Consider the following 83333-nt stretch of genomic DNA (forward strand, 5'->3'; position numbering starts at 1 on the left):
GATGTCATTAAGCGACACGTTTCCTCCTCGACGCCTCGTCACATCTTACGGGTTGCCGCCGGTGGCTTTGTGTCGCGGCGCGCATGGCAGACTGGGTGGGTGCCAGAGTCCCCCGAATCGCCGAGCATGGCTGACCCCGCGAGCATCATGCACCGGGCTGCCCGCGCCGAGGACTGGCTGCACGACGTCCGCGAACGGCACGCCCGCAGCCGCGGCTACCGGCCCATTGTCATTCCCTACGCGGGCTACGGGACAACCGAGCGCGTGCGCATCCTCTGCCGTGTGCTGCTGGCCAAACCCGAGGATCCGGAAGGCCAGGCCAGGGAACCGCGCCGCCGCACCGACGGGCGGGATGCCGGAATCCGGGGCTGGCGCAGCTTCACCAGCGTGCCGGTCAACGACGTGACCGTGACGATCGAGATCGGCGGCGACACGCACCGGGTGCAGGCGGACCGGGGCGGCGTGGTCGACACCGTCGTCGAGGCCCGGCTCGCGCCCGGCTGGCATGTGGCCCGGCTGCACACGGATGACTCGGCCCCGGTCGAAGCGCCCCTCTTCATCGTCGCCCCCACGGTGCGCCTCGGAATCATCTCCGACGTCGACGACACCGTCATGGTGACGACCCTGCCCCGCCCGCTGCTGGCGGCCTGGAACACCTTCGTGCTCGACGAGCACGCCCGGGTGCCCACGCCGGGCATGGCCGTGTTCCTCGACCGCCTCGCGGCGGCACACGAGGGCGCGCCGGTCATCTACCTCTCGACCGGGGCCTGGAATGTCGCCCCGACCCTGACGCGCTTCCTCTCGCGGAACCTGTACCCGGCGGGCGCGCTCCTGCTCACCGACTGGGGACCGACCCACGACCGCTGGTTCCGCAGCGGCCGCGACCACAAGCGGGCCAACCTGCGCCGGCTGGCCCAGGAGTTCCCCGACATCCGCTGGATCCTGATCGGCGACGACGGCCAGCACGACGAGGCCATCTACAGCGAATTCCAGCGGGATTTCCCGGAGAGCGTCGCCGCGATCGCCATCCGCCGGCTCTCCCCCAGCGAAGCGGTGCTGGCCGGCGGCCGGTCCAAGGATGCCGCCCAGGCCCGCCCTGGCGCGCCGTGGGTCTACGGACCGGACGGTTCGAGCCTGGCCGACCAGCTCGCCGAACACGACCTGTTCTAGCCGGCCTGGCCCGCCGGCGCGGCCGGCGTGCCGGTTACGGGCGGTGCAGCAGGCGGTCGAGCCCGCGGTTGACCTGGCGGGCCCAGAACGGCCCGCGGTAGAGGAACGCCGTGTAGCCCTGCACGAGGGTCGCGCCGGCGCCCAGGCGTTCGGCGACCTGCTCGGCGGTCTCGACGCCGCCGACGGAGATCACGCAGAGGCCCGCGGGAACGCTCGCCCGGATCAGTCGCAGCACCGCCAGGGACCGTTCGGCCAGCGGTGCCCCGGAGAGGCCGCCGGCGCCGGCCGCGGCCACCGTGGCGGCATCCGTCTTCAGCCCGGCGCGGGAGATCGTGGTGTTCGTGGCGATGATTCCGTCCAGGCCCAGTTCGACGACGAGCCCGGAGATGCGGGTGACCTCCTCGTCGCTGAGATCGGGCGCGATCTTTACCAGCAGCGGTGTTGCCCCGGCCGCTGTCCGGACCGCGCGCAGCAGCGGGGCCAGCTGGTCGAGTTCCTGCAGCCCGCGGAGGCCGGGCGTGTTCGGTGAGCTCACGTTCACCACGAGGTAGTCGGCGAGCGGGGCGAGGGCCGCGGTGCTGACGAGGTAGTCGGCGGTGGCATCCTCGACGGCGGTGACCCGGCTCTTGCCGATGTTGATGCCGAGCACCGGGCGTCCGGGCGTCGCCCGCACGCGCGTGAGGCGCGCCACGGCGGCGGCGGCTCCCCCGTTGTTGAAGCCCATCCGGTTGATCACGGCGCGATCGGGAATCAGGCGGAACAGGCGCGGCCTCGGGTTCCCCGGCTGGGCGATCGCGGTGAGGGTGCCGACCTCGACGTGCCCGAAGCCGAGCTGGCCGAGGCCGATGACGGCCTTGCCGTCCTTGTCGAAGCCTGCGGCAAGGCCGAACGGCGAGTCGAAGGTCAATCCCAGCGCGCGCACCGAGAGGTCGGTGCGGGGCCGGGTGAACCGCCGGACCAGCCGGCCGAAGCCGAGGGCCGGCAGCGCGCGGATGACGTCGAAGGCCAGGTGGTGGGCGCGCTCCGGGTCGACGCGCGTCAGCACGACCCGGAAGAAGAGGGGGTACACGGGTTCTACAGCTCGGCCCGGGGGGCCTTGTCCGACGCCTGGGCGTCGTGCTCCGTGCGCAGCTGGCTGATGGCCTGCTCGAAGTCCTCGAGCGAATCGAAGCCCTGGTAGACGCTGGCGAACCGCAGGTAGGCGACCTCGTCGAGGTCGCGCAGCGGCGGCAGGATGGCCAGGCCGATGTCGTTGGCGTCGAGCTGGGACGCGCCGGTCTGCCGCACGGTCTCCTCGACCTTCTGGGCGAGCATCGCGAGGTCGGAGTCGGTGACCGGCCGGCCCTGGCAGGCCTTGCGCACGCCGGAGACGATCTTTTCTCGGCTGAACGGCTCGACGACGCCGCTGCGCTTGATCACGTTGAGGCTGGCCGTCTCGGTGGTGCTGAAACGACGGCCGCATTCCGGGCACTGGCGCCGGCGGCGGATCGAAAGCCCGTCGTCGCTGGTGCGCGAGTCGATGACTCGGGAGTCGGGGTGGCGACAGAACGGGCAGAACATTGTGCTGCCAGCCTATCGTGCCGCGGCGACGGGCCGGTCGATGTTACTCGCCCGCGAACCGGGCCGCCACGGCGTCCCCGTGCGCCGGCAGCGCCTCGGCGTCGGAGAGCGCCCGGATGTGGCCCGACACCGCCCGGAGGGCCTCCCGGCTGTAGCGCACCACCTGCTGCGGGCGGAGGAACGTGTAGGCGCCCAATCCGGGCGCGAACCGGGCCTGGCCTCCGGTCGGCAGCACGTGGTTGGAGCCGGCCGCATAGTCGCCGAGGCTGACCGGCGAGTGCGGGCCGAGGAAGATGGCGCCGGCGTTCTCGATCAGGCCGAGGACGGCATCCGGGTCGACGGTCTGGATTTCGAGGTGTTCAGGGCCGAAGGCGTTGCTGAAGGCGGCCGCGGCCGCCAGGTCGTCCACGAGGACGAGCGCCGACTGCCGGCCGCCGAGCGCGGCGGTCACCCGGGCGCCGTGGGTGGTGGATGCCGCGAGGTCGGCCAGTCGGGCCGTGACGGCGTCGGCCAGCGCCGGCGAATCGGTGACGAGCACCGCGGCGGCGAGTTCGTCGTGTTCGGCCTGGCTGACGAGGTCCGCCGCGACGAGCAGCGGGTCGGCGTCGGCGTCGGCGATCACGAGGATGTCGGTGGGCCCGGCCTCCGCGTCGATGCCGGTCTGGCCGCGGACAAGGCGTTTGGCGGCGGCGACGAAGACGTTGCCGGGGCCGGTGACGAGCTGCACCGGGTCGAGCCCGATGCCGGGGACGCCGTAGGCGAACGCCCCGATCGCGCCGGCGCCGCCCATCGCGTAGATTTCCTCGACGCCGAGCAGGCCGGCGACCGCGAGGATGGTGGGGTGCACGCGGCCGTCGAAGTCGCTCTGCGGGGGTGAGGCGAGGGCGATCGAGGTCACGCCGGCCACCTGGGCGGGGACCACGTTCATCACGACGCTCGACGGGTAGACGGCCTTGCCGCCGGGCACGTACAGGCCGACCCGGGCGATCGGCTGCCAGCGCTGGGTGATCTCCGCGCCCTCGGCGATCACGGTGGTGACCCTCGGCGGAACCTGGGCGGCGCTCGCCCGGCGGACCCGGGCGATGGTCTCCTCGACGGCCGTGCGGACCGTCGGGTCGAGGCCGGCCAGCGCCTCGCTGATGTGGGCGGCGGGCACCCGCACCTGCGCGGGGCGAACCCGGTCGAGGCGCTCGGCCTGGTCGAGCAGCGCCGCCTCTCCCCTGGCCCGGACGTCGTCGATCAGCGCCGCCGCGATGTCGCTGGCGGATGCCACATCGGTGAGCGCGCGCGGCACGGCGGCCAGCAGTTCGGCCGGCGTCGGCCGGGTGCCTCGGAGGTCAATCGTCTGGATCATCGCATCCAGCCTATCCGCGAACAATCACCGCGCGGGAATAGGGTGGTCATCTAGGAGATTGAAGCAGCAGTATGAACGACACGACCTCGCCCCGGCAACCGCCTGCAACCGTCCCTCCCCTCGACGGCGACCCGCACGCTCCCGTCGACCTCGCCGCGTTCAAACACGCGTTCCGGCGGCACGCCTCCGGGGTCGCCGTGATCACGTCCACTCGAGCCGACGGCACGCCGGTCGGCTTCACCGCGACCTCGCTCGCCTCGCTCTCCGCCGTGCCGCCGCTGGCGACGTTCAACATGGCCCGCTCGGCCAGCGCCTGGCCGGCGATCGTGGAGAACGACCGGGTCGTCATCCACATGCTCGGTGTGCGCAATCGCGCCGTCGCGGAGAAGTTGTCTGGCCCGAATGAGCAGCGGTTCGTCGGCGACCATTGGTACCGCGGCCCGTACGGGCTCCCGGTGCTCACGGGCGTGACGTCGTGGATGGTCGGACGCATCATCGAACGGGTCCAGGTGCACAACAACGCCGTCGTCGTCGTGCAGATCGAGGAGGGCGGCATGGGCGAGGACGACCAGGCGCTGCTCTACCACGAGCGCACCTACCGGGTGCCGGGCGCGGATGTCTGAACGCCTACGTCGCCGACGGTGACCGTTGCGGTCGGGTTCGCCTGGTGCGCCGGTCACTCGGGACCGGAAGGGTCATGGTCGAGCCGGCTTGCGGGCCTGGCTCTCGCGCTCCTCGCGGCGGCGCCGGCGTTCCGCCTCGGCGACCGCGGCCTCCTCCGGCGTCGGGGCGGTGCCGCCCAGGTGCTCCGGCTGCCACCACTTCCCGGTCCCGTCCTCGGGGTAGTTCTCCTGTAGCCCGTCGACGAGCCACTGGAGCGTGTCGTGCAGCCTCAGCGTCTGTTCCGTCCGGTCGCCGGCAGGGTCGACCCGGATCGGTTCGCCGATCGCATAGCGAATCGGCGTGCCGACGGCCTCCCGCAGCGAGGGCTCGTGGTTTTTGGTCAGCAGGCGGTGGCCGCCCCAGACCGCGACCGGGATCACCGGGACGCCGGCCTCCGCCGCCATCCGCACGGTTCCGGTCTTCAGGGCGCGCACGGTGAACGAGGCGTTGACCCCGCCCTCGGGGAACACGCCGAGCACCTCCCCCGACGTGAGGGCGGCGACCGCCTGGGCATACGCCTCGGCGCCGGCCGTCATGTCCACGGCGATGTGGCCCATCGAGCGCAGCACTGCGCCGGCCACCGGCTGCCTGAAGACGCCCTGCTTGGCCAGGAAACGGATGCGTCGGCGGTTCCGGTGCCAGAGCATCCACTCGACCAGGGCGAAGTCCAGATAGCCGAAGTGGGTGATCGCCAACACGGCGCCCCCGGCATCGGGCAGGTTGCTCAGCCCGGTGGCACGGGGCTTGAGCCGCAGGGAGGTGAACAGCACCCGTCCCACCCCGATCGCGGCGGTGTATACCGGCTCACCCATTCCCATCCACAAATCCTATCCCGCCGCCAAACCCCCCCTCCCGCGAAAACAACATCCGCGAAACCGCAGTTGTGCGCGCTAAAACACCCGAATAAGGCGCACAACTGCGGTTTCGCGGTCAGCTCAGGCAGTAGGGGCCGAGGAGGCTCTTCAACTCGCCGAACAGGTCGGCGCTCACCTTGACCTGGTGCGGCAGCTCGAACACCCGGGCGGAGGCGCCCTTGACCAGCTTGAGGCGCACCTCGGAGTCGCCGCCGTGGCGGGTGAGCACCTCGCCGAGGGCCCGGACCGTGTCCGCGGTCGCCCGGGCCTCGGTGAGCGTGATCGCCAGGGGTCCGCTCTCGAAGCCCTGGCCGAGGTCGGGGCTGAGCAGGCTGAACGCGTGCAGGTTCATCCCATCGTCGCGCAGGCTCACCCGCCCGCGCACGACGACGATCGAGTCGCTGACGAGGTCGGCGGTGAACTCCAGGTACGCCTTGCCCATGAACATCACCGTGATCTCGCCGCCGAAGTCCTCGACCTGGATCATGCCGTACTGGTTGCCGGATTTCTTCGCCGTGCGGTGCTGCACGCTCGTGATCAGCCCGGCGACGGTGACGGTGTCGCCGTCCTGGGTCGCCTCGGAGGCGATCAGGTCGGCGATCGTCGTGCTGGCGTGCTTGGCCAGCGGGATCTCAAGCCCCGCGAGCGGGTGATCGGAAACGTAGAGGCCGAGCATGTCGCGCTCAAAGGCGAGCTTCTCCTTCTTGCTCCACTCGGGGCGTTCCGGAACCTGCTCGGTGTCCTGCGGGTCGTCGAAGAGGCTGTCGAAGTCGAAGCCGACCATGCCGTGCACTTCGTCGCGCTTGATCTTCACGGCGGATTCGACGGCGCCCTCGTGGATCTCGACCATGGCCCGCCGGGTGGCGCCGAGCGAGTCGAACGCGCCGGCCTTGACCAGCGACTCGATCGTGCGCTTGTTGGCCACCGGGAGCGGAACCTTGCGCAGGAAGTCGTGGAAGGACTCGAAGCGGCCCTTCTCGTCGCGGGAGGCGCGGATGGCGTCGACGACGTTGAAGCCGACGTTGCGCACCGCTCCCAGCCCGAACCGGATGTCGGTGCCCACGGCCGCGAAGAACCCGATGGACTCGTTGACGTCCGGCGGCAGCACCTGGATGCCCATCCGGCGGCACTCGTTGAGGTAGAGCGCGAGCTTGTCCCTGGCGTCGCCGACGCTGGTGAGCAGCGCGGCCATGTACTCGGCCGGGTAGTGCGCCTTGAGGTACGCCGTCCAGTAGGACAGCACCCCGTACGCGGCGGAGTGCGCCTTGTTGAAGGCGTAGTCGGAGAACGGGAGCAGGATGTTCCAGACCGTGTTCACGGCATCCATCGAGTACCCGTTGGCGACCATGCCGGCGGAGAAGCCCTCGAACTGCTTGTCCAGCTCGGACTTCTTCTTCTTGCCCATCGCCCGCCGCAGCAGGTCGGCCTGGCCGAGGGAGAAGCCGGCCAGCTTCTGGGCGATCGACATCACCTGCTCCTGGTAGACGATCAGCCCGTAGGTGTTGCCGATGACATCGACGAGGGCCTCTTCGAGCTCCTTGTGGATCGGCACGATCTCCTGCTGGCCGGTCTTCCGCAGCGCGTAGTTGGTGTGCGAGTTCGCGCCCATCGGTCCCGGCCGGTACAGCGCGATCACGGCGGAGATGTCCTCGAAGTTGTCGGGTTTCATCAGCCGCAGGAGCGAACGCATCGGGCCGCCGTCGAGCTGGAACACGCCGAGCGTGTCCCCCCGGGCGAGCAGTTCGTAGGCGAGCGTGTCATCGAGCTCGAGGTCTTCGAGGATGGGGCGGTGGCCGCGGTTCACCTCGATGTTGTCGAGGGTGTCGTCGATGATGGTCAGGTTTCGCAGCCCGAGGAAGTCCATCTTGATCAGCCCGAGGGCCTCGCAGGCGGGGTAGTCGAACTGGGTGACGACCTGGCCGTCGACCTCGCGCTTCATGATCGGGATGATGTCGATCAACGGGTCGGAGGACATGATCACGCCGGCCGCGTGCACACCCCACTGGCGCTTGAGGTTCTCCAGGCCGAGGGCCGTGTCGAAGACGGTGCGAGCCTCCGGGTCGGACTCGATCACCGCACGGAAGTCGCCGGCCTCCCGGTACCGGGGGTGGTCCTTGTCGAACATCCCCGTCAGCGGCACGTCCTTGCCCATGATCGCCGGCGGCATCGCCTTGGTGAGCTTGTCGCCCATCCCGAAGGGGAAGCCGAGCACCCGCGACGAGTCCTTCAGCGCCTGCTTGGCCTTGATCGTGCCGTAGGTGACGATCTGCGCGACCCGCTCGTCGCCGTATTTCTCGGTGACGTAGCGGATGACCTCGCCGCGCCGGCGCTCGTCGAAGTCGACGTCGAAGTCGGGCATGGAGACGCGGTCGGGGTTGAGGAAGCGCTCGAAGATGAGGCCGTGCCGGAGCGGGTCGAGGTCGGTGATCCCCATCGCGTAGGCGACCATCGAGCCGGCGCCGGAGCCACGGCCCGGGCCCACCCGGATGCCGTTCTTCCGCGACCAGGTGATGAAGTCGGCGACGACGAGGAAGTAGCCGGGGAAGCCCATCTGCAGGATGACGCCGACCTCGTAGTCGGCCTGCTTGCGCACATCAGCCGGGATGCCGGCCGGGTAGCGCTGGTGCAGTCCCACCTCGGTTTCCTTGATGAACCAGCTCTGCTCGTCCTCCCCCTCCGGCACGGGGAAGCGCGGCATGTAGTTGGCCTGGGTGTTGAACTTCACGTCGCAGCGTTCGGCGATCAGCAGGGTGTTGTCGCAGGCCTCCGGGTTGTCCCGGAAGATGTGCCGCATCTGCGCGGCGGTCTTGAGGTAGAACTCGTCGGAGTCGAACTTGAACCGGTTGGGGTCGTCCAGGGTCGACGCGGACTGCACGCAGAGCAGCGCGGCGTGCGCGGTGGCGTCGTGGGCGTGGGTGTAGTGCAGGTCGTTCGTGGCGACGAGCGGCAGGTCGAGTTCCTTGGCGAGCCGCAGCAGGTCGGTCATGGTGCGGCGTTCCACGTCGATGCCGTGGTCCATGATTTCGCAGAAGAAGTTCTCGCGGCCGAAGATGTCGCGGTAGTCCCCCGCGGCCTTCTTCGCCTCCTCGTACTGGCCGAGCCGGAGCCGGGTCTGCACCTCGCCGCCGGCGCAGCCGGTGGTGCCGATCAGGCCGGCGGAGTGCTGGCTGAGCATCTCCCGGTCCATCCGGGGCTTGAAGTAGTAGCCCTCGAGCGACGCCCGCGAGGAGAGCCGGAACAGGTTGTGCATGCCCTCCGTGCTCTCGGAGAGCAGGGTCATGTGGGTGTACGCGCCGCTGCCGCCGACGTCGTCGCGGTTCTGGGCCCCGGTGCCCCACTTGACCCGGGTCTTGTCGCGCCGGTCGGTGCCCGGCGTGATGTACGCCTCGGTCCCGATGATCGGTTTGATCCCCGCCTCGGTGGCGGTGCGCCAGAAATCGAAGGCGCCGAACACGTTGCCGTGGTCGGTGATCGCCACGGCGGGCATGCCCTGTTCGACGGCCGCCTCGATCAGCGGCTTCACCCGCGCCGCGCCGTCGAGCATCGAATACTCGCTGTGCACGTGGAGGTGGACGAACGAGTCGTTCGAGCCTCCCGAATTACCCTGAGGCGCCAAAACTGCTCCGAATTCGTGGGTGGTTGTGGTGGTCCAGCCTAATCGCCACGGAGGACAGAGAGGGCGTGGGCCAGGTCGTCCGGGTAGGGCGCGTTGAACGTCACCCACTCCCGGGAGTCAGGGTGCGAGAACGCCAACTGGGTGGCGTGCAGCCACTGCCTGGTGAGCCCGAGCCGGGCCGAGATGGACGGGTCGGCCCCGTACATGGCGTCGCCGACGCACGGATGCCGCTGGGCGGCCATGTGCACCCGGATCTGGTGGGTGCGCCCCGTCTCCAGGTGCACCTCGAGCAGCGACGCAGAGGGGAACGCCTCCAGGGTTTCGTAGTGGGTCACCGAGTGCTTGCCGCCCTCGACCACGGCGAACTTCCAGTCCGAGCGCGGGTGGCGCCCGATCGGGCCTTCGATCGTGCCGCTGAGCGGGTCGGGGTGGCCCTGCACGACGGCGTGGTAGATCTTCTCCACCTCGCGGTCGTGGAACGCGCGCTTGAGCGCGGTGTACGCCGCCTCGGACTTCGCGACGACCATGAGCCCGCTCGTGCCGACGTCCAGCCGGTGCACGACGCCGGCGCGTTCGGCGGCGCCGGAGGTCGCGATCCGGTAGCCGGCGGCGGAGAGCGCGCCGAGCACGGTGGGACCGGTCCAGCCGACACTCGGGTGGGCGGCCACTCCGACGGGCTTGTTGACGACGACGATGCTCTCGTCGTCGTGCACGATCGTCAGGTCCGGCACCGGGATCGGGACGATGGTGACGGCCTCCTTGGGCTGCCAGCTGACCTCGAGCCAGCCGCCGGCCCGCAAACGGTCGGACTTGCCTACGGTGACCCCGTCGAGGGTCACGCCACCGGATTCGGCGACCTCGGCCGCGAAGGTACGCGGGAATCCGAGGAGCCGGGCGATCCCGGCGTCGACGCGGACTCCGTCGAGCCCGTCGGGAAGCGGCAGTGCGCGGGTTTCCATCAGTGTGCCGATTCGGTAGAGGCGGGCCCGGCGAGGCCGTCGGGCGCGGCATCCGATCTGGATGGGGACTCCGATCGCGAATCCGTCGGCGAATCCGAATCCGTGGCGGGCGTGCCCTCACCGGCAGCCGCGGAGCCGCTGGTGCGCACCCCGTCGAGGCCGATGCCGCGGATCGTGAGGATCATGAAGATGCCCATGCTCACGACGATGCACATGTCCGCGACGTTGTAGATGGCCGGGATCATCCAGGGGGTCGAGATGAAGTCGACGACCTGTCCCACCCCGAAACCGGGCTCCCGGAGGAGGCGGTCGGTGAGGTTGCCGAGGACGCCGCCGAGCAGCAGCCCGAACACCACCGACCAGGCGACCGAACGGATGCGGCCCGCGAACCAGACGATGAACACGACAACGCCGGTGGCGATGATGGAGAAAATCCAGGTCATCCCGCTGGCGAGGGAGAATGCCGCGCCCGGGTTCCGGACGAAGTGCAGTTGAAGCACATCGTCCAGAACCCGGACAACATCACCCTCGGTCAGGTTGGTGACAACGAGGAACTTGCTGATTTGATCAAGCGCGTACGCGCCCAGCGCAACAACGGCCAGGACGAGTAGCGCGCGGAAGCTGACCTTCGCTGTGGCCCTACGCGCCAAAGCCCTGGAAGCTCGACTTCGGAGCGTTGCCTGCGTCGCTGCCGACGCCGGCACCAACCGGCGAGGTGGCGTCGAGGTCGCGCAACTGGCCCTCGATGTAGCTCTTCAGCTTCTGACGGTACTCGCGCTCGAAGGTGCGCAGCTCTTCGATCTTGGTCTCGAGCGTGGAACGCTCCTTCTCGAGGACGTTGATCTGTGCGCGCTGCTTCGCCTCGGACTCCGCGATGACGCGGGCGGCCGTTGCATGGCCCTCCGCGATCAAGGCGTCGCGCTTCTCGGCGCCTTCCTTGACGTGCTCTTCGTGCAGGCGGCGAGCCAGCTGGAGCAGGTTGGTGGTTCCTGCCGTCTCGTCAGTCGCATCGGCGACGACGGGCACGGCCGCGGCTGCGACGGCAACCTTGACGGGCTCGGGAACGGCGACCGGCTCCGCGGCGGCCTCGGCCACGACCTCGGTCTTGGCGGGCTCTGCGGCCGCGCCGGTTCCGAGCTGGGCCCGGAGTTCCTCGTTTTCCTTGGTGAGGCGGCGCAGTTCGACGACGACCTCATCGAGGAAGTCATCGACCTCGTCCTGGTCGTATCCCTCACGGAACTTGGTCGACTGGAACCGCTTGTTGACTACATCTTCCGGAGTTAGCGCCATGGCTTTCCACCCTTAGAACTTGGTTGTGAATTGATGAATAAACGTTCTGGTAACGCTAGCGCGTCACAGGTCAAGGATACATCCCGCAGTTGGGGGGCCTATCTCATTCCGCGCAGCCACGCCGTAATCGTCATTCCGATGATCGTGCAGAGCATGGTGAGGCTCCAGCCGAAGTCGAACGCGATCGGTCCAACGCGGAGGGACGGCACCACGCGGCGGAAGAACTTCAGCGGCGGGTCGGTCAGCGTGTAGACGAGCTCGACGAGCACGAGGAGGATGCCGTGCGGGCGCCAGCCTCGGTTGACGCCGCGCACGAGGTCGACGATGAACCGCCCCCACAGAACGAAGAAGTAGAGCAGGAGGAGGAAGTAGGCGATGCCGGCCAGCAGGGATAACACTCTTCGATACTACGGGGAGTCTGGACTACGACTGGGCGAAGAAGGACGCCTCGGCGTCTGCTCCCTCGGCGTCGTGGTCGCCGGAGACGACGACGTGCGACGGGGACAGCAGGAAAACCTTGGCGGTGACTCGCTCGATCTTGCCGTACAGGCCCTGGGAGAGTCCGCTTGCGAAGTCGATCAGGCGGCGCGCGTCGGCGTCGCTCATCTGGGACAGGTTGATGATGACCGGGATGCCGTCGCGGAAGGACTCGGCGATCACCTGCGCATCGCGGTACTGGCGCGGGTGGACGGTGAGGATTTCATTCATTTCGGATGCAGCCACATTCTTGGGGGTGGAGGTCTTGCGCAGGGGCGTCACCGGGGCGCGCCCGGCCGGGTTCTGACCGCTGGTGTTCTGCGAGGACGGGGTGGGAACGGCAGAGACATTGGCCGCGGCCGGCGCCTCATACTCCAGCTCTTCGTCTGCCAGACCCAGGTAGACCATGGTTTTCTTGAGCGGGTTGGACATCTCGACCTCCGTGTTGGTGATGCTTCATCTTTGAGATTAACCGTGCGCCGGGCGATTCCCGGTGATTGCGGTGCCAATTCGTAGGTGTGTCGCCCCTTCGGCGACGGCGTCGGCGTAGTCCGAGGACATCCCCATCGACAGGAATCGAGCCTCCGGGGCCAACCGCCGAACCTGGTCCCCCAGCTCGCGCACGCGGGCGAAGGAGCGGCGCGGCTCCGCCCCGATCGGCGCGACGGCCATCAGGCCGAGCAAACGGATGCCCGGGGTCGTGAGGACCTGCCCGACGAGCGCTTCGAGCCGCTCGGGAGCAACTCCGCCGCGAGCCGGATCCTCGGTGAGATTGACCTGCACGAAGCAGTCCACCGTGGACTCCTCCGACGCCAGGGCGGCCGCCAGCGACTCGCGGTCCAGGGAATGGATCACGTCGGCGTAGGCGCGCACCTGTCGGGCCTTCTTGCCCTGCACCTGGCCGACGAAGTGCCAGGTGAGACCCAGGTGGGCCAGTTCCGCGGCCTTCGCCTGCGCTTCCTGGTGCCGGCTCTCCCCCACGTCCCGGACGCCCAGCCCGGCGAGCTCTTCGATCAGGGAAGCCGGGTGGAACTTGGTCACGACGATCGTCGTGATCTCGTCGGCGGAGCGTCCCGCCGCCGCAGCCGCGTCGGCAATGCCGGCGCGCACGGCCGCGAGACGCTCGGGCAGCGGAGCCTGGAACACAGACTCATTCATCGCCCACCGCCCCGGTCCCGCGCCCGGCCGCTCTACTTGAGGAAGTCGGGGATGTCGAGGTCGTCTGCCTCGTCTTCGAACGCCGGATCGGCCACGACCGCGCCGCCCGGTGCCGACTCCGACCAGACCGAGGACGAGGTGAGCTCGTCAACGTACTGTCCCGACGAATCGGCGGAGGGGGCCGGCGCAGCGCCCGCCGCGGCGCCGACGCTGCCGGCGGCGATGCCCGCGGCCACCAGGTCGGCGCGGCGGACCTCGACCGGCTTGGCGCCGGGCTCCCCGCCGTCGAAGCCCGCCGCGATGACGGTGACCCGCACCTCGTCGCCCAGGGTGTCGTCGATGACGGCACCGAAGATGATGTTGGCTTCCGGGTGCACCGCCTCCTGCACGAGGCGAGCGGCATCGTTGATCTCGAAGATGCCGAGGTTGGAGCCACCCTGGATCGAGAGGAGCACGCCGTGCGCGCCATCGATGGATGCCTCGAGCAGCGGCGAGGCGACGGCCAGTTCGGCGGCCTTGATCGCCCGGTCGGCGCCGCGGGCGGAGCCGATGCCCATCAGGGCGGAGCCGGCGCCCTGCATGACGGATTTGACGTCGGCGAAGTCGAGGTTGATCAGGCCGGGGGTGGTGATCAGGTCGGTGATGCCCTGCACGCCGGCGAGGAGGACCTGGTCGGCGGTGGCGAAGGCCTCGAGCATGCTGATCCCGCGGTCGCTGATTTCCAGCAGGCGGTCGTTGGGCACGACGATGAGGGTGTCGACCTCGTTCTTGAGCGAAGCGACTCCGGTTTCGGCCTGGGCCTGGCGGCGCTTGCCCTCGAAGCCGAAGGGCTTCGTGACCACACCGATGGTGAGCGCTCCGATGGACTTGGCGATCCGGGCGACGACGGGTGCGCCGCCGGTTCCCGTGCCGCCACCTTCACCGGCGGTGACGAAGACCATGTCGGCCCCGGCGAGGGCCTCTTCGATCTCCTCGGCGTGGTCCTCGGCGGCGCGGCGGCCGACCTCGGGGTCCGCGCCGGCGCCGAGACCGCGGGTGAGGTCACGACCGACGTCGAGCTTCACGTCGGCGTCGCTCATCAGCAGCGCCTGGGCATCCGTGTTGATAGCGATGAACTCGACCCCACGGAGGCCAAGTTCGATCATGCGGTTGACGGCATTGACGCCGCCACCGCCGATACCGACAACCTTGATTACGGCTAGATAGTTCTGATTATTTGACACGTCCGGCCTCCGGGTGGAACTCTAAACCTCTAGTCGAGGCTTAAAGTTATGCTGAGTATGCAATTACTACTGGTTCCGAAGTTAGGCGCGTGCACGCCACGCTTGGGGACGCGCTCCCGCGTGTCGCGAAGAATCGGTCGGAAATGGCCCGCAGGCCGCCCGGGGGCACGGGTGCGCGGGCTCAGCGCCGGGGTCAGCGCAGGACCGCGCTGTCGGGTGACGACACGTCGTATTCGTCGACGTCGCCGACCGGGTGCCCGACCATCAGCGCGGCGAGCACGACCGCCTTGTAGTCCGATTCCTCTGCGCTCCCCCACACGACGCGGGCACCGCCGTCCAGGGTCAGGGTGACATCGTCCTTCGTGGCCGCGGTGACGGTCGTGAGCTGGGTGCGGATGCCGGCCGGCAGCGACTCGACGACGGCCGCGGCGGCGGCGAAGCCCGGGCTGCCGACCGAGGCTGCGATTGCCGGGTAGCCGGCCTGGGGCTCGTCGCCACTCAGGATGACCACCCCGGCCGCGTCAACGAGGTCGAAGTCGCCGCGGGAAGGGATGACGCCGATCGGTTCGCGTTCGACGATCCGGACGACAAGGGTCCCCGGAGGCCGGCTCTCGACGGCGTAACTGCGGATGAGCCGGAACCGGGAGAGTTCCTCCCGCACGGCGGCGAGGTCGACGAGGGGCAGCGGCGTGCCCAGCTGGTCCTCCAGCGCCGCCGTCACCTGGTCCGCGGGGACCCGGTTCGCGCCGACGACCTCGATCGTGCGCAACGCCATCAACGGCGAATAGGCTCCGGCGAGGACGAACCCGATGAGCGCGGCCAGCGTGCCGAGGCCGACGAGCCAGGTCGTGCGGCGGCGCCGGGAGCGCCCGGTGAACCGGCGCACCTCCTCGCGTTCGTACTGCTTCCGGGCGCGCCGGGCGCCCCGGAGCCGGCTGCGCGCCGCCCTGGGCGTGAGCGGCTGGCCCGGCGGCTGGCCGGCGGGCGAGTTCCCTGTCGCTGTCCCTGTCCCTGTTTCCCCGTCCCCGGTTCGGCGAAACGGGAAGACCGGGGCCAGGCCGGCGGACGCCGCCGGCTGGGTCCTGATCGGCTCGGTCGGCGCGGACGATGCCGGCGTGGACCCCGGCGCGGACTTTCCCGGAGATGTCGACGCAGGCTTCGACGTGGGCTTCGGCGTCGCTTTCGACCCGCTCGCCCCTGGGCGCTCCGGGCGGGCAGCGGCCGGCGGCAGCGGCGGGGGGCGGTGTTCGAAGCCCTGGGGCCGCTTCATGCCCGGTCGCGCGTCATTGGGGCGCCCGGCCGAGGGAGTCGAGCAGCTGCGGCACGATCCGGTAGACGTCGCCACAGCCGAGCGTGACGACGAAGTCGCCCTCCCGCGCGATCGAGGCCACGTAGTCGGCGGCATCCTGCCAGTCCGGGATGAAGGCGACGTGCGCCGGGTCGCGGAACCGGGCCGAGACGAGCGCCCCGGTCACGCCGGGTTCCGGGTCTTCGCGAGCTCCGTACACGTCGAGCACGACGGTCTGGTCGGCGTGCGATTCGAGCGTGTCGGCGAATTCCTGGGCGAACATCCGGGTTCGGCTGTACAGGTGGGGCTGGTGCACGGCGATGATCCGCCCGGTGCCCACGACGGTGCGGGCGGCGGAGAGGGCGGCCGCGACCTCGGTGGGGTGGTGCGCGTAGTCGTCGTAGACGCTCACGCCGCGGGCCGTGCCGTGCAGTTCGAACCGGCGCTGGGTGCCGCCGAAGGCCGAGATGGCTTCGAGGGACGCCGCCGGGTCGAAGCCGAGGCCGACGAGCACGGCGAAGGCTCCGGCCGCGTTGATGGCGTTGTGCTTGCCGGGGATGCGCAGGGTGGTGGTGTAGTCCTGGCCGGCCCAGCGCACGGCGAAGCTGACCGGGCCCTCTGTGACGATGGAATGCACCCGGACGTCCGCCGCGGCCGCTTCACCGAACGTGATCACGTGCTTGTCGGCGAGCCTCGTCGTCACGTGCACGGCGCCGGGATCGTCGGAGGAGATGACCACGAGCTCGGAGGCGTTCCGGGCGAACTCCACGAACGCGGCCTCGAAGGCCTCGAGCGATCCGTAGTGGTCGAGGTGGTCCGGGTCGACGTTGGTGATGAGCGCGACGGCGGTGTCGTAGAGGAGGAAGGAGCCGTCCGACTCGTCGGCTTCGACGACGAAGAGATCGTCGGCGCCGCTGGCGGCGCTGAGGCCGAGCGACTCGATCACGCCGCCGTTGACGAAGCTGGGGTCCTGGCCGAGCCCGAGCAGGCCGGTGACGATCATCCCGGTCGAGGTGGTCTTGCCGTGGGCGCCGGCGACGGAGACCAGGCGGTGCGACTTGACCAGCCAGGCCAGGGCCTGCGCGCGATGCAGCACCGGGATGCCCCGCTCCCGGGCGAGCACGTACTCCGGGTTGTCCTGCCACAGGGCGCCGGTGACGACGAGCGTGTCGGCGTCGCCGAGGTTGGCGGCGTCATGCCCGATGCTGATCCGGGCGCCCAACTTGCGGAGGGCGAGCACGTTGTCCGATTCGCGCAGGTCGGAGCCGGTGACGGTGTGGCCCGCCCCCAGGAACAGGCGGGCGATGCCGCTCATGCCGGAGCCGCCGATGCCCACGAAATGCACCGCGCCGAGCTCGTCGGGAACGGTGAGGGTCAGGTCGGGTTCAATCACGGTCTGCGCTCTTCTCGGTGTGCCGGCGGATGCCGGGTGACAAACAGGTGCGGGGTCAACGTTACGCGCCGTGGGCGCCGATCGACGGATTGGCCCGTCCGGGAGCGCCTGCGGGGCTGCCGCGGTTCACCGGGCTCGGCGGATCAGTTCGAGCATCCGCTCCGACCCGTCCAGCACGCCCACGGAGGCCGCGGCGCGGCCCATCGCCCGAACGCGTTCCGGGTCGGCCAGGACGGGGACGAGTTCCCGGAGCACCCAGTACGGCTGGAAATCGGCGTCGTCGACGAGGATGCCGCCGCCGGCGCGGACGACGTCGGCGGCGTTGAACCTCTGTTCGCCGTTGCCCACCGGGTAGGGCACGTAGAGGGCCGGGATGCCGAGGGCGGAGAGTTCGCTGACGGTCGCCGCCCCTGCGCGGGACACGGCGAAGTCCGCGGCCGCGAGGGCCAGGTCCATCCGGTCGCAGTAGCCGACCATGCGGTAGTGGTCGAGGTCAGGGTCGCTCACCTCGGACTTCTCCCCGGTGATGTGCAGCACCTGCCAGCCGGCTCCGATCAGCGCCTCCGCGGAGTCCGTCACCGTGCTGTTCAGGCGGCGGGCGCCGAGGGAGCCGCCGGTGACGAGCAGGGTGGGCCGGTCGGCGGACAGACCGAAGAACGCGAGCGCCTCGGGCCTCGCGGCCTCCCGGTCCAGCCGTTCGATTTCGGCGCGGAGGGGCATGCCGACGAAATGGGCGTGCCGGATCGGTGTGCCGGGGAAGGCCACGCCCACGTGGTTCGTGTAGCGCGCGCCGAGCTTGTTGGCGAGGCCCGGCCGGGCGTTCGCCTCGTGGATGACCAGTGGGACTCCGGCCCGCCTGGCGGCCAGGTAGGCCGGCGTGGACACGTAGCCGCCGAATCCGACGACCACGTCGATGTTCCGGGAGCGGATCAGGTCGTCGACCTGGCTGACGGCTCGCCGGAGCCGCGGCAGGAAGCTCAGCGCCTGCCGGTTGGGCCGCCGGGGGAAGGGCAGCCGCGGAATGATGATGAGCTCGTAGCCCCTGGCCGGGACGAGGCGGGCCTCGAGGCCCTCGCTGGTGCCGAGGACGAGCACCGTGGCATCCGGCTCGTGCCGGCGAATGGTGTCGGCGACGGCGAGCAGCGGGTTGACGTGGCCGGCCGTGCCGCCGCCGGCGAGAAGGTAGGTGGTCACCGGGAATCCGCCTCCGCGTGGTCGCTGCGGGCGAAGGACAGCACGACGCCGATGGCGAGCAGCGTGGTGAGCAGGGCGGTGCCGCCCGCGGAGATCAGCGGGAGCGGTACGCCCAGCACGGGGAAGACCCCGAGCACCACGCCGATGTTGACGAGGGCCTGGCCGATGATCCAGACGAGGACCGCCGCCGTGGTCACCTTCACCTGCAGGTGGGTGCTTGAGCGCATGATGCGCAGGAAGGCGAAGGCCAGCAGGATGAACATCCCCAGCACGACGATCGCCCCGATCAGGCCGAGTTCCTCGCCGATGATCGCGAAGATGTAGTCGTTGTCGGCCGCGGGCAGCCAGGACCACTTGGCCTTGGAGTTGCCGAGGCCGACGCCGAGGATTCCGCCGTTCGCCAGCGCCCAGGTGCCGTGAAGGGGCTGCCAGCAGGCGGCGGAAATGGCGCCGTCCCGCTCGTCGCAGCCGGTGCCGAGGAAGCTCATGATCCGGGTCATCCGGTTCGAGCTGGACACGGCCACCACCCCGGCGACGACCACTCCGGCCAGGAGCGGGATACCGAGCATGCGCAGCCGCACGCCGGCGAAGAACAGGGCGCCGAACAGGATGCCGGCCATGATCATGACCGTGCCGAGGTCCCCGCCGATGAGGACAAGGAGAACGGCGCCGCCGCCGACGCCGAAGACCGGGATGAGCACGTGGCGCCAGTCGTCGAGTTTGTCCTCTTTCTTGCCGAGGATCACGCCGAGCCAGATCACCAGGGCGACCTTGATGACCTCGGAGGGCTGGAACTGGAATCCGCCAAGGGTGAGCCAGTTGGTGTTGCCGGCAATCTCGTAGCCGAGGGGGGTGAACACGACGAGGCACTGCAGGAAGCAGGCGAAGAGCAGCGCCGGCCAGGCGATGCGCTGCCAGAATTTCATCGGCAGCCGGCTGACGAGGAGCATGAGCGGCAGTCCGGCCAGGGCGAAGATGCCCTGGCGCAGGAGCCCGCCGAAGAACCCGGCGTTTTCGAGGTACGAGTCGACCGAGGACGAGGACAGCACCATGACCAGGCCGAAGATGACGAGGAACAGGGTCGTGCCGAGCAGGAGCAGGTAGTTCGCCGACTCGGCCTTGAAGACCCGGCCGAGGGTGATCCGTGCGCTGGCCCCGGCCGTGGTCGGCTGGGGGGTTTCGGGTGGGGAGCCCGGCCGCCGGGCCTGCTCCTGCTCGCCGCGCTGCTGGGCGCGCTGGTGCTGGCTGAGCTGCTGCCGATACTGCGGCGGCGGCTGCCGGTCAGGCCCGGGTGCCCGGGTCCTCGGTGGATTCGTCATCCGGCTCGCCTCCCACATACTCTCGGACGGCCAGCGCGAACATCCGTCCGCGTTCCGCATAGTCGGCGAACTGGTCCATCGAGGCGGCCGCCGGGGCCAGCAGCACGACGTCGCCGGCCTCGGCCACTTCCGCCGCCACCCGAACCGCGTTCGGCATCACCTGTCCAGTCTCAACCGCGTCGATCTCGATCACCGTCAGTTCGGGGGCGTGTCGTGCGAATGCCTCGCGCAGCGCGACCCGGTCGACGCCGATGATGATGGCGGCACGCAGCCGCGAGACGTGGCGGCTGACCAGGTCGTCCACGTCGACGCCCTTGAGCAGTCCGCCGACGAGCCAGACGACGGAGTCGAACGCCCGCAGCGAGGCGTCGGCGGCGTGCGCGTTGGTCGCCTTGGAATCATCGATCCAGCGGATGCGTCCCGCCGTGGCGATGAGCTCGATCCGGTGCGCGTCGAGGCGGAAGGCCGCCAGGGCCGCGCGGATCGTCTCCGGCGGTACGCCGAAGGAGCGGGCGAGGGCGCTCGCGGCGAGGATGTTGGCCACGACGTGCGGAGCGTCGAGCCCGGCGGCGGCCAGCGCGGTCACCGTGGTGAGTTCGACCGCCCGGTCGAAGCGGTCCTCGAGGAAGGCGCGGTCGCAGAGGATCCCGTCGACGATGCCGACGTCGCTCGGCCCTGGCACGCCCAGCCCGAAGCCGATCGCGCGCGCACCCTCCCGCACGTCGGCCTCTTCGACCATCTTCAGGGTGGCGTCGTCGGCCTTGTTGTAGACACAGACGACCTTGGTGTTCGCGTAGACCTTCGCCTTCGCGTCGCGGTACAGGGCGGCGGAGCCGTGCCAGTCGAGGTGGTCGTCGGCGACGTTCAGGCACACACTCGCCCACGGCGCCAGCGCGCCGGGTCCGGTGCGCGGCAGGTGGTGCAGCTGGTAGCTGGAGAGCTCGACGACGAGCACGTCCCAGCCCTGCGGGTCGCGGACGGCATCGAGCACGGGCACGCCGATGTTCCCGCACGGCGCGGCGCGGAAGCCGGCCGCGGCGAGCATCGTCGCCGTGAGCTGGACGGTCGTGGTCTTGCCGTTGGTGCCGGTGACGAGGATCCACTCGGCGGGCGCCCCCACCTTGTCGCGCAGCCGCCAGGCCAGTTCGATGTCGCCCCAGACCGGGATGCCCTGCTCCGCTGCCCAGAGGAGCAGCGGGTGGTCGGGGTGGAACCCGGGCGACACGATGATGAGTTCGGGCCGGTGCGCGAGCAGTTCGGCGGGAGGGGTGTCCAGTTCCGCCTGGACCAGGGCGACGCCGAGGACGTCCAGGAGCATGGCGCGTTCGTCGGCGGCGGCCCCGGCCACCACGAGCACGTCCGCGCCGAGTTCGGCGAGCGTGTCCGCGGCGGCGAACCCGGTGACGCCGAGGCCGAGCACGGCGACGCGGAGCCCGGTCCAGTCGGCATGCCAGCCGGTCAGCGCGTCGAGCCTGTCAGGCACCGGATCGGCGGGATCGGGCTGGGCAGGGCCTTGCGGCACTAGCGAGCCAGCCATTCGAGGTAGAACGATCCGACGCCGGCGGCGACGAGCAGCCCGCCGATGATCCAGAAGCGCACAACGACGGTGACCTCGGCCCAGCCCTTGAGCTCGAAGTGGTGGTGGATCGGGCTCATCAGGAAGATCCGTTTGCCTCGGGTCAGTTTGAAGAACAGGCGCTGCAGGATCACGGACCCGGATTCGATCACGAACAGGCCGCCGATCAGGATGAGCAGCAGCTCGGTGCGGCTGAGCACGGCCAGGGCGGCGATCGCGCCGCCGATGGCGAGCGACCCGGTGTCGCCGAGGAAGATCTTCGCCGGCGAGGTGTTCCACCAGAGGAAGCCGATCAGCCCGCCGACGATCGCGGCGGAGACGACGGCCAGGTCGAGCGGGTCGCGGATCTCGTAGCAGCGGTACTGGTCGGCCGCGTCGGAGCCCCCGAAGCAGGACTGGTTGAACTGCCAGAAGCCGATCACGACGAAGGACCCGATCGCGAGGATCGAGGACCCGGTCGCCAGCCCGTCAAGGCCGTCGGTGACGTTCACGCTGTTGGAGGTGGCGGCGACGATGAGGGTAATCCAGAGCACGAAGAGAATCAGGCCGACGACCGTCCCGAGGGCCATGAAGTCCAGCGGCAGGTCCCGGATGAACGAGATGTGCGTGGAGGCAGGGGTCAGCCCGTTCTTGTTCGGGAACTGCAGCGACAGGTACGCGAACACGCCGGCGACGAGCACCTGGCCGACGATCTTCGCCCAGCCGCCGAGGCCGAGGCTGCGCTGGTTGCGGGTCTTGAGGAAGTCGTCGACGAAGCCGACCAGGCCGAGGCCCACCATCATGAACAGCACCAGCAGCGGCGACGCCGTGATCGGTTCCCCGACGATCATCTTGGCGCTGAAGAAGCTGATCAGCACGCCGAGGATGACGATGATCCCGCCCATCGTGGCGGTGCCGCGCTTGGCGTGGTGGCTCTTCGGGCCGTCGTCGCGGATGAACTGGCCCCAGCCGAGCTTCTTGAACAAGCGAATGAACAAGGGGGTCAGGAAAAGGGTGAACGCGAGCGACATGGCTCCGGCGATCAGTAGCGCTCTCATGAAAACAGATCTCCCAGTCGATCGCCCAGAAAGCGCAGGCCTGCGGATTTCGAAGACTTCACGAGCACAGTGTCCCCCGGTTGGAGGGAGTCGCGCAGTAATTCGAAGGCCGCGTCCGCCGTGTCGACGAACGTCGACTCACCGTCCCACGAGCCCTCATTGATGGTGCTGATGTGCATCCGACGTGCGGCGGTGCCCACGACGACGATTTGCGAGATGTTCAGCCGGACCGCGAGCAGGCCGATCCGGTCGTGCTCCTCCCCCGCCAGCTCGCCGAGTTCGGCCATCTCGCCGAGCACGGCAACCGTGCGCATCCCGGGTTCCCGGATCTGGGCGAGGGTCTTGAGCGCGGCCGACATCGAGTCGGGGCTCGCGTTGTAGGCGTCGTTGATGATCGTCACACCGTCCCGGCCGCCCAGCACCTCCATCCGCCAGCGTTCGGCCCTGGCCACGGATTCGAGGCCGGCCACGATGTCGTCGATGCCCACGCCGAGCCGCTCGGCCGCGGCGGCCGCCGCCAGGGCGTTCATGACGTGGTGCTCGCCGAGCACCCGGAAGGACACGGTCCGGCTCTCGCCGGAGGCCAGCTGGAGCACGAAGGTGGTGCCGCTCGCGCTGGCGTGCAGGTCGCTCGCGCGGACCGTCGCCGTGGGGCCCTGGCCGAACCAGACGATGTCGGCGCGGGTTTTCGCGGCCATGCCGGCGACGCGTGGGTCGTCGGCGTTGAGCACCGCGACGTCTGTGCCGAGGAGCTCGGTGACCATTTCGGCCTTGGTGTCGGCGGTCGCTTCGATGCCGCCGAACTCGCCGGCGTGCGCGAGGCCGACCGAGAGCACGATGCCGATGTCGGGTCGGGCCAGCCGCACGAGACGCAGGATGGATCCCGAGCCGCTCGCGCCCATTTCGACCACGAGGAACCGGGTGTCGTCGGTGACCTCGAGCATGGTCATCGGCGCGCCCACCCAGTTGTTGAAGGATCCGCGCGCGGCGACGGTCGGGCCGACCCGCTCGAGCACGGCGCCCAGCAGGTTCTTGGTCGTGGTCTTGCCGTTCGAGCCGGTCACGCCGACGACCTTCAGCCGGCCGAGCGCGCGGACGCGGGTGACGACGTCCGCGGCCAGTGCGCCGAGCGCGACGACGACATCCGGGACAACGACCTGGGCCACCGGGAGGTCCAGGTGCCGTTCGACGATGAGGAGCGAGGCTCCCCGGTCAACGGCCTGGGGGGCGAAGAGGTGGCCGTCGGTGACCTCGCCGGGCTTCGCGACGAAGATCGCGCCGGCCTCGATGTTGCGGGAGTCGGTGTGCACGGGTCCGGAGACGACGGAGTCCGCGGTGAGGGCGCTGCCGCCGGTGTGCAGGACACCGGAGACGGCGTCGGCGATCTCGGCCAGGCTGAGGCCGATCATCAGAGCCACCCGGCTTCGCGGAGCGCCTGGCGGGAGTCTTCGCGCGCCGAGTAGGGGATCTTGACGCCGGCGACCTCGTGGTAATCCTCGTGGCCGGGCCCGGCATAGAGGATGACGTCGCCTTCCTTCGCCAGGGCCAGTGCGGTGCGGAAGGCCGTCCGCGGGTCGGGGACCTCGTGGAACTCCCCGTCCGGGACGGCGGCCCGTGCCGCGTCGAGCAGGGTGGCGCGGATGGCGGCCGGGTCTTCGAAGCGGGGGTGGAAGTCGGTCACGACGACGACGTCCGCGCCGCGTGCGGCGATGGCGCCCATGTCGGCGCGCTTGGTGGTGTCCCGGTCGCCGTCCGCGCCGAACACCATGATCAGCCGGCCCTCGGTGGTCTTCCGGATCGCGTCCAGGGTGTTCAGGAACGCGTCGGGGGTGTGCCCGTAGTCGATGTAGACCAGCGGGCCGCGGTCTCCGGAGATGCGTTCCGCCCGCCCGGGGATGTACGCGGCGATGCCTCCGTCCCGGTCGAGCGTGTGCGCGATCGCTTCGAGGTCGTAGCCGGATTCGACGAGCATCACGATGGCCAGGGCCGCGTTGGCGGCCATGTACCAGCCGAGCAGCGGCACGCGGGTTTCGAGGCGTCGGCCCTCCGGGCCTTCGAGCGCGAACTGCGTGTAGAGGGCCGTCTCCTCGATCACGAACATCCGCCAGTCCGCTTCGACATCGAGCCTCGTCGTGAGGGTCGTCACCGGGATGCGGCAGTCGTGGACGATCCGCCGGCCCCAGTCGGAGTCGACGGTGACCACAGCGCGGCGGGAACGGTCGGGCTGGAAGAGGTCGAGCTTGGCCTGGAAGTAGTCCTCCATGGCCTCGTAGTCGTCGAGGTGGTCGTGGCTCAGGTTGGTGAAGCCGGCGACGTCGAAGACGAGGCCGTCGATGCGGTGGCGGCTGAGCGCCTGGGCGGAGACTTCGATCGCGACGGCGCGCACCTCGGCCTCGCGCATCCGGGCGAGCAGGGCATGCAGCTCGCTGGCTTCCGGGGTGGTCAGCGCGCTGGTCACGGCGAGGTCGCCGATCCTGCGTTCGGCGGTCGAGGTGAGGCCGGCGACGATTCCGAGCTGGTTCAGGATGGCGAAGAGCAGGTAGACGACGCTGGTCTTGCCGTTGGTGCCGGTGACGGCGAACAGCGACGCGGGATTCTCGTCGGTTCGATAGATCCACGCGGCGACGGAGCCAAGGGCGGCCCGGGCGTCCGGCGTCACGAGCACGGGCAGGCCGCTTCCTTCCGCGATGACCGCGCCGTCGGCGTCGGTGAGGATGGCGACGGCGCCGGCTTCCCTGGCGCCTTCCGCGAAGGAGGCGCCGTGGCTGTTCCGGCCGGGCACGCCGACGTACAGGTCGCCGGGCTGGACGGTGCGCGAGCTCAGGCTCACGCCGGTGACTTCGAGTCCGTCGAGGTCACCGCGCAGTTCCAGGTCGAATTCGTCGACAAGGCCGGACAGGGAACGGGAGATGGGATGCTGAGGACGGAGCGCCGAGGGCGACAGTTCGGTCACGGGGCTCACTTTCTTACCAGTTGGCAGGGAGATCGGGTGCTGGAGTGCCCGACGGGACTGCCCGGTACTTCTTCAACGCCTGGCTCATGACCTTCTGGAAGATCGGAGCGGAGGCGGCAGACGTATTCATTTTAACAGGATCCGCGAGGCTCACCGACACGACGAACTGCGGATCGTCCGCCGGGGCGAAGCCGGAGACCGAAACCAGGTAGCCCCTGGAGTACCCGCCCTTGCCATTGGGCATCTGGGCCGTGCCGGTTTTCGCGGCCACTCGGTAGCCGGGAATCTCCCATTTGGAAGCCACCCAACTATTGGCGTAAACCATCTCCAGGACGTCCGACGTGGCGTGGGCGGCCTCGGCGGAGATGACCCGGCTCCCGCTCGCGTCGGCCTTGTCCAGCACGCTGCCGTCGGCCTGGCGGCATCCCTCGACCAGCGTCACGGGCATCCGGACGCCGTCGTTGGCGATGGTCTGGTAGATGCTCGAGACCTGCAGCGCCGTCGTGGTGAGGCCCTGGCCGAACATTGTCGCGTACGCGGTCTGGGGGTCCCATTTCTCGTACGGGTGCAGGATGCCCGAATCTTCCCGGGGGAAACCGGTTTCCGTCGGGGTGCCGACTCCGAATTTCTTCATGTAGTCGTAGCGCTGCTGGTCGCTCAGGAGCTCCCCGAACTTCGACATCCCGGTGTTCGAGGACTCGATCATCACCCCGGTCAGGGTGAGCTTCTCGTCGTCGTGCCGGTGGCTGTCGTTGACGTTGGCGCCGTTGCCCGGCTTGTACCGGTAGGGCGCGATGATGTGCGTCTTGAGCGTGGCCTTGCCGGAGTCGAGCACGGATGCCGAGGTGAGCGTCTTGAACGTCGACCCGGGTTCGAACGAGTCGGTGAAGGCCCGCGAGCCGCGGTTCTTCGCCGCGGTGGCGCTCACGTTGTTCGGGTCGACGGTCGGGTAGTCGGCCACGGCGAGGAGCTTGCCGGTCTTGACCTCCTGGACGACGACGGTGCCCCAGGCCGCGCCGGTCGCCTGGGCCTGCTCGGCCAGCGCCTGCTGCACGAACCACTGCAGGTCGCGGTTGATGGTCGTGACGACATCGCCGCCGTCGACGACCTGTTTCGCGGTGACGGTGCTGCCGGGAATGCGGACCCCGTCCGCGCCCTTCTCGTAGGTTTCCACGCCGTTGGTGCTGGCGAGGCAGGAGTCCTGGCCGACCTCGAGGCCGGCCTGCGGTTCCCCGTCCGCCGACACGAAGCCGACGAGGTTCCCGGCGACGGCGCCGTTCGGGTAGACCCGGCTGGGGTTGGTCCTCGGGTAGATCCAGGGGATGCTGAGCTCCTTGATGGCGCGCAGGGAGTCGACATTGACCTTCTTGGCCACGTAGGCGAAGTCGGAGTTCTTGTTCGCGGCGAGGGAGTCGGTGATGATCCCGAGGATCTCGTCGCCGGTCTGTCCGGTGATCGCCCCGATTTCCGCCGCGGCCTGGGCCACGGTGACGGTGACCGGTCCGGCGTCGGTCGTGCGGGTGAACTCCCCCGCGTTCCGCGGGGAGATCGTGATGTCGTAGCGCATGACGGTGCCGGCGAGCACGTCTCCGTCGGAGGAGAGGATGTCGCCGCGCGAGCCGTAGACGGTCTGTTCGACGGAGCGGTTGCCGAGCGAGTCGGCGCTGAGGGTGTCCGCCCGGACGACCTGGATGTCGATGAGGCGGACCACGAAGACGCCGACGATCGCGAAGAGCAGGACGACGGTGACGGCCAGGCGACGCCGGTCGGACCTGGCCGAATTGCTGGACTTGCCTGGGCGAGCCCCGGGGTTCAACGGCACCGTCACATCCTCACTGCGGCCGGGGCCGCGTTAGCGCGTTGAAGGGGAAGGAAGCCCGCTGGCCGGAGCCGCCGGGGCGGCCGGGGCGTGAGCGGCTCGCGCTGCGGCGGAGCGTCCGTGCCCCGTGGCGCTGGTGGTGCCGATTCCGGTGCCCTGCGCTCCGGCCGGAACAAGGTCCGTGACCAGCGGGATGCCGGAGAGGAGCGCGTTCGGCACGAGTCCGGCCGCGCCGCTGCCGGCGTTGGCCGGTGTGCCGGCGGCCGAGACCGGGGCGCCGAGCACGGCGCCGTCGGACAGGCGGAGGTAGGCGGGGGTGGAGTTGCTGACCATGCCGAGCGCCGCCGCGTTGGCGGCCAGGTTCTGTGGCGATGACACCTTGACGAGGTCCTCGCTGAGGCTTTCCGTGGTGCGTCCGAGTTCGACCTGGCTGGACTGGAGGGTGGAGATCTCGTAGGCGCCCTGGGAGATTCCGACGCTGAGCAGCAGCTGGGCGATCACGATGACGGCCATGCCGGCGCCCGCGGTCAGGGCGTAGACGATCCGGGGGCGGGTCCGGCGCTCTGCGCGCGGGGCAACGGCCTCGATGTGGCGGCGTGCCGCCGGGAGGGCCTGGGCCCAGATCCCCTGGCCGCTCGGCTCGAGCACGCGTGCGAGATTGTCGCTCATTCGACCCTCCTCAGTCGTTCGGCGGCGCGGAGCCGCACGGATGTTGCGCGCGGGTTCAGCGCCTTTTCTTCGTCAGAGGCTTGTTCGGAGCCGCGGATCAAAAGTGCGAAGACCGGCTTGTGTTCGGGGAGTTCGACCGGCAGCCCGGCCGGGGCGCTCGAGCTGGACGCCTTGGCGAACACCTTCTTCACGATCCGGTCCTCGAGCGACTGGTAGGCCATGACGACGATGCGTCCGCCGACGGTGATCGCTTCGAGCGCGGCCGGGATGGCGCGTTCGAGGACGGCCAGTTCCTGGTTGACCTCGATGCGGAGTGCCTGGAAGACCCGCTTGGCGGGGTGCCCCATCCGCTGGACGGCCACCGGGGTCACCGCGGTGATCACGTCGACCAGCTGACCCGAGCGCACGAACGGGGTCTTCTCGCGGGCCTCGACGATGGCCTTCGCGTACCGGGCGGCGAGTTTTTCTTCGCCGTACTCCTGGAAGATGCGTCGCAGCTCCGCCTCGCTGTACTCGGCGATGATGCGCTCGGCGGTGAGGTCGGAGGTGCTGTCCATGCGCATGTCGAGCGGCGCATCCTTCGAGTAGGAGAAGCCGCGCTCGACCCGGTCGATCTGGAGCGAGGAGACGCCGAGGTCGAACAGGACCCCGTCCACCTCGTCGATTCCGAGGCCTTCGAGCGCGTCACGGATGCCGTCGTAGACGGTGTGCACCAGGTGAACTCGCCCGTGGAACGGCTTCAGCCGCTCTTCGGCGATCGCGAGGGCCTCGAGGTCGCGGTCGAGCCCGACGAGGACCAGCCCGGGGAAACGCTGCAGCAGCGCTTCGGCGTGGCCGCCCATGCCGAGGGTGGCGTCGACGAGCACGGCGCCGGGCTTCTGCAGGGCGGGTGCGAGCAGCTCGATGCAGCGCTCGAGCAGGACTGGGGTGTGGATGTCGTTGATGGCCATAGTTCTTGCCGGGTCCGGTTCCTGGTTCCTGATCCCCATCCATTCTTTCCTGCCACCGGGGAAGTGTGTCAGGCATGAACGGCTGGGAGTCAGGCGCCAGGGACTAGAAGAGTCCCGGAATCACCTCCTCCGTTGTGTTGGCGAATGAGGTCTCTTGTTCGGCGAGGTAGGTCTCCCAGGCTTCGCTGTCCCAAATCTCGACTCGGCTGCCGGCGCCGATGACGGTGAGCTCGCGGTCGAGGCCCGCGTAGGCGCGGAGGTTTGCGGGGATGGTCACCCGGTTCTGCTTGTCCGGCGTCTCGGCGCTGGCGCCGGAGAGGAAGACGCGCAGGAAGTCGCGGCCCTGCTTGCTCGTGATGGGCGCCTGGCGGATCTTCTCGTGCAGCTCCTCGAATTCGCGCGAGCTGAACACGTAGAGGCAGTTCTCCTGGCCGCGCGTCATGACGATGCCGGTGGAGAGCTCGTCCCGGAACTTCGCCGGCAGGATGATGCGTCCTTTGTCGTCGAGCTTGGGGGCATAGGTTCCGAGAAACATGCATCCCCCCTTTCTCGACCGGCCGTGTTCCGAGTATGGCTCCACTTTACTCCACTATCCACCACTGAACAGCAAATTGGCACGTTTTTTGGAGCAATTGTCCCCAAAAGCCCCCCAGTCCACGGGGCACCAGGCGGTGGAGGGAAAATTCACGCCTGACCTGCTTTCGGGCGCAAAAAAGGGGCCGATCCGAAGATCGGCCCCGAAGATGGGCGGTGCGAAGGTCGCTGTCAGGCGAATGGAGGCCGAATGGAGGGCCCGTGGAGGGCGGTGGTGGAGGGCGGAGGGTGCGGCTGACGGAGCCTACGCCGGCTCGCGCCGGTTCAACTCAGGTGATTCGGCTGAATCGGCCGAATCAGCGCTGCCCGTCCTGGCGGCGGTCCCAGCGGTCGTTCAGGCGGTCCATGAATCCCTTGTTGGCCCCGGTGCGCTGGCCGGGACCCGGGCGGCCGGCGGTTGCGCCGCGGGAGCCGCCGCCGGAACCACCCCTGACGTTGCCCCCGGGCGTGATGGCGATCAGGACTCCGGCGAACATGATGATGAATCCGAGCACCCCGAGCCACAGCTGCTGCAGGGCGACGCCCGCGATGAGGGCGGCAATGCCCGCGACGGCGAGGAGGACACCGAGAACGACAGACCGATAATTGGGTCGAAGCCGCGTCACACCGACCGTCGACACGAAGTCAACGTCGTTGTGATAAAGGCTGCGCTCCATCTCCTCGAGGAGTCGCTGCTCTTGCTCAGAAAGCGGCATCTCATTCCCCTCCAATTTCGGGATCGAGCGGGTTAGACCCTAATTCTAGTCCCGCCGGGATGGCTAGGCTAGGCACGTGGCTGATAGCACTCGTCTTGTCGAACAGGTTCATGTCCGCATCGACGAATTTCTCAATACGCGTGTTCCAATTGTGGCCGCGATAAGCCCCGACCTCACTCCCCTGGTGGACTTCTCACGGCAGTTTCTCAGCGGTGGCAAGCGATTCAGGGCGCTGTTCTGCTACTCGGGATGGCAGAGCGCAGGAACGGCGGCGGCCGACAGCTCCCCCATCGTTTCCGCGGCCGCCGCGCTCGAGATCTTCCATGCCGCGGCGCTGGTCCACGACGACATCATCGACAATTCGGACACCCGCCGGGGCGCGGCATCCGCACACAAGCTGTTCGAGGGCATGCACGCCGAGAGTTCCTGGGCCGGCAGCGCGAGCGACTTCGGTCGAGCCGCCGGGATCCTGCTCGGCGACCTGCTGCTCGGCTGGAGCGACGAACTCCTGGACGAGGGGCTCGCCGCCGCCCCCGACGGGGAGGCCGCCCGCCTCGCCCGGACCGAGTTCAACCGGATGCGCACCGAGGTCACGGCCGGCCAGTATCTCGACATCCTGGAGGAGCGCGCCTGGCTGACCCAGCCGGAGGACGAACTCCTGGACCGGGCACTGCGGGTGATCGTCTTCAAGTCCGCGAAGTACAGCGTGCAGGCGCCGCTCGTGATCGGGGCGGCGCTCGCGGGGGCGAGCCCGGCCCAGCTCGACGCGCTTCGCGCGTTCGGCCTGCCGCTCGGCATCGCGTTCCAGTTGCGGGACGACCTGCTGGGCGTCTTCGGCGACGCCGCGGTCACCGGCAAGCCCAGCGGCGACGACCTGCGCGAGGGCAAGCGCACGGTTCTGGTCGCGCTCGCGCGCCAGGGCATCGCTGACGGGCCGCGCCGCACCCTGGACGACCAGCTCGGCGACCCCACCCTCGATGAGTCGCGGATCGTCGTCCTGCAGGGCGTCATCCGGGACAGCGGGGCGGTCGACCGGGTCGAGGCAATGATCGAGGCCAACGTGGCGGAGGCCCTGCGGGCGCTCGAGGGCTCGCCGATCGGCGAGGACGCCCGGGAGCAGTTGCGGTCCCTCACCGAGCAGGTCACGCGCCGCGCGTTCTAGCGGCGGAATCGATCCGCAGCGGGACGTCTACAGCGGGACGGTGCGCGCCGCGCGCTCGACCGCGGCGAGGCACAGCTCGACATCGGCGGCATCCGTCGACCAGTTGCTCACCGAGATCCGCAGCACGTTCCGGTCGCGCCAGCGGGATCCGGACATCCAGGTGGTGCCGTCCGCGATCAAACGCTCCGTCACGCGGCGGGTCCGCTCGTCGTCGCCGAAGCTCACGCAGACCTGGGTGAAGACGACGTCGTTGAGCACCTCGGCGCCCGGTATCCGGGCCATCCCCTCCGCAAGCGCTCGGGCCCGCTGCGCGAGCCGCTCCACCAGCGCCACCGTGCCCGAGCGGCCGAGCGAGCGCAGCGCCGCCCAGACCGGGACCCCGCGGGCGCGGCGGGAGAGCTCAGGGACCCGCTCGAACGGATCCCCCGGGCCGTGCTCGTCCGCGACCAGGTAGGCGGTGCGGACACCGAAGACCGACCGCAGGACGGCCGGCCGGGAGACGATGGCCACGCCGCAGTCGTAGGGGACATTGAGGGTCTTGTGCGCGTCCGTCGCCCAGGAGTCCGCGGTCGGCAGGCCGGCGAGGTGCTCGTGATAGAGGGGGCTGGCCGCGGCCCAGAGCCCGAAAGCGCCGTCGACGTGCACCCAGGCGTCGTGCCGGTGGGCGATGGCGGTCGCCTCCCCGATCGGGTCGAAGGATCCGGAGTGCACGTTGCCGGCCTGCAGGCAGACGATGGCCGGGCCGGAGGAGCGGTCCATCGCCTCGGCCAGCGCATCCGCTCGGAGCCGGCCCTGCTCATCGACGGCGATTTCGACGGGCGCGCCGAGACCGAGGTAGCGGAGCGCGAGGTCGATGACCTCGTGCCGCTCGCGGCCGACGTAGACCGTGATGCGCGGCGCCCCGAACAGCCCCTGGGCGTCGAGGTCCCACCCGGCCCGGCGCAGGAGGTGCTGGCGGCCGGACGCGAGCCCGACGAAGTTCGACATGGTGGCTCCCGTGGTGAAGCCGACGTCCGCGTCCTGCGGCAGGCCCAGGATCTCGATGATCCAGGCGGCGGCGGTTTCCTCGAGGGCAGCGGTCGCCGGCGTCGCGAACCGCATCGCGGCGTTCTGGTCCCACGCGCTGACCAGCCAGTCGGCGGCCATCGCCGCCGGCAGGGTCCCGCCGATCACCCAGCCGAAGAAGCGGCCGGACGGCATGGCCATCAGCCCCGGTTCGGCGACTGCCGCGAGTTCGTCGATGACGTCGGCCGGGTCCAGGGGCTGGTCCTGCAGGGTCGCCGACAGCCGGGACACCAGCTCGTCGGCGTCGACCAGGGGGCCGACCGGGCGCTCGGGCACCGAGGCGAGCCACTCCAGGGCGTGCGCGTGTGCTCTCTCCAGCGCCTCACCGTAGGCGTCCGCCTGAGCCGACATGCCGGAAGTGTACTGCCGCCCCGCCCCGCGGGGGAAGGCCGGGCGTCGAGCGGTCTAGGCGAGTGCCTGGGCGACCCGGCGCACCTCGGCCTTGCGGCCGGCCCGCAGCGCGACAATCGGTTCGACGCCGAGGCTGTCGTCCACGTCGAGCAGCCATTCCATGGCCTGCTCGTCGGTGAAGCCGTCGTCGGAGAGCACGATCAGCGTGCCGCGGAGTTCGGCGAGGGGCGCGCCGTCCCTGATGAACAGCGCGGGAACCTGGATCGTCCCGTCGCGGCGCACCGCTAGAAGCTGCTTGTCGTCAATCAGCTGCCGCACGCGGCTCTGGCTCTGGCCGAGCAGGTTGACGAGGTCGGGAATGGTCAGCCACTGCTGCTCTGAAATCGAGTCGGTCACGGATCCAGACTGCCATGAAACACCGGGAGCGACAAACATCCGCGCCAACGAATTCCCACGAGTTCACTCAAGCCACACCCGTCACGGTGATTGACTCTGATACCTATCTATGCCAGCGTTGGGGGCATACGCAACACAGGAACGGGAGTGCCATGTCGGCTGAGTCGGACAGTATCCCCGCAAGGGATGCCGAGCCGGGCGACACGCCCCGCCGGCCCACCTTCCTGGAGGCCTGCCGTTCCCGCGGCCTCTTCGCGAGCATCCCGATCGTGATCATCAGCACCATCGCGATGACCCTGAACCTCGCGTCGCCGGCGGATGCCGCGACGATCGTGAAGAAGCCTGTCAAGGTTAAGAGCACCCTCCCCGCCGTCGTCCCGGCGCCGACTCCGAGCGCCGCCGTGTCCCGCGCTCCGGCCAGGGCCGTGCCGACCCAGTACGTCGTGGTCGAGGGTGACACCATCAGCGGCATCGGCGGGCGGTTCGGACTGTCCACGGCATCCGTGCTCGCGCTGAACGGCCTTGGCTGGTCGTCGATGATCTTCCCCGGCCAGAAGCTCACCCTGACCGTTCATGCGGCTCCCCCGGCCGCCGTCCCCGCCAGGAAGCCGGTCGCGGCGGAGATCACGCGCTACAAGGTGAAGAGCGGCGACACGATCAGTGGCATCGCGGCCGCGCACGGCCTGACGACCGCCGCGGTCCTCAGCGCGAACGGCCTGGGCCGGGCCAGCATCATCTTCCCCGGACAGGCGATCGTGCTGCCCAACGCCGCCCCCGCGGCGACCTCGACCGGTGCATCCGCCCCCGCTCCAGCCGCCGCCCCGGCGCCGGCGCCCGTCAAGGCCGCCGCTCCCGCGGCCGCACCCGGTCCCGCACCGTCCAGCTACACGATCGCCCGCGGCGACACGATCACGACGGTCGCCGCCACCGCCGGGCTGCCGGTGCAGGCCATCCTCGACGCCAACGGACTCGGCTGGTCCAGCATCATCTACCCCGGCCAGGTGCTGAAGATCCCCACCATCACCCGCCTGACCGCCGAGATGCGCGGGAACGCCCAGATCATCGTCGCCGTCGGCCGCAGGGCCGGAGTCAGCGACCGCGGCCTCGTGGTCGCGCTGGCCGCCGCGGCCCAGGAGTCCGGACTGCGCAACGTGCAGTACGGCGACCGCGACTCGCTCGGCCTGTTCCAGCAGCGGCCCAGCGCCGGCTGGGGATCGGCCGACCAGGTGCTCGATCCGGTGCGCGCCAGCCGCGCCTTCTTCGGCGGCGCGGACAACCCCAACCGCGGCGTGACCCGCGGGCTGCTCGACATCCGCGGCTGGGAGTCGCTGACGGTCACCCAGGCCGCCCAGGCCGTCCAGATCTCGGCCTACCCGAACCACTACGCCAAATGGGAAGCCTCCGCGCGCGTCTGGGTCGCCGAGCTCGACTGACCCGTCTTCGCGGGCTCGCTTGCCCCCCAAACACCCGGCTCACGGTGTTTTATCGGGGTTCCGACGGCAGCGTTCCCTAGACTTGACGGGTGAGTGAAAGCCCAACCGATCCGATGATCGGCCGTCTGATCGATGGCCGGTATCAGGTGCGCTCGCGAATCGCGCGCGGCGGCATGGCGACGGTCTACCTCGCGACCGACCTCCGCCTGGAACGGCGCGTGGCCATCAAGATCATGCACGGCCACCTCGCCGACGACAACAGCTTCAAGGCGCGTTTCGTGCAGGAGGCGCGTTCCGCGGCCCGGCTCGCACACCCCAACGTCGTCAACGTGTACGACCAGGGGCAGGATGCCGACATGGCCTACCTGGTCATGGAGTACCTCCCGGGCATCACCCTGCGCGACCTGATCAAGGACTACGGGCGGCTCACGCCGGAACAGACGATGGACATCCTGGAGGCGGTGCTCGGCGGCCTCGCCGCCGCGCACAAGGCCGGGATCGTGCACCGCGACCTCAAGCCGGAGAACGTGCTCCTCGCCGACGATGGCCGGATCAAGATCGGCGACTTCGGACTCGCCCGCGCCGCGAACAACAACACGGCGACCGGGCAGGCCCTGCTCGGCACGATCGCCTACCTCTCCCCCGAACTCGTCACCCGTGGGATCGCCGACGCCCGCAGCGACATCTACGCGCTCGGCATCATGACCTACGAGATGCTCACCGGCGAACAGCCCTACGTGGGCGAAGCGCCGATGCAGATCGCGTACCAGCACGCGAACGACACCGTGCCGATGCCGAGCGTCAAGGTGCCCTCCATCCCCCGCGAACTCGACGAACTCGTGCTCTGGGCGACGGCCCGCGATCCTGAGCAGCGGCCGAGGGACGCGCGCGTCATGCTCGACCAGCTGCTCGACGTGGAGAAGCTGGTCCGTCCGGCGTCCGCTGACACCGGCATGGCGCCCACCATGATGTTCCCGGGTGGCTTCGGCGACGCCTCGGCCACGGCGGACACCCAGATCCTCGGCGCGCAGCCGCTGGCCAAGCCGGCGGCGGCACTGCCGAGCAGCAGCACGCTGCTGGCCACGAAGGGCGAGAAGCGCAAGCGACGCGGGTACTGGCTGTTCACGCTCGTGGTGCTGCTCGCCGCCCTCGCCGGGGGAACCGGCTGGTACTTCGGATCCGGTCCCGGCTCACAGATCGCCGTCCCGAGACTCGCGTCTATGACGCCGGAGAAGGCGGCCGCGGCGCTGGCCGAACTTGACCTCACGTCGAAGCCCGGTGAAGAGTACAACAACGAGATCGCCGCGGGGCTCGTCTCGAGCACCAAACCCGACGCCGGAACGCGCGTTGCCAAGGGCACCGCCGTGACGGTCCTCGTCTCGAAGGGTCGCCAGCCCATCACCCTGCCGACGCTCACCGGGCTGGGCCAGGACGCGGCCGAGACGGCGATCACCGACCTGGGCGCGACGGTCGGCAGCACGGACGAGGTCTTCAACAGCTCGCTCGAGGAGGGCACCGTCGTCTCGGCCACCCGCGAGAGCGACGGGGGTGACGTCTCCAAGGGCGGCGCCTACTTCGAAGGGCTCGCCGTGAACCTCGTCGTGTCCCTGGGGCCCATCCCGGATGTCACGGGCAAGTCAGTTCCCGATGCCACCGCCATCCTCAAGGAAAAGGGGCTGGGCGCCGAAACCGGCGAGCAGCGCTACAGCGACACGATCGCCAAGGACGCGGTGATCAAGCTTTCCGCCGCCAAGAGCGGACCCGTCCGGGTGGGTGACGTGCTCGTTCTGACCACGTCGCGCGGCCCGGAGCCGGTCGAAGTACCAAACGTCGTCGGCAAGCCGTGGGAAGAGGGAAAGAAAATCCTCACCGACCTTGGCTTCAAGCTCAAGTACAACCCCGGTGCGGATGCGATTGCGGCCGTGCTGACGATCGACGCCACGGACCCGGCCGCCGGTCAGACAATCCCCAAGGGCGCCACGATCGAGCTCACCCCGAAGTTCTAGCGGCCCTCCCGTTCTACCGCGCCTTCCGCCGAACTGTGAGTTCGGCACCTTCGCGGCGGGCGGGAAGGTGCCCAACTCACGGTTCGGCGGTGCCGAAAGGGTGGCATGGAAGAGCACCCGCTGGAAGGATTACTCCTCTGAACGTGCCTCGTTGGCTCGCGTGGCCGTCGACCGGAGTTCGGCGCTGATCGCAGTGCCGATGGGGGTCTCCGGCTCTGTCACGTAGGTGTGCCCGGTCGGGGTGGTCCAGGTCAGGGTTCCCGTTCCGTCGGTGGCCTGGCTGACCTTCCAGCCGGCCTCGTGTTTGAGGGCGTGGCCGGCTGGGCAGAGGTGGGCGAGGTTATTGTGGTCGGTCCGCCCGCCGAACGCCCAGTCGAGGCCGTGGTCGATGTCGGAGCGGCTGGCCGCCCGGCTGCAGCCCGGGTGCCGGCAGGTGCCGTCGCGCACCTGCACCTCGTCGCGCCCCCTCACCCAGCGAGAGTCGCCGTTTCCGCCGAGAATCCCCGTTGCAACGGCGACTCTCGGCGGAAACGGCGACTCTCGGCACCGAAACCGGCGCTAGCGGACCGCGAGCTCCTCCGCCACGAGGAACGCGAGTTCCAGGGACTGCATGTGGTTCAGGCGCGGGTCGCAGAGCGACTCGTAGCGGGTGGCGAGGGCAGCCTCGTCGATGTGCTCCGAGCCGCCCATGCACTCAGTGACGTCGTCACCGGTCAGCTCCACGTGGATGCCTCCCGGGTGCGTTCCGACCGCGCGGTGAGCCTCGAAGAAGCCCTTGACTTCGTCGACGACGTCGTCGAAACGGCGCGTCTTGTAGCCGGTCGGCGTGGTCACGCCGTTGCCGTGCATCGGGTCGGTGACCCAGAGCGGGTTCGCGTCGCTGGCCTTGACCGCCTCGAGCAGCGGCGGCAGGGCATCCCGGATCTTGCCGGCGCCCATCCGGGTGATGAAGGTCAGGCGGCCCGGCTCGCGATTGGGGTCGAGGACGTCGATCAGGCGCATCATGTCGTCGATCGAGGTCGTCGGGCCGAGCTTGACGCCGATCGGGTTGCGCACGCGGGAGAGGAAGTCGACGTGGGCGCTGTCGAGGTCGCGGGTGCGCTCCCCGATCCAGACGAAGTGCGCCGAGGTGTTGTACGGCGTTCCGGTCCGCGAGTCGATGCGCGTCATCGGCCGCTCGTAGTCCATCAGCAGGCCCTCGTGGCTGGTGTAGAACTCCGTTCGCCGCAGCGCCTCGAAGTCGGCGCCGCAGGCGATCATGAACTTGATCGCCCGGTCGATCTCCTTGGCCAGCTTCTCGTAACGCTGGTTCGCCGGGTTCGCCGCGAAGCCCTGGTTCCAGCTGTGCACCTGGCGGAGGTCGGCGAATCCACCCTGGGTGAACGCACGGATGAGGTTCAGGGTCGAGGCGGCCGTGTGGTACCCCTTCACCAGGCGCGCCGGGTCGGCCTCGCGGGACTCCGGGGTGAAGTCGTAGCCGTTGACGATGTCGCCGCGGTAGGCCGGCAGCGTCACGTCGCCGCGGGTTTCGAAGTCGCTCGAGCGGGGCTTGGCGAACTGCCCGGCCATCCGCCCCATCTTCACGACGGGCATGGAGGCGCCATAGGTGAGCACGACGGCCATCTGCAGCACGGTCTTGACCCGGTTTCGGATCTGCTCGGCGGTGGCACCGCTGAAGGTCTCGGCGCAGTCGCCGCCCTGCAGCAGGAACGCCTCGCCGCGGGCGGCCTGGGCCAGCCGGTCGCGCAGGATGTCGACCTCGCCGGCGAAGACGAGCGGCGGCTGGGTCGCCAGTTCAGCAGATGCCGCGGCCACGGCCTCGGCATCGGGCCAGGTCGGCTGCTGCTTGATCGGAAGCGTGCGCCAATAGTCCAGGCCCGCGATCACTGCTTTATCTGCGACGACGACGGGTTCGGTGGGGTCTACCACGGGACGATTCCAGTTTCTCTTGGTGGCGCGCGTGAATTCGCGGGCCGGGGGCATGAGGGAAGGTCGGATCAGCGCTGAAACCGATTATCGAAGCTTACCGCGAAAGGTTTGCCCGCTTCTCTTTCACGCTGGTCGCGTAGACGTCCACGTACTCCTGGTCGCTGAGCGTGCGCAGTTCGTACATGAGTTCGTCGGTGATTGAGCGCAGGACGAACCGGTCACCCTCCATGCCCTCGAAACGACTGAAATCGAGCGGCTCGCCGATGATGATTCCGATGCGGCGCACCTTGGGGATCCGGGTGCCGGTCGGCATGGCCTTCTCGGTGTCGATCATGGCGACCGGGATGACGGGGACGCCGGCCTCCAGCACCATGCGGGCCACGCCGGTGCGACCGCGGTACATCTTCGCGTCGGGGCTGCGGGTGCCCTCCGGGTAGATGCCCAGGACGCCGCCAGAGCGCAGCACGCGGAGCCCGGTGTTCAGGGAGTCCTCGGATGCCTTGCCGCCCGAGCGGTCGATCGGGAGCTGGCCGGTGGCCTTAAAGAACTGGCGCGTGGCCCAGCCCCTCAGCCCCTTGCCGGTGAAGTACTCGCTCTTGGCCAGGAAGACGACCCGCCGCGGCACGACCAGGGGCAGGAAGACCGAGTCGATGAAGGAGAGGTGGTTGCTGGCGAGGATGACACCGCCCTCTTTCGGGATGTTGTTCAGCCCGACGATCCACGGCCGGAACAGCGCAAGCAGGATCGGACCGACCACAATGTTCTTCATGATCCAATAGAACATTGTTCGATTCCTTCCTGAGTTGGAAAGCCTACTGCTCGATGACGTGCTTGCGCGCGAGGTCGGCCGCGCCGACTACACCCGCGTCGTTGACGAGCTGGGCGGTGGTGAAGTCGGCCTCGGGGTGGTAGCCGCGAGCGGGCAGGTTGTCGAGGTAGGCCGCGCGAATCGGTTCGAGCAGGAGCTCGCCCGCGACGGCCACTCCCCCGCCGAAGACGAACACCTGCGGGTCCAGCACAGCGGCCAGGCTCGCACAGGCCTGGCCGAGCGCGCCGCCGAGCTGGCGCAGGGCCGCCAGCGCGCCGCCGTCGCCGGCCTGGATCAGCGCGCTCACGTCGACGCCGGTCAGCGTCCCGGTGCGAGCGCGTGCGGCGGCGAGGCCGAGGCCGATGCCGCCGGCATCCGCGAATTCGTTGGAAATGCGCAGCAGGGCACGGCCGGAGCCGTACTGCTCGATGCAGCCGTGGGCGCCGCAGCCGCAGGGCAGGCCGTTCGGGATGAGCCGCAGGTGGCCGAGCTCCGCGCCCACGCCGAATCCGCCGACGAAGAGGCGGTTGCGGGAGACGATGGCGCCGCCGACGCCCGTGCCGATGGTCAGGGTGACCATGTCGCTGTAGTTGCGGCCGGCGCCGAAGCAGAACTCGGCCCAGCCGGCCGCGTTCGCGTCGTTCTCGATGATGATCGGCAGGTCGAGCCGGGCCTCGAGCTTCTTCCGCAGGGGCTCATTACGCCAGTTGATGTTCGGCGCGTAATACACGGTCGACTGGGCCGCGTCGATGAAACCGGCGGCGGCGACCCCCGCCGCGATGACGTCCTCCCCCTCGGAGAGGTTCCGGATCATCGCCACGACGGCGTCCTCGATTTCGGCCGGATCGCCCGCGGACGTCGGCGTCCGGTCGGAACGGATGATGTTCCCGGCTTCGTCGACCAGCGCCCCGGCGATCTTTGTGCCGCCGATGTCGATCCCAATGGCATGCACGAGGGCACCTTTCGTCGGCGAGCGTTGTGGAAACCTGATCCGCCGCATCCGGAGCGGACACCGCAGTACCCAATAGAGTGTAGTAAATCAGCATCCCGCCGGGCGAAACACCCGCCCATCCGGCCCAAAGGAGTCGCCGTGCGACAGTTTGATGTTCCCGCCATTGTTCCTGCCGACCCGGCAGCCAATGTGACGGACCTGCTCGTCGATCGCCTGAAGGCGACGCCCAATATGGTTCTGTTCTCCCTGCCGGTGAACGGCGAGTGGCTTCCGGTCACCACCGCCGAGTTCCACGCCCAGGTGATCGCCCTGGCCAAGGGGTTCGTCGCGGCGGGCATCGAGCCCGGCGACAAGATCGGCCTGATGTGCAAGACCCGGTACGAGTGGACGCTCGTCGACTTCGCCGCCTGGTTCGCCGGCGCCGTGCTCGTCCCGGTCTACGAGACCAGCTCCCCCTCGCAGATCCAGTGGATCCTCGGCGACTCGGACGCGAAGGCGCTCATCCTCGAAACGGCGGACCACTTCGCGCGCTTCGACGAGGTGCACCCGGAACTGCCGTTCATCACGACCGTGTGGCAGATCGGCCTCGGCGACCTGGACAAGCTCGCCGCGAGCGGCACGGCTGTCCCGGATGCCGAGATCGAGCGTCGACGCGGACTCGCCGTCGGAAGCGACATCGCCACCCTGATCTACACCTCGGGTTCCACCGGAAGGCCCAAGGGCTGCGTGTTGACGCACGCCAACTTCGTCGAGACCTGCCGCAATGCCGCAGTCGCCCTCAAGGAGGTCCTCACCGACGAGAACGGTGCATCCACCCTCCTGTTCATCACGACCGCCCACGTGTTCGCCCGGTTCATCTCGGTGCTCTGCGTTCACGCCGGCGTGCGCGTCGGCCACCAGCCCGACACCAAGCAGCTCCTCCCGGCGCTCGGCAGCTTCAAGCCCACCTTCCTCCTCGCGGTGCCTCGGGTGTTCGAGAAGGTCTACAACTCGGCCGAGCAGAAGGCCGAAGCCGGCGGCAAGGGCAAGATCTTCCGCGCGGCCGCCGAGGTCGCCGTCGCCCATTCGCAGGCGCTCCAGGCCGGCCAGGCCATCCCCCTGGTGACGAAGATCAAGTTCGCCCTCTTCGACCGGCTCGTCTACAGCAAGCTGCGCGCCGTCATGGGCGGCAACGTGAAGTACGCGGTGTCCGGATCCGCCCCGCTCGGCGCGCACCTCGGTCACTTCTTCCACAGCCTGGGAATCGTCATCCTCGAGGGCTACGGCCTGACCGAGACCACCGCCCCGGCCACGGTCAACCTGGCCACCAAGTCCAAGATCGGCACGGTGGGCCCGGCCCTCCCCGGCGTCTCCGTGCGGGCCATGGACGACGGAGAAATCCAGGTCAAGGGCGTCAACGTCTTCAAGGAGTACTGGAAGAACCCCGCCGCCACGCTCGGCACGTTCGAGGACGGCTGGCTGAAGACCGGCGACATCGGCGCCTTCGACGAGGAGGGCTTCCTCACCATCACCGGGCGCAAGAAGGAGCTCATCGTCACGGCCGGCGGCAAGAACGTCGCCCCGGCGGCCCTCGAGGACCCGATCCGGGCAAACTCCCTCGTCGGCCAGGTCGTCGTGGTCGGCGACCGGAAGCCCTTCATCGCCGCCCTGGTCACCCTCGATCCGGACATGCTGCCGGTGTGGCTGAACAACAACAAGGAAGACGCCGGGATGTCCCTGGCCGAGGCCTCCGTGAACAAGGCGGTGCTCGCCGAGGTGCAGCGTGCCGTCGATCACGCCAACGAGCACGTGTCGCGGGCCGAGTCGATCCGCAAGTTCATCGTGCTGCCGACGGAGCTCACGGAGGCCAACGGCTACCTCACGCCAAAGCTCAGCATCAAGCGCGACCTGATCCTCAAGGACTTCGCGGACACGATCGAGGGCCTGTACGAGGGAGCCCCGGTCACCGAGGGCTTCTCGATCCGGGACTGATCCGGGACTGATCCGCGGGGGTCACCCCGTGCTCGGTCTCGCCGGCCTCGAATACCGGGGTCGGCCTATCGCCGAACCGTGAGTTTGGCACCTTCGTCGGGCTCCTGAAGGTGCCAAACTCACGGTTCGACGGTGGGGTGATCGAGCATCCGCAGGCTCGAGCACAGCGGGGGCGGTTTAGAACCAGGCGGACTCGCGGACTTCCCTCATCGCTGCCCGGCGGTTCTCTTTGTCCAGCCGGTCGAGGTAGAGCAGTCCGTCGAGGTGATCGGTTTCGTGCTGCAGCGCCTGGGCCATGACGCCGGTGCCCGAGAGTTCGACCGTCTCTCCCTCGAGATCGGTACCGACGACCCGGGCGAACGGATACCGCTTCGTCGGGTACCAGAGGCCGGGAACGGAGAGGCAGCCCTCGTCGACCAGCTCCGGCTCACCGGACAGTTCGACGATCGACGGGTTGAGGATGTAGCCGACCTCGCCGTCGACGTTGTAGCTGAACGCGCGCAGGTTCACCCCGATCTGCGAGGCCGCCACCCCGGCGCGGCCCGGCAGGCGGACGCTGTCGAGCAGGTCGGTGACGAGCCCGCGGACCCGGTCGTCGACGGTGAGGATCGGGTCGGAGACGGTCTTCAGGACCGGGTCTCCCAGGAGACGGATCTGGCGCTCGGGCACAGGGGACTTCCAATGATCGGGGCGGCGGCTGCTTCGTTACTTGCTGCGGTTGGCCGGGAGGCCCTCGACGACCAGCGCCGCGAGGGTCCGGGCCGCCAGCTGGGTGATCGGCCGCAGGTCCTTGAAAGACACGACGCTGCCGGCGGCCAGCTGGGGGTCGTACGGAATGCGCACGATTTCCCGCACCCGTGACCGGAAGTGCGACTCGATCTCCTCGAGTTTGACCAGGTTGGTGCCCTGCGTGGCCGTGTTCAGCGCGACGATGGCGTTCCGGACGAGGTCGCCGTAGCCGTTGGCCTCGAGCCAGGTGAGGGTCTCGGAGGCCAGCCGGGCCTCGTCGACGCTGCCGCCGGAGACGATCACGACCGCGTCCGCTCGCCGCAGCGTGGCGCGCATGACCGAGTGCACGATGCCGGTGCCGCAGTCGGTGAGCACCATCGAGTAGTAGCGGGCGGCTAGGTCGGCAACGACGTTGTAGTCGTCTTCGTCGAACGCCTCGGAGAGGAGCGGATCGGTGTCGGAGGCCAGGATGTCGAGCCTCGTTTCATCCCGGGACACGAGCGCCGAGAAATCCGTGAAGTTGCCGATCGACGCGGCCTTGGTCACGACATCGCGGACCGTCGACCTGGTCTGCTTGCTCACCCGCTCCGAGAGGGTTCCGCGGTCGGGGTTCGCGTCGACGGCGATGATTCGGTCTTCCCGGGCATCGGCCAGCGCCATCCCGAGCAGCGTGGTCACCGTGGTCTTGCCGACGCCGCCCTTGCGGGTGAGGATCGGCACGAAGCGCGTGCCGCCCTCGAACTGCTTGCGGATGCGTTCGGTCATTTCGTCGTGCGCGATCACGCGGGCCGAGTCGCCGAGGTTCACGAGGTGCAGCGTGGCGTCGTAGACCAGCCGGTTGAAGCCGCCGCGCGGCGGGCGGCGGGTCTGGCGGTTGACCGCCAGCAGGCGGTCGGAGGTCAGCATGTTCGCCGACTCCGGAGCGCCGCCGTCGCGCGAGCGTCCCTGGGGGGCGCTCTCGCCCCGGGTGACCGGGACGCTGATCTCGACGCTGCGCGTGGCCGGCGACGACGCTGCGGGCGCGGCCGGCGTCGCCGCGGCATCCCGGCTGGTGCGTGCGGCAGGCGTGGCCGGCGTGGCCGGTGGCGTTCGGGTCACCGACCGTCGCGGGGCGTCCGACACCTCGATCGGGATGCTCAGGCTCTCCGGGAGAGCCGAAGCCATGTTCTCGACCGTGTGCGGCGGCAGTTCGCTGTGGTACTCGTCAGTCGGCGGGGCGGCCGGGTCGGCGCCCGGTTTTGCCGTGGGTCGCCGTCCGACGCTCTCGTCGTCCCTGCGTGTGTCTGGCAACAGTCCAGTCTCCTCGTCGGTGGATCGAGGACCTATCCTACCGTGGGCGCACGACGACGAGCAGGTCGCCGGCGTCGACCTGCTGGGTCTTGGGGATCGCGACGCGTTCGACGAAGCCGTCGATGGGGCTGGTGATCGCCGCTTCCATCTTCATGGCCTCGATGGATGCCACGCTCTGGCCGGCCTTGACGTGGGCGCCTTCCTCGACCTGCAGGGTGACCACGCCGGAGAACGGGGCGGCGACCTGGCCGGGCTGGTTCGCGTCGGCCTTCTCGGCGACCTTCGTCTCGACCGTGATGCTCCGGTCCCGCACGAACACGGGCCGGAGCTGGCCGTTGAGGATGGTCATCACCGTGCGCATGCCCTTGTCGTCGGCGTCGCCGATGGCCTCGAGCCCGGCGTAGAGCCGCACACCCTTCTCGAGCTCGATGACGTGTTCCTGGCCCTGCTTGAGGCCGTAGAGGTAGTCGACGGTGTCGATGACGGACAGGTCGCCGTACTGCTCCCGGCTATGTTCGAACTGCCGGGTCGGCGCGGCGAAGAGCAGCTGGTTGAGCATCGCCCGGCGGGTGCGGCTGTCACCGGCCAGCGCGGCCCGTTCCTCCGCGGTGATCTCGGTGACCCCGATCCGGATGGTCTTCCCGGCGAGGACCTTGCTGCGGAACGGCTCCGGCCAGCCGCCGGGCAGATCGCCCAGCTCCCCGGCCATGAAACCGACGACCGAGTCGGGCACGTCGTACTTGTCCGGGTTCTCGGCGAAATCGGCCGGGTCCGCGCGGACCGCGGCGAGGTACAGGGCCAGGTCGCCGACGACCTTGGACGACGGGGTCACCTTGGGCACCCGGCCGAGGATCGTGTTCGCCGCGGCGTACATGTCCTCGATCAACTCGAAATGGTCCGCCAGGCCCAGCGCGACCGCCTGGGTGCGGAGGTTGGAGAGCTGACCGCCGGGGATCTCGTGCTTGTACACCCGCCCCGTCGGCGACGCCAGGCCCGACTCGAACGGCCGGTACACGTGCCGCACGGCCTCCCAGTACGGCTCCAGGTCACACACGTTCTGCAACGACAGCCCGGTGTCGCGTTCCGTGTGCGCCAGCGCGGCGACGAGGGACGACGCGGACGGCTGGCTGGTCGTGCCGGCCAGCGGGGCGCTGGCCACGTCGACGGCGTCCGCCCCGGCGCGGGCAGCCGCGAGGAGCGTGGCCAGCTGGCCGCCGGGGGTGTCGTGGGTGTGCACGTGCACCGGCAGGTCGAACCGGTCCCGGAACGCGGTCACGAGCTTCTCCGCCGCCGCCGGCCGGAGCAACCCGGCCATGTCCTTGATCGCCAGGACATGCGCGCCCGAGTCCACGATCTGCTCGGCCAGGCGCAGGTAGTAATCCAGCGTGTACAGGTTCTCCGCCGGGTCGAGCAGGTCCCCGGTGTAACAGACGGCCACCTCGGCCAGGCTCGTGCCCGTGGCCAGGACCGCGTCGATCGCGGGGCGCATCTGCGACACGTCGTTCAACGCGTCGAAGATCCGGAAGATGTCCACGCCGGTGTCCGACGCCTCACGCACGAACGCGTCGGTCACCTCCGTCGGGTAGGGCGTGTAGCCGACCGTGTTGCGGCCGCGGAGGAGCATCTGGATGTTGATGTTCGGCAGCGCCTCCCGCAGCGCCGCGAGGCGCTCCCACGGGTCCTCGCCGAGGAACCGGAGCGCAACGTCATAGGTCGCCCCGCCCCACGCCTCGACCGAGAGCAACTGCGGAGTCAACCGGGCCACATACGGCGCCGCCGCAACGAGGTCGCGGGTGCGCACCCGCGTCGCCAGCAACGACTGGTGCGCGTCCCGGAACGTCGTGTCCGTCACCGCCAGGGCCGTCTGCGCGCGGAGCGCGGCCGCGAACTTCTGCGGGCCGAGCTCGAGCAGCCGCTGCCGCGACCCGGCCGGGGCCGGCACGGCCAGGTCGAGCACCGGCAGCTTCTCCGCCGGGTGCACGTTGGTCGTCGGGGCGCCGTTGGGCTGGTTCACGGTGACGTCGGCGAGCCAGTTGATGATCTTCGTGCCACGGTCCTTCGACGGACGACCGCGGAGCAGGTGCGGACGCTCGTCGATGAACGAGGTGCTCAGGTCCCCGGCGGCGAAGTCCGGGTCGTCGAGCACGGCCTGGAGGAAGGGGATGTTCGTCGACACCCCGCGGATGCGGAACTCCGCCAGCGCCCGCTTGGACCGGGTGACGGCCGACGCGTAGTCGCGGCCGCGGCAGGTGAGCTTGGAGAGCATGGAGTCGAAGTGCGGGCTGATCTGCGCGCCCGGGTTGATCGTCCCGCCGTCCATCCGGATGCCCGCGCCGCCCGGCGACCGGTAGGTGGTGATCTTGCCCGTGTCGGGCCGGAACCCGGCGTTGGGGTCCTCGGTCGTGATCCGGCACTGCAGGGCCACGCCGCGGAGCTGGATCTTGTCCTGGGTCAGGCCCAGCTCGGCGAGGGTCTGCCCGGCCGCGATCCGCATCTGCGACTGCACCAGGTCCACATCGGTGACCTCCTCGGTCACCGTGTGCTCGACCTGGATCCGCGGGTTCATCTCGATGAACACGTGCTGCCCGGCCCGCTCCCCCACCGTGTCCAGCAGGAACTCGACCGTGCCCGCGTTGACATAACCGATCGACCGGGCGAACGCGACGGCATCCTTGTAGAGCCGCTGCCGGATCTCGTCGGACAGATTCGGCGCCGGCGCGATCTCGATCACCTTCTGGTGACGGCGCTGCACCGAGCAGTCCCGTTCGAACAGGTGCACCGTCTCCCCGGTCGAATCCGCGAGGATCTGCACCTCGATGTGCCGCGGGCGGAGCACCGCCTGCTCGAGGAACATGGTCGCGTCACCGAACGCGCTCTTCGCCTCGCGCATTGCCTCCTCAAGGGAACCGCGCAGCTCCGCGGCCGAATCGACCCGGCGCATCCCGCGCCCGCCGCCGCCGGCGACGGCCTTCGCGAACAACGGGAAACCGATCTCGGCCGCCTGGCCGATCAACTCGTCCACGTCCAGCGACGGACGTGTGGACTGCAGCACCGGCACCCCCGCGGCGATCGCGTAATCCTTCGCGGTGACCTTGTTGCCGGCCATTTCCAGCACGCTCTTGCCCGGACCGATGAACGTGATCCCGGCCGCGGCGGCCGCCTCGGCCAGTTCCGGGTTCTCGGACAGGAAACCGTAGCCCGGGTAGATGGCGTCCGCGCCGGACTCCTTCGCCACCCGGATGATCTCGCTCACGTCCAGGTACGCGCGCACCGGGTGCCCGGGCTCGCCGATCTGGTACGCCTCATCGGCCTTCAGCCGGTGCAGGGAACTGCGGTCCTCATAGGGGAACACCGCCACCGTCTTGGCACCGAGTTCATAGGCCGCTCGGAACGCGCGAATCGCGATCTCTCCACGGTTGGCAACGAGGATTTTGGAGAACATTCAGACCTTTCGAGCGCGGCGCGGCACACAGCTGGCGGTTAGGTTCTCTAAGACTAGTGAAGGTAACGTTGTTGATTGTGCATGTACTCAGCGTCAGCTCCCTCAAAGGAGGCGTAGGAAAGACCACGGTGACCCTTGGTCTTGCTTCTGCTGCCTTCGCCCGCGGTGTGCGCACCCTCGTAGTGGATCTCGATCCCCAGTCGGACGTGTCGACCGGGATGGATATCCAGGTCGCCGGGCACCTCAATGTCGCCGATGTGCTGGCCTCTCCCAAGGAGAAGACCGTGCGCGCCGCGATCGCCCCGAGCGGCTGGACGCGCGGCCGCCAGGGCACCATCGACGTCATGATCGGCAGCCCCTCGGCCATCAATTTCGATGGCCCGCACCCCAGCATCCGCGACATCTGGAAGCTCGAGGAAGCGCTCTCGACCGTCGAGAAGGAGTACGACCTCGTGCTCATCGACTGCGCCCCGTCGCTCAACGCCCTCACCCGCACGGCCTGGGCCGCCAGCGACCGCGTCGCCGTGGTGACCGAGCCCGGCCTGTTCTCCGTGGCCGCCGCCGACCGCGCCCTGCGCGCCATCGAGGAGATCCGCCGCGGGCTCAGCCCGCGCCTCCAGCCGCTGGGCATCATCGTCAACCGTGCCCGCACGGCGTCGATGGAGCACCAGTTCAGGATCAAGGAACTTCGCGACATGTTCGGCCCGCTCGTGCTCAGCCCGCAGTTGCCCGAGCGCACCTCGCTGCAGCAGGCCCAGGGCGCCGCGAAGCCGCTGCACATCTGGCCGGGCGAGAGCGCCCAGGAGATGGCCGGCTACTTCGACCAGCTGCTCGAACGCGTGCTGCGCACGGCTCGCATCGGCGAGTACGCCGAACAGCCCGCGAACTAGCCCCAGGAACCGGCGCCAGGGACGAGCCCCAGGAGCTTGCGCCCGGGGACTCGAGCCCGGAACCAGAGCCCGGGATCAGAGCCCCCGGCGCCCGTTCCGGCGGCCCCGGACTGTTACGCCGCGTGTCAGGCCTCCGCGCCTTGGGCGTGTCCCGCACCCGCAGCCTCGCCGAACTGTGAGTTTGGCACCTTCCGGGTGCCCGCGAAGGTGCCAAACTCACAGTTCGGCGAGGCCGGCGAGGGCGGCGAGCGACTGCGGGTGGCTAGGAGATCTTGCGGGCCGTGCGGCGCTGGGCGAGTTCGTCGGCGGGGTCGACGGCCTGGGTGTTGAGTTCGACCAGGCTGGTCTCCACCTCGCGGAGCACCTTGCCGACGGCGATGCCGAAAACGCCCTGGCCTCGGCTGACCAGGTCGATGACCTCGTCGTTGGAGGTGCAGAGGTAGACGCTGGCGCCGTCGCTCATCAGGGTGGTCTGGGCCAGGTCGCTCACGCCGGATTCCCGGAGCTGGTTGACGGCGGTGCGGATCTGCTGGAGCGAGATGCCGGTGTCGAGGAGACGTTTGACGAGCTTGAGGACGAGGATGTCGCGGAATCCGTAGAGCCGCTGCGAACCGGATCCGGCGGCCCCGCGAACGGTGGGTTCCACCAGTTCGGTGCGAGCCCAGTAATCGAGCTGGCGGTAGCTGATGCCGGCGGCGCGAGCGGCGACCGCTCCGCGATACCCCGAGTTCTCGTCGAGTTCGGGCATTCCGTCGGTGAAGAGCAGTCCAAGACCGTAGCGTGAGGCGTCATCACGGGGATTGAGTTCACTCATTCGATCGCCTCTCGAGGGTTTGTCTGCGATATTCGGATCGCTGTCTCCACGTTATCGAGCCGGACGGCCCATCCGTCTGAAGGGGGCGGGCGTGTCGAAGCGCGTTCGGCGCATGAGTCGGGTGAGCGAGCCGATGTCGCATTCCCAGTGTACGGCCTACTTGGCGAGTCGGCCCAGTGCGGAGCGAATCAGGCTGCTGCGGATGATTTCCAGCTGTCCGGCGATCTCGACGGCAGTCTCGGCGGCCTTGGCGCGACTCGACGGGTCCTTGCGTCTGGACAGCGGCACGAGGGCGCTCTCGATCAGGCCGAGCTCGCGTTCTGCGGCGCCGCGGAATCCCCGGAGGTGGCGTGGTTCGATTCCGCTGCGCTGCAACTCGACCAGGGCACGCAGCACGTGCAGCGCGTCTTCGCCGTAGTAGTCGGCGGGCAGGATGATGGACGCCGAAACGGCGTCGTGCATGAGCGCCGCGGATGCCCCGGCCTCGCGCACCAGTTCGTCTCGCCGGAAACGGCGCAGCGCGCTCAGCATCGACACACCGGGAACGGCGCCGCCGGGCAGCGTCGGCGAGAGCCCGGCATCGAGGTCGTCGAAGTAGCTCCGGATGACCTTCAGCGGCAGGTAGTAGTCGCGCTGCATGGACAGGATGAGACGCAGCCGGTCGAGGTCGCCGGCGCAGAACTTGCGGTACCCGGATTCGGTGCGCGCCGGCGAGACGAGGCCCTGCTCCTCGAGGAACCGGAGCTTGGACGGCGTGAGCTCGGGGAATTCAGGCGTCAGGCGGGCCAGGACCTGGCCGATGCTCAATAGCGGCGCTGCACCCGGGTTTCTGGCCCGGGCGGCGGTCGCGGGCACTATTCGCTCGCCAGGTGCGCGAGGTCGAGCCGCGAGGCGTAGAACGTGAGACGGAACTTGCCGACCTGCACCTCTGAGCCATCGCTCAGGCGTGCCGATTCGATGCGGGTGCCGTCGAAGTAGGTGCCGTTGAGCGAGCCGAGGTCCTTGACCTCGAAGGCCTTGCCGTGGCGGAGGAACTCGGCGTGACGGCGCGACACGGTCACGTCATCGAGGAAGATGTCGGCGTTGGGGTGCCGGCCGACGCTCGTGACGTCGGCGTCGAGGAGGAAACGTGCCCCCGAATTGGGGCCCCGGCGAACCACGAGAAGTGCCGATCCGGACGGCAGCGCCGCGATGGCTTCCTGCTCTTCGGCCGTGACGTCGCCGTCGATCGCGGCAAGGTGCGCCGCGAACTCCTGGCTGAAAGTCAGCGTCGTATCGGTGTTTTCGGGCGCAGGCCTGCGCTCGGGTTCGTTCTTCTGATCGAAATCGCCCACCGTAGACCTCCTAGACATCCAGCGTATCGGATCGCGCGGACGGATCGGCACGCGGAATCCGAATCACCCGGCCGGTTTCGACGGCGTAGATGACGCCGGCCCACCAATACAGGAAAACGCCCCACAGCCCGAAGGCCCAGCCCACCGGCTGGGACCACCAGGCGAGTTCCGGGAAGGCCTGGCCGAGCATGATCATCGGCAGGGCGTAGAAGAGGCAGAACGTGGCGGCCTTGCCGAGCTGGTGCACCGGCAGCGGACCGAAGCCGAAGTTGGCGAGGATCACGCCGAGGACGAGCATGAAGACATCCCGCCCGACGACGAGGAGGACGAACCACCAGGGCACCACGTCCCGCCAGGCCAGGCCGAGGAGCGCCGCGAAGATGTACAGCCGATCGGCCGCCGGGTCGAGGAGCTGGCCCAGGCGGGTGATCAGCCCCCAGTGCCTGGCGATGAGGCCGTCCAGGAAGTCGGTCAGGCTGGCCACGGCGAGCACGAGGAGCGCCCAGGCATCCTCTCCGACCACCAGGAGGACCAGGAAGACCGGGACGAGAAGCAGCCGCAGGAAACTGAGCAGATTGGGCACCGTCAACACCCTCGTGCTCACCTGGTTTCCCGCTGTCCCTGTCACAATTCCCGAGTCTAGCGATTGCCCGCCGCGCCCCGGCGGACCCCGGCCGGTCAGGCCGAAGACTTCGCCGCTCGCGCGCGCTTCCCGGTGCCGGCGGACTGCGCGGCATCCGGTTTCCCACCGGGTCCGCGGCTGCGTTCGACGCTCCGGCGGAGAGCCTCCATCAGGTCGAGCACCGCTCCCCCGGCGGCCTCCTCGCCGGTCGGTTCCTCGCCGAAGGTCGCGGCCGTGTCGACCGCGTCGCCCTGGGCGAGTTTCGCCTCGATCAGCACGCGCAGGTGCTCCTGGTAGTCGTCGGTGAAGTCCTGCGGGGTGAAGTCGGAGGCGAACGAGTCGACGAGGGCCGCGGCCATGTCGAGTTCCTTGCCGGAGATCGCGACCTTCTCCTCCAGCGCCGGGAAGCTCGCCTCGCGGATCTCATCGCCCCAGAGCAGCGACTGCAGGAGCAGCACGTCGCCCCGCACGCGCAGGGCGCCGAGGCGGGACTTCTGCCGGAGCGCGAAGTGCACGATCGCGGTGCGATCGGTGGCCTCGAGGGTCTGCCGCAGGAGCACGTAGGCCTTCGACGACTTGCCGTCCGGTTCGAGGTAGTAGCTGCGCTCGAACATGATCGGGTCGAGTTGCTCGGTCGGCACGAACTCGACCACGTCGATGTCGCGGCTCCGCTCTTCCGGCAGCGACTTGATGTCCTCCTCGGTCAGGATCACCGTCTTGTCGCCGTCGTCGAATGCCTTCGCGATGTGCGCGTAGTCGACGATGCGCCCGCACACCTCGCAGCGGCGCTGGTACTTGATGCGCCCGCCGTCGGCGTCGTGCACCTGGTGCAGCGCGATGTCGTGGTCTTCCGTGGCGCTGTAGACCTTGACCGGCACATTGACCAGACCGAAGGTGATCGCACCCTTCCAGATCGATCTCATGCGTCCAGTACACACCTCCCTGCCCCCGCGGGCTAGCCGCCGGTCTGCCGCGAGGGCATGCTGATGCCATGGCCGAGACCAAGCAGGTCGTCCTCGTCGGTGGCCGCCGGATCAGGCTCACCAACCTCGACAAGGTGCTCTACCCCGAAACCGGGACCACCAAGGCGGATGTCCTCGGTTACTACGCGGCCGTGGCCGACGTGCTCATCCCGCACGCGAGGAACCGCCCGGCCACGCGCAAGCGGTGGGTGCACGGGGTCGGGACGCCGGAGGACCCCGGGCAGGTGTTCTTCGAGAAGAACCTCCCGGCCGGCACTCCCGACTGGGTCAAGCGCGCCCGGATCGAGCACACGACGCGCGACGCCGTGTATCCGCTGGTCAACGACCTGGCCACTTTGACCTGGCTGGCGCAGATGGCCGCGCTGGAAATCCACGTCCCTCAGTGGCAGTTCGGCCGCGGCGGTAACCCGAAGAATCCCGACCGGCTCGTGCTCGACCTGGACCCCGGTGAGGGGGTCACCCTGGCCGAATGCGCCGAGGTCGCCCGGCTCGCCCGCGCCATCCTGCGCGACATGGACCTCGACCCGATTCCGGTGACCAGCGGGAGCAAGGGCATCCACCTCTACGCCGCGCTCGACCTCAGCCATACCTCGGACCAGGTGTCCCAGGTGGCGCACGAGCTGGCCAGGGCGCTGGAGGCGGACCACCCCGACCTCATCGTCAGCGACATGAAGATCGCCCGCCGTGCCGGCAAGGTGCTCGTGGACTGGAGCCAGAACAACGCGGCGAAGACGACGATCACGCCCTACTCGCTGCGGGGGATGTTCCGCCCGATGGTCGCCGTGCCCCGGACCTGGCGTGAGCTGGCGTCGCCGCGGCTCGAGCAGCTCGACCTCGAACAGGTGCTCACCCGGATGAAGCGTCGCCGGGATCCGCTCGAGTCCCTGCTCGGTGCCCGGGAGGGTCCGCCCGACGAGGACAGGCTGGCCGCCTACCGCGGCAAACGCGACCAGGCCAGGACCCCCGAACCCGTTCCGGAGGGCCCCGCCGCGTCCTCCTCCGGCCGGTCGTTCGTGATCCAGGAGCACCACGCCCGCCGGCTGCACTACGACCTGCGCTTCGAGCGCGACGGGGTGCTCGTGTCCTGGGCGCTGCCGAAGGGCGTGCCGACAGACCCGGCGCGGAACCACCTGGCCGTGCACACCGAGGACCACCCGCTCGAATACGGCTTCTTCGAGGGGACCATCCCGGCCGGGGAATACGGGGCCGGCGAGGTCACGATCTGGGACAGCGGCGAGTACGAGCTGGAGAAGTGGCGCGACGACGAGGTCATCGCGACCCTGCACGGCGAGCCGGGCGGCGGCCTCGGCGGGCCGCGCCGGATCGCCCTCATCCACACCGGACGGGACGGGGATGAGAAGAACTGGCTCATCCACCTGATGAAGGCCGCGTCGCCCGCGTCGCGGGCCACGGCCCTGGCCGCCACCGCCACGACCCCGGGCGCCACCTCCCGGCCGTACTCCCCGATGCTCGCGGCCCTCGGCTCGCCGAGCGACCTGCGCGAGGAGGACGAGTGGTCGTTCGAGATGAAATGGGACGGCATCCGGGCGATCGCTTACCTGGCGACGGAGGGCACCGAACGCAGCGTGAGGCTGCTCACCCGGAAGGGAAACGACGTCACGGCGGCGTATCCCGAAATCGTCGACGGGCTCATCAGCGGGGTGCGGGCCGACTCGGCGGTCCTCGACGGGGAAGTCGTCGCGCCGGGTCGCGGCGGCCGACCCGACTTCGGCCTGCTCCAGGCCCGGATGGGGCTGAGCGCTCCCCGGGACGTGCGCGCGGCCAGGGCCGGCACGCCCGTGCATTTCATGGCCTTCGACCTGCTTGAGCTGGACGGAGAGCCGCTCACCGGGCACTCATACCTCGAGCGCCGCCGGGCACTCGAGTCGACCGTCACCGGGAGCGCCACGGTCCAGGTGCCGCCCGCCTTCGACGGGGACTTCACTGCGGCGTTCCGGAGCAGCCTCGAACTCGGTCTCGAGGGGGTGATCGCCAAGCAACGGGAGGGCGACTATCTGGCGGGCCGGCGCACGCGGACGTGGCTCAAGATCAAACACCACCGCAGCCAGGAGGTCGTCGTCGGCGGGTGGCGCCCCGGCAACGGTCGCCGGTCCGACAGCATCGGCGCCCTGCTGCTGGGAATCCCGGATGGCGAATCCCTGCGGTACGTGGGGCGGGTGGGCACCGGGTTCCGCGACCGCGACCTGGCCGACGCCCTCAGCCGGCTGACGCCGCTGGCGCGGAAGACGAGCCCGTTCGCCGACGTGCCGTCCATCGACGCCCGCGGAGCCACCTGGGTGCGGCCGGTCCTGGTCGGGGAGGTCGAGTTTGCCGAATGGACCTCGTCCGGCCGGCTGCGGCAGCCGTCCTGGCGAGGCTGGCGCCCGGACAAGTCCCCCGCCGATGTCGTGCGGGAGGAGCCCGCGCCGAACTGACAGGTCCGGGCGACGGGTGCGGGCCGACGCGTGCCGGCTGACGGCTGCCAGCCTACGGCGTGAGCCGGGCCCGCAGCTCGGGCCAGCTCTCCGCGAAGCCCGGATGAAGCGGCAGCTCGTCGACCTCGGGGATCGGGACCCAGCGCAGCGCGATGCTCTCCCGGTCGCTGATCACCGGTTCGAAGCGCGCCGTCGCGTGCACGACCACCGTTGTGTAGGACCAGAAGCCCAGGTCGAGCACGGAGGTGAACTGGACCCGGAGCAGGTGGGCCGGGACGCCGGCCTCTTCCTCCGCCTCGCGGACGGCAGCCTCCAGCACGGTTTCGTGTTCATGCCGGGCGCCGCCGGGGAGACCCCAGGAGTCACCGAAGTGGCTCCAGGCCGCGCGGTGTTGCAGCAGAACGCCGAGCTCGAGGTGGTGCACCAGCAGGCCCGCAGCCCCGAATCGGCCCCAGAACTTACGGCCGTCGGGGGCGTAGACCCAGTTATCGCCGCTGCCGCTCATGGTTCCAGCATGCCTCACCAGCAGCCCAGTTCGCTGGACGAGTTCGCCGGAGGCGTCAGATCGAGACGACCGCGTGCACGGTCGTGTCGCCGAGCCGGCTTCGTCCGGCCAGGCCCGTGAGCTCGACGACGACGCCGACCCCGGCGAGGGTGTACCCGGCGCGCTCGATCAGGCGAGACGTCGCCGCGACGGTGCCTCCCGTGGCCAGGACGTCGTCGAGGACGAGCACGCGGGAGCCGGCCGGCAGCTGGCCGACCTCGAGCTCCAGGCGGGCCGAGCCGTATTCGAGGTCGTACTCCTCTGTCAGGACGGTACCGGGCAGCTTGCCGCCCTTGCGGACGGCGAGCACGGCAACATCCGCCGCGTAGCCGACGGCCGCGGCGAGCAGGAATCCGCGCGCCTCGATGCCGGCAACCGCGTCGAAGCGCCCGTGGTAGCCCTCGACCAGCTCGTCGACGATGGTGCGGAATGCCGCGGCGTTGGCGAAGACGGGGTTAAGATCGCTGAACATGATGCCCGGTTGCGGGAAGTCCGGGTATGAGGCCAGGAGGGAATGAACGTGCTGGGCGGCGGGAGAAGTCACCGGTCCAGCGTAGGCGCTGGCCCGGCGCCCGGGGCGCGAGGGGCGACGTCGGGCGACGACACGGCAGCGCTGAGCGTGTCCAGGAAGTGGATGACGGCCTTCTGCTGGGCGCCGGTGAGGCCCTCGGCGACATCCAGCATCCGCCCGTGCATCGCGGAGAGCGTGGCCCGCACCTCCTGGTGCGCGCCCGGCGTCGCGTGGAGCACCTGCGCCCGTCGATCGCTCGGGTGCGGCTCGCGCCGAATGTGCCCGGAACCGACGAGCCGGGACAGCAGTTTGGCGGTCGCGGCGGAGGAGACGCCCAGCACCTTGCTGAGATCCTTCGGGCTGACCGCGGCCCCCCTGGCCTCCGCGGAGATGAGGTGCCGGATGGCCAGGAGGTCGGTCTCGTTCATGTCCATCTCGGCCTGGGTGCGGTGACGCATGGCGCTGTCGGCCGCCCGGAAGCGCCGCAGGGCCTCGAGAACGCGCATGGCGCGGACCACCTCGTCATCGTCCGCCCGGTACCAATAGGAGGCCGAGGGGGCTTCCGTGTCTTCTCGATCAGGCATAGCCCCATGCTAACGTGAGATGTAGCTAACTTGGTTAGGCACTTTTTCGGGTATCTTGGCTCACAGAAGAGGGAGTACGGCCGTGCAGACCGCAGAATCACTCGTGGAACACGTCATCCTGCTTGATCAGGAGGGGCGTGAAATCGGCACGGCACCCAAGGACAGCGTGCACGGCGCGGACACCTCGTTCCACCTCGCCTTCTCCTGCTATGTCTTCAACGATCGCGGTGAGGTGCTGATGACCCGGCGGGCGCTCGAGAAGAAGGCGTGGCCCGGTGTCTGGACGAACTCGTTCTGCGGGCATCCGCTGCCGGCCGAACCGCTCACGAACGCGGTCACCCGGCGAGCGCGCTTCGAACTCGGCCTCGACATCGACGACATCTCCGTCGCCCTCCCCCTCTTCCGCTACCGGGCGACGGACAGCTCGGGCACCGTGGAGAACGAGCTCTGCCCGGTCTATGTGGCCACGACCTCGGCTGAACCGGAACCGAACCCCCTCGAGGTGATGGAGCACCGGTGGGCCAACCCGGACACCCTCCGCAGCGCCGTGCGCGACGCACCGTGGGCGTTCAGCCCGTGGCTGGTCCTGCAGGTGCAGGAGCTGGAGCGCTTCCGTGCCTGAGATCGCGACAGCGGGGGTCGAAACGGAACTGCAACGCTACTTCGCGGCGGCCCGGCTGCGCGCGAGTGATTACGGCGAGCACTACGTCGCCCTGTGGGACTGCCTCGAACAGGCGAGCACGGGCGGCAAACGAGTACGCCCGGCGATGGTCCTGGCCGCGTACGCCGGCTTCGGGGGCCGCGACCTCTCCCTCGTCACGCCCGTCGCGGTGAGCTTCGAGCTGCTGCACACGGCCTTCCTCATCCACGACGACGTGATCGACCGCGACCTGGCCCGGCGCGGCATCGCGAACATCGCCGGGCAGTTCAGCGACCGCGCCCTCGCGCACGGCGCCGCGAGCGGGCAGGCCAGCGCCTGGGCGGTCACGGCGGCCATCCTCGCCGGTGACCTCGCGCTCAGCGAGGCCCACCGTATCCTGGCCAGGCTGCCGGTGGACACGGGGCGGCGGATCAGGTTGCTCGACCTCCTCGATCGCGCGGTTTTCGTCTCCGCCGCGGGCGAACTGGCGGATGTCACGAACGCCGCCCGGCCGCATCCGCTCGGTGTCACCGAGGTGATCGCGACGCTCGAACAGAAGACGGCCATCTACTCCTTCGAGGCGCCGCTGCAGGCCGGCGCGGTGCTGTCCGGGGCGACCGACACGGCCATCGACGTGCTCGGGCGCTACGGACGACTGGTGGGCGTGGCCTTCCAGATCACCGATGACATCCTCGGCGTCTTCGGCGACCCGGCCCGGACCGGCAAGAGCGCCCTGGCCGACCTGCGCGAGGGCAAGCAGACAGCCCTCATCGCCCACGCCGGCTCCACGATCCACTGGCCGGCGATCGCGCCGTTCATCGGCAAGACCGACCTGACCGAGCCGGAGGCCGAGCTGGCCAGGGGCCTGCTCCGCGACTGCGGCGCCCCGCAGGCCGCGGACGAACTCGCCAGGGACCACGCGGCGAAGGCCGTGGAGGCGCTGGACACCCCCCTCATCCCCGCCGAGCTGCGCAGCACGCTGACCGCCCTCGCGGACTCCGCCGTCAACCGGTTCCGATGACGCGGCGGGCGAGGGCGCAGTCGACCGACATCGACCAGTACAACGCGGCGGCGCGGGCCAGTTCGGCCACCGTGATCGACGCATACTCGACCTCCTTCGGGCTGGCCACCCGGCTGCTCTCCCCGACCGTGCGGAGCCAGGTCCGAACCGTGTACGCGCTGGTGCGGATCGCCGATGAGATCGTCGACGGCGCTGCGACCGGGGCCGGACTGGACGTGGCCGCCCAGCGTGAACAGCTCGACGACCTCGAACGCGAGACCGAGCGGGCGATCCACGGCGGTTACAGCACCAACCTGGTCGTGCACGCCTTCGCCACCACCGCACGCCTGGTCGGCATCGATTTCCGTCTCACCGCGCCGTTCTTCGCGTCCATGCGCCGCGACCTCGACCCCTCGCCGTTCACCGAGGAGGGCGTCGCCGCGTACATCTACGGCTCGGCGGAGGTCATCGGCCTCATGTGCCTGCGCTGCTTCATCCAGGAGACCTCGGTGACGACGACGGAGCGGGCGCTGCTCGAAGACGGCGCCCGGCGCCTCGGCGCCGCCTTCCAGAAGGTCAACTTCCTCCGCGACCTCGCCTGCGACCGCGACACCCTCGGCCGGAACTACTTCCCCGGGCTCGACGTCGCCACCATGACCGATGTCGAGAAGGACCGGATCCTCGACGACATCGATGCCGACCTGGCCGCCGCGGAGCACGTGCTGCCCATGCTGCCCGGCGGGAGCCGCCGAGCGGTCACGCTCGCCCACCACCTCTTCTCCCGCCTGTCCAGCCGGCTCCGGGGCACCCCGGCGCAGCAGCTCCTGCGGGCCAGGGTGCGGGTTCCGGATGCCGAGAAACTCGTGATCGCCGTCGCGGCGACCCTCGGCGCCGGGACGTGGAAGCGGTGACCCGGCACGCCAGGCGCACGCGCACGGTGGTCATCGGCGGAGGCATCGCCGGGCTGGCGAGCGCCGCCCTGCTCGCCCGCGAGGGCCATGACGTGACGCTGCTCGAGGCCAGGGGGGAGCTGGGCGGACGCGCGGGCAGCTGGGACGCCGACGGCTTCCGGTTCGACACCGGGCCGTCGTGGTACCTCATGCCGGAGGTGTTCGACCACTTCTACCGACTGCTCGGCACCAGCGCTTCCGAACAGCTCGAGCTCACCCGGCTCGACCCCGGCTACCGCGTCTACTTCGAGGCCCAGGCCGAGCCTGTCGACATCGCTGCCGACCGCGAAACGAACGTGCGCACGTTCGAACGGCTCGAGCCGGGTGCGGGAGCCGCCCTCGACCGCTACCTCGACTCGGCCGAGGACACCTACCGGATGGCCGTCGAGCGCTTCCTCTACACGAGCTTCGCCTCCTTCCGCCCGTTCCTCGACCGGGCGGTCCTCGGCCGCCTCGGCAGGCTGGCCCGGCTCCTGCTGCAGCCCCTCGACCGGTTCGCCGCTGGGTACTTCCGAGACCCCCGGCTGCGGCAGATCCTCGGCTTTCCCGCCGTCTTCCTCGGCTCGTCGCCCGGCAGCACGCCGTCGATGTACCACCTGATGAGCTACCTCGACCTGGCCGACGGGGTGCTCTACCCGCAGGGCGGCTTCACCCGCGTCATCGACAGCATCGCCGGCCTCACCCGGGCGGAGGGCGTTCGCGTGCTCACCGGGTCGCGCGTGAGCGCGATCGGCACGGCCACCCGCGAGACAACCGGCAGGAAACGCCTCGGCCGGAGCGGCGGCGGCCGTTCCTCGGCGAGCGCGGTCACCGGGGTGAGCTACCTCGGGCCGGACGGAACCACGGTCGAGCTCGAGTGCGACGTCGTCGTTTCGGCGGCCGACCTCCACCACACCGAGACCGAACTGGTGCCGGCGGAGCAGCGGACCTATCCGGAGCGATGGTGGCAGCGCCGCGTCTCCGGCCCCGGTGCGGTGCTGGTCATGCTCGGCGTCTCGGGCGAGCTGCCCGAGCTCGAGCACCACACCCTGTTCTTCACCACGGACTGGAAGGAGAACTTCGGCAAGATCTTCGGCAAGAACCCGAGCGTTCCGACGCCGGCATCCTTCTATGCCTGCATGCCCAGCGCGACCGACGCCACGGTGGCGCCGCCTGGCACGGCGAACCTGTTCCTGCTCGTGCCGATCCCCGCCGACCCGTCCCTGGGTCGCGGCGGCATCGCCGGCGCCGGTGACGCCGCGATCGAGGCCATCGCGGATGCCGCGATCGGCCAGCTGTCGGAGTGGGCGGGCATCCCCGACCTGACGGAGCGCATCGTCGTGCGCCGCACCGTCGGGCCGGCCGACTTCGCCGAGGACCTCAACTCCTGGCGCGGGGGCGCGCTCGGGCCGGGGCACACCCTGCGGCAGAGCGCCTTCCTGCGCGGCTCGAACGCCTCGGCCAGGGTCGACGGGCTCTACTACGCCGGCGGCACCACCATCCCGGGGATAGGCCTGCCGATGTGCCTGATCAGCGCCGAGATCCTGGTCAAGCGCATCCGCTCCGACACGTCAACCGGGCCGCTCCCGGAGCCGCTGTGAGCGCCGGCTACCTGCTCACCCTGCTGGCCTGCCTGGCCGCGATGGTGCTGCTGGACTGGAGGTTCCGGCTGTTCTTCTGGCGGGATGCCCGCCGGGCCGGCTGGGTGCTCGGCGCCGGCGTGCTCTTCTTCCTCGCCTGGGATCTCCTCGGCATCGGCTTCGGCATCTTCTACCGGGGCGACACGAACCTGATGACGGGCCTGCAGCTGGCCCCGGAGCTCCCGCTGGAGGAGCTCTTCTTCCTCGCCTTCCTCTGCTACCTGACGATGAACCTGGTCCAGGGCGCGCAGCTGGTCCTGACCCGGCTCGCCCTCACCAGCGGGCGGACCAAGGGGCGGACCCGATGAGCTACCTGCTGCTGGACGCCGTCTTCCTCGCCGCCGCGGGCGCCGTCGCCACTCTCGCACTGCAGCAGCGGCGCCTGGACCGGACCCGGCTGGCCGCGACCGGGATCGCCCTGGCCGTCCTGCTCGTCCTCACCGCGGTGTTCGACACCGTCATGATCGCAGTCGGGCTCGTCGCCTACGATCCGGCGCTGCTGATGGGCTTCCGGGTGGGCCTGGCGCCGCTGGAGGACTTCGCCTATCCGGTCGCCGCCGCGATCCTGCTCCCCGCCGTGTGGGCGCTGCTGGGGACGCGACATGAGTGAGGCGCGCACGTCGACGGGCTGGAAGGCGCGCCAGGTGCTGTTGTCCTCCAGGCCGCTGAGCTGGATCAACACCGCCTTCCCGTTCGCCGCGGCCTATGTGGTGACCACCGGCCGGGTCGACGCCCTGCTCCTGGTCGGCACGCTCTTCTTCCTCGTGCCCTACAACCTCCTGATGTACGGCATCAACGACGTCTTCGACTACGAGTCCGACCTGCGCAATCCGCGCAAGGGCGGCGCGGAGGGCGCCCTCCTCGACCCTGGGCTGCACCGCACGGTCATGGCCGCCGGCGTGATCACCGCGGCTCCCCTGCTGGTCCTGATGCTGGTGCTGGCCGGGGCGGAGCATCCGGGGTCCTGGTTCGTCCTGGCGCTCAGCCTCTTCGCCGTCGTCGCCTACTCGGTGCCCGGGCTTCGCTTCAAGGAACGGCCGGTGCTCGACTCGATCACCTCGAGCACGCACTTCGTGAGCCCGGCCGTCTACGGCCTCGCCGTGGCCGGGGCGGTCGTCACCCCCGGACTCGGTGCGCTGCTGGCCGCGTTCTTCCTCTGGGGCATGGCGAGCCACGCCTTCGGCGCCGTGCAGGATGTCGTGCCAGACCGGCAGGCCGGGATCGCGTCGATCGCGACCGCGTTCGGCGCCGCCCGCACGGTGCGCCTCGCGATCACCGGGTGGGCCCTGGCCGGCCTGCTCATGCTCGCGACGGACTGGCCGGGACCGCTGGCCGCCGTGCTCGCCCTCCCCTACATCCTGGCCGCGTGGCCGTACCGGTCGATCCCCGACGACCGGGCCGACGCCGCCAACGCCGGGTGGAAACGCTTCCTGTGGCTCAACTTCCTCACCGGCTTCCTGGTGACCATGCTGCTCATCGCCTGGGTGGCCGTCCGGGGAAGCTGAGCCCGCCCGCGTAGAGTCGGGGGATGGATCCCGTCACCACCGCGCGCGTGGACAGCTGGACCTGGGCGGTGCGGATGTTCCGCACTCGTTCCCAGGCCACGGCCGCGTGCCGGGCCGGCCACGTCCGGGTCAACGGTGACAAGGTCAAATCGGCCCAGGCCGTGCGCGTTGGCGACGAGGTGCGGGTGCGCAGCGCCGGCTTCGACCGGGTGCTCGTCGTGGCCCGGATCGTCTCCAAACGCGTCGGCGCCCCGGTGGCGGCCGAATGCTACGTGGACAAGACCCCGCCTCCCCCGCCGCGTGAGGAGGTCGCGCTCGTGCCCATGCGCGACCGCGGGGCCGGCCGGCCGACCAAGCGCGAACGCCGCGACATCGACAAGCTGCGCGGCGCCTCGCGCACCGACCTTCCCGACGACGACTAGAGCATCCGCGCAACTGTTCCCCAGCCGGACAACTGTTGCCGGCGCACCGGGAACAGTCGTCCGAATTGGCGACAGTTGGGCAGTTGGGCGGCGGTCAGGGCGCCAGGGACGGCGGGACCGTGATCCCGAACTCGTCCCGGAGGGCGAGGGTCGCCGCGTACCAGCCGTTCATCCCGTGCACTGCCGGGCCCGGCGGCGTCGAGGCGGAGCACAGGTAGAGGCCCGGCACCGGGGTCTGCCAGGGTCGCCTCGACAGGACGGGCCTCCTGACCAGCTGCCGCACGGTCACCTTCCCGCCGAGGATGTCGCCGCCGACGAAGTTCGGGTCGTGCTCGGCCATCCCCTGCGCCGTGAGCGAGGCGGAGGCCAGGATGGTGTCCCGGAAGCCCGGCGCGAACTCCTCGATCCGGCGCGTGATGGCATCCGTCAGGTCGACGTTCGAGCCGGCGGGCACGTGCGTGTACGCCCAGAGCACCTGGTGTCCGGCCGGCGCCCGCGTGTGGTCGAGCACGCTCGGCTGGGTGACCAGCACGAACGGATGCTCGGCGTGCCTCCCCCGGGACACCGCCCGTTCGGCGGCGGCCACCTCCGCCCGGCTGCCACCCAGGTGCACGGTGGGAGCGAGGGCGACCTCCGGGTTCGTCCAGGGGACGGGACCGGACAGGGCGAAGTCCACCTTGGCTACCCCGGGGCCGTAGCGGTAGCGGTCGAGTGCGCGCCGGTAGCCGAGGGGCAGGGACAGCCTGGCGAAGCGCGCGAGGAACGCGGGCGAGGTGTCCAGCATGGTGACGCGTGCCGGCTCGAGGTCGCCGATCGAGTGGACCTCCGTCGCCAGGCGCAGGCTCCCGCCGTGCGCGGTGAGATCGGCGACCAGGGCGTCGGCGATGGACTGGGAGCCGCCGAGCGGGTAGCCCCAGCCCCGTGCGTGGGCGTGCGCGGCGAGCAGCAGGCCGGCCCCGGCGGTCGCGAGCGACGGCTGCCGTCCGGCCGCGTGGGCGGCCACGCCGGCGAAGAGCGCTGCGGCATCCGCGCCCCGCAGCCGGTCCCGGCCGAGAACCGTGCCCAGCTCCAGCACGTCGATCCCGTAACGGAGCACGGCGGCAGGGTCGTCCGGCCAGCGCAGCAGCTGGTTGCCGGTGAAGGCCACGACCCCGTCGAGACGGTCCACCAGCGGCCGGAACAACCGCGCCCAGGCCGGCCCGCCCTTCCCGAGGCGATCGGCCGTGCGGTCGAGGTCGCGGTACGCGATCGCGGCACGCCCCCCGTCCAGCGGATGCGCGTAGGAGACCTCGGGCGTCACGAACGGCACCCGGGTGGTCAGTTGGAACTCGCGGAAGAACGGCGAGGCGAGCGCGGCCGGGTGCACGGCGGAGCAGCTGTCGTGCCGGTAGCCCGGGAGGGTCAGCGCCTCCGTCCGCAGCCCGCCACCCGGGGTTACGGCCCGCTCGGTCACCCGCACCGACAGCCCGGCGCGGGCGAAGACGACCGCCGCGGCGAGGCCGTTGGGTCCGGAGCCGACGATGTTGACGTCAAGCACGGGCTTGCCCCGACAGGGCTACCGGGGCGACGAGCAGGCCGACCTCCGTGCGCACCCACCAGTCCCCCGTCGCGCGCCGCTCGGCCGGCGTCGTATACCGGTAGAGGAATACCCGCGCGCGGATGCGGCGGGGCGGCCCCTGCGGGAACGGGTTGACCCGGAGCATCCGCAGGGTCGGCCGGTCCCCCTCGAGCAGGCGCACGATGAAGGTCTCGAACCACCTCGTGTCCCGCGAGCCCAGGGCGAGGAACCACATCACCCAGTCGAGGCGCAGGTGGTAGGGCGCGAACTGGCGGGGCATCCGCCGTGGGTCCCCCGGCTTGCCGCGGAACTCGTACGCGCGCCAGGCGGACTCGTCGGCGGGATCCTCGGCGTCGCTGCCTTCGACGACCACCTCGAAGCGGTCCTTGGTGACCGTGCCGAACGCCCCGTAGGCGTTCACGAGGTGGTAGCGGTTGAAGCTGGCGTTCATCAGCTGGCGCCGCGAGAGCAGGTTGCGGGCGGGCTGGTAGCTGAGCACGAGCAGGAACAGGGTGGCCGCGAGCACCACCACGATGAACCACAGCGGCGTCTCCCGGACGGCGCCGGGCGGCGGCAGCCACGGCAGCACGAACCGGAAGGCGTTGTCGTCTACGGCGGCGAAGGCGAGCACGATGGTGATCCAGTTCAGCCAGGCGAAATTGCCGGTGAGCACGAGCCAGAGCTGGGTGAGGATCACGACGGCCGCGGCGACGGATGCCACCGGTTGCGGGGCGAAGAGGAAGAACGGCACGACCAACTGCACGAAGTGGTTGCCGAGCACCTCGCCGCGGTGGAACCATTTCGGCAGATGGTGCACGAACCAGCTCACCGGATTCGGCATCGGTTGGGTCTCGTGGTGGTAGAAGAGCGCGGTCAGGTCGCGCCACTCCTGCCCGCCGCGAATCTTGATCAGGCCGGCGCCGAACTCCAGGCGGAAGACGAGCCAGCGGAGGAAGAAGATGACCGTCACGGGCGGGGCGACCTCGTTGGAGCCGAGGAAGGCGACGACGAACCCGGCCTCGATCAGCAGGCTCTCCCAGCCGAAGGAGTAGAACGTCTGGCCCACGTTGACGATCGAGAGGTAGCCCGCCCAGAGCAGCAGGAAGAGCAGCATCGGCAGCCAGGGCGGCGCCAGCTGGGGCAGGCCGGCCACCAGGGACGCTGACACGGCCGCGCCGGCCCAGGCGATGGCCAGCAGCATCCGGTCGGAATAGCGCCAGTGGAAGACGCTCGGCGACTGCCGGAACCGGATGCGCGCCACGAAACGCGCCAGCGGCAGCAGGCCGTGCTCGCCCAGCAGCGCCGGGAACTGGTTGATCGCCCCGACGAAGCCGACCAGGTAGCAGGCGGCTACCCCGCGCTGCAGGACCTGCCGCGCGAATTCGTAGTCGCCCGCCGCGAACCAGTCCATCGTGCAGTCACCATATGCCCGAGCCACCGCGCCATCAAGTTGGGCGCCACCCACGACCGCCCGCTCTGCCACGGCAGATCGACATCGTTGGTTGACGGCCGGGACTAAACCGGTATAGGTTAGCTAAACCGGTTCAGACGACTCAGCCTGAACCGCCTGGCTGGCAATCGACGAGGAGGCCGTGTGAATGCGCAGAAGGTGACCATCGCCGATGTCGCGAAGCGGGCCGGCGTGAGCAAGGGACTGGTGTCCTTCGCCCTCAACGATCGTCCGGGCGTCTCCCCCGAAACCCGCTCCCGGATCCTCGCGGTCGCGGGCGATCTCGGCTGGAAGCCGTCCCTCCGGGCCCGCTCCCTCTCGACCCGCCGATCCTTCGCGCTCGGCCTCGTCGTCGCCAGGAACCCGGAGGTCCTCGGATCGGACCCCTTCTTCCCCTCGTTCATCGCCGGCGTCGAGAGCATCCTCTCCAATCGCGGCCAGGCCCTCGTGCTCAGCGTCGTGCCGAGCGAGGAAGCCGAATTCCGAAGCTACCGGCAGCTCGTCGACGACGGCCGCGTGGACGGGGTCTTCCTGACCGACCTGCGCCACGACGATCCGCGCATTCCCCTGCTCACCGAGTTGGGCGTGCCGGCCGTCACCCTCGGCCGTCCGGACGGTCCGAGCCCGTTCCCCGCCGTGTCGATCGACGACACCCCGGGTATCGCCGAATCGGTGGCCTACCTCGCGCAGCTCGGACACCGGCGGATCGCCCACATCGCCGGGAGCTCCACCATGCTGCACGGCAGCCGCCGACGCGAGGCCTTCGACGCGGCCCTCCGCGCCGCCGGGCTCCCCGCCGGCCAGACCATCGAAACGGACTTCTCCGTGGCAGCCGGGTCCGACGCCACCCGACGGCTGCTCGGCCAGGAGGACGCACCGACCGCCATCGTCTACGCCAACGACCCCATGGCCATCGCCGGGCTCGGTGTCGCCCACGAGCTGGGCATCCGCGTACCCGACGAGCTGTCGATCACCGGATTCGATGACATCGACTTCTCGCGGTACGTCTACCCGCCGCTCACGACGGTCAGCGCGACGCCGGTGGTGTGGGGCCGCGCGGCCGCCACCACCCTGCTCGCCCTGATCGAGACCGGCACGGCCGCGGATGTCGACCTGCCTGCCGCGCGGTTGATCATCCGCGGGTCCGCTGCGGCCCCGGCCCACACGCGGAAATCGGCCACTTGACCCATTCCCCCACCCAAAAAGAACTAAGAGAAGAACCCGCAGCAGAGCAGCTGCAATCACGAAATGGAGAGAACGATGCGTTCAACAAGGAAAAGGCGGCTCCTCGCCGCGACGGCGGTGTCCGCCACGATGGTCCTGGCGCTGGGCGCCTGCGCCGGCGGCGGCACGGAGACTCCTGGTGCCGACGCCCGCGGAGACATCACGATCTGGTACTCGAACAACGAGTCCGAGATCGCCTGGGGCAAGCAGATGGTCGAGGCGTGGAACGCCGACCACCCGGATGAAAAGGTCAAGGCCCAGGAGATCCCGGCCGGTAAGAGCAGCGAGGAAGTGATCGGCGCCGCCATCACCGCCGGCAACGCCCCGTGCCTCGTCTTCAACACCGCGCCCGTCGCGGTTCCGCAGTTCGAGAAACAGGGCGGCCTCGTCGACCTGGGCACCTTCAAGGACGGCGTTTCCTACATTGAGAAGCGCAGCGGCGACACCGCCGCGCAGTACCAGAACGCCGACGGAAAGTACTTCCAGATGCCCTGGAAGTCCAACCCGGTGATGATCTTCTACAACAAGGATCTCTTCACGAAGGCCGGCCTGGACCCGGAGAACCCGAAGCTCGCCACCTACGACGAGTTCCTCGCCACCGCGCGCACGCTCGTCAAGAGCGGCGCCGCCGAGAACGCCATCCACCCGTCGCCCACGAGCGAGTTCTTCCAGAGCTGGTTCGACTTCTATCCCCTGTACGCGGCCGAGACCGGCGGCACCCAGCTGATCGAAGACGGCAAGTCGACCTTCGCGAACAAGGACGGCGAAGCGGTCGCCGAGTTCTGGAAGACCCTGTACGACGAGGGACTTGCCGGTAAGGAGACCTACCAGGGCGACTCGTTCGCCGACGGGCAGGCAGCCATGTCGATCGTTGGCCCGTGGGCCGTCTCGGTCTACAAGGATGCCGTGAACTGGGGAGCCGTTCCGGTGCCGACCAGCGCCGGCACGCCGGCCGACGAGACCTACACCTTCAGCGACGCCAAGAACGTCGGGCTCTTCACCGCCTGCAAGAACAAGGCCACGGCCTGGGACGTCCTGAAGTTCGCCACCAGCGAGGAGCAGGACGGGCAGCTGCTGGAGCTGACCGGCCAGATGCCGCTGCGCACGGACCTGACGGGCACCTACGCGGACTACTTCAAGGCCAACCCGACCTATGAGCAGTTCGGCGACCAGGCTTCACGCACGGTCGAGGTTCCGAGCGTCAGCAACGCGGTCGCCGGTTGGCAGGCCTTCCGAAACGCGTACTCGAAGGCGGTCATCTTCGGCGAGGGCGACATCCCGACGGCTCTCTCCGACGCCGCCAAGAAGATCGACGCACTGGTTGCGAAGGAGTAACCCAGCCATGTCAACCGTGGCAGAACGCCAGCCGTCGTCCGGGAGCGCTTCGCTCCCGGACGGCGGGGGCCGTGCGCGCCGGAGGCGGCGCCTCGCGCTCGGGAGGAACCCCATCGGGCTCCTGCTCAGCGCCCCGTACCTGATCTTCGTCCTGGCCGTTTTCGCCTACCCGCTCGTGTTCGCGGTCTGGATGTCCTTCCACGATTACTTCTTCGCCGCTCCGGGCGCACAGGTCGAGCGGCCGTTCGTCGGCCTGGAGAACTTCCAGGAGGTGCTGGCCGATCCCGCCGTCATCCGCTCCTTCGGCAACGTGGGCATCTTCCTCCTGATCAACGTCCCGTTGACGGTGGTGCTCTCCCTCGTGCTCGCCACGGGGCTGAACAAGGTGGTGCGGTTCCGCACCTTCCTCCGCGTGTCCTACTTCGTGCCCTATGTGACCGCGAGCGTCGCGGTCGTGGGCGTGTGGCTGTTCCTGTTCAGCGGGAACGGGCTCGTCAACCAGCTGCTCGGCCCGCTCGCCCCGGATCCGACCTGGCTGATCAACTCGGCGTGGGCGATGCCCACGATCGCCTTCTTCGTGACCTGGAAGCAGCTCGGATTCTTCATCCTGCTCTACCTCGCCGCACTGCAGAACGTCTCAGAGGAGCTCTACGAGGCCGCGGCCACCGACGGAGCCGGCAAGGTGCGGAGCTTCTTCTCCGTGACCATCCCCGGCGTGCGGCCCGCGACCGTGCTGGTGCTGCTGCTCGCGACGGTCACCGGCGCCAACCTCTTCACCGAGCCGTACCTGCTCACCGGCGGCGGCGGCCCCAACGGCGCCTCCGCCTCGCCCGTGCTGCTGATGTACCAGCGCGGCATCGAACAGGGCTCGCCGGACGTGGCGGCCGCAATTGGAGTGATACTCGTGATCGCCGTCCTCATCCTCGCCTGGATCCAGCGCAAGGTCGCGGGGGGTGACGAGTCATGAGTCGTGGCCACCACATCCTGCGCGGCATCGTCCTCGCGCTGGGCGCGTTCATCTTCCTGTTCCCCTTCTACTACATGGTCATCGGCTCCCTGCAGGAGTCCCCCGACCCGAGCCTGGCGGGCGCCTTCCCCAACCCGGCGAACCTCACGCTCGACAACTACGCGGCCATCAACAGCCGTATCGGCCTGCTGCAGGGCCTGGTCAACTCCGGGATCTTCGCCGGCGGCGTGATCATCTGCACGGTTTTGTTCGGGGTGCTTGTGGGCTACGCCCTCGCCCAGCTCCAGTGGCGCGGCCGAGGGGTCACCTTCTCGCTCGCCCTGCTCGTGCAGGTGGTACCGTTCCAGCTCCTGATGATCCCGCTGTACGTGCTCATCGCACGCGACTACGGCCTGGCGGACAGCTACGCGGGGATGATCCTGCCGTTTGCGATCAACTCGACGGCCGTGATCATCTTCAGGCAGTACTTCCTGCAGGTGCCCAAGGAGCTCTTCGATGCGGCCCGCATCGACGGCGCCGGGGAACTCAAGCTGCTCTGGAGCATCGCCATCCCGCTCGTGCGGCCGGCCCTGCTGACCGTGGTCCTGCTCACCTTCATCGGCCCGTGGAACGAGTTCCTCTGGCCGTTCCTGGTGACGAAGGAGGCATCGCTGCAACCCCTGGCGGTGTCCCTGGCCAACTACCTCAGCAACGTCGCCGCCACTGCGGCGAATCCCTTCGGCGCGATCCTCGCCGGCGCCTGCGTCCTCGCGGCACCGGCCGTGCTGATCTTCATTTTGTTCCAGCGACACTTCGTGTCCACCAATATCGGCTCCGGCGTGAAAGGTTAACAATGCCAACGACCACAGATTTCCCGTACACCCTGACGCGGATGGGCGTCATCATGACGCCGGAAGAGGGCAACGCCCTCGAAGCGGAAGGCGTGCTGAATCCGGCGACCGGACGCACGATTGACGGCACCCTGTACCTCCTGCCTCGCCTGGTCGCCACCGGCAACGTCTCCCGCGTCGGGCTGGCGAAGGTGATCATCACCGACGGGGTCCCCACCGGCGTCGAGCGTGAGGGCGTCGTGCTCGAACCCGATCGGGGCTGGGAGCGCGGCGCGAACAACGCCGGCGTCGAAGACCCCCGGGTCACGTACATCGACCGTCTGGGCATGCACGTGATGACCTACGTCGCTTACGGCCCGCTGGGCCCGCGCACCGCCGTCGCCGTCTCGACCGACCTGCGCGAGTGGCGCCGGCTCGGCCCGGCGCTGTTCGCCTACGACGATGCCCTCGACATGGACCTGAACCTGTTCCACAACAAGGACACCGTCTTCTTCCCCGAGCCGGTCACCGCGCCGGACGGCGTGGAGAGCTTCGCGGTGCTGCACCGCCCGATGTGGGACCTCGGCGAGGTCAAGCCCGGCGAGGGCGTCCGCGTCCCGGCCGGCGTCACCGACACCCGCCAGAGCATCTGGATCAGCTACCTGCCGGTCGCCGACGTGCTGGCCGACCTCACCCTGCTGACCTACTGGAAGGGCCACCGCTTCCTGGCCGGGCCCGAGTTCGCGTTCGAGGAGCTGAAGATCGGCGGCGGACCCGCTCCGCTCCGCGTACCGGAGGGCTGGCTCCTCATGCACCACGGCGTCACCGGCACCATCGACGGCGCGTTCTCGCAGCAGCAGAAGGTCAACTACTCGGCTGGCGCGATGATCCTCGACGGGGACGACCCGACGAAGGTCATCCGACGCACCTCAGAGCCGCTGCTGAAGGCGGAGACGCCCGACGAGATCAGCGGCATCGTGCCCAACGTCGTCTTCCCGACGGCGATCGAGGAGATCGACGGCCGGCACTACGTCTTCTACGGCATGGCCGATTCGAAGATCGGCGTCGCCCGGCTCGACCGCGCGTAGCTCCACCCTCCCGCGAAACCGCAGTTGTGCGCGCTAAAACGTCGTTTTAGCGCGCACAACTGCGGTTTCGCGGGAGTGGGGGCCTACGGCTGCGACGTGCCGAAGACGGCCTTGAGGCGCTCCTCGGCTTGTGCGTCGGCGTGGCTGGCGGCGAGGTTGGCCTCGGTGACCGCCCGAACGACCTCGTCGCGCTGGATCTTCACGCCGCGGGGGGCGTCGATTCCGATCCGGATGCTGTCGCCGCGTGCGTCGAGGACCGTGATGACGATGTCGTCACCAATGAGGATTTTCTCCCCCGACTTGCGTGTAAGAACCAGCACTCGCCCAGCCTAGCGCGACCGGCCGGGCGCTGACCGCCCCAGCCATCTGACCGGAAAACCCAGGTCGTCCACGGTCCCCGGAGACGCGGTGAGCTCGCGGCCCACGGCCACCACCGCGTCGATCGGGACAGCGGCAGCCACGGCCTGTACCCACCGGGCGGTGTCATCGGCCTTGCGGCTCGCGTCGACGACCAGCCAGGTCTGGTCGGGCTCCATGGCCCCCAGGCTCGCGATTGTCCGTGCGAGGTCGCCGCCGGGTTCCACACCGCGACCGAGGCCGAAGGCGACGACGATGGCGTGCCCCTGCGCGACCCCGCCGGCCCGGGCCGCCAGCGCCCCACGCCGGTCGTCGACACGCTCGCCGCCCTCCCCCGGCAGGGCTCCGCCGACGCGGACTTCGCCCGACCCGGCGGCCAGGACCAGGCTCCGGGCGGCCTCGAGGGCGTCGTCGTCCGGGCCGACCACGAGCACCAGGTCGCCGGCTCCGGCCAGGGCCGCCGGGGCGGCCGGGAACCTCGGAGGCTTCGCCGCGGCCGGCGGGGCCCCGCCGGTGGCAAAGGTCAGCTCGTCCATCAGCGCGGCGAACCGGTCCGACCCGGTGGAGAGTCGATCCGCGGCGGCCGGATCGTGCGCGCGAGCCTCGGCCTCGTCCGCATCGTCCAGCAGGGCCGCGATACCGAGGCGGGTGGGCAGGGCCACGCTGTCCTGGGCGTGCAGGCGACGGCGCGCCGGCATCTCGACGGTGACCTCGTAGTGCTGGCGGGCGAAGAACCCGCGGATGCCGCCCACCGTGACCCGCTCGGCCGCGACGATGGTCGCCTCCGGACCGTGTTCGGCGAGGATCCGGGCCTTCAGTTCGCGCAGCGTCGCACCCTCAAGCTGAAATCGATTCGGTTCCACGGACCACCCCCACGGTTTCGATCGTGACGTTTGCCGAGGTGGCCTCCGGGTACGACAGCACCGGGAGGCCCAGGGTCTGGGTGGACACGAGGCGGCGGACGGCGGGCCGCAGGGCCGGCGCGCAGACGAGCACGGCCGCCAGGCCGCTGGACTCGACGGCCGCGACCGACGCCCGCACCGACGCGAGGACGGCCTCGATCCGGGCGGGGTCGAGCATGATCTGGGTCCCCTGGTCCGTCGGGCGCATGCCCTCCATCATCGACTGCTCCAGCGCCGGTTCGATCATGATCACCCGCAGCAGGGAGCCGTCGAGGTACTGGGCGCTGAGCGCGGGCCCGAGGGCCTGGCGAGCCGTTTCGATGAGTCCCTCCGGTTCGACGGACACCTTGGCCCGGAGGGAGAGTGCCTCGTAGATGCGCGGGAGGTCGTTGATCGGGATCTGCTCCTCGAGCAGCCCCTGCAGCACCCGCTGCACCTCGGCCAGGGAGAGCAGGCCGGGGATGAGGTCGTCCACGGCCGCCGGGTTGACCTGCTTGACCCCCTCGGTGAGCACGCGCACGTCTTCCCGGGTGAGGAGCCTTGAAGCGTTGCTCGTGATGATCGAGGAGAGGTGGGTGATCAGCACCGACACGCGGTCGATGACGGTGGCGCCGGTCATCTCCGCGCTGTGCCTCATCTCGCTCGGCACCCACTTGCCGGCGAGCCCGAACACCGGCTCGACGGTCACGATTCCCGGGAGCGCGTCGAGCGCGTCGCCGAGGGCGAGCACCTTGCCGGCGGGCGCAATCCCCCGGCCCGCCTCCACGCCGGAGATCCGGATCACGTAGGTCGACGAGGGCAGTTCGACGCTGTCCCTCGTGCGGACCGGCGGCACGACGACCCCGAGGTCGAGGGCGATCTTGCGGCGCAAGCCCCGCACCCGGGCCAGCAGGTCGTCCGAGGCTCCGCTGACGATGTCGACGAGGTCGGCGGCGAGCAGGATCTCCAGCGGGTGGACCCGCATTTGTTCGATCAGGTCTTCCGGGCTGTCCGAGCGCGGGGCGACCTGGTCGGCCAGCACCGCGGCATCCTTCGTGAGTTTCTCGGCTTCCTCACGGACCTTGATCCGTTGCGAGACGATGACGAGCACGGCCCCGACGACGACGAAGGGGATGATCGGCATGCCCGGGATGAAAGCCATCAGGATCGCGGCCCCGCCGGCGATCATCAGCGCGTTGCGGGACTGCGTCAGCTGGGCGCCCGCGGCCTGGCCGATGTCGCTTTCGGCGTTGGACCGGGTCACGATCATGCCCGTCGACACGGCCATGAGCAGCGCCGGGATCTGCGTCACGAGGCCGTCGCCGATGGTCAGCAGGGCGTAGGTGTCGAGCGCCTCCGTGATCGACAGCCCGCGCTGGAGCATCCCGATCGCGATGCCGCCGACGATGTTGATGATGATGATGACGATCCCGGCGATCGCGTCGCCCTTGACGAACTTCGACGCACCGTCCATGGCGCCGTAGAAGTCCGCCTCGGCGGACACCTCGGCGCGGCGCTCCCGGGCCTCGGTGTCGCTGATCAGCCCGGCGTTCAGGTCGGCGTCGATGGCCATCTGCTTGCCCGGCATGGCATCGAGGGTGAACCTGGCCCCGACCTCCGCGACGCGTTCGGCGCCCTTGGTGACCACGACGAACTGGATCACGACGAGGATCAGGAAGATCACGGCGCCGATGATCATCGACCCGCCGACGGCCACATGCCCGAAGGCCTCGATCACCGCTCCGGCGTAGCCGTCGCCGAGGACCAGGCGTGTGGATGCGACGTTCAGGCCGAGCCGGAACAGGGTCGCGACGAGCAGCAGCGAGGGGAAGACCGAGAAGTCCAGCGGCTTCTTGACGAACATCGTCGTGAGCAGGGTCACCAGGGCCAGCATGATGTTGACGATGATGAGCAGGTCGAGGACAGGTGCCGGCACCGGCACGACGAGCAGCAGGATGATCCCCACCACTCCCACCGGCACGGCGAGCTTTGCGAGATTGCGGTTCATGTCAACGGCCTCCGGTACGGGCTGGTTCGACGGTGGGTGCGACGGTCGGTTTGATGGTGGCTGGTGGGGTTCCGGGAGGTTCGTTCATCGCCGGCTGCCGCATGGTGTGCACGCCGGACGAGCGTGCCCGGGAGCCGAGCGCCATCACGAAGGCGAGCACCCGTGCGACGGCGTTGTAGAGCTCGAACGGGATCTCCTGCCCGATGTCGCAGGCACCGTGCAGCGCGCGCGCCAGCGGGATGTCCTGCACGATGGGGACCTTGTCGGCCACGGCCTGCTCCCGGATGCGCGTGGCGATGTGCCCCACTCCCTTGGCGACCACGCGCGGCGCGGACTTGCCCGGCTCGTAGCGGAGGGCGACGGCAACGTGCGTGGGGTTCACCAGCACGACGTCGGCGTCGGAGACGGAGGCGATCATCCGGTTGCGGCTCATCTGGAACTGGCGGGCCCGGCGCTGCGACTTGATCAGCGGGTCGCCGTCGGAGTTCTTGTTCTCGTCCTTGACTTCCTTCTTCGTCATCCGGGTCTTCTTCCGGTTGCGGCGCATCACGACGAACATGTCGGCGGCCGCGAGGACGAGACCCGAGATGACGGCGGATTGCAGCAGCGAGCCGGTGCCGGCTCCCGCCGCGGTGAGCAGCGCCGAAACGGGCAGACCGCCGGCGGTCATCAGGATCGGCATCAGGCCCTGGATGACGATGAAGAGCACGAACCCCACGACGGCGGTCTTGGCGAGGGCCTTCACGCCCTGCCACAGCGCCTGGCTGCCGAAGGTCTGCTTGATTCCGTTGATCAGGTTGAACTGTTCGAATTTGCCGGCGAGCTTCTTGACGTGGACGCCGCCCTGGCCGACGGCGCCGATCAGCACGACGACGACGACAATGACGAGCATCGGGGTCAGCGTGCCGGCCAGGGAGTCGAAGGCACTCACCATCGCCTGCACGGCCGCCGCCGGGTCCGGGTTCATCACGAGGCTCTTGACGGTGAACAACTGGTCGGTGGCGGCCTGGCCGGAGGCCGCGATCGTCGCCGGGATCATCGCCCCCGCCGCGCCCACGCCGAGCCAGGCCGTCACATCCTGCGACTTCGAGAGTTGTCCCTTGGAGCGGACCTCCTTCATCCGCTTCTGGGTGGCTTCTTCGGTGCGTTCCCCGGCGTCGGACATCAGCGCACCCCGGTCAGGGCTGCGACGGCCAGCCCGGTCAGGGACGCCACGATCCGCGGGAGGGCCACGAAGACCAGGCCGCCGAGCATGAGGGTCAGCAGGATTTTGAGCGGGAAGCCGAGCGCGAAGGCGTTGAGCGCGGGGGCCACCCGGGTGAGCAGGCCGAGCCCGGCGTCGGCGAGGAAGAGCACCACGAGCAGGGGACCGGCGATTTGCACCGAGGCCAGGAACATCTGGGTGACCGCGCCGACGGCGGCCTCGACGGGGTGGGCGAGGTCGATGCCCCCGCCGAGCGGCAGAGCGCTGAACGTGCGCACCAGGCCGCCGATGATCAGCTGGTAGGCGTCGGAGGAGAACATCAGGGCCAGCGCGGTCATCTGGAAGAGCCTGGTGAACTGGGCGCCGTTGATCATCGACTGCGGATCGAAGGCCTGGGCGAGCTGGAATCCGCCGAACATGTCGATGAGGCCACCGGCCGACTGCAAAGCGGAGAAGATCACGTAGACGAGGAAGCCGAGCACCGCGCCGACGAGCACCTCGAGCACGACCGCGCCGAAGAAGGCGGCGGTGTCGAGGGAGACGTAGCCGGCGGTCACCCGCGGCGACACCGCCAGGGCGAGGGCGACGGCGAGCATGCCCTTGATCCGCAGCGGGATCGCGTTGTAGGAAAACGGCGGCGCGATGACGATGAAGGCGACCATGCGCACACCGGCGAGCATGACCGCTTCCAGCCAGGCGAAGTCGAGGGCGAACGCCACCTAGCCACCGCCGAGGAGCGACGGGATCTTCTCGAACATCTGCTGGGTGAAGGAGACGGACTCGGCGATCATCCAGTGGCCGGAGACGAGCAGGGCGAGGGAGACGGCGATCGCCTTCGGCACGAAGGACAGCGTCACCTCCTGGATCTGCGTGATCGACTGCAGCAGCGAGATGGCGAAGCCGACGACGAGAGCGGTGACGAGCACAGGGGCGGAGAGTTTGGCTGCCAGGATCAGGCCCTGCAGGCCGATGTCCAGTACGGCGTTGGTGTCCATCAGCCCATCCGATAACTGGAAATGAGGGAGGTGATGATGAGTCCCCACCCGTCGACGAGCACGAAGAGCAGGATCTTGAACGGCAGGGAGATCATCACCGGCGGGAGCATCATCATGCCCATCGACATGAGGGCGGAGGAGACGACGATGTCGATGACCAGGAACGGGATGAAGATCACGAAACCGATGATGAACGCGGCCCGGAGCTCGGAGATCATGAAGGCGGGGATCAGGGTCGGCAGGGCGACGTCATCGGGGCTCTGCGGGTTCGCCAGGTCCGCGGCGCGGGTCATCAGCGCCAGGTCTTCCTCGCGGGTATTGGCGAGCATGAACTGCCGGAGGGGTTCGGAGGCCGCGGCGAGGGCATCCGTGAAGCTCATCGAGCCGTCGAGGTAGGGCGTCACCGCGAGGTTGTTGATGTCGGTGAGCACGGGTGCCATGATGAACAGCGACAGGAACAGGGCCAGGCCCGCGAGCACCTGGTTCGGCGGGATGGACGGCAGCGCGAGCGCATTGCGCGTCATCGCCAGGACCACGAAGATCTTCGTGAACGAGGTCATCATCAGCAGCAGGGCCGGCGCGACCGACAGCAGCGTGATGCCGATCAGGGTGACGACGGCCGAGGACGGCGCGCCGTCCGGCCCGTTGAGGTCGATGTTCAGCCCGCCGCCGCCCGGGGCGATCGGGGAAATCGGGTCGGTCGGGTCGGTGGGCGGAACGGGGTCGCCCGGGACGGCATGGCCGGCCGAGGCTGTCGCGAGGATGATGGCCGCCACGATCAGCAGCATCAGGGTGATCAGGATGCCCAGCCGGACGGATCGGCTGCCCGTCCACGTGCGGGTGGCCCCGGCCCTCACCGTTCTTGCCGGAGCGCGGCGGCCGTCTGCTGCCACGTCGCCGGCGACAGGATCGACCCGCCGAGGCGGCCGGCCTGACCTGCCTTGCGGCGGGGGCGGAACTCGAGCGGCGGCTCCGGCTCCGTGTCGGTGCCGGCCAGGTCGGCGCCGGCGAGTTCGGTACCTGCCGGGTCGCTGCCCTCGGCCACCGTCATCGATTCCGCGAAGGTCTCCGCGCGGGCCCCGGCTCCCCCGCCGCCCTGCAGCACGGTCACCTGGGCCTCCGTCACGCCGAGGATGAGCCGCTGGCCGTCGATCTCGACCACCACGACGGATGCCTTGGAACCGAGGCTCTGCCGGCCGACCACGGAGACGAGGTTCGAGGCCCCGCGGGCGCGGCCTCCTCGCGACAGGCGTCGCTGCATCACCCAGAGCAGCCCGAGCACAACGGCCAGGGACAGCACGACGCGGAGTCCGACGAGGAGGGTGTCCACCTAAGCGAGCACTTCGGCGACGTCGAGGATCTTGGTGATGCGGACGGCGTAGTCCTGGTCGACGACGACGATCTCGCCGTGGGCGATCAGGCGGCCGTTGAGCAGCACGTCGGCCGGGGCGCCGGCGGAGCGGTCCAGTTCGATCACGGCGCCGGGCTCGAGGGAGAGCACGTCGCGCACCGACATCCGGGCGCGGCCGATCTCCACGGTCAGCGACATCTCGACGTTGTTGATCCGTCCGAGCTTGCCGGTCACCGAATCCGTGGCGCGCCTGCCGTCGCCGCCGACGACGCCGTTCTCCCTGAGCCGGATGGCGAACCAGCCCGTGACCGCGCCGTCCCCGGTCAGCTCGAACACGGTCGTGGAGGGGTCGGCGAAGATCGTCGACGCGTCTTCGACCCGGCTGTCGGCGAGCACGCCGGCTCCGAGCACCGCGGCGGCGCTTTCGAGGGCGGGGCGGAGCACGTCGTGACCGGACAGGAGCGGCGACTCGGTGCCGGCGGCGGCGGCGAGCGTGTTCGGCTGGCTCAGCACCAGCGCGAGGTCGGCCGAGGTGGCTCCCACGAACGAGGCGACGACGGCTTCGGCGACCCGGCCGGCCGGAGCGGCGGCGCCGGAGCAGGCCGCGGAGTCCAGGGGCAGCCCGGTGGGCAGGACCCGCACGAGTGCCTCGACTGCGGCGGACGGTAGAGCGCGGGTGGTGCTCATCGGGGCCTCTCCTTCGATTCGATGATGATGCAGGCGAGGCGCGAGCCGTTGGAGCCGACCGCCGCCCGGGCCAGGGACAGGCCGTCAACGGCCAGGTCGAGCGGCCGGTGCTTCGGATGCGGGATCGGCAGGATGTCGCCGACGGCGAGGTCGAGGATCTTGCTGGGCAGCACACGCACCGGGGTGAGCCGCAACGACACCTCGACCGGCACCCGGCTGAGCTGCGCCTGGAGCAGCTCCTTCGACTTGGCACGCGATCCCGTGGGATGCACCTCGCCGAGTTGTTCCAGGAGGATTCGGGCCGGCAGCGCGACGGTGGCGATGCTGCTGCCCTCCCCCACCTCCAGCGCGAACGAGGCGACGATCATCAGGTCGGCCGTGGCGGCGGCCTGGGCGAACTGCGAGTTGTACTGGATGGCATCGACGCTGATCGGCACCACGAGCAGGGCGCCGAGGGAATAACGGAGGTCTTCGAGCGCATCGCTCATCAGGCCCCGCACGAGGGCCTCCTCGATCTGGGTGAACTTGCGTTCGGGGGCGATCCGGTTGCCGCTGCCGCCGAGCATGTGGCTGACCCAGGTGAGGGCGGTGGACGCGGGGAACTGGATGACCGCCTTGGCGCTCGATCCCTCGAGGTTGCACAGCACCATGGCCGTCGACGCCGGCAGGCTCGACGCGTAGTCGTCGTAGGTCTGCATGAGCACCTGGTCGCAGGTGACCTGGCAGACCATCCGCACCTTCGCGGTCAGCTGGGTGCCCCACTGGCGGGCGAAGGTTTCGAAGGCGAGTTCGAGCACGCGGGAATGCTCCCGGGCGAGCGTCGTCGGGCGTCGGAAGTCATAGACCTCGATCGTCTTCGTCGCCGCCGCAGCCCTTGCGGGCGCACTGATGCCGTACTGTTCCTGGACCGTCACGGTTGCCACTATCGGCCGGCCGCGGCGGAATGTTAGGCGATGGCCGCCCTTGTCACGAAGATCACCCGTGCGAACTCTTCGCGGGTGCCGGTTTGTCGGCCTTGACCGCCTTCTTCGCCTTGGTGGGCGGTTCGGTCGCGGTTCCGTTCACGACGCCGGGGATGAGTTTGCGGATGCTGTCGGGCTGGTTCGAGAGCACGACGACGTCGACCCGGCGATTCCTGGCCATTGAGATCGGGTCGGCGCGGGCGGTGACCGGCCTGGCCGAACCGAAGCCGACCGCGGCGATGTGCTCCTGCGGCACTCCCCCATGTTCGACCATGCGCCGGAGCACCTGGGTCGCCCGGCCCGAGGAGAGCTCCCAGTCCGTGGGGTAGATCCCGGTCGAGCCGTGGCGGTCGGCGTGCCCCTCGACCGAGATTTCGCGCTTCGAGGTCGCCAGCGGCGGCGCGATGGCGTCGAGGACCTGGATCGCCCTCGCGCTCAGGTCGACCCGGTTGCCCTGGAAGAACGTTTCGGTCCCGACCAGTCCCACGGAGAGGCCGCGTTCGTCGAACTTGAAGTCGACGAGGTACTCCAGCCGCTGCTTCGCCAGGGCGGCGCGCATGGCCTCCTTGAGGGCGGTGAGCTTGTCGACCTCGAGCTGGGCCAGTTCGAGATCGGTGAACCCTTCGGCCTCCTGGTCGGCGAGGTCCAGGGGAACGACGACGCCCTTCGCAGTGTCGATCGCCTGGACATCCGTCGCCCCGAAACCGGTGGCGAGCGAGTTGCGGAGCTGCTCGAATTTGTTCTCGTCGACGGTCGACATGGCGTAGAGCACGATGAACATGCACATCAGCACGGTGACCATGTCCATGTAGGACGCCATCCAGCGCTCGTCGACGTGTTCCTCGTGGTCCTCGCCGAAATGGCGGCGGCCCGGGCGCGCGCTCATGCGGCTTTGGACAGCGCCTGCGCGGGGACCATGGCCCGCAGTCGCTCGCCCAGGAGCCGGGGCTGGCTGCCGGCCTGCACCGCGAGGGCGCCCTCGAGCACGAGCGTCATCCGGTCGACCTCGAGGTCGGAGAGGCGCTTGAGCCTCGAGCCGAGCGGGAGCCAAAGGAAGTTCGCCGACAGGAGACCCCAGAGGGTGGCGACGAAGGCGGCGGCGATCATCGGGCCGAGGGTGTCCGGGGTGTCGAGGTTCTCCAGGACGTGGGTGAGCGAGACCACGGTTCCGACGATGCCGACGGTCGGGGCGTAGCCGCCCAGGGTCGTGAAGAACTTCGCCGCGTTCCGGTCGGCCTTGGCCGTCGTGGCGATTTCGTCCTCCAGCAGCACGCGGAGCTCATCGCCGTCCGTACCGTCGGCGATGTTCTGCAGCGCGCCGCGCAGGAACGGGTCGTCGATCGCGTCGGCTTCCTGCTCGAGCGAGAGCAGGCCGGAGGCGCGCGCCTTCTCGGCGAGTCCGACGATCTGGTCGATGACCAGCTGCGGCGGCGTCGTCTTGCCCTTGAAGGCCCTGGGCAGGGATTTGAAGGCCGAGAGGAAGTCCTTGATGGTTCCGCCGGCGAGCCCGACCGCGATGGTCGCCCCGAAGACGAGGATCATCGGCGCCGGCAGCAGGATGGCCGTGATGGACGACCCCTCGAGGGTGATCATGGCGAAGAGGGCGCCGAACGCGACGGCAATGCCGATCAGGGTTGCCGGATCCATCAGATCTTCCTTGGGCCAAGCGGGAGGTCGTTCGCCGGCGGGGCGTAGGCGAGCGAGATCACATGGGCGCGGTAGGCCGCGATGCTCTCGATGACCACGTCCATCGGCTCGGTGACGATGAATTTCGCGCCGTCGACCATGACGAGCGTCGTGTCGGGGTTCGAGTGGATGCGTTCGATCAAATCGGGATTGATCGCAAACTGGCTTCCGTTCAGCCGCGTCAGAACGATCATGAGCCCATCCCCGGTTGTGGACGGCCCCAGCGGCCGTCACACACCACTGTCGGCCGCCCGGCCTCCTCCGTAAGCTGCCGGGCGACCCTCCTCCGGGGGCTTACCTCTGCTACCTCTTCAGGTTGGTCAGTTCCTGCAGGACCTCGTCGGAGGTCGTGATGATGCGGGCGTTGGCCTGGAAGCCGCGCTGGGCGACGATGAGGTTCGTGAACTCCTGCGACAGGTCGACGTTGGACATTTCCAGGGCGCCACCGGCGAGGGATCCGAGGCTGCCCTCGCCCGGTGCGCCGAGCTCGGCGGCGCCGGAGTTGAACGTCGACCGGTAGCCGGAGGCGCCGGCCTTTTCGAGGCCGCCGGGGTTGACGAAGGTTGCCAGGGCGATCCGGCCGATCGCTTCCTGACCGCCGTTGCTGAACAGCCCGACGAGGGTGCCGTCCTTGCCCAGCGTGTAGGACTTGAGCGTGCCGGCGTCGCTGCCGTTGTCGCGGGTGGCCGTGGCGGTGGTGAGCCCGGCGAATCCGGTGAGCTTCGCCAGGTCGACGGCGATCCCGTTGACCGAGAGCGGACCGCCCAGGGTGAGGGTGCCGTCTCCGTTGTCCGTGAGGGTCGTGGCGCCGGCGGCGACACCGTCGCTGCCCGCGACGCCCCAGCCCGCGGCGGTGCGGGTGAACGACAGGGAGAGCGTCCGGGAAGCCCCGGCGGCGTCGAAGACGGTGACGTCGCGGACGATGCTGGTGCCGACGGCGGCGTCGGACGGGAGGTTGCCGCCCACGGACGCGGCCGTCGTGGCGACCGCGGCGATGACGGACTGCAGCGGAAGCGTGATCGGGCCGACCGCGCCGCCCTCGGTGATCTTGCCGTTGACCGCGGTCCAGCCCTGCACGATCGCGCCGTCCGGCGCGACGAGCCGGCCCTGGGCGTCGAAGTCGAAGGCGCCGGCGCGGGTGTAGAGGGTTTCGCCGCCGAGCTTGGTGACGAAGAAGCCGTCACCGGAGATCATGATGTCGGTGGAGCGGCCCGTGGACTGGGCCGAGCCCTGGGCGAAGTTCGTGGAGATACCCGCGACCTGGACGCCGAGCCCGATCTGGGCCGGGTTGGTGCCGCCGACCTGCGCCTGCGGTCCACCCGCGCCCTGCGACATCTGCGAGAGCGTGTCCTGGAACTGGGTGGCGGATGCCTTGAACGCGGTGGTGTTGACGTTGGCGATGTTGTTGCCGGTCACGTCGAGCATGGTCTGGTGGGAGCGGAGGCCGGAGATACCGGAGTACAGGGAGCGAAGCATGGGATGCTGCCTTTCGGTCGGACGGTGGGATGCGTGTGTGAGTGGTGGAGAGAAACCGGGAGAATCAGGGAACGGGCGCGGGCGCAGGCGCGACACCGGCGGAGACGCCGGCGACGGAGTCGAGGCCGATGGTCTCGCTGCCGACCGTGACCCGGGGAACCGAGCCGGCGTAGGACACCGCGGTTGCCGTTCCGCTACCCGTGGTTCCGTCCGCGCGGGTGAAGGTGACGTCCTTGCCCACGAGCGCGGCGGCGGCCATGCGCATCTGCAGGGAGAAGCTCTCCTGGTTCGTGTCCGCGAGGGCGCTGATCTTCTCCATCATGGCGAGCTGGGTGGTCTGCGCGATCATCTGGTTGGTGTCCATGGGCGAGCTGGGGTCCTGGTTGCGCAACTGGGTGACCAGCAGCGACATGAACACCTCGGAGTCCATGGCTTGCTTGGGTGCCCGGGTGACCTCGCCGGTGTACATCCCGGGGGCTGGAGCTGCTACTGCGTCAATGGGCACGGTCGGTCTCTCTTTCTAAGCCATCACGTCGATGGTCGATGATGTGGCCGCGAGGGCCGATGGAGCAGTTCGTTCCGCGGCGGCGGCTGCACGGCGGCGACCGGTTTCCTCGCGCGCGTCGTGCTCGGCCCGGTCCCGCCCGAAGGCGCCCCGGTCGGCGCTCGGGTCGCCGGACTGGTCCCCCGGCTGGTTGCCGGAGGACAGGTTCAGCTGGGCGTTCAACCCCGATCCCGCGAGATCCCGGCGAAGGTCCGGGAGCATCGCCCGCAGGGCGTCGCGGCCCAGCTCCGTGGGTGCGAAGAGTTCGACCCGGATGTTGTCCCCGGTGATGTGCGCTCGCACGGTCACCGGGCCGAGGTTGTCGGGTGCCACGTTGATCGTCAGCACATGCTCGCCGGATCGCGCCCCGGCCAGGGTGAACAGCGGGCCGGCGATCTGCGTGGCCAGCGGCGCGGGCGGGGCCGTGGTCGGAGCCGCCTGGGCCTGGGCCGCGACGGGGGCAGCGGACGTGGGTGGCAGGCCGGGGAAGACGGGCGCGGCCGGCGCCGGCTGGGCGGCCGGGGCGGTGGACGCGGCATCCGGGGCGAGGCTG

At 69.5% G+C, this 83333-nt stretch carries 82 protein-coding genes (1 of these 82 running past the window's edge); 21 read left to right on the forward strand and 61 right to left on the reverse strand.

What is annotated here, in order from left to right; translation table 11 throughout:
- Positions 1-18, reverse strand: the 5' end (the start) of a protein-coding gene (locus tag E3O23_RS07380) for a TetR/AcrR family transcriptional regulator (RefSeq protein ID WP_241983371.1). The gene continues 669 nt to the left of window position 1, outside the view; the window shows 18 of its 687 coding nt (coding positions 1-18); it begins with the start codon at positions 16-18; the stop codon falls past the left edge of the window.
- Positions 19-126: 108 nt separating this feature from the next.
- On the opposite strand from E3O23_RS07380, the gene E3O23_RS07385 reads away from it, so the two are divergent.
- On the forward strand, positions 127-1170 hold the full coding sequence (locus E3O23_RS07385; protein WP_241983378.1) for an App1 family protein: 1044 nt from the start codon (positions 127-129) through the stop codon (positions 1168-1170).
- 34 nt (positions 1171-1204) lie between these two features.
- Here the strand turns inward: E3O23_RS07385 and E3O23_RS07390 are convergent, their stop codons facing one another.
- Genes E3O23_RS07390 through hisD form a run of 3 tightly spaced genes read right to left on the reverse strand, consistent with a single transcriptional unit; the run spans position 1205 to position 4084 of the window.
- Positions 1205-2239, reverse strand: a complete 1035-nt coding sequence (locus E3O23_RS07390; RefSeq protein ID WP_134489640.1) for a quinone-dependent dihydroorotate dehydrogenase — start codon at positions 2237-2239, stop codon at positions 1205-1207.
- Between the two features lie 5 nt (positions 2240-2244).
- Complete coding sequence (gene nrdR / locus E3O23_RS07395) at positions 2245-2730, reverse strand: transcriptional regulator NrdR (RefSeq protein WP_134489642.1); 486 nt, start codon at positions 2728-2730, stop codon at positions 2245-2247.
- A 43-nt stretch (positions 2731-2773) separates the two neighbouring features.
- Entirely contained in the window at positions 2774-4084 is a 1311-nt protein-coding gene (hisD, locus tag E3O23_RS07400) for a histidinol dehydrogenase (protein WP_134489644.1), read from the reverse strand.
- A 71-nt stretch (positions 4085-4155) separates the two neighbouring features.
- Between hisD and E3O23_RS07405 the strand changes: the two genes are divergently transcribed.
- Positions 4156-4707, forward strand: coding sequence for a flavin reductase family protein (locus tag E3O23_RS07405; RefSeq protein WP_134489646.1), 552 nt, complete (start codon positions 4156-4158; stop codon positions 4705-4707).
- A 72-nt stretch (positions 4708-4779) separates the two neighbouring features.
- Here the strand turns inward: E3O23_RS07405 and E3O23_RS07410 are convergent, their stop codons facing one another.
- The 22 genes from E3O23_RS07410 to E3O23_RS07515 form a co-directional block, all read right to left on the reverse strand.
- Positions 4780-5565, reverse strand: a complete 786-nt coding sequence (locus tag E3O23_RS07410; RefSeq protein WP_134489648.1) for a lysophospholipid acyltransferase family protein — start codon at positions 5563-5565, stop codon at positions 4780-4782.
- Positions 5566-5677: 112 nt separating this feature from the next.
- Positions 5678-9145 carry a DNA polymerase III subunit alpha gene (gene dnaE / locus E3O23_RS07415; protein ID WP_134489788.1) on the reverse strand — a complete coding sequence of 1156 codons (3468 nt, stop codon included), beginning with the start codon at positions 9143-9145 and terminating at the stop codon, positions 5678-5680.
- Between the two features lie 110 nt (positions 9146-9255).
- Positions 9256-10176, reverse strand: a complete 921-nt coding sequence (locus E3O23_RS07420) for an RluA family pseudouridine synthase (protein WP_134489650.1) — start codon at positions 10174-10176, stop codon at positions 9256-9258.
- On the reverse strand, positions 10176-10826 hold the full coding sequence (gene lspA, locus E3O23_RS07425; protein ID WP_174776608.1) for a signal peptidase II: 651 nt from the start codon (positions 10824-10826) through the stop codon (positions 10176-10178). Before lspA ends, E3O23_RS07420 begins: the two co-directional genes overlap by 1 nt.
- A complete protein-coding gene (locus E3O23_RS07430) occupies positions 10816-11466 on the reverse strand; it encodes a DivIVA domain-containing protein (RefSeq protein ID WP_134489654.1) in 651 nt (216 codons plus the stop codon). Before E3O23_RS07430 ends, lspA begins: the two co-directional genes overlap by 11 nt.
- A 98-nt stretch (positions 11467-11564) precedes the next feature.
- Complete coding sequence (locus tag E3O23_RS07435; protein WP_134489656.1) at positions 11565-11864, reverse strand: YggT family protein; 300 nt, start codon at positions 11862-11864, stop codon at positions 11565-11567.
- A 25-nt stretch (positions 11865-11889) separates the two neighbouring features.
- Positions 11890-12375, reverse strand: coding sequence for a cell division protein SepF (locus E3O23_RS07440; protein ID WP_134489658.1), 486 nt, complete (start codon positions 12373-12375; stop codon positions 11890-11892).
- A gap of 36 nt (positions 12376-12411) precedes the next feature.
- Positions 12412-13101 (reverse strand): YggS family pyridoxal phosphate-dependent enzyme, encoded by a 690-nt coding sequence (locus E3O23_RS07445; RefSeq protein WP_134489660.1) that lies wholly within the window; start codon positions 13099-13101, stop codon positions 12412-12414.
- A 32-nt stretch (positions 13102-13133) separates the two neighbouring features.
- Positions 13134-14324: a cell division protein FtsZ gene (gene ftsZ / locus E3O23_RS07450; RefSeq protein WP_134489662.1), complete on the reverse strand. Its 1191-nt coding sequence runs from the start codon at positions 14322-14324 to the stop codon at positions 13134-13136.
- Between the two features lie 193 nt (positions 14325-14517).
- A complete protein-coding gene (locus E3O23_RS07455) occupies positions 14518-15594 on the reverse strand; it encodes a cell division protein FtsQ/DivIB (RefSeq protein WP_134489664.1) in 1077 nt (358 codons plus the stop codon).
- A gap of 13 nt (positions 15595-15607) precedes the next feature.
- Positions 15608-17005, reverse strand: coding sequence for a UDP-N-acetylmuramate--L-alanine ligase (murC, locus tag E3O23_RS07460; RefSeq protein WP_134489666.1), 1398 nt, complete (start codon positions 17003-17005; stop codon positions 15608-15610).
- 126 nt (positions 17006-17131) lie between these two features.
- Positions 17132-18199, reverse strand: a complete 1068-nt coding sequence (gene murG, locus E3O23_RS07465) for an undecaprenyldiphospho-muramoylpentapeptide beta-N-acetylglucosaminyltransferase (RefSeq protein WP_134489668.1) — start codon at positions 18197-18199, stop codon at positions 17132-17134.
- Positions 18196-19518 (reverse strand): putative lipid II flippase FtsW, encoded by a 1323-nt coding sequence (ftsW, locus tag E3O23_RS07470; protein WP_134489670.1) that lies wholly within the window; start codon positions 19516-19518, stop codon positions 18196-18198. Before ftsW ends, murG begins: the two co-directional genes overlap by 4 nt.
- Positions 19481-21055, reverse strand: coding sequence for a UDP-N-acetylmuramoyl-L-alanine--D-glutamate ligase (murD, locus tag E3O23_RS07475; RefSeq protein WP_134489672.1), 1575 nt, complete (start codon positions 21053-21055; stop codon positions 19481-19483). The genes ftsW and murD overlap by 38 nt, the downstream gene beginning before the upstream one ends.
- Entirely contained in the window at positions 21040-22131 is a 1092-nt protein-coding gene (gene mraY, locus E3O23_RS07480) for a phospho-N-acetylmuramoyl-pentapeptide-transferase (RefSeq protein ID WP_134489674.1), read from the reverse strand. The genes murD and mraY overlap by 16 nt, the downstream gene beginning before the upstream one ends.
- On the reverse strand, positions 22128-23540 hold the full coding sequence (locus tag E3O23_RS07485) for a UDP-N-acetylmuramoyl-tripeptide--D-alanyl-D-alanine ligase (RefSeq protein ID WP_134489676.1): 1413 nt from the start codon (positions 23538-23540) through the stop codon (positions 22128-22130). Before E3O23_RS07485 ends, mraY begins: the two co-directional genes overlap by 4 nt.
- On the reverse strand, positions 23540-25084 hold the full coding sequence (locus E3O23_RS07490; RefSeq protein WP_134489678.1) for a Mur ligase family protein: 1545 nt from the start codon (positions 25082-25084) through the stop codon (positions 23540-23542). Before E3O23_RS07490 ends, E3O23_RS07485 begins: the two co-directional genes overlap by 1 nt.
- A 13-nt stretch (positions 25085-25097) precedes the next feature.
- Complete coding sequence (locus E3O23_RS07495) at positions 25098-26906, reverse strand: peptidoglycan D,D-transpeptidase FtsI family protein (protein ID WP_241983372.1); 1809 nt, start codon at positions 26904-26906, stop codon at positions 25098-25100.
- Positions 26907-26936: 30 nt separating this feature from the next.
- On the reverse strand, positions 26937-27572 hold the full coding sequence (ftsL, locus tag E3O23_RS07500) for a cell division protein FtsL (protein WP_134489680.1): 636 nt from the start codon (positions 27570-27572) through the stop codon (positions 26937-26939).
- On the reverse strand, positions 27569-28522 hold the full coding sequence (gene rsmH, locus E3O23_RS07505) for a 16S rRNA (cytosine(1402)-N(4))-methyltransferase RsmH (RefSeq protein WP_134489682.1): 954 nt from the start codon (positions 28520-28522) through the stop codon (positions 27569-27571). The genes ftsL and rsmH overlap by 4 nt, the downstream gene beginning before the upstream one ends.
- 103 nt (positions 28523-28625) lie before the next feature.
- The gene (mraZ, locus tag E3O23_RS07510) at positions 28626-29057 is read right to left on the reverse strand and encodes a division/cell wall cluster transcriptional repressor MraZ (protein ID WP_134489684.1); all 432 of its coding nucleotides are present in this window, start codon (positions 29055-29057) and stop codon (positions 28626-28628) included.
- A 355-nt stretch (positions 29058-29412) separates the two neighbouring features.
- Entirely contained in the window at positions 29413-29811 is a 399-nt protein-coding gene (locus E3O23_RS07515; RefSeq protein ID WP_134489686.1) for a DUF3040 domain-containing protein, read from the reverse strand.
- 76 nt (positions 29812-29887) lie between these two features.
- Here E3O23_RS07515 and E3O23_RS07520 point away from each other — a divergent pair, with 76 nt between their 5' ends.
- Positions 29888-30973, forward strand: coding sequence for a polyprenyl synthetase family protein (locus tag E3O23_RS07520; protein ID WP_134489688.1), 1086 nt, complete (start codon positions 29888-29890; stop codon positions 30971-30973).
- A gap of 27 nt (positions 30974-31000) precedes the next feature.
- On the opposite strand, the gene E3O23_RS07525 is transcribed toward E3O23_RS07520, so the two are convergent.
- Both E3O23_RS07525 and E3O23_RS07530 read right to left on the reverse strand, forming a co-directional pair.
- Positions 31001-32389: a pyridoxal phosphate-dependent decarboxylase family protein gene (locus E3O23_RS07525; protein WP_134489690.1), complete on the reverse strand. Its 1389-nt coding sequence runs from the start codon at positions 32387-32389 to the stop codon at positions 31001-31003.
- A gap of 54 nt (positions 32390-32443) precedes the next feature.
- Positions 32444-32785 (reverse strand): DNA-binding protein, encoded by a 342-nt coding sequence (locus E3O23_RS07530; protein WP_134489692.1) that lies wholly within the window; start codon positions 32783-32785, stop codon positions 32444-32446.
- A gap of 290 nt (positions 32786-33075) precedes the next feature.
- Between E3O23_RS07530 and E3O23_RS07535 the strand changes: the two genes are divergently transcribed.
- Together E3O23_RS07535 and pknB are read left to right on the forward strand one after the other, a co-directional pair.
- Positions 33076-34218 (forward strand): muramidase family protein, encoded by a 1143-nt coding sequence (locus E3O23_RS07535; RefSeq protein ID WP_134489792.1) that lies wholly within the window; start codon positions 33076-33078, stop codon positions 34216-34218.
- A gap of 89 nt (positions 34219-34307) precedes the next feature.
- A complete protein-coding gene (gene pknB / locus E3O23_RS07540) occupies positions 34308-36224 on the forward strand; it encodes a Stk1 family PASTA domain-containing Ser/Thr kinase (RefSeq protein ID WP_134489694.1) in 1917 nt (638 codons plus the stop codon).
- Between the two features lie 129 nt (positions 36225-36353).
- On the opposite strand, the gene E3O23_RS07545 is transcribed toward pknB, so the two are convergent.
- The 4 genes from E3O23_RS07545 to E3O23_RS07560 all read right to left on the reverse strand — a co-directional run bounded on the left by E3O23_RS07545 (position 36354) and on the right by E3O23_RS07560 (position 39913).
- Positions 36354-36695 (reverse strand): HNH endonuclease signature motif containing protein, encoded by a 342-nt coding sequence (locus E3O23_RS07545; RefSeq protein ID WP_134489696.1) that lies wholly within the window; start codon positions 36693-36695, stop codon positions 36354-36356.
- 87 nt (positions 36696-36782) lie between these two features.
- Positions 36783-38153, reverse strand: coding sequence for a class II 3-deoxy-7-phosphoheptulonate synthase (locus E3O23_RS07550; RefSeq protein WP_420897646.1), 1371 nt, complete (start codon positions 38151-38153; stop codon positions 36783-36785).
- A 94-nt stretch (positions 38154-38247) separates the two neighbouring features.
- Positions 38248-38937 carry a lysophospholipid acyltransferase family protein gene (locus E3O23_RS07555; protein ID WP_134489699.1) on the reverse strand — a complete coding sequence of 230 codons (690 nt, stop codon included), beginning with the start codon at positions 38935-38937 and terminating at the stop codon, positions 38248-38250.
- Between the two features lie 28 nt (positions 38938-38965).
- Positions 38966-39913, reverse strand: coding sequence for an ROK family glucokinase (locus tag E3O23_RS07560; protein ID WP_134489701.1), 948 nt, complete (start codon positions 39911-39913; stop codon positions 38966-38968).
- A gap of 138 nt (positions 39914-40051) precedes the next feature.
- On the opposite strand from E3O23_RS07560, the gene E3O23_RS07565 reads away from it, so the two are divergent.
- Positions 40052-41884 carry an AMP-dependent synthetase/ligase gene (locus tag E3O23_RS07565; RefSeq protein ID WP_134489703.1) on the forward strand — a complete coding sequence of 611 codons (1833 nt, stop codon included), beginning with the start codon at positions 40052-40054 and terminating at the stop codon, positions 41882-41884.
- A gap of 177 nt (positions 41885-42061) precedes the next feature.
- Here the strand turns inward: E3O23_RS07565 and def are convergent, their stop codons facing one another.
- Genes def through E3O23_RS07580 form a run of 3 tightly spaced genes read right to left on the reverse strand, consistent with a single transcriptional unit; the run spans position 42062 to position 47345 of the window.
- The gene (gene def / locus E3O23_RS07570; RefSeq protein ID WP_134489705.1) at positions 42062-42553 is read right to left on the reverse strand and encodes a peptide deformylase; all 492 of its coding nucleotides are present in this window, start codon (positions 42551-42553) and stop codon (positions 42062-42064) included.
- Positions 42554-42589: 36 nt separating this feature from the next.
- Complete coding sequence (locus E3O23_RS07575) at positions 42590-43903, reverse strand: MinD/ParA family ATP-binding protein (RefSeq protein ID WP_241983373.1); 1314 nt, start codon at positions 43901-43903, stop codon at positions 42590-42592.
- 37 nt (positions 43904-43940) lie between these two features.
- Complete coding sequence (locus E3O23_RS07580; RefSeq protein WP_134489707.1) at positions 43941-47345, reverse strand: pyruvate carboxylase; 3405 nt, start codon at positions 47343-47345, stop codon at positions 43941-43943.
- Between the two features lie 77 nt (positions 47346-47422).
- Between E3O23_RS07580 and E3O23_RS07585 the strand changes: the two genes are divergently transcribed.
- Positions 47423-48235: a ParA family protein gene (locus E3O23_RS07585; protein WP_134489796.1), complete on the forward strand. Its 813-nt coding sequence runs from the start codon at positions 47423-47425 to the stop codon at positions 48233-48235.
- A gap of 262 nt (positions 48236-48497) precedes the next feature.
- Here E3O23_RS07585 and E3O23_RS07590 read toward each other — a convergent pair whose 3' ends face one another.
- The 5 genes from E3O23_RS07590 to ku all read right to left on the reverse strand — a co-directional run bounded on the left by E3O23_RS07590 (position 48498) and on the right by ku (position 51928).
- Positions 48498-49049, reverse strand: a complete 552-nt coding sequence (locus E3O23_RS07590) for a MerR family transcriptional regulator (protein WP_134489709.1) — start codon at positions 49047-49049, stop codon at positions 48498-48500.
- A 156-nt stretch (positions 49050-49205) separates the two neighbouring features.
- Positions 49206-49904 carry a transcriptional regulator FtsR gene (gene ftsR / locus E3O23_RS07595; RefSeq protein ID WP_134489711.1) on the reverse strand — a complete coding sequence of 233 codons (699 nt, stop codon included), beginning with the start codon at positions 49902-49904 and terminating at the stop codon, positions 49206-49208.
- Positions 49904-50401: an FHA domain-containing protein gene (locus E3O23_RS07600; protein WP_134489713.1), complete on the reverse strand. Its 498-nt coding sequence runs from the start codon at positions 50399-50401 to the stop codon at positions 49904-49906. Before E3O23_RS07600 ends, ftsR begins: the two co-directional genes overlap by 1 nt.
- Complete coding sequence (locus E3O23_RS07605; RefSeq protein WP_241983375.1) at positions 50394-51011, reverse strand: CDP-alcohol phosphatidyltransferase family protein; 618 nt, start codon at positions 51009-51011, stop codon at positions 50394-50396. Before E3O23_RS07605 ends, E3O23_RS07600 begins: the two co-directional genes overlap by 8 nt.
- Before the next feature lie 50 nt (positions 51012-51061).
- Positions 51062-51928: a non-homologous end joining protein Ku gene (gene ku, locus E3O23_RS07610; RefSeq protein ID WP_134489715.1), complete on the reverse strand. Its 867-nt coding sequence runs from the start codon at positions 51926-51928 to the stop codon at positions 51062-51064.
- 68 nt (positions 51929-51996) lie between these two features.
- On the opposite strand from ku, the gene E3O23_RS07615 reads away from it, so the two are divergent.
- Entirely contained in the window at positions 51997-54423 is a 2427-nt protein-coding gene (locus E3O23_RS07615; RefSeq protein ID WP_134489716.1) for an ATP-dependent DNA ligase, read from the forward strand.
- 52 nt (positions 54424-54475) lie between these two features.
- Here E3O23_RS07615 and E3O23_RS07620 read toward each other — a convergent pair whose 3' ends face one another.
- From E3O23_RS07620 to E3O23_RS07630, 3 genes are read right to left on the reverse strand one after another with little or no spacing between them, the layout of a single operon-like run.
- Positions 54476-54928, reverse strand: a complete 453-nt coding sequence (locus E3O23_RS07620; protein WP_134489718.1) for an NUDIX domain-containing protein — start codon at positions 54926-54928, stop codon at positions 54476-54478.
- A 55-nt stretch (positions 54929-54983) separates the two neighbouring features.
- Positions 54984-55511 (reverse strand): adenine phosphoribosyltransferase, encoded by a 528-nt coding sequence (locus E3O23_RS07625; RefSeq protein ID WP_134489720.1) that lies wholly within the window; start codon positions 55509-55511, stop codon positions 54984-54986.
- A complete protein-coding gene (locus tag E3O23_RS07630) occupies positions 55508-56062 on the reverse strand; it encodes a MarR family winged helix-turn-helix transcriptional regulator (RefSeq protein WP_134489722.1) in 555 nt (184 codons plus the stop codon). The genes E3O23_RS07625 and E3O23_RS07630 overlap by 4 nt, the downstream gene beginning before the upstream one ends.
- 82 nt (positions 56063-56144) lie before the next feature.
- Between E3O23_RS07630 and idi the strand changes: the two genes are divergently transcribed.
- The 8 genes from idi to E3O23_RS07665 are packed head-to-tail and all read left to right on the forward strand — an operon-like array spanning position 56145 to position 62198.
- Positions 56145-56684, forward strand: coding sequence for an isopentenyl-diphosphate Delta-isomerase (gene idi / locus E3O23_RS07635; protein ID WP_134489724.1), 540 nt, complete (start codon positions 56145-56147; stop codon positions 56682-56684).
- Positions 56677-57723 carry a polyprenyl synthetase family protein gene (locus tag E3O23_RS07640; RefSeq protein WP_134489726.1) on the forward strand — a complete coding sequence of 349 codons (1047 nt, stop codon included), beginning with the start codon at positions 56677-56679 and terminating at the stop codon, positions 57721-57723. Before idi ends, E3O23_RS07640 begins: the two co-directional genes overlap by 8 nt.
- Positions 57720-58613: a phytoene/squalene synthase family protein gene (locus E3O23_RS18085; RefSeq protein WP_166790444.1), complete on the forward strand. Its 894-nt coding sequence runs from the start codon at positions 57720-57722 to the stop codon at positions 58611-58613. Before E3O23_RS07640 ends, E3O23_RS18085 begins: the two co-directional genes overlap by 4 nt.
- A complete protein-coding gene (gene crtI, locus E3O23_RS18090; RefSeq protein ID WP_241983376.1) occupies positions 58601-60232 on the forward strand; it encodes a phytoene desaturase family protein in 1632 nt (543 codons plus the stop codon). The genes E3O23_RS18085 and crtI overlap by 13 nt, the downstream gene beginning before the upstream one ends.
- Positions 60229-60579 (forward strand): lycopene cyclase domain-containing protein, encoded by a 351-nt coding sequence (locus tag E3O23_RS07650; RefSeq protein WP_134489728.1) that lies wholly within the window; start codon positions 60229-60231, stop codon positions 60577-60579. The genes crtI and E3O23_RS07650 overlap by 4 nt, the downstream gene beginning before the upstream one ends.
- Positions 60576-60881, forward strand: coding sequence for a lycopene cyclase domain-containing protein (locus tag E3O23_RS07655; RefSeq protein WP_134489730.1), 306 nt, complete (start codon positions 60576-60578; stop codon positions 60879-60881). Before E3O23_RS07650 ends, E3O23_RS07655 begins: the two co-directional genes overlap by 4 nt.
- Positions 60874-61776, forward strand: coding sequence for a prenyltransferase (locus E3O23_RS07660; protein WP_134489732.1), 903 nt, complete (start codon positions 60874-60876; stop codon positions 61774-61776). Before E3O23_RS07655 ends, E3O23_RS07660 begins: the two co-directional genes overlap by 8 nt.
- Positions 61777-61799: 23 nt before the next feature.
- A complete protein-coding gene (locus E3O23_RS07665; RefSeq protein ID WP_134489734.1) occupies positions 61800-62198 on the forward strand; it encodes an RNA-binding S4 domain-containing protein in 399 nt (132 codons plus the stop codon).
- 94 nt (positions 62199-62292) lie between these two features.
- On the opposite strand, the gene E3O23_RS07670 is transcribed toward E3O23_RS07665, so the two are convergent.
- Both E3O23_RS07670 and E3O23_RS07675 read right to left on the reverse strand, forming a co-directional pair.
- Positions 62293-63735 (reverse strand): phytoene desaturase family protein, encoded by a 1443-nt coding sequence (locus E3O23_RS07670; protein WP_134489736.1) that lies wholly within the window; start codon positions 63733-63735, stop codon positions 62293-62295.
- Positions 63728-65167: a lipase maturation factor family protein gene (locus E3O23_RS07675; protein WP_134489738.1), complete on the reverse strand. Its 1440-nt coding sequence runs from the start codon at positions 65165-65167 to the stop codon at positions 63728-63730. The genes E3O23_RS07670 and E3O23_RS07675 overlap by 8 nt, the downstream gene beginning before the upstream one ends.
- Positions 65168-65350: 183 nt before the next feature.
- Between E3O23_RS07675 and E3O23_RS07680 the strand changes: the two genes are divergently transcribed.
- The 5 genes from E3O23_RS07680 to E3O23_RS07700 all read left to right on the forward strand — a co-directional run bounded on the left by E3O23_RS07680 (position 65351) and on the right by E3O23_RS07700 (position 70629).
- Positions 65351-66391 carry a LacI family DNA-binding transcriptional regulator gene (locus E3O23_RS07680; protein ID WP_134489740.1) on the forward strand — a complete coding sequence of 347 codons (1041 nt, stop codon included), beginning with the start codon at positions 65351-65353 and terminating at the stop codon, positions 66389-66391.
- A gap of 75 nt (positions 66392-66466) precedes the next feature.
- Positions 66467-67765, forward strand: coding sequence for a sugar ABC transporter substrate-binding protein (locus tag E3O23_RS07685; protein ID WP_134489742.1), 1299 nt, complete (start codon positions 66467-66469; stop codon positions 67763-67765).
- Between the two features lie 7 nt (positions 67766-67772).
- Positions 67773-68732, forward strand: a complete 960-nt coding sequence (locus E3O23_RS07690; RefSeq protein WP_134489744.1) for a carbohydrate ABC transporter permease — start codon at positions 67773-67775, stop codon at positions 68730-68732.
- Positions 68729-69562 (forward strand): carbohydrate ABC transporter permease, encoded by an 834-nt coding sequence (locus E3O23_RS07695; protein ID WP_134489746.1) that lies wholly within the window; start codon positions 68729-68731, stop codon positions 69560-69562. The genes E3O23_RS07690 and E3O23_RS07695 overlap by 4 nt, the downstream gene beginning before the upstream one ends.
- A gap of 2 nt (positions 69563-69564) precedes the next feature.
- Positions 69565-70629 carry a glycoside hydrolase family 130 protein gene (locus E3O23_RS07700; protein WP_134489748.1) on the forward strand — a complete coding sequence of 355 codons (1065 nt, stop codon included), beginning with the start codon at positions 69565-69567 and terminating at the stop codon, positions 70627-70629.
- 83 nt (positions 70630-70712) lie between these two features.
- Here the strand turns inward: E3O23_RS07700 and csrA are convergent, their stop codons facing one another.
- The 16 genes from csrA to E3O23_RS07780 all read right to left on the reverse strand — a co-directional run.
- Complete coding sequence (gene csrA / locus E3O23_RS07705; protein ID WP_134489750.1) at positions 70713-70949, reverse strand: carbon storage regulator CsrA; 237 nt, start codon at positions 70947-70949, stop codon at positions 70713-70715.
- 9 nt (positions 70950-70958) lie between these two features.
- A complete protein-coding gene (locus tag E3O23_RS07710) occupies positions 70959-71849 on the reverse strand; it encodes a hypothetical protein (RefSeq protein ID WP_134489752.1) in 891 nt (296 codons plus the stop codon).
- Complete coding sequence (locus E3O23_RS07715; protein ID WP_134489754.1) at positions 71824-73875, reverse strand: flagellar biosynthesis protein FlhA; 2052 nt, start codon at positions 73873-73875, stop codon at positions 71824-71826. Before E3O23_RS07715 ends, E3O23_RS07710 begins: the two co-directional genes overlap by 26 nt.
- A gap of 1 nt (position 73876) precedes the next feature.
- Positions 73877-75040: an EscU/YscU/HrcU family type III secretion system export apparatus switch protein gene (locus E3O23_RS07720; protein ID WP_134489756.1), complete on the reverse strand. Its 1164-nt coding sequence runs from the start codon at positions 75038-75040 to the stop codon at positions 73877-73879.
- A complete protein-coding gene (locus E3O23_RS07725) occupies positions 75040-75798 on the reverse strand; it encodes a flagellar biosynthetic protein FliR (RefSeq protein WP_134489758.1) in 759 nt (252 codons plus the stop codon). Before E3O23_RS07725 ends, E3O23_RS07720 begins: the two co-directional genes overlap by 1 nt.
- Positions 75799-76074, reverse strand: coding sequence for a flagellar biosynthesis protein FliQ (fliQ, locus tag E3O23_RS07730; protein WP_134489760.1), 276 nt, complete (start codon positions 76072-76074; stop codon positions 75799-75801).
- Positions 76074-76862, reverse strand: a complete 789-nt coding sequence (fliP, locus tag E3O23_RS07735) for a flagellar type III secretion system pore protein FliP (protein ID WP_134489800.1) — start codon at positions 76860-76862, stop codon at positions 76074-76076. Before fliP ends, fliQ begins: the two co-directional genes overlap by 1 nt.
- 65 nt (positions 76863-76927) lie before the next feature.
- On the reverse strand, positions 76928-77404 hold the full coding sequence (gene fliO / locus E3O23_RS07740) for a flagellar biosynthetic protein FliO (RefSeq protein WP_134489762.1): 477 nt from the start codon (positions 77402-77404) through the stop codon (positions 76928-76930).
- Positions 77405-78112: a flagellar motor switch protein FliN gene (gene fliN, locus E3O23_RS07745; RefSeq protein WP_134489764.1), complete on the reverse strand. Its 708-nt coding sequence runs from the start codon at positions 78110-78112 to the stop codon at positions 77405-77407.
- Positions 78109-79026 carry a flagellar motor switch protein FliM gene (locus tag E3O23_RS07750; protein WP_241983377.1) on the reverse strand — a complete coding sequence of 306 codons (918 nt, stop codon included), beginning with the start codon at positions 79024-79026 and terminating at the stop codon, positions 78109-78111. Before E3O23_RS07750 ends, fliN begins: the two co-directional genes overlap by 4 nt.
- 61 nt (positions 79027-79087) lie before the next feature.
- Complete coding sequence (locus E3O23_RS07755) at positions 79088-79960, reverse strand: OmpA/MotB family protein (RefSeq protein WP_134489766.1); 873 nt, start codon at positions 79958-79960, stop codon at positions 79088-79090.
- Positions 79957-80721: a motility protein A gene (locus E3O23_RS07760; RefSeq protein ID WP_134489768.1), complete on the reverse strand. Its 765-nt coding sequence runs from the start codon at positions 80719-80721 to the stop codon at positions 79957-79959. The genes E3O23_RS07755 and E3O23_RS07760 overlap by 4 nt, the downstream gene beginning before the upstream one ends.
- Entirely contained in the window at positions 80721-80954 is a 234-nt protein-coding gene (locus E3O23_RS07765; RefSeq protein WP_134489770.1) for a flagellar FlbD family protein, read from the reverse strand. Before E3O23_RS07765 ends, E3O23_RS07760 begins: the two co-directional genes overlap by 1 nt.
- Before the next feature lie 109 nt (positions 80955-81063).
- Positions 81064-82236, reverse strand: a complete 1173-nt coding sequence (locus E3O23_RS07770; protein WP_134489772.1) for a flagellar hook protein FlgE — start codon at positions 82234-82236, stop codon at positions 81064-81066.
- Between the two features lie 64 nt (positions 82237-82300).
- On the reverse strand, positions 82301-82741 hold the full coding sequence (locus E3O23_RS07775; RefSeq protein WP_420897648.1) for a flagellar hook assembly protein FlgD: 441 nt from the start codon (positions 82739-82741) through the stop codon (positions 82301-82303).
- Positions 82742-82756: 15 nt separating this feature from the next.
- The coding region (locus tag E3O23_RS07780) for a flagellar hook-length control protein FliK (RefSeq protein WP_134489774.1) at positions 82757-83333 on the reverse strand (577 nt) is incomplete at its 5' end.

The organism is Cryobacterium tagatosivorans (assembly GCF_004402215.1).
GTDB classification, from domain to species: Bacteria; Actinomycetota; Actinomycetes; order Actinomycetales; family Microbacteriaceae; genus Cryobacterium; species Cryobacterium tagatosivorans.

Coding starts and splice junctions, on each gene's coding strand:
- E3O23_RS07420 (WP_134489650.1), bottom strand. CDS start 10,176: ATGGAAACCCGCGCACTGCCGCTTCCCGACGGGCTCGACGGAGTCCGC.
- fliQ (WP_134489760.1), bottom strand. CDS start 76,074: ATGGACACCAACGCCGTACTGGACATCGGCCTGCAGGGCCTGATCCTG.
- E3O23_RS07410 (WP_134489648.1), bottom strand. CDS start 5,565: ATGGGAATGGGTGAGCCGGTATACACCGCCGCGATCGGGGTGGGACGG.
- E3O23_RS07665 (WP_134489734.1), top strand. CDS start 61,800: ATGGATCCCGTCACCACCGCGCGCGTGGACAGCTGGACCTGGGCGGTG.
- fliP (WP_134489800.1), bottom strand. CDS start 76,862: ATGCTGCTGATCGTGGCGGCCATCATCCTCGCGACAGCCTCGGCCGGC.
- E3O23_RS07385 (WP_241983378.1), top strand. CDS start 127: ATGGCTGACCCCGCGAGCATCATGCACCGGGCTGCCCGCGCCGAGGAC.
- E3O23_RS18085 (WP_166790444.1), top strand. CDS start 57,720: ATGACGCGGCGGGCGAGGGCGCAGTCGACCGACATCGACCAGTACAAC.
- ku (WP_134489715.1), bottom strand. CDS start 51,928: ATGAGATCGATCTGGAAGGGTGCGATCACCTTCGGTCTGGTCAATGTG.
- E3O23_RS07660 (WP_134489732.1), top strand. CDS start 60,874: ATGAGTGAGGCGCGCACGTCGACGGGCTGGAAGGCGCGCCAGGTGCTG.
- ftsL (WP_134489680.1), bottom strand. CDS start 27,572: ATGAGCGACAATCTCGCACGCGTGCTCGAGCCGAGCGGCCAGGGGATC.
- E3O23_RS07690 (WP_134489744.1), top strand. CDS start 67,773: ATGTCAACCGTGGCAGAACGCCAGCCGTCGTCCGGGAGCGCTTCGCTC.
- E3O23_RS07430 (WP_134489654.1), bottom strand. CDS start 11,466: ATGGCGCTAACTCCGGAAGATGTAGTCAACAAGCGGTTCCAGTCGACC.
- E3O23_RS07765 (WP_134489770.1), bottom strand. CDS start 80,954: ATGATCGTTCTGACGCGGCTGAACGGAAGCCAGTTTGCGATCAATCCC.
- E3O23_RS07675 (WP_134489738.1), bottom strand. CDS start 65,167: ATGGACTGGTTCGCGGCGGGCGACTACGAATTCGCGCGGCAGGTCCTG.
- E3O23_RS07440 (WP_134489658.1), bottom strand. CDS start 12,375: ATGTCCAACCCGCTCAAGAAAACCATGGTCTACCTGGGTCTGGCAGAC.
- E3O23_RS07535 (WP_134489792.1), top strand. CDS start 33,076: ATGACCCTGAACCTCGCGTCGCCGGCGGATGCCGCGACGATCGTGAAG.
- E3O23_RS07580 (WP_134489707.1), bottom strand. CDS start 47,345: ATGTTCTCCAAAATCCTCGTTGCCAACCGTGGAGAGATCGCGATTCGC.
- nrdR (WP_134489642.1), bottom strand. CDS start 2,730: ATGTTCTGCCCGTTCTGTCGCCACCCCGACTCCCGAGTCATCGACTCG.
- E3O23_RS07620 (WP_134489718.1), bottom strand. CDS start 54,928: ATGAGCGGCAGCGGCGATAACTGGGTCTACGCCCCCGACGGCCGTAAG.
- E3O23_RS07695 (WP_134489746.1), top strand. CDS start 68,729: ATGAGTCGTGGCCACCACATCCTGCGCGGCATCGTCCTCGCGCTGGGC.
- E3O23_RS07555 (WP_134489699.1), bottom strand. CDS start 38,937: ATGTTCTATTGGATCATGAAGAACATTGTGGTCGGTCCGATCCTGCTT.
- E3O23_RS07715 (WP_134489754.1), bottom strand. CDS start 73,875: ATGAACCGCAATCTCGCAAAGCTCGCCGTGCCGGTGGGAGTGGTGGGG.
- E3O23_RS07485 (WP_134489676.1), bottom strand. CDS start 23,540: ATGATCGGCCTCAGCCTGGCCGAGATCGCCGACGCCGTCTCCGGTGTC.
- E3O23_RS07755 (WP_134489766.1), bottom strand. CDS start 79,960: ATGAGCGCGCGCCCGGGCCGCCGCCATTTCGGCGAGGACCACGAGGAA.
- E3O23_RS07615 (WP_134489716.1), top strand. CDS start 51,997: ATGGCCGAGACCAAGCAGGTCGTCCTCGTCGGTGGCCGCCGGATCAGG.
- E3O23_RS07770 (WP_134489772.1), bottom strand. CDS start 82,236: ATGCTTCGCTCCCTGTACTCCGGTATCTCCGGCCTCCGCTCCCACCAG.
- E3O23_RS07455 (WP_134489664.1), bottom strand. CDS start 15,594: ATGAAGCGGCCCCAGGGCTTCGAACACCGCCCCCCGCCGCTGCCGCCG.
- rsmH (WP_134489682.1), bottom strand. CDS start 28,522: ATGGCCATCAACGACATCCACACCCCAGTCCTGCTCGAGCGCTGCATC.
- fliN (WP_134489764.1), bottom strand. CDS start 78,112: ATGAGCACCACCCGCGCTCTACCGTCCGCCGCAGTCGAGGCACTCGTG.
- E3O23_RS07630 (WP_134489722.1), bottom strand. CDS start 56,062: ATGCCTGATCGAGAAGACACGGAAGCCCCCTCGGCCTCCTATTGGTAC.
- E3O23_RS07655 (WP_134489730.1), top strand. CDS start 60,576: ATGAGCTACCTGCTGCTGGACGCCGTCTTCCTCGCCGCCGCGGGCGCC.
- E3O23_RS07445 (WP_134489660.1), bottom strand. CDS start 13,101: ATGAATGAGTCTGTGTTCCAGGCTCCGCTGCCCGAGCGTCTCGCGGCC.
- hisD (WP_134489644.1), bottom strand. CDS start 4,084: ATGATCCAGACGATTGACCTCCGAGGCACCCGGCCGACGCCGGCCGAA.
- E3O23_RS07515 (WP_134489686.1), bottom strand. CDS start 29,811: ATGCCGCTTTCTGAGCAAGAGCAGCGACTCCTCGAGGAGATGGAGCGC.
- E3O23_RS07760 (WP_134489768.1), bottom strand. CDS start 80,721: ATGGATCCGGCAACCCTGATCGGCATTGCCGTCGCGTTCGGCGCCCTC.
- E3O23_RS07685 (WP_134489742.1), top strand. CDS start 66,467: ATGCGTTCAACAAGGAAAAGGCGGCTCCTCGCCGCGACGGCGGTGTCC.
- E3O23_RS07600 (WP_134489713.1), bottom strand. CDS start 50,401: ATGTCTAGGAGGTCTACGGTGGGCGATTTCGATCAGAAGAACGAACCC.
- E3O23_RS07700 (WP_134489748.1), top strand. CDS start 69,565: ATGCCAACGACCACAGATTTCCCGTACACCCTGACGCGGATGGGCGTC.
- murD (WP_134489672.1), bottom strand. CDS start 21,055: ATGGCTGGCTCGCTAGTGCCGCAAGGCCCTGCCCAGCCCGATCCCGCC.
- mraZ (WP_134489684.1), bottom strand. CDS start 29,057: ATGTTTCTCGGAACCTATGCCCCCAAGCTCGACGACAAAGGACGCATC.
- E3O23_RS07720 (WP_134489756.1), bottom strand. CDS start 75,040: ATGTCCGACGCCGGGGAACGCACCGAAGAAGCCACCCAGAAGCGGATG.
- E3O23_RS07405 (WP_134489646.1), top strand. CDS start 4,156: ATGAACGACACGACCTCGCCCCGGCAACCGCCTGCAACCGTCCCTCCC.
- mraY (WP_134489674.1), bottom strand. CDS start 22,131: ATGAGAGCGCTACTGATCGCCGGAGCCATGTCGCTCGCGTTCACCCTT.
- ftsW (WP_134489670.1), bottom strand. CDS start 19,518: ATGACGAATCCACCGAGGACCCGGGCACCCGGGCCTGACCGGCAGCCG.
- E3O23_RS07590 (WP_134489709.1), bottom strand. CDS start 49,049: ATGAGTGAACTCAATCCCCGTGATGACGCCTCACGCTACGGTCTTGGA.
- E3O23_RS07525 (WP_134489690.1), bottom strand. CDS start 32,389: ATGTCGGCTCAGGCGGACGCCTACGGTGAGGCGCTGGAGAGAGCACAC.
- dnaE (WP_134489788.1), bottom strand. CDS start 9,145: ATGCTCGACGGCGCGGCGCGGGTGAAGCCGCTGATCGAGGCGGCCGTC.